Genomic DNA, 99,192 nt, shown 5'->3' with positions numbered 1-99,192 from the left:
CGGGGGGGGGCGCGCGGGGGCCGACCGCCCCCGCCGAGCGCGCGCGCCGGCCCGGCCCCCCCCCCCCCCCCCCCCCCCCCCCCCCCCCCCCCCCCCGGCGGGAGCACCGCATCGACGTCGTCGCCAGTGTCCGCCTGTTGGCTGCCGGATTCCGCGATCATGCGAAATCCTTGCCAGACAGAGATTATGGAAAATTGCGGCGGATCGTTCGAATTTTAGCGGATGAGCGCTTTTTGCCGAGGCGCGGCGGGTTTGCCGCAGATCTGGCGATTCCATCCTTCCGGCAGTTGGGCGGAGTCACATACCCACGACGACGCGGCCGCGGATCTTGCCGTCGACGATGTCGCGCGCGGCATCGACGATGCCGTCGAACCCGATGGTGCTGGACAGGCTGGCGAGCTTCTGAAGATCGAGGTCGGTGCCGATGCGGCGCCATGCCTCGAGGCGGACTGCTTTCGGCGCCATCACTGAATCGATGCCGAGCAATGAGACGCCGCGCAGGATGAAGGGCGCGACGCTGGTCGGCAGGTCCATGCCGCCGGCCAGGCCGCAGGCGGCGACCGCGCCGCCATAGGAGGTCATCGAGAGCACATTGGCCAGCGTGTGGCTGCCAACTGCGTCGATGCCGCCGGCCCAGCGCTCCTTGGCCAGCGGCTTGGCCGGCTGGGCAAGCTCGTCGCGCGATATCACTTCGGCGGCGCCAAGGTCGATCAGATAGGGGCTTTCGGCATTGCGGCCGGTGGAAGCAATGACATGGTAGCCGAGGCTGGACAGGATCGAGACCGCGACCGAGCCGACACCGCCGGCCGCCCCCGTCACCACCACCGGGCCGCGATCGGGCAGGATGCCGTGCCGCTCCAGGGCCATGACGCAGAGCATGGCGGTATAGCCTGCGGTGCCGACGGCCATCGCGTCATGCGGGCTGATGCCTTGCGGCAGCGGCACCAGCCAGTCGCCTTTGACACGGGCGCGGCCAGCATAGGCGCCGAAATGGGTTTCGCCGACGCCCCAGCCGTTCAGGATGGCTTTGTCACCGGCGCGCCAGTCGGGATGGGAAGACGAGATGACGGTGCCGGCGAAATCGATGCCCGGCACCAGCGGCCAGCGGCGGATCACCGGCGCCTTGCCTGTGATCGCCAGGCCATCCTTGTAGTTCACCGTCGTTGCCTCGACCGCGATGGTGACATCGCCTTCCATCAGGTCGGCGTCGGTGAGATCGGTCACGGTTACCGACTGCTTTTTCTCGGCGTCACGCGAAACGAGGATGGCTTTGAAGGTTTCGGACATGTCTTTCTCCGCGATCGTGTTTGGCGACATGAACTGTGCGGCGATGGCGGCACGGGGTCAATCCTTCGAAGACTTGGCCTTCGAAGACTTGGCCTTGGAAGGCATGGCTTTGGAAGGCTTGGCGTTGGACGGCCCGGGCTCGCGCCGCCAGCCGAACAGCTCGTCGAAGACGACCAGTGCCGCGCCCACCGAGATGAAGGCGTCGGCAAGGTTGAAGACGGCGAACGACCAGACCGTCGTGTGGAACAGGATGTAGTCGATGACGTGGCCGTAGACGGCGCGGTCGATCAGGTTGCCGAGCGCGCCGCCGACGATCAGCGCAAAGCCGGTGCGGGCAAGGATCTGGGACGGCGCGATCCGCGTCGCCAGGAACAGCACGAAGGCAACGACGGCGAGCGAAATGACGATCAGCCCGGTGTCGCCGAAGGATGAGAACATCGAGAAGGCGATGCCGGTATTGTAGGTGCGAAACAGCGCCAGGAAGGGCAACAGATCAACCTTTTCCTGAAAAGGCAGACCGGCCTCGACCAGGTACTTTATCCACTGGTCGAGCGCGATGGCCGCGACGACGAGCAGTGCGTAGGGAGACCATGATCTCACGGGCAGGCAACCTTCATTGCTGGTCCAGGATTGGCTCGAGCTTCAGCGCGCCGCGCCGGATCTCGAACAGCATGATGCCGGTGGCGACGGCCAGATTGAGCGAATCGGCACGGCCCGCTTGCGGAATCCTGAGCAGCCTGTCGCAGCTCGCAGCCAGGCTTTCGGGCAGCCCCTGCTGCTCGTTGCCCATCATCAGCAGCACGGGCCCGCGGGAAAAATCGACCGAGCGGTAGTCGACGGCGCCTTTCAGGTGGGTTCCGGCGACGAGGCCTGAGAAGCCGCCCCGCCAGGCAAGGAAAGCCTCGGTTGTCGCCTTGGCTACCGGCACGGCAAAGATCGAACCCATGGTGGCGCGCACCGTCTCCACGGAGAATGGATCAGTGGTATCGCCGACCAGAATGACGCCTTTGGCGCCGACGGCATCGACGGTGCGGATGACGGTGCCGAGATTGCCGGGATCGCGTACCCGATCGAGTGCCACCCAGACGTCGCCATTGTCGGCGCGCACATCCTTCAAGGCGAGGAATTTCTGCGAAAAGACGCCCACCACCATTTGCGGATTGTCGCGGCGGGTGATGGCGACCAGCACCTTTTCCGACACTTCTAGCACCATGCCGCCTGCGGCAACGGTGCGTGCGGCCACCTTCTCCACCGCCGCATTGCCGCGCCCGGCTTTGGCGAAAACCAATGTCCTGATCTGCCAGCCGAGATCGAGCGCATCGATGACCAGCTTCAGCCCCTCGGCCATGAAGGCGTTCTGCTGGTCGCGGAACTTCTTCTGAGCGAGCGCCTTGATGTCCTTGACCAGCGGATTGGCGAGGCTGGTGACCTCCTTCACCTGGCCAGGTGCGCCTGCATGCCGCTCGTTCATTCAGCCACCCAACGCGAAAACAATGAGGTCGAGAGCGCCCGGCCGGCGGACTTTTCACGGATGATCAGCTCACCCGATTCAATCTTGCCGCCCATGCCGGCAAACGTATCGCGCATCAAGGCGTGGATGGCGAAGAAGGAGGCGCGGATGGAATAGGCGGTCAGCACCACGGCAAGCGGCTTCGGCGTCAGGATCGCCCGGCAAAGTTCGGTCAAATCAGGCAGGTCCTCGAACAATTGCCAGACCTCGCCCTTGGGGCCACGGCCATAGGCCGGCGGGTCGAACAGGATGATGTCGTAGCGGCTGCCGCGACGCTCCTCGCGCTCGGCGAATTTGACCGCGTCGTCGACGATCCAGCGGATCGGCTTGCTGCCGAGGCCGGCCATCTCCTGGTTTTCACGGGCCCAGCCAATTGCCTTCTTCGAGGCATCGACATGGGTGACCTCGGCGCCGGCGCGAGCCGCCACCAATGAGGCGAGACCGGTATAGCCGAACAGGTTCAGCACCTTGACCGGCCGCTTCGCCGCCGCGATCAGCCCGGCCATGTGATCCCAATGGGAGGCCTGCTCGGGAAAGACGCCGACATGACGAAACGAGGTGAAACGGCCGAGATAGTCGATGCCGTCATGCTTCATCGGCCAGGTCTCGCCGAGTGGCAGCTTGGGAAAACGCCAGCGGCCGATACCCTCCTCGTCGGTGTCGCCGGTGAAGACGGCGTCGGCGCGCTCCCATTCCTTTGCCGGCAAGGCCTTTTGCCAGATCGCCTGGCCCTCGGGCCGTACGATACGGTAGGGGCCATATTGTTCGAGCTTTTGGCCGGTGCCGCTGTCGAGGAGCGCATAATCGGCATTGGGCGCCACTTCCAGGATCACGGGAAGATGTTCGGCGGGCAGAGCGCCTTCGCGGCGGGCCAGGATGCGCGGCGCCGAGTTCGGTTCGGAACGACTTTCCGTCTTCGCCTCATGGCGCTCGCGCGGTGGCGCTTCCGGTCTGGCGGGAGCCTGGCCGGGACGCGGACGTGACACGTCCGCCGCACCCTTCGCGGATGGATGTGGACGGTTGTCGCGGCGTTTGTCGCGAAAAGACTTCAAGCGGGGGCAACTCCGAACGGGGTGGCCGCTTTTGACATAGGGCAACCGGCTTCGCAACCAAGTCCGACAGGTCGGCCTCTCCGGTTCAGGTTGGCCGCGATGGACCAATGTCAAAGAAACAGGCAAATCTACCGGATGTCCCGCTCCGAACGCCTGCTCGACCTGATCCAGTGCCTGCGCCGGCATCGCCGGCCGGTGAGCGGGCAAGCGCTGGCCGATGAACTCGGGATTTCGATCCGCACGCTCTACCGCGATATCGCCACGCTGCAGGGCCAGGGCGCGCCGATCGAGGGCGAGGCGGGTGTCGGTTATGTGCTCAAGCCCGGCTTCATGCTGCCGCCGCTGATGTTCAGCGACGAGGAGATCGAAGCCATCGTGCTCGGCTCGCGCTGGGTCGCCAAGCAGCCGGACCAGCGTCTTTCGGCCGCCGCTGCCAACGCGTTGGCCAAGATCGCGGCTGTCCTGCCGGACGATCTGCGCGAGGATCTCGACGCGAGCACACTGCTGGTCGGCCCTCCCGCCATGGCCATCGAGACCATCGACCTTGGCCTCGTACGGCAGGCCATCCGCAACGAGCGCAAGCTCGGCTTTCTTTACCGCGACGCGGGCGGCGCTGCGTCCGAGCGTGTCGTCTGGCCATTTGCGCTGGGCTTCTTCGACAAGGTGCGGGTGGTGGTGGCGTGGTGCGAGATGCGGCACGATTTCCGGCATTTTCGCACCGATCGCATCACCGAACTCCATGCAACAGACACGCGCTATCCGCGTCGTCGCCAGGCGCTGCTCAAGGAATGGCGGGCAACGCTCGACACGCCGCGTGGTTCGAGATGACTGCTGCCATAATCTGACAGTAGACCATCTTATGGTCGCCAAGTCGAAGCACCGAACCTTGGAGAGCAGTTATGGCCACCCCGAATTTCGTCATCCTCTATGTCGACCAGCCGCAGCAGAGCGGCGCCTTCTACAGCGGGCTGCTCGGCCGTGAGCCGGTCGAAAGTTCGCCGACCTTCGTGCTGTTCGTGCTCGATGCCGGCTTCAAGTTCGGCCTGTGGTCGCGCCACACGGCGGAGCCGGCAGCCGCCACGTCAGGCGGTGGCGCCGAAATCGTGTTTGCGCTGGATACGCCCGATGCGGTCGATGCCGCCCATGCCGACTGGTCCGGGCGCGGGCTGACAATCCTGCAGACGCCGACCGACATGGATTTCGGCCGTACTTTTGTCGCGCTCGATCCCGACAATCATCGCCTGCGCGTCTACTGGCTGTCCGATGGCGAACAGGCCAATGGTAACCATAAATGAGCGCGTATTGGATCGCCGTGGCGTCGGCCGAACATGTCCGGCGGGGCCGCGCAGCCGGCTTCATGCAGGTCAACCACGGCAAGGCGGCACCGCTGCGTCGCGTCAAGCCAGGCGATGGCATCGTCTACTATTCGCCGAACACTGTTTTGGGCGAGAAAGATGGCCTGCAGGCCTTCACGGCGATCGGCACGGTGCGGGAAGGCGAGCCCTATCAGGGCGATATGGGCGCTGGCTTCACGCCGTTCCGTCGCGATGTGGCGTGGGCCAAGGCCGAGGAAGCGCGGATCAAGCCGCTGCTAAACAAGCTCGAATTCACCGTCGGCAAGTCGAACTGGGGTTATCAGCTTCGCTTTGGCCTTTTCGAAATCGGGGATCAAGATTTTCGTGTTATAGCCGAGGCGATGGGCGCCGAGATGGGCGCAACGGCAACTAGGCCGTGAGCGCCTTGTAGACGGCAATGCCGGCGGCAAGATCCTCGAGCGCCGCGCCGACCGACTTGAACAGCGTGATCTCACCGGCGCTCTCGCGACCCTTCTTCTGCCCGCGCGCCAATTCGTGCAGATCGGCGACAATGGTTTCCGGCTTCAGCACGCCGGAGGCCAGCGGCTGGACGATGTCGCCGGCTTCCTTGGTGGCGCCGGCGCGGGTGTCGACATAGACGCGGGCAAGCCTGATCGCGTCGTCATCGCTCTCGCGCATCGTCGGCGTAAAGCCTCCGACCAGGTCGACATGGGTTCCCGGCTGCAACAGCGCACCCTTGATCAACGGCGTGGTGGTGATCGTCGCCGAGGAGACGATGTCGGCCTGCCCAAGCTCGGCATCGAGATCGCTCGCCGCGCTGGCTGCAAAACCCTCGGCGCGCAGGTCGGCGGCGACTTTCTCGGCATTGGCCGGAGTGCGGTTCCAGATGCGGATGGTCTTGATCGGCCGTACGGCCGAGTGCGCCTTGGCGAGGAAGGGCGACAGCGCGCCGGCGCCGACCACCAGCAGCCGCGAGGCATCGTCGCGGGCGAGATAGGAGGCCGCGAGCGCCGAAGCGCAGGCGGTGCGCCACTGTGTCAGCCGCTGGCCGTCGATCAAGGCCTCGGGTTCGCCGGTGGCGCCATTGAGCAGGAGATAGAGCCCCATCACCGCCGGCTTGCCGATGGCATTGTTGTCGGGGGACACGGTGACGATCTTGACGCCGACGTGACTGCCGGCCGATGTGCCCGCCGCGTTGAGATCGGTCCAGGCCGGCATCAAAAGCAGTGTGGAGGCGGCACCATCTGGCCGCTCGATCGTATGATGGTGCCTGACCGGCTGCACCGCACCGTCGCGAAACGCCGTGCGCAGCGTCTCGACCAATCCGGGAAAGGTCAGCGCATGGTCGACCTCTGCGGCCGAAATGGTCAGCATGAAAAACTCCGTAGGGACAAAGCCGCCTGCGGGCGGTTCAAGCGGTCGGCTTCGGCAATGCCGATCCTTGGGCGGACCCTTGGGCCGATCCCTGGGCCGGGCTTTGCGGTACCGCCGGCGCACGGCTGACCGCCTGGCGCAGGTTCTCGGCCTCGACGCCGCGCTGGCGCGCCAGCTTGCGATAGCGGCCCTGCTTGACCCAGGTTGCCAGGCTGCCGACGATCATGCCGATGGCGAGTGCCAGGAACAGGAAGATGAACAGCGGCAAAGTCAGGGTCAGCTTCGGATTGCCGGGGTTGAACGGATCCAGCGTGAAGGCGACCAGTTCGCGGTTGGCAACGGCGAGTGCGATCAGGATGATCGCCAGGGGCACGAAGATCGCGATGAGCATGAAGCGATTGAACATGATGTTTTCCGTCGGAAGCTGGCCTGTCCGAAAGGCCGTCAGGCGCTGACGTCGCGCCTACTTGCCGCCGTTCAGCCTTTCACGCAGTTCCTTACCAGTCTTGAAGAACGGCACCCATTTCTCCTCGACCTCGACGGATTCGCCGGTGCGCGGATTGCGGCCGGTGCGGGCGGGACGATTTTTCACCGAAAAAGCGCCGAAGCCACGCAACTCGACCCGGTTGCCTTCGGCAAGGGCATCGGTGATTTCATCGAAGATGGCGCCGACGATGTTTTCGACGTCGCGCAGGAAAAGATGCGGATTGCGCGTGGCAATAATCTGCACAAGTTCGGACTTGATCATGAGACGGGTCCCCGTGAAAGCAGTGCGGTCAAAATTATGAGGATGATTTTATTTGCTTTTTTCACTTGCCCCAAACGGCGTATCAAGGGTGCCAGACGGAAACGAGACCGTCAAGAAACAAGCGGTCGGCTCCGAGTTCATGGATGACGTCGCCGCTGTAGGCGGGCAGGCCGAGCGCACTGCTGATGGTTTGCGCCATCGCTTTCGAGAACAGGAAGCCGCCGCGCCGTTCGGTATCCTTCCATTCGACGACCTTGAGCTTGGCATCGACGCCCTTGGTGGCCAGCCAGTCGACCGCTACGGCCTCGCCGCCGACAGCGTCGATCAGCCCGTTGGCAACGCCTTGGCGCCCGGTGAATATCGAGCCGTCGGCAAGCATCAGCGCTTGTTCGCGGGTCATCTTGCGGCGTTCGGCGACGATGTCGACGAACCAGTTGTAACTGTCGAGGATGAGTTTGCGAACCATGGCGCGCTCGTCGTCATTGGTAGGCTTGAAGGGAGAGGGCGCGGCTTTCAGCGGCGAGGATTTCACCTCCTCCAGCTTGACGCCGAGCTTGTCCATCAGGCCGCTGACGTCGGGATACTGGATCAGCACGCCGATCGAGCCGACGATCGAGGTCTTGCGGGCAACGATGTGATCGGCGGCACTGGCGATCATATAGCCCGCCGATGCGGCGAGCGTGCCGACTTCCGCCACCACCGGCTTGTCGGCGGCCAGCTTGCGCACTTCTTCATAGATCGATTCACCGCCAACGGTGGTGCCGCCAGGCGAATCGATCGACAGGATCACCCCTTTCACCTTCGATGAAAGACGGATGGTTTCCAGGCGCTTGATCAGTTCCTCGTCCTCGGTGATCGTGCCTTCGATCTTGACCTTGGCAATATGGTCGACCGTCGAGCCGCCGAAATCGTCGCCATAGAACCAGGTTGAAAGCGCAATCACGCCAAGGGCCACGATGCCTATGGCGACAACGCGCCAGAATGTCAGCTTGCGCCGCAAACGGCGGCGGTCGATCAGGTCGTCGGCTCTCAGTGCCATGGTCAGCCTTTCAGTCGGCGGAAGGGGACGCTTTTAGACCATGATCCTCTCATCGGGAAGCAGTTCTCTTTCCGGCATTGTCTCAGTCTGAAGTTTGCGCAAACGGCTAATCCTTTGGCCGAGTTGCGCAAACGCCCTATATACAGGCAAAAGGCATAGGAGATTTCATGATCGCCAAACACACAACCGCCGAAGATATGGCTCGAACTGTAGGCGTCGACCCGAACACATTCCGCCAAGCGTTGCGTAATGTGTAGCACCCTCGGAAACGCAACACTGATTGGGAAGTGAAAATTGGCAGCCCATCGTATTCGGGAATGCGCACCGTTCTTGTTGGTCTCATACAGCGGAAGGCGGCCTGACGCCGACCGGATCTAAAGCCAAAAGCGTCCCGCCGACGTGATCGGCAACGCCGCATACACGATCGACCAGGCTGGCTAGGCGGGGCATCCGACATCTCCCCTCACGTTTTTGGGCAATCACCGCGAGGTCGGGCGGCGAGACAGGCGCTGATAAATTTTACGCCGCGTGTCTGTTTCTGCTATGGAGAACACGCAGTTGTGCGGACTTCGTTTTCGTCTGTACAAAGGCGGTTGTCACACTTTTGCAGTTTTCGTGGGCTTGTGCTTGCTTGAAAGCGCCGGCGTCCCACCTATAGGCGGTGCTCAAGGGCGGGCAGGGTTAGAAGAAAGCAGTGAATGTTAGCGCGACCTATTGAACCAACCAACGCCGAGGCGGTGTTGGCTCCCCCGGCGGGCGGTCGGACGCGCGGCGATGCTTTCGACCGTGCACAGCGTCATTCGCGCCGCGTGCGCGTTCTCAAATTTGCCGTGCCAGTGGCCGCGGCACTGATAGCGGTCGCTTTCCCGGTCTATTCCTATCTCGCCGCACCCGTCGCCGTGAAGGTTCAGGCGGAAGGCACTGCCTTTTCCAACGGCAAGCTGGTGATGGCCAATCCCAAGCTCAACGGTTTCACCAAGCAGAAGCAGCCTTATTCGATGACGGCGCTGCGTGCCATTCAGGATGTCAGCACGCAAGGTATCATCGAGTTGGAAGGCATCGACGCCAAGGTGCCGATCGCGCCCGACAATGTGGCGGCGGTCAAGGCCTCGCACGGCACCTACGATCGCGACGGCAATACGATGAACCTGACCAGCGACGTGACGATCACCACGACCGACGGCATGCAGGCCAAGTTCAAATCGGTCTTCCTCGACATGGGCAAAGGCACTATGAAGACGGGAGATCCCGTCGATGTCAGCCGTGGCGGGTCGCGGATCACGGCGGATACGATGTCGGTCCAGGACAATGGCAAGGTTCTGGTTTTCGAGAACAAAGTGCGCGTCAACATCGATTCCGCCGCCTTGAAGGCGGCACAGGGAAACAGCGGAGAAACCAATGCGGCTCAGTAGTTCGACGCGGCTCGCGGCTGCAACTTCAGCGTTGCTGCTGCTCGGACTCGTGCCGTCATGGGCGCAGACGACCAGTCAATCAGGCCTCAAACTGTCCGGCGACAAGCCGATCCAGATCGAGAGCGACAAGCTGGAAGTCCGCCAGGCCGACAGTGTCGCCATCTTCACGGGCAATGTCAGCGTCGTCCAGGGGCCGACATTGATGAAGGCCGGCAAGATGACGGTCTACTACGTCAAGGACCCCAACGCCGCTGCCAAGGGCACGGAGGCCGCGGGTGCGGCGATGACGGGCTCGGCCAACATCGATCACCTGGAGATCTCCGACAAGGTTTATATCAAGTCGGATGCGCAGGTCGCGACCGGCGATCAAGGCAGCTTCGATATGAAGAGCCAGGTGCTGGTGCTTTCGGGCAAAAAGGTCGTTCTGTCGCAAAACGACAATGTTCTGGTGGGCTGCAAGCTTACCGTGCAGATGAAAAGCGGGCTGGCTCAGGTGGATCCATGCGCTGGGCAACGCGTCCAGATGTCGATCACGCCGCCGCCGAAATCGGGAGCGACGAACCCCTGATGGCCAGCCTGTCGTCGCTGACGGCGCGTCTTCCGGGACGGGCCGCCGGCAAGCTTTCGGCGCCCGCCACGGTGACCGTCGATGCGGGAAAGTTCAAGGGAACCCTGATCGCCAAGGGGCTGACCAAGAGCTACAAGGGCCGCAAGGTCGTCAGCGGCGTCACCATCGGCGTGCGCGCCGGCGAGGCCGTTGGACTGCTCGGCCCCAACGGCGCCGGCAAGACGACCTGTTTCTACATGGTTACCGGCCTCGTGCCGGTGGATGAAGGCACGATCGAGATCGACGGCTTCGACGTCACGTCGATGCCGATGTACCGTCGCGCACGCCTCGGCATCGGCTATCTGCCGCAGGAAGCGTCGATCTTCCGCGGCCTCAATGTCGAGCAGAATATCCGCGCGGTGCTGGAAGTGGTCGAAAAGGACCGCAAAGTGCGCGAGCGCAATCTCGACGAACTGCTCGAGGAATTCCACATCAGCCATCTGCGCAAGGCGCCATCCATGTCGCTTTCGGGCGGCGAGCGGCGACGCCTGGAAATCGCGCGGGCGCTGGCGACACGTCCGGCCTACATGCTGCTCGACGAGCCTTTCGCCGGCATCGATCCGATCGCCGTCGCCGATATCCAGCAACTGGTGCGCCACCTGACGGCGCGCGGGATCGGCGTCCTCATCACCGATCACAATGTGCGCGAAACGCTCGGCCTCATCGACCGCGCCTACATCATCCATGCCGGCCAGGTGCTGACCCATGGAAGGGCCGACGAAGTGGTGGCAAACCCGGATGTGCGGCGACTCTACCTCGGCGAGGGTTTTACGCTCTGAGCGTGAAATTTGTTTCCTGACACGATTTTTGCGGTTCGCGCGGCGCTTTTTTCTCGATTTTGCTCCGGGATAACGCTCCGGTAAGCGCGTTTTGCTACCAATTGCCTTGACAAGCAAAAGCCGGGCCAGTTTTTATGGCCGGCTGCAAAATTCTTGCCCGGAAGTCGGGATGCGTAGACGAGGCGTTTGAAACCGAACCATGGCGTTGGCGGCCAAACTACAGCTACGACAATCGCAGTCGCTGGTGATGACGCCGCAGCTGATGCAGTCGATTCGGCTGCTGCAGTTCACCCATGTCGAGCTTGAGCATTTCATCGACGAGGAAATCGAGCGCAACCCGCTGCTGGAACGCGCCGAGCCGCAGGACGATGCCGCCAGCGACCAGGCGCAGAAGATCGAGGCGGAGCCGCAAGCCGCCGCCGAAGGCGACTGGTTCGAAAACGAGACGCAGTGGAGCGCCGAGGCGATCTCGGACAAGCTCGACACGTCGCTGGAAAACCTGTTTCCCGACGACCCGGGCACCAGCGAGCGGCTCGGTCCCGACCTGACGGCACAATGGAAGTCGGCTTCGGGCAATGGCGCGGGTTCCTCATCCGAGTGGTTTGATGCGGGCGATATGGCGGCCGCGACGATCACGCTGCGCGACCATGTCGGTGAACAGGTGGCGCTAGCCTTCGCCGATCCGGCTGCACGGCTGATCGCCGCCGAACTCGCCGACGGCCTTGACGAGACCGGCTATCTGCGTGCCGACCTGGCCGAGATCGCCGCTCGTCTCGGTGCGGATGCCGCTGCCGTGGCGAAGGTGCTGGCGGTGTGTCAGACCTTCGAGCCGGCCGGCCTGTTTGCCCGCGACCTAGCCGAATGCCTGTCGCTGCAACTTGCGGTGCGCAACCGGCTCGATCCGGCGATGAAGGCGCTGGTCGCCAATCTCGAACTCCTGGCACGGCGTGATTTTCACGCATTGAAACGGATCTGCGGTGTCGACGAGGAGGATCTGCTCGACATGCTGGCGGAGATCCGGGCGCTCGATCCCCGGCCGGGCATGGCGTTTTCGGGCGGCGCCAGCGACGCGATCGTCGCCGATGTCGAGGTGCGCGCGGCCAATGACGGCAGCTGGACGGTCGAACTCAATGCCGAAACGCTGCCGCGGGTTTTGGTCGACCATATCTATTTCGCCCAGGTCTCACCGCAGGCCAAGAACCAGGCGGAAAAGGATTTTCTGGCCGAATGCCTGCAGAATGCAAACTGGCTGACGCGCAGCCTCGACCAGCGGGCAAAGACCATCCTCAAGGTCGCCTCGGAAATCGTTCGCCAGCAGGATGCCTTCCTCGTCCATGGCGTGCGGCAGCTGAAGCCGCTCAATCTGCGCACGGTGGCCGACGCCATCGGCATGCACGAATCGACGGTCAGCCGGGTCACAGCCAACAAATACATGCTGACGCCGCGCGGCGTGTTCGAGCTCCGGTATTTCTTCACCGCCTCGATCGCCGCGTCGGGCGGCGGCGATGCGCATTCCTCGGAAGCCGTGCGTGACCGCATCAAGCAGTTGATCGACGAGGAAAAACCCGTCGACGTGCTTTCCGACGACGCAATCGTCGACATGTTGCGTGAAAGTGGCGTCGACATTGCAAGGCGTACGGTCGCCAAGTACCGGGAAGGCATGAATATCCCCTCTTCGGTGCAGCGCCGACGCGAGAAACGGGCGATGGCCAGCGCCGGGCGCTGAGCGGGTCGATTTTCCACAGGCCGGCGCTTCATTGACAAGCCGCGGTGAAGTGGCTAGAAGCCCGCCCGCATGAGACGGGCTAGATGCCCGCATGCGGATGGTCCGTCACGACGTTGGCCTCGGGACGGTCAAAGGGCGGCTTGTGATCAACCGGAAAGTTTGGATTTAAAATCGGCGCAAGTGACGCCGCAAAGCTTGTGCGCACGGATCACGAGTATAAACTCGGGCCAGTTTGAAGCCTGAGCAAGGAAGGTCAGTTTTCAGATGAATCTGCGCATATCGGGAAAACACATGGACATCGGCGATGCGTTTCGGACACGCATCAATGATCGCGTCGGCGAAGCGATCGGCAAATATTTCGATCGCGGCTTTGCCGGACATGTCACGGTCATCAAATCGGGCTCGCGCTATTCGGCGGACTGCATGATCCGGCTGGATTCCGGCGCTTCGCTGCAGGCCACCGGCGATGCCCAGGATCCGACGCTTGCCTTCGAGGCGGCGGCGGACCGTCTGGAAACCCGCCTGAGGCGCTACAAGCGCAGGCTGAAATCGCACAATTCGGGCGCCGCCAACGGCCAGCCGACCGACATAGCCTACACGGTGATGGCGCCGCTTGCCGATGACGACGAGGACATTCCGGAGAATTTCGCGCCCGCCATCGTCGCCGAATCAACCATGACGCTGAAGACCATGTCGGTGGCGTCGGCGGTCATCGAGCTCGACACCAAGGACAGCCCGGTCTTTGTCTTCCGCAATGCGGGAACCGACCATCTCAACATCGTCTATCGCCGACCCGATGGAAATATCGGCTGGATCGACCCGTCGACGACCAAGGTCGCGCAAGCGTGACGACAATGGTCGCACGGACGTGACGACCACGGTCGCACTGGGATAAGAGCCGGCCGCACGAGGGGTGGGGACTGGTGACGGCAGGCGAACAAGGGATTTTCAAGCATGGATCTGAGCGATCTTATCAACGTTCCGGCGATACTGCCGGCGTTGAAGGCGAACTCCAAGAAGCAGCTGCTGCAATTGCTGTCCGAACGGGCAGCGGCGATTTCCGGCATTCCGGAGCGGGAGGTGTTCGACACCATCTTGCAGCGTGAGCGGCTGGGTTCGACCGGCGTCGGCAACGGCATCGCCATTCCGCACGGCAAGCTGGCCGGCGTGAAGCGCATCGCAGGTGTTTTCGCCCGGCTGGAGACGCCTGTCGATTTCGAATCGCTGGATGATCAGCCCGTCGATCTGGTGTTTCTGCTATTGGCGCCGGAAGGGGCGGGCGCCGACCACCTCAAGGCACTGTCGCGCATCGCGCGGGTCCTGCGCGATGCCGACACGGTGGCCAAGATCAGGGGTACGCGCGACGCCACGGCTATCCACGCGCTTTTATCGGACACCCAGGCTTCGCACGCGGCCTGAATTTCGAGAATGATATCGCCACAGGGCCGCCATGGGCGGCCCTTTTCCGTTTCAGCGGGAAATCGCTCTCAGTGAATGGCGACCGTGGTCAGATCGTTTTCCATGGCACCGGCCAGAGCGCGGTCACGCGCATCGGAAAGCAGGATCGGCTGGCCATTGGCGGCAAACAGCGCCCACAGTTCCATGCCGGGGGCGATTTCGCCGAGATTGGGGAAACGGCCGAGCAATTCGTCGCTCGAGACCTTTCTGAGATAAGCGACCGAGCCTTCGCCGAGATGAGCGAATTCGCCATTGGTCATGGTGATGTTTTCAGTTCTGGTCATTTCAAAGCCTCCTTGGCGCGAGGACGCCGCTCAAGGCCATCCCGCATGAGAGCCATTCAATTTGCTGCATCGTGCTTTCGAAAAATCGGTGCCGATTTTCCGGCCGATGCAGTGGTAAAGATCAGTCTTTCACCGATATGTTTATTTTCCGTACCAGCCGTTCGGACTCCGGCCGATCGAGGTCGATCGACAAAAGACCGTTCTTCAACTCCGCCGCGATCACCCGCATGCCGTCGGCCAGCACGAAACAGCGCTGGAACTGGCGCGCGGCGATGCCGCGATGAAGAAATTCGCGCTCGGTGTCGTCGGTCTGACGGCCGCGCACGACCAGCTGGTTTTCCTCCGTGGTGACATCGAGATCGCTTTCGGCGAAACCGGCGACCGCCAATGTGATGCGCAACCTTTCGGTCTTGCCGTCGGCGCCGCTGAGGCGTTCGATGTTGTAGGGAGGGTAGCTGTCGCCGGATTTCGCCAAGCGTTCCAGGGTCTTTTCCATGGCGTCGAAACCAAGGAGAAGCGGGCTGGAAAAGGGCGTCATTCGGCTCATGTTACATTGTCCTCTCAAGAGCGACATAAAGTGGAAAAACCCAGATGGCATTTTTCCCGATGGCCTTGATATGGTCCGCCCCGCGACCAAGTTCAAGCCGTCAACAGACCCGCCCAAAAAGACCAGGCCGTGGACTCACAGGAATGATCGGCATGGCGCTTGAAACGGCGAGCAGATGCAAGGAGAAGCGCGCAGGTCGGGGATCGTCTTCCCCGGTCGAGCGGTTCGGCATGGCAGCTCGCGGCCGCTTCGGCGTCATTTGGATGTTTCGATCGGATCGGTTCAAGCCCACGACCTCGCCAAACAAGGAATTGAAATGCCCCAGTCACGCAAGATCATCATCGACACGGATCCCGGTCAGGATGATGCCGTCGCCATATTGCTGGCGCTCGGCAGCTCCGAACTGGAGATCGTCGGCATATCAGCCGTTGCCGGAAACGTGCCGCTGAAGCTTACCGAAAAGAATGCCCGCAAGATCTGCGAGTTGGCTGGCCGTCCGGACATCAAGGTCTATGCCGGCGCCATCCGGCCCCTGATGCGCGAATTGGTCACCGCCGAGGAAGTGCATGGCAAGACCGGTCTCAACGGACCGCAACTGCCCGAACCGACGATGAAGCTGCAGGACCAGTACGCGGTCGATTTCATCGTCCAGACGCTGATGAGCGAAGAAAGCGGCACGATCACGCTTTGCGCGCTCGGCCCGCTCACCAACATTGCGCTGGCGCTGATCCGCGAGCCGCGCATCGCACCACGCATCAAGGAAATCGTGCTGATGGGCGGCGGCTTCTTCGAAGGCGGCAACGTCACCCCGACCGCCGAATTTAACATCTATGTCGATCCGCAGGCCGCCGATGTCGTGCTCAAATCCGGCATCCCGATCGTGATGATGCCGCTCGATGTCACCCATAAGGCGCTGACCACTGCCAAGCGCACGCAAACCTTCCGCGCGCTCGGCACCAAGGTCGGCACCGCCACCGCCGAGATGCTGGAGTTCTTCGAGCGCTTCGACGAGGAGAAATACGGCACCGACGGCGGCCCGCTGCACGACCCTTGCGTCATCGCCTATCTGTTGAAGCCGGACCTGTTCAAGGGCCGCAACTGCAACGTCAGCGTGGAAACCGCCTCGGAACTGACCATGGGGATGACCGTGATCGACTGGTGGGGCGTCACCAAGCGGCCGAAGAACGCCATGGTGATGCGCGACATCGACCATGATGGGTTTTTCGCGTTGCTGGTGGAGAGGCTGGGGCGGCTTTAAAAGCTTCCCTTCTCCCCCTTTAAGGGGAGAAGGTCCCGGCAGGGGGATGAGGGGCGGCACAAACGTTAATATTTTGTCTGCAGACCCGGCGTTGCCCCTCACCCGATCGCTTCGCGACCACGCTCTCCCCGTAAACGGGGCGAGGGAAGAGGCGCACCTTACTTCGCCTTTGAAAACGCCAACCACAGGCCGCCGCCGACCATGAAGCTGCCGCTGATCCTCGACAAAAGTTTTATGCGGCCGGCCGACAACAGGCGCCCGGCGCGGCCGGCGGCCAGCGCATAGGTCGAATCCGAGAAGGCGGCGAAGATCATGGCGGTCAGGCCCATGATGGCGATCTGCAGCGAGTAGTTGCCTTGCGGCGAAATGAACTGCGGAAAGAAGGCGCCAAAGAAGATCAACGTCTTGGGGTTGCTGAGCGCCACCAGCAGGCCCTGCAGGAAGAAGCCGCCGCGCGGTTTCCTGGCCGTTCCATCGGCGTTCAGCGTGCCTTTGGAACGGAACATCTGCACACCCATCCAGATCAGATAGGCCGCGCCGATCAGCCTAACCCACTCGAACCAGTGGCCCATGCCTGCGATCAGCGTGTTGAGGCCGATGCCGACGATGGCGATCATCACGGCAAGCCCGGCCTGCGTGCCGGCGACATTGGCGAGGCCGGCGCGCGAGCCATGGCGAATGCTGTTGGCGATGATCAGCGTGACCGTCGGACCGGGCACCAGGATGATGACGATGCAAGCGAGGACATAGGCAGCGTAGAGTTCCAGCGACATGGTTTTTCCCCAGGAATGCCGCCGATGCGGCGCAACCGATGATAATCATGCATAGCAGCGCAGCCGGTGCAAGCCGTTACGCGGCGCCCTGCGACACGCCAGTCCGCCCGATTCAGGCGCCGGCCGGCCAGGGCAGCGTTGCCTCATAGGCGGCCGCCGCCTTCAGCACGGCGAGGTCGCCGCGTGGCCGCCCGATCAGTTGCATGCCCATCGGCCTACCCTTGTCGTCGAAGCCGACCGGCACGTTGACTGCCGGGCAGCCGCCCAAGGTCGCGAAGGCGGAAACCTGCATCCAGCGGTGATAGCTGTCCATTGCGCGTCCGGCGACCTCACGGGGCCAATGTGTGCCCATGTCGAAGGGGAAGACCTGCGCCGTCGGCAGCGCAATCAGGTCATAGCGGTCGAAGATCGACAGCAGCATGCGATGCCACGATGTACGGGTCACGGAGGCGGCGCGGATCTGCGGCGCCGTCAGCCGCATTGCGTTCTCCACTTCCCAGATGGCTTCCGGCTTGAGCAGACCGCGCTTCGCGGGATCGTCATAGTGGGTTTTGAGCGCACAGCCGCTGCTGGCCTGGCGCAGCGTCACGAAGGCCTGCCACAGCGCTTCGAAATCGAAATCCGGCAGCAGGGGTTCGGTCGTGAAGGACGCTTCCGCAAAGCGGCCAAGTGCCGCCTCGCACAGGCCGAGAATGCCTGTTTCAACCGGCAGATGACCGCGGAGGTCACCGAGCCAGGCGATGCGGCCAGCAGTTGCCGGTATTCCAAGCCCTTCGAGGAACGAGCCGGGTTTCTCGTAGGACAATGGCGCGTGCGGGTGGTAACCGGCCTGCACATCGAGCAGCAGTGCCATGTCACGGACGTTGCGGCCCATCGGTCCGTCGACGCCCATCTGCGCATGGAAGACTTCAAAATCGGGTCCGCCGGGAACAAGTCCTTGCGACGGGCGGAAGCCAAAAACATTGTTCCAGGCGGCCGGGTTGCGCAGCGAGCCGCCGAAGTCGCTGCCATCGGCGACGGGCACCATGTCGAGCGCCAGGGCAACGGCCGCGCCACCGCTCGAGCCGCCGGCGGTCAGGGCCGGACCGAAGGCGTTCAGCGTCGGCCCGAACACGGCGTTGTAGGTGTTGGAACCAAGCCCGAATTCGGGGACGTTGGTCTTGCCGATGATGATGGCGCCGGCATTGCGGATGCGCTCGACGAAGAAGTCGTCTTCCTGCGGCACGAAATCGGCGAAGATCGGCGAGCCGAAGGAGGTCCTGAGGCCCGTGGTCGAGGCGAGATCCTTGATGGCGATGGGCAGGCCGAAGAGCGGCCCCGCCGCTTCGGCTCGCGACAGGCTGGCATCGGCCGCATCGGCTTCGCGCAGGATATCGGCGCGATCGCGCAAGGAGACGATGGCGTTGACCAGCGGATTGACCGCCTCGATGCGATCGAGGAATGCCACCACCACCTCGCGCACGGAAAGCTCTCTCTCCCGGATCGCGCCGGCGAGTTCGATCGCGGACAGGCGGCAGATGTCGCTTGCCGGCGGCACGGCATGTTTCGTTTGAGGACGCAGCATTTTAACGGGTTTCCTGCAGCGCCTGATCGACGTCTTTGGCGAGCGGGATCGCCGGTTGGGCGCCAGGCTTCAGGCAGGCCAGCGAGCCGGCCGCGCCGGCGCGCGCCAGCGCCTGTTCGAGCGTGAGGCCCGACGACAGGCTGGCGGCGAAATAGCCGCAGAACGTATCGCCGGCCCCGACCGTGTCGACAGGGGTGATCTTGCGTGCCGGAACGGTGAGGAAATCACTCGGTGTCGCCGCCATCACGCCGTCGCCGCCGAGCGTGACGACGACGGTGCGGCCGGTCTTTCCGGCAAAGTCGCGCATGCGGGCCGCCCGGTCGCGGCCTTGCAGCGACAGCGCTTCGCCATAGAGGTCGAACTCGGTTTCGTTGGCGACGACATAGTCGGCCTTGCCGAGAAAGCCGGCTGCTTGCCCCTGGAAAGGCGCCGTGTTGAGCACGGTGATGGCGCCGGCCGCCCTTGCCTGGTCGAGGGCGGCGTCGACGGTGGCCAGCGGAATCTCATTTTGCAGCAGCACGACGTCGCCTTTTTTCAGAAAGGCCTTGGAGAGATCGCCGGGCACTACGGAAGCGTTGGCGCCCGGCACCACGGCGATGATGTTCTCGCCGTCGTCGGCGACCATGATCAGTGCCGTGCCGGTCGAGGCGTGAGTCTCGGCAACGCCGGACAGGTCGACCTTGCCGTCGCGCAGCAATGCCAGTGCCTCGGCGGCGAAGCTGTCCCTGCCGACGGCGCCGACCATGCGCACCGAGGCGCCGGCGCGTGCGGCGGCCAGCGCCTGGTTGGCGCCCTTGCCCCCGGGCGCGGTGGTGAAGGCCGAGCCGCCTACCGTCTCGCCGGGGCTCGGCAAGCGGTCGACCTTGGCGATAAGGTCGAGATTGATCGAGCCGATGACGATAATCAAGCAAGGCCTCCTGGCAACGCAATTCAAATGTCGGAGCATCCTTGTGCGTCCAAGCGAACGCAGGTCGTTCCGATTGCGCGGAAGCTAACCTGTAAGGCCGCGGCTTGCCAGACCACGCGCATGGTCCAGCCCGATTTGGGGTGTCGTGGCTTTATTCGCAGCGCACGGTGACCGTGCCCTGATAGTTGCCGGCGGGAAAGATACCGCTCGACCTGGTGGCGGTGAGGTCGACCTGCATCGTGTGGGTGCCGTTGGCAACCCTCTGCGGCACACTTCCGTTGACATCGGCCCCCGAGCCATCGAGGCGGAAGACCGAAGCGAAGGTCACGTTGGTGCCGCCGCCGCTCGGCGCGGACGAGAATGCGGCAGGCGCCGGCGCCGAAACCGAATAGCAGTCAAGCAAGTTAAGTATCGAGCACAACAGGGAGCTTGCCACCACGGTGGCGCTGGCGCTCGATCCGCCTGCCTGTTTGGAGCCCAGTATGCTGATGGCGGGATTGGCCTTCATCGTTCCGGACGCCCCGACCATGATGGTGCAGGTGCCGATGATCGCCGCCTGCACCGGAAGGCAGGAACCGGCAAGTGCTGCCATCGCAAGCAGCGCGCGACTACTGCTTCTTCTTTTTCTTGCCATCACCACTTCCGGTCCTGATGCTCCAGCCTTCGTTGGCCCACCCCGGTGATGCGGCCGTGGGGGCGCTGGCGGCCACGCTCGCCGTCTGGCCGTCGGCGCCGAGGCCCATTTTGAGGAGCTTCAGCTCCAGCTGCAGGCGCTCGACCTCAAGTTCATAGAGACGGCTGCAATCGACGCGCTTCGGCGTACGCCCGATCGGGATCACCACGCGGCCGTAAGTGGCGACATCATTGTTGGACTGGCTGTTGCCTCTGATGACGCCGAGATCGACATAGGCGCCGGAGCCTGAGACGGCGGACCGGCAAGTGGTGCCGTCCGCGGCATGGACCTCGTCCTGGCCCTGAGGCAAGGTGACGCCGGGCAGGTTGAAGCCGCTCTCGTTCTGATTGAGGTTGTAGACATCCTCGGCCAGTACCGGCGAGATAGCCGCCGACGCAGCCGCGAGCGCGAATGTCAGGATTTGCGGCGCCCAAAAAACTTTCCGCATATCTGTGCCCTTATCTGCGTCTGTTGATTGGGAAAGGGGATGCTTTCGGTACAGATACGCACTTTACGCTCGGTGGCGCCGTCAAAAGGCACAACCACGAGGACAGACCGGGAGGCCTGGGAAGCCAGCTGGAAGACATTTGGAGAGATTCTGGCATCTACCGGCTGAAAATCCTGATCGTAGACGTGGATTTCGACCCGGATCTTCCGGTCGTAGGGATTGGCGGGGAACACGCGAACCGCGAAGACGTCGGTGAAGCTGTTGATCTCGCCACGCATCGGCGACATCGACTGGGCCTTGGCGGCAATGGGCGCCAATCCGACGGCCAGTGCCGTCGCCAGGATTCGAGCATGTTTCACGACCCCCTCCTTCGCTCGCGTCATTCACAGCGCAGCGTTACCGTTGCCTGATAATTGCCGTTGGCGAAGCGATTGCTGCCGCCCTTGGTGCCGGCGAGGTGGACCGAAACGAGGTCGGCGCCGGGGGTGGTGATGCTGCTTGCCGAGCCGGTCTCACCGATGGCATGCGCGCCGGCGGCTGAGTAGGTGGGCGTCCAGGTCGTCGACGTGCTGTCTGCCGATGGCACCGTCATGGTGGTGACCGGGTCGACACTCAGCGACACACCTCCGGTCGTCGTCAGCGTCACGGTTCCAGCCGAGCCGCCGCTGTTGTGGGAACCGAGGGACTGGAGATCGGGACTGGCCGTCATCGTACCGTTGGTGGCAACGACAAGCGTGCACGTGGGCGCGATCGTGCCATTGAAGATGACATTTTGCGTCGCGGCCAACGCGGCCTCGTCGATGCTGGCAACCAGCAGAGCTGCGCCGCAGGCGACGCGAAACAATGTCATCGGGACCTCCTATCAAGCCGGATCGTCCGGATTAATATGAGGGCATCATCACTTTATCGTGGTTAATTTAGAGTTACCTAAAATAAAGGTTCAAAATAACTATTACAGGAACCGGAGGTTGCCCTCGGTTGCAAAGGCGAAAACCACAGTGGAAATCGCGCTTATACTTAATAACGCCGACATACCCATGGTTTTCTTCGTAATGTCGAGAAAAATCGATATTACGATACCTGCCCGGCTTCCCAGCCCAGAATGGCGCGCTTGCGGGTCAGGCCCCAGTGATAGCCGGTGAGGTCGCCTGATTTACCGATGGCGCGGTGACAAGGCACCACGAAAGAGAGCGGATTGGCGCCGTTGGCCGCACCCACCGCACGGCTGGCGGATGGTGCGCCGATGCTGGCCGCAATCGAGGAATAGGTGCGGGCCTTACCCATCGGGATCTTGAGCAGCGCCTCCCAGACGCGAACCTGGAAGTCGGTGCCGATCATGACGACATGCAGCGGCTGGTCGGGGCGCCACAGCGTCGGGTCGAAGATACGGGCGGCATAGGGGCCGGTAGCAGTCATGTCCTCGACATAAATGGCGTTCGGCCAGCGGCTGGACATGTCAGCGAAGGCGGCGCGTTCCTCGCCGGGGTCGCTGAAGGCGAGGCCGGCGAGCCCGCGCTCGGTGGCCATGATCAGGGCGGTGCCGAACGGCGAGGAATGGAAGCCGTAGCGGATGGTGAGCCCGGCGCCGCGTGTCTTGTAGTCGCCCGGCGACATCGCCTCATGCGTGACGAACAGGTCATGCAGCCGGCCCGGGCCGGACATGCCCAGTTCGAACGAGGTCTCGAGCAGCGGCATGCCGGAATCGAGCAGCCTGCGCGCATGGTCCAGTGTCACCGCCTGCAGGAAGGCCTTGGGCGACAGGCCGGCCCAGCGGGTGAAGAGTTTTTGCAAGCCGGTCGGCGTCTCGCCGACCTCCTCGGCCAGTTCTTCAAGGGAAGGCTGATCACGATAGTCGAGACTGATCTTCTCGATGGCACGGCGCACGATTTCGTAGTCGCTGCCTTCAGGCGTGATGTCCTTTTTGAGGACCGCGGTGTGTGTGCTCATGGAACTGTCTCCTTGAGCCGGAATATCGCCCCTCGGGGCGTCGATCGCCACCCGAAACTTGCCTTCTTGCGGCGCATACCCAGATAGGCACGGGATTCGAGCCCTGGAGTCGCTCGTGGCTGGCTCAGCGTGCCTTGGCTGTCGCCAGCGCTCGCGAAAAGGCGGTGGCAAAACTCTCGCGGGAATCGGGGTCCAGGAACGATCCGATCGGCACGTTCTGCCCTTGGCCTTCCACCGTCATCCCTGTGATGCCGATCTCGGCGTGACGGGCCACCGAAAACCGCGCCCAGAACGGATTGAAGCGATGCGCTTCCGATTTCCCCGAGGGGGCTGTCTTGCGGATGTCGAGGCTGGTGCGCGAGACCGAGACTTCTTCGCGGGCACGAGCGGCACGATAGTTGATGCGAAAGGCGATGTAGACGGCGGCCACGTCGAGGCCGAAGAAGCCGAACACCGGCCAGGCGCCGCGCGACAGGAAAAACGCGCCTGTTACCAGCCAGCCGAACAGCAGCGCGCCCATCAGGACGAGGAATCCTGTCCGGCCCAGAGACCGGTGCGGGGTGAGTAGCGCCTGAAAGAATGGCTCGTCGGCCTGAAACGAGGCGTTTGTGTCGCTCATGAGGGGATATTATAGGAGGGAAATGGCGAGCCCCAAGTCCAAAGATTCTTCCCTTTCCAAAAAAGAGCTGTTGCCCGCACGACGCGATGGGTCGAACGCCAAGCCGCGTCCGCGGCCGGTGCGAAGCGCGTCACGCTACAGCCCGGCCGAAGTGAACGAGATATTCCGGCGCTTTTCCGTCCAGCGGCCCGAGCCGAAGGGGGAGCTCGAACATGTCAACGCCTTCACGCTGCTGGTCGCGGTGGTGCTGTCGGCGCAAGCGACGGATGCCGGCGTCAACAAGGCGACGCGGGCGCTGTTCAAGGCTGCCGATACGCCGCACAAGATGCTGGCGCTGGGGGAGGCAAGGGTCGGCGAATATATCCGCACCATCGGGCTGTGGCGCAACAAGGCGAAGAATGTGATTGCGCTGTCGCAGGCGCTGATCCGCGACCATGGCGGCGAGGTACCCGACAGTCGCGATGAATTGGTCAAGCTGCCCGGGGTCGGGCGCAAGACCGCCAATGTCGTGCTCAACATGGCCTTCGGCCAGCACACGATGGCGGTCGACACGCACATTCTGCGCATCGGCAACCGGCTCGGGCTGGCGCCCGGCAAGACACCGGAACAGGTCGAGCAGGGATTGTTGAAGATCATTCCGGACGAATATATGCGCCATGCACATCACTGGCTGATCCTGCATGGCCGCTATGTCTGCAAGGCGCGCAAGCCGGATTGCCCGGCCTGCGTCATCGCCGACATCTGCAAGGCCGAGGTCAAGACGACCGATGTGCCGGCACCGCTGGTGCCGATCGCACCGCTCGATCCTGTCGAGGAGATCCAGGACCGAAGCGGAACGACGACGTAGTTCAACTCTCCTCCACAAACACCTGTTCGCGCTTTTTCTTGACCGCCGGCAGGAAGACGATGACGAGCACGGCGAGCGCGATGAGCAGCAGGCTGGCGCTGATCGGTCTGGTCAAGAAGGTGCTTGGGTCGCCGCGCGAGAGGATCATGGCGCGGCGCAGGTTTTCCTCGAGCAGCGGGCCGAGCACGAAGCCGAGCAGCAGCGGCGCCGGTTCGCAGCGCAGCTTGGTCAGGAGGTAGCCGAGGAAGCCGAAGAAGGCGACGGCGTAGAGGTCGTAGACGTTGCTGTTGACGCTGTAGACGCCGATCGAGCAGAACGCCATGATGATCGGGAAGAGCACGTAATAGGGGATCGTCAGCAGCTTCACCCAAAGCCCGATCAGCGGCAGGTTGAGGATGATCAGCATCAGATTGCCGATCCACATCGAGGCGATGATGCCCCAGAACAGCGCCGGCTGTTCGGTCGCCACATTGGGGCCGGGTACGATGCCCTGGATGATCATGGCGCCGATCATCAGCGCCATGACCGGGTTGGCCGGAATGCCGAGCGTCAGCATCGGGATGAAGGAGGTCTGCGCACCGGCATTGTTGGCCGATTCCGGTCCGGCGACGCCTTCGATGGCGCCCTTGCCGAACTCCTGCGGGTTTTTCGAGACGCGTTTTTCGACCGTGTAGGACGCAAAAGCTGCCAGGATCGCGCCGCCTCCCGGCAGGATGCCGAGCGCCGAACCGATGATTGTTCCGCGCACGATGGGCGCTGCCATGCGCCGAAAGTCCTCGCGGGTCGGCATAAGGCCGGTGACCTTGCGGATCATCACGGAACGCTCATCCTCGTTTTCGAGGTTGCGCAGGATCTCGGCGACGCCAAAGACGCCGACCGCCACCGCAACGAAATTCAATCCGTCGGCATATTCCCGGATTCCAAGCGTGAAGCGCGGCGTGCCGGTGTAGATGTCGGTGCCGACAATGCCGAGCAGCAGGCCGAGCACGACCATGGCCAGCGCCTTGACGATAGAGCCGTGGGCGAGCGCGACGGACGAAACCAAGCCGACGATCATCAGCGAAAAATACTCGGCCGCGCCGAATTTCAGCGCGATCGCCGTCAGCGGCGGGGCAAAGATGGCGACGAGGAACGTCGACACCGTGCCGGCAAAGAACGAGCCGATGGCCGCGATCGCGAGGGCCGCTCCGGCGCGGCCGTTCCTGGCCATCTGGTAGCCGTCGATCGCGGTGACGGCGGACGAGGATTCGCCCGGCATGTTGATGAGAATGGCGGTGGTCGAGCCGCCATATTGGGCACCGTAATAGATGCCGGCGAGCATGATGAGGGAGGAAACCGGGTCGCCGATCTGGAAGGTGATCGGCAAAAGCATGGCGATGGTCGCGGTGGCGCCGATGCCGGGCAGGACGCCGATCAGCGTGCCGAGAAGGACGCCGATCAGGCAGAAACCGAGGTTGGTCAGCGACGTCGCCGTCGAAAAACCGAGCGCGAGGTTGTCGAGCAGATCCATGCTCATCGCCTCACGACACCAACCATGGGGCCAGCCACGGGCCGAAGCGGCGGAACGGCAGGCCGAGCGCGTAGCTGAAGACGAGGTACGCAAACAATGTCAGGCCGGCCGACAGCACGAGCGCGGTCAACGGCTTCATGCGGCGGCTGGCAAACGACGCGATCAACGCCGTCAGGAAGATCGACGGGATGAAGCCGAGGCCGCGCACCGTCAGGCCGAAGAAGATCGGAGCAGGCAGGATGAGCAGCATGCCGCGCCACGCGATATGCCCGATCGCTTCGCCCTCGACGCGTACGGCCTGGACGAGAATGACGGCGCCAAGCAGGATCAGCACGATCGCCAGGACCAGCGGAAAATAGCCTGGACCCATGCGCAACGCGGTGCCGATTTCGAGGCCGAGCGATTGCAGCGCGAACCATGCGCCGAAACCGATGAACAGGGCGGCGCACAGGCCGTTGGCCCTGTCGATCGCGAAAGGTTTCATGATGGTTCTCCCAAGCCCGCAGTGGCTAGCGGATGCCAAGCGAATAGGGGCGCTGGTGGCGCCCCTATTCAAACCTCAGTCGGCGTACTGGCCGGCGGCTTCGATGATCGGCTTCCAGCGCGCGATCTCGCTTTCCAGCTTGGCCTTCAGTGCGGCGGGCGTCGCATCGGCCTCGGGCGACGGCTTGGTGCCGAGTTCGGCGAAGCGGGCGACGACGTTCTGGTCCTTCAGCGCGACCTGCAGCGATTTCGACAGGCGTTCGGTGATCCCGGCCGGCGTGCCCTTGGGTGCATAGAGACCGTGCCAGATGCCGACCTGCACTTCGGGAAGGCCGCCTTCCACCGTCGTGGGCACGTCTTTCAGCACATCGAGGCGCTCCGGCGAGGTGACGGCATAGGCCTTGATGGTGCCGCCCTGAATCTGCTTGGTGGTGTTGGTCGTCTGGTCGCACATGATGTCGACCTGGCCGCCGAGGAGATCGGTCATGGCCGGGCCGGTGCCCTTGTAGGGTACGGTGACCAGCGGCGTCTTGATGGCGCTCATGAACAGCATGCCGCATAGATGCGAGGCCGCACCGATGCCTGCATTGGCGACGGTTATGGAATCCTTGTTGGCCTTGGCGTACTCCACCAACCCCTTGAGGTCGGTCGGCTCCAGGTCCTTGCGGCCGACGATGGTCATCGGCACCTCGGTGACGAGGCCGACATATTCGAAGGCGTTCAGCGTGTCGTAGGCGAGCTTTCTGTACAGTGTCGCACTTGTCGCCATGCCGATATGATGGAGCAGCAGCGTATAGCCGTCAGGCTCGGCGTTGGCGACGCGGCCGGCACCCAGCGTGCCGCCGGCACCGCCGACATTTTCGACGATGACCTGCTGGCCGAGATCCTTCGACATCGCTTCGGCGACGAGGCGCGTGACCGTGTCGGTCGGGCCGCCGGCCGCAAACGGCACCACAACGGTGATGGTGCGTTCGGGATAGGTCTGCGCGCCGGCAGTGAACCCATAAAGCGTGACGGCCGCGGCAGCAGCCAGAGTGGCGACAAATCTTCTCATCGTGATCTCCTCCCAGTGTATCAATCTCCAACCGCTGCGCGGGGTCCCTCTCAGCACCGCCTGCGGATGAAGCAACAACTAGCGCAAGCTAGCAGATTGCAACCGGAGGCAAACGGCAAACTGCTGATCAGCCCTATCCTAGTAGCCGTAGCCGCGCGCCATCGCCGCCGCGAAGACCGGGATGAGCAGGAAGATGAAAGCTTCGGCTCGGATGTAGGTCTTCACGGACGCAAGCTCGGCCGCCGGCACCTGGAACGAGGCATTGCCGCTCGCCTGCCTGTTCCAGGATATGAAGCGGACGGTTGGGATGATCGACAGCAGGCCGACAGCGCCGAACGCCGCTATCTTGGCCCAGAACACCCAGTTGTAGACATAGAATTCCCAGCCCTTGAGGCCATAGAAGACGCGGCCGATGCCGACGACGATGATCAGCGCGGCGATGACGCCGTAATGGCGGTCGATGCCGGCGAGCCTCTTGAGTGTCGCAACGCCCAGGTCGCCGCGGATCAGGGCGAATTCGGCGCCGATGATTCCCGCCAGCGAAAACACCAGCAGATGATGGAAGGTCGCAAGCACAAGATCGGTGGTATCCATGCTCTTTCCCTGGGTTTGACGGCGCCAATGCGCGCCTGAAAAAAGTCGCGCTGGCAGGGTGTTGAATCAGCCTGCCGTGAAAAATAACACCGTCTCACAAAATTCCCATAGCGGCGCCTGGATGATGGGCCGTGTTGCCCTGGCCCCTTGCGCCGCACCGGCGATTTGCTAAGCGCTGGCGATCCGTGCGAGGCAGATCCCATGAACAATCCACAAGCGACCAGCGCCCCTGTCATCGAAACGAAGCGCACCATCCTGCGGGCACACCGGCTGGACGATTTCGACGCGTATGCCGCGATGTGGACCGATCCCGTCGTCACCCGCTTCATCGGCGGCAAGCCGCGCACGCGCGAAGAGAGTTGGATGCGCTTCCTGCGTCACGCCGGCCTGTGGTCGTTGCTCGGCTATGGCTTCTGGGCGATCGAGGAGAAGGCGACCGGGCGCTTCATCGGCGAGGCCGGGTTTCACGATCTGAAGCGCGACATGGAACCATCGATCGAAGGCATTCCCGAGGCCGGGTGGGCGCTGGTTCCGGCCGTGCACGGGGCGGGCTTCGCCACCGAGGTGGTTGCCCGCGTCCTGGCGTGGGGCGAAGTGATTTTCGGGCGCGAGAAGACCGTCTGCATCATCGATCCGGAAAACGGCGCTTCGCTGAGGGTGGCTGCCAAGTGCGGTTACCGGGAAGTGGTGAAGACCACCTATCATGACACTCCGACAATCCTGCTGGCGCGGTGACCTGAGCGGCGAGGCTGCCTGCTGCCGGCGCCGGCATGATGGCGCCTGTCGCCAGCAATGATGACGAGGCGGGCCCCGCCAAGAACCGCCGTGTGGTTCTGGTCAAATTGATCGAAGCGAGCCTTCCAACCGGGACGCATTCTACGGCATGGCGTCCGCTGCCAGGCTTGCCCGCTCCAGCATGGAGGCGTCCTCGCCGAAGGCGCGGGTGGCGCGGGCCGCCGCCTCGAGCAGCGGACGCTTCATGCGCTGCAGAAATGCCGCGTCGACGCGCGTGCTGGGCCCAGCCAGGGTCAAGGCGCCGAGCAGGACGCCTCCCGGGCCGAACACCGGCGCCGACACGCCCGCCGTCTCGGGATCGCGGTCGCCGACGGCGAGGCAGTTGCAGGTCTTGCGGATGGTCTCGTAGGGGTCGCCCTGCTGGCCCGAAAACGCTGCGAGCACGCGGCCGCCCGAGCCGAGCAGCAAAGGCAATACGTCGCCTTCGCGTATCGTGTAGCGGATCGGGTGCTTGGATTCGACGCGGTAGAGACAGGTGCGGACATCGCCCGAGCGAACATAGAAGGCAACGCTCTCCCAGCTTCGCTCGGAAAGATCGCGCATGATCGGCAGCAGGATATCGACCGCCACGACCGAACGCTGGTAGAGCGCACCGAGCCGAAAGGTCGCGGGCCCGACGCGGTAGCGCCCATTGTCGAGGCGCTCGAGCAATCGTCCGCGCAAAAGGGAATTCGCAAGCCGCAGGATGGTGCTCTTGTAGAGGCCGGTGCGCGCCGCGATTTCGGCCAGGCTGAGCGACCGGTCATCCGTGGTGAAGGTATCGAGGATGGCAATGGCCCGATCAAGCGCGGCAACACCGTCCGCCGAGGTGCGATCTATTTCCCCATTTGCCGATTTGCTTGGCGAGTCCATGGCGGTTCCAGGCTGAAGAAAGCCGAGCGACGCGACTCTGTCGCGCCGCCAACTCGTTCTGTCCAGTAGAATATCGTTTCCGTTGACAGAACTCCGTAACATCTGCTTGAAATCGATGACGGGTCTGGATGCAGGCGCGTTTTGGCGGGCACCGGAGGAGGTGTCGTGATTTGGAGGAATCCCCATGCTGAACAGACGCAGATTTTTGATGAGCACCGCAGCCGTGGGTGCCGGGCTGATGACGTCGCATCTTTCTCCCGCTGTCGCCGAAGGCGCGCCCCAGATACAGCTCTTCGTGCCTGCCGCACCGGGTGGTGGCTGGGACCAGACTGCGCGCACGATCGACCAGGTGCTGCGCAGTGAAAAGCTCATCTCGGGTTCGCAGATCACCAATGTCGGCGGCGCCGGCGGCACTGTCGGGCTGCCGCAATTCATCAGCCAGTGGAACGGCAAAGGCAATTCCCTGATGGTTGCCGGCATGGTCATGGTTGGCGCCATCATTGCCAACAAGGCCGCGAACAATCTGACGCAAGTCACCCCGATCGCCCGCCTCACCGGCGAGTTCGAGGCCTTGGTCGTGCCGGCGGAGTCGCCGTTCAAGACGGCCGCTGATTTCGTCGCCGCGCTCAAGGCCGATCCGACAAAAGTTCCCGTCGCCGGCGGCTCCGCCGGCGGTTCGGATCACATCCTGTTCGGCTTGATTGCCAAGACGGTCGGCGTGCCGGCGACAAACCTGTCCTACGTGCCGTTCGCCGGCGGCGGTGAGGCATTGTCGGCGCTGCTCGGCAACCAGGTCGCGGCCGGCATCTCCGGCTTTGGCGAGTTCTCCGAGCAGGTCAAGGCGGGCGCGCTGCGGCTGCTCGCCATCTCGGCAGACAAGCGCCAGGACGGCATCGATGCGCCGACGCTGAAGGAGGCCGGCATCGATGTCGAGCTGTTCAACTGGCGCGGCGTCTTCGCACCGCCGGGCATTTCCGACGCCGACAAGGCGGCGATGGTCACAATGATCGAGACCATGGCCAAGAGCGATGCATGGGCAACCGAGTGCAAAAACCGCAACTGGACGCCCATCCTTTTGACTGGCGACGACTACGCAAAATTCCTCACCGAGGACACGGCCCGCATCACCGCGATCCTCAAGGATCTCGGCCTCGCCTGATGTCTTCAGGGGGCGGTTAGAGTGCCGCCCCCTTCCCATCTCGCCTGCCGCATGGACATATGATGCGGCGAAACTGCGGATGCGGTCGGCTGGAGGATGCCGGCCACCTTGGGAGGACACCGATGAGCACCAGCGACCCTCAGGCGGCGGCGCCGCGCCTTGCCATGCCCGAATTGTTGATCGGCGTCGGGCTTCTCGCCTGCGCCGGGGCCGTAGCCTGGCAGACCTTGGCGATCCCGGTGTCGCCGCTCTATTCCAAGGTCGGGCCGACCGTCTTTCCCTATATCACCATGACCGGCATGATCGTGCTTTCGCTGCTGCTCATCCTCGCAGCGCTGCGCGGCGGCTGGCAGCCGGAGGAAGAAAAGGAAACGCCGACCGACTGGAAGGCGATGGGCATCGTCGTTATCGGGCTGGTGGCAAACCTGGTGCTGATCCAGCCGCTCGGCTTTACCGCCGCCTCGGTCATTATGTTCGTTCTGGTCTGCTACGGCTTCGGCAGCAAGCGCACACTGCGTGACGCAGTGCTCGGCCTGATCCTGGCGCTGGCCGCCTATTTCGGCTTCGCCAGGGCGCTTGGCGTCAACATCGGTGCCGGTTTCATCGAGAACCAGCTGAACACGGTCATCGATGCGTTCATCACCGTGTTGAGGGGCTGACGCCATGGAAACGCTCGGACATCTCGCACATGGCTTCTCGGTCGCCTTCACCCCGGTCAACCTTCTGTGGTGCCTGCTTGGCACCACGCTTGGCACCGCCATCGGCGTGCTGCCCGGTCTTGGGCCGGCGCTGACCATCGCGCTGCTTTTGCCGATCACCTATCAGGTGGCGCCGGAGGCATCCTTCATCCTGTTCGCCGGCATCTACTACGGCGCCATGTACGGCGGTTCGACGACGTCGATCCTGCTCAACACGCCCGGCGAAAGCGCCACCATCGTCACTGCGTTGGAAGGCAACAGGATGGCGCGTTCCGGCCGTGGCGGTGCGGCGCTCGCCACGTCGGCGATCGGCTCGTTCGTCGCTGGCACGATCGGCACGATGGGCGTTGCCTTCCTGGCGCCGGTGGTGGTCAAATTCGCGCTGGCCTTCGGTCCGGCCGAATATTTCTCGCTGATGGTGCTGGCCTTCATCACCGTTTCGGCGGTGCTCGGCTCGTCGTCGGTGCGCGGCCTGACCAGCCTGTTCGCCGGCTTCGTCATCGGCATGATCGGCGTCGACCTGCAGACCGGCCAGCCGCGCTTCACCTTCGGCACGAACGAACTGCTCGATGGCGTCGATGTCATCATTGCCGCGGTCGGCCTGTTTGCCGTCGGCGAGACGCTCTACATGGCCTCGCGCCGCTATGCAGGCAAGGACGAGATCGTGCCGCTGAAGGGCTCGCTCTACATGACGGCGGCCGAATGGGGGCGTTCGTGGAAGCCGTGGCTGCGCGGCGCTGCTATCGGCTTCCCGATCGGCGCCATGCCGGCCGGCGGCGCCGAGATCCCGACGTTCCTGTCCTACGCCATCGAAAAGAAGCTGTCGAAGCACAAGGAGGAGTTCGGCACGGTCGGCGCCATCGAAGGCGTCGCCGGCCCGGAAGCCGCCAACAATGCGTCTGCAGCCGGCGTGCTGGTGCCGATGCTGACGCTCGGCCTGCCAACGTCGGCGACGGCGGCGATCATGCTGTCGGCCTTCCAGAGCTACGGCATCAATCCCGGACCGCTGCTACTCACGACCCAGGGCGATCTCGTCTGGGGGCTGATCGCCAGCCTGTTCATCGCCAACGTCATCCTGGTCATCCTCAACCTGCCGTTGATCGGGCTGTGGGTGCGGTTGCTGAAAATCCCGGCGCCGCAGCTTTATGCCGGCATCCTGGTGTTCGCGACGGTCGGCACCTATGGTATTTCGCAGTCGCCCATCGACCTCGTCATCCTCTATCTGCTGGGAGCGGCCGGTTTCCTGATGCGGCGGTTCGATTTCCCGACCGCGCCTGTCATTATCGGCATGATCCTTGGGCCGCTCGCCGAAACCCAGTTCCGCCGGGCGATGACCATCTCGAATGGCGACTGGTCGGTGTTCTACACCCACAAGCTGTCGCTGACGCTGCTGACGCTCGCCTTCATCGGCCTCGCCGGCCCGCATATCTGGGCCTTCATCGAGCATCGGCGTCGGCGCGGACCGGAGCATGTGCCCGGCGATGCCTGATCGATCCATGATGCCATGACAGAACTGCTTTCCGGTATCCGCGTCCTTGACCTGACCAATGTGCTGGCCGGTCCCTACTGCGCCTATCAGCTGGCGCTGCTTGGCGCCGATGTGATCAAGGTCGAGGCGCCGCAAGGCGGCGACCTGGCCCGCCAGCTCGGCGGCTCGCCAAAGCTGAACAGCGCCGGCATGGGCGCATCGTTCCTGGCGCAGAACGCCGGCAAACGGTCGGTGGTGCTCGACCTCAAGAAGCAAGCCGATCGCGAGCGCTTTTTCGATCTGGTGGCCAGCGCCGATGCCCTGGTGGAGAATTTCCGCCCGGGCGTGATGGATCGGCTGGGGCTTGGCTACGAGGCGCTGAAGACGGTGCGTCCAGGCCTCGTCTATTGCGCGATATCGGGTTTCGGCCAGACCGGGCCGATGCGCGACAATCCCGCCTATGACCAGATAATCCAGGGCCTGTCGGGGATCATGAGTATCACCGGCACACCGGAAACGGCGCCGCTGCGGGTCGGCTATCCCGTGGCCGACACGCTTGGCGGACTGGTCGGCGCGTTCGCCATCGCCTCGGCGCTGGTGCGGCAGAAGACGAGCGGCGAGGGTGCCTTTCTCGACGTCTCGATGCTCGAATGCACACTTTCCGCGCTTGGCTGGCCGGTTTCCAACTATCTGACCGCAGGCATCGACCCCAAGCCGATGGGCAATGAGAACATGACGGCGGCACCCTCCGGTGCGTTTCGCACCGGCGACGGGCTCATCAATATCGCCGCCAACAAGCAGGAACAGTTCGTGACGCTGTGCCGGCTGATCGGCCGGCCGGAACTGGCCCTGGATGCCCGCTTTGCCGAGCGCGAGACGCGCAAGCGCAACCGTGCGGCGCTTAAAGTCGAGATCGAGCACGCCCTGGCGGGCGCGCCGGCTGCGGCCTGGGAAGAGATGCTCAATCGCGCCGGCGTGCCTGCCGGCAGGGTGCTGACGATCCCGCAAGTGCTGGCCGAGCCGCAAGTCCTCGAACGCCAGGTGACCGCGAATTTCGACGATGTGGCTGGTATGGACAAACCGCTGACCGTTCTGCGCGGCGGCTTCATGGTCGATGGCGAGGCGCCCTTGCCGACAAAGCCGCCGCCGGCGCTCGGCGAACATATGGGCGAGGTGTTCGCCGACCTGCCACCGCGCGTCAACACAAAGGCAAGCGCATGAGCGGCACGGAGAAGAAGACAGGCCGTGAGCGCGGCGAGGAATGGTGGCAGACCGACATCATCGAGATGCGGCCTGGTGTCATCCGGCTGCGCGGCTACGAGATCCAGGATCTGATCGGCCGCGTCAGCTTCCCGGCGATGATCTGGCTGATGCTGCGCGGCGAACTGCCCAGCGAGGATCAGGCCGCGCTGCTCGGCATTGCGCTCGGTGCCGCCGTCGACCACGGACCGCAGGCGCCATCGATCGCCATCGCGCGCATGGCTGCAACCTGCGGCGTCGGTATCAACAGCGCCATGGCCTCGGCCATCAACGTTCTCGGCGACGTGCATGGAGGCGCCGGCGAGCAGGCGCTTTCCTTCTATGGTGACATTGCCGTGGCGATCGATGCCGGGATGACGCTGAATGAGGCGGTCTCGGCGCGGCTCGACCGGTTCTTCGCCGAGGAGAAGGGCTATGTGCCGGGACTCGGACATCGCTTCCATCCCGTCGACCCGCGCGCGCCGCGCTTGCTGGAACTGATCCGCGAATTCGCCGCACGCGGTGCCGTCAATGGACGTTTCGCCGACATCGCCGCTGCGATCGAGGCTGACGTCGAACGCCGCAAGGGGAAAAAAATACCGCTCAACATCGATGGCGCCACCGCCGTCATCTATGGCGAACTCGGTTTTCCGCCGCCGCTGACGCGAGGGCTTTTCGTGCTGTCGCGCTCGGTCGGCATCCTGGCGCATGCTTGGGAGCAGTCGCAGCAGGCCGAGCGAAACAAGGGGCCGCTGCCGCGCGAGTGGCTGTGGGCCTATACCGGCACGCCGGTGCGGCCGTTTCCCGAAAGCGATGACCCCGGCGAGTGAGGCTTTACGCCTTGTCCACCTGCATAGGCTGGGGAAGCTTCAGCGTCTTCACCAACGTTGAAAGATCCGGCTCGTCGATGAGCATGGCCGCATCGGCTGGTGCCAGCCAGGCCCGCTGGCGTCGTTTGGCTTCCTGCCAATCGGCCAGTTCCTCCGTTACCTCGAGCAGATAGACGATGACGTCGACGCGGACAAAGCGATTGGCCAGCCGCTTCCAGTAGGAATAGGTGCCTGCCGGCTGCTTCAGCGTCTTGCCGAGTACGCCGGCTTCCTCCTGCGCCTCGATGGTGGCCGCCTTGCGCCCGCTCTTGCCCTTCATCGGCCAGCCCTTGGGTACGATGAAGCGCCTGGTGGTGCGCGACGTAACCAGCATGACCTCGATGTCGCCGCGCGCGATCAGCCGAAAGGGAACAGCCGCCACCTGGCGGATTCTTTCGCCCTTTTTTGCCTTGCGTACGGCTTTCTTCTTGGTGGCTGCCATTCGTCAATCCAGTCGATGCAATGCCGCATAGCGCGACAAGGCGTCGTTGCAAAACCAAAACTTTCGCATGTGCCGCCAAAACTTTCGCATATGCCGAAAGACACTCGAAATACCTAAGTCGGCTAAATAAATGAAAAAGGCCTTGTTGTCAGCGGCAATTGCTCACGGCGGTGGTGCCGATTATCTGGGTCTGGCAGCTTGGCTTGAGCTGCTGCACGACCGGGGGCGGTTGCTGAACGATCTGGCGGTCCTGGGCGCGGTACTGCCGCTGTTGCTGCTGATATTGCTGCCGCTGTATCCTGTTTTGCAGGATTTGCAGGTCGTTCTGCCGGATCAGCGCATTGTTGCCGGTAGCGGAATTGAGCGCTTGTGCGGAAGCCGGCAGGCAAACGCCCGCCAGCACTGCCGTGGCCAGCATTGCCACTGTGAAGATCGTTGATGGCCGAAGTGCCGACATTCGCTCATTCCCGCGCAAAAAACTCTGCCCACTGATATAGGACGTTTGCGCGGCGATGCCATGGCCAGCGGGTCGAGCGACCAAATCTGCTTGTCACCCCCGAAGGTCGCTTCGCGGCGGCGGAGAATCTGCCTGGCAACCCCGCATTGCACTTGACGGAGGCCGTCGATTCGCCGCTGTATCGGGTCGGCGCCGGCCTTGAGCTGAATGGCGTCAATGGCGTCGGCATGTCCGTCAGGTATAATGGCGCCTTCGGCGAAACGGTTAAACAGAACGCGATCAGCGCGTCTCTCAAGGTCAGTTTCTAGCTGGCCCGAGGCGGAGCCGGGCGGGAGGGATCTTGATGAGGAAGTACGCGCATTTCGTGGCGATGCTGGGTGTTGCCTGCACCGTCGGCGTGGCGGCCGTGGCGGCACAAACCAAGAGCGACAGGGCGGTCGCGGCACCCGCTGCCGCGGATGCGCCGCAGTTGCCCGGCGGCGCGTCGGCACTGTCTGAAACCCACGGCGACTGGACGGTCAATTGCCAGATATCGGGCACGGCCAAGACCTGCAGCCTGTCGCATCAGCAATTCAACAAGCAAAGCAATCAGCGGCTGCTGGCGATAGAGCTGTCGAGCAAGACCGGCGAGGATGCCACGGGCACGCTTGCGTTGCCGTTCGGCCTGGCGCTGGCCAAGGGGGTCAGCCTGACCATCGACGATCAGAAGCTGGACGGCAGCCTGGCGTTCAACACCTGCCAGGTCGTCGGCTGTCTGGTGCCGGTGGTGTTCGATGCGACTGTCACGCCACTGCTGAAATCAGGCACCACACTGAAGATCGACGCTTTCGCGGCAGACACCGGACAAGCGGTGAGCTTTTCCATTCCGCTCAACGGCTTCGCCGGCGCGCTTGCCCGGACCGCCGAGCTTTTGACCAATTGATGTAGAGCCGCAGGACTTAAAGCGCGCCGCCTGAATGCCGTCTCGCGGCAGGGCGGTGCGTCACTGCAGCAGAACGTCTTTCAGCTCAAACGACGATCGTTTTAAGCCTTTCGGCGATCAGGGCGGCGAGCCGCGCCGCCACATCATCCTTGCTCATCTCCGGCCATTCCTCGACGCCAGCCTTTGACACGATCCGCACCCGGTTGCGATCGCCGCCCATCACGCCCGAAGAACCGACGCCGCTTCCCTGCGACACGTCGTTGGCGACGATGAGATCGGCGCCTTTTTTCTTGAGTTTGGCCTCGGCGTTGCGCAGGAGATCCTGCGTCTCGGCGGCGAAGCCGATAACCAGGCCGGGTCGCTGGCTGTGATGGCCGACGCCGGCGAGAATGTCGGGATTCTCGACCATGCGCAGCACCGGCGGCCCTTCGCCGGCGACCTTCTTGATCTTCTCACCGGCTGAATTCTCGGTTCGCCAGTCGGCCACGGCGGCGACGAACACCGCCGCGTCTGCGGGCAGGAGCTGTTCCACCGCGTCCCGCATCTCTTGCGCACGTTCGACATGGATGGTCTTCACGCCAGCCGGATCGGCAATGCCGACAGGGCCGGAGACGAGGTGCACATCGGCGCCGAGCCTGGCCAGCGCTGCCGCTATGGCATGGCCCTGCTTGCCGGACGAACGGTTGGCGATGTAGCGCACCGGGTCGATCGGCTCATGCGTCGGGCCGGAGGTGACGATGATCTTGCGCCCCGACAGCGACTTCGGGCCGACGTCGAGCAGTGCCTCGATGGCGGCGACGATCTCCAGCGGCTCGGCCATGCGGCCTTCGCCGGCTTCATTGCTTTCGGCCATCTCACCCCTGGCCGGACCGACGAAGGTGACGCGGTCCTTCTGCAGCGTCGCGCGATTGCGGCGGGTGGCCGGATGCGCCCACATTCTGGTGTTCATGGCCGGCGCCATCAACACCGGCTTGTCCGTGGCGATGAGCACCGTGGAGGCCAGATCGTTGGCGTGGCCGTTTGCGAGCTTGGCCATCAGGTCGGCGGTGGCGGGCGCCACCACCAGCAGATCGGCCTCGCGCGACAGCCTGATGTGGCCGACATCGTGCTCGTCCTGGCGGTCGAACAGTTCGGTAAAGACATGGTCGGCGGAGAGCGCGCCGGCCGACAGCGTGGTGATGAATTCCTGTGCCGCCGATGTCATGATCACCCGCACCGCCGCACCACGCTCGCGCAGCCGGCGGATCAGATCGAGCGCCTTGTAGGCGGCGATGCCGCCGCCAATGATGAGCAGGATGCGCTTGCCGGAGAGGCTCATGCCTGAGACCAGTTCCTGTCCAGTGTCATGCCGGCTTCAGCGCCGGTTCGATATCGGTATGGATGAAATCATTACCCTTGAAAAGCAGCGGCAGGTTTCGCGTCTTGGCCAAGGCGTAAGCGAAACAGTCGCCCATGTTGAGATCAGCACGATGATGAGATCCACGGCCATAGAGAGAGTAGGCAAGCCGTGCGACTTCAAGCTGCGCTAAATCAAAAGGAACTACCGTCAACTCGAGAAGATCGATTAGCAGTTTGAGTTCGTTGACGTTAACGCCATCACTCGACCGGCTCGCGACACAATGCGCCTCCAGCAGCGTCGCTGCGCTTACCAGTGCAACAGATGAGGTACCGAAAACGTCGACGAATGCAGCGGCATCCGGCTCCGCGCCAAGGATTGCGATCAACGCCGAGGTATCGACCGCGACTGTCACAGAAGTCCCTCGTCCCACATATGGTCAGTAATCGCTTTGAGATCAAAAGGGCGTTCCAGCTTCCGCCCGAGCGCCAAGATTTCGTCACGGGAAGCCTTCAGTCGCCACGCCCCATTCTCAAGCCTGGTTTTTGGGATTGCCGCCTCACGCAAGGCATCCCGCACTTCCTGCTCCATCGAAACGCCGCGCGCGGCTGCGCGCTCGCGGAGCACCTGCTTCACGTTGTCGTCAAGGTTGCGGACTGTTATCGTGCTCATGGTCTTGCTCCATGCCGCTTAATATAGGCAACAAGCAGCGTGCATGCAATGACAGCATTGCTGTCATTGCATGCACTCAGATGATCTTCCAGGCGATATAGACGAGCGTCAGCGCAATTACCCAGAGTGCCCAGCGGCCGGAGCGGCTGTAGCGCGCCTCGGCCTTGCCGATGGCGTGGGCGGTGGTTTCGTCGAAGCGCAGGCCGTGCTCCGCCATCAGGTCGATCTCGCGCGATAGTCGGTCGGTGCGCGCCGCAAGCTCGGGCACCTGGCGGGCCAGCGTCAGCAGCGCCTTGGCGCCATCGCGCGCGTCGATCATCATGCCACGTGGGCCAAGGTTGCCTGATATCCAGTCGCCGACCACCGGTTCGGCCGTCTTCCACATGTTGAAGGCCGGGTCGAGCGTACGCGCCACGCCCTCGACCACCACCATGGTCTTCTGCAACAGGATCAATTCGGGCCGCGTCGCCATGTCGAAGAGTTCGGTGACCTCGAACAGCAGCGTCAGAAGCTTGGCCATCGAGATGGTCTCGGCCGGCTGGCCATGGATCGGCTCGCCGATGGCCCGGATCGCCTGCGCGAAGGCTGCGACATTGTGCTGGCGCGGCACATAGCCGGCCTCGAAATGGACCTCGGCGACACGCAGATAGTCGCGCGTGATGAAGCCGTAGAGGATTTCAGCGAGGAAGCGGCGCTCCTTCTTGCCGAGCCTGCCGGCAATGCCGAGATCGACGGCGACGATGGTGCCGTTTGCCTCGACGAACAAATTGCCCGGATGCATGTCGGCATGGAAGAACCCGTCGCGCAGCGTGTGGCGCAGGAACGACTGGATGAGGTTTGCTGCGATCGCCTTCAGATCATGGCCGGCGGCCTCCAGGCCGGCAATGTCGTTCATCTTGACACCGTCGACCCATTCCATGGTCAAGACGTCGCGGCCGGTGCGCTCCCAGTCGACGGACGGCACGCGAAAGCCGGGGTCATCCCTGGTGCTTTCGCCGAGCTCCGAGAGAGCCGCCGCCTCGAGGCGAAGATCCATCTCGATCTTGGTGGTCTGGGCCAGCGTCTGGGTGACCTCGACCGGCCGCAGCCGGCGTGACGAGGGGATGTATTTCTCTTGCAGGCGAGCGGCGAGGAAATAGCTTTCGAGATCCTGGAAGAAACGGCGGCGCACGCCGGGCCGGATCACCTTGACCGCCACCTTGGTGGCAATGCCGTCATGGAGAGCGTCGGCGGCATGGACCTGGGCGATGGAGGCGGCGGCGACCGGGTCGCCGAATTGCGTATAGAGGTCGCCGATCTTGCGCCCAAGCGAAGCCTCGACCGCCGCGATGGCCTCGGCCCTGGGGAAGGTGTGCATCTTGTCCTGCAACGTGGCGAGATCGAGCGCCATGTCGTTGCCGACGACGTCAGGCCGTGTCGCCAGGAATTGGCCGAGCTTGACATAAGATGGACCGAGCCGGACGACCGCCTTGGCCAGCCGGTCGCTGCGCTCATAGGCCAGCGCGCGGCGGCGGGTGAACAGCCGCGCCATCCGCCATCCGAACTTCGGCAGGCCCGACAGCTCCTCACCCGGCAGAGCGGCGACGACACCCTCGCGGACCAGCACCCAGCCGGCCCTTACGAGCCGGAATCCTGCACTGACATTGCTCATGGCAGCGCCGATCCTGCCGGCTCTTTGAACCGGCATAGCACGCGTCGGTTGTGAGAAATGCGGCCCGGCCTCAAAGCTTCCAGCCCGAATGAAGTGCTGCAATACCGCCGGAATAGTTGCGGAAGGAAACGCGGTCGAAGCCGGCGCGGGAAATCATCGTCGCGAAATTCTGCTGATTGGGAAACCTGGCGATCGATTCGACCAGATAGGAATAGGGTTCGCCGTCGCCAGTGACCATCTTGCCGATCTTTGGAATGGCGTTGAACGACCAGGCTTCGTAGGCCTTGTCGAGAAGCGGCATCTCGACCTCGGAAAACTCCAGGCACAGGAAGCGCCCGCCGGGCTTCAGCACGCGAAACGCTTCGCCCAAGGCCACCTCGATGCGCGGTACGTTGCGGATACCGAAAGCGATGGTGTAGGCATCGAATGTGGCATCAGGGAAGGGCAGTTCCTCGGCGTTGGCCTCGACGAAATCGGTGTTGCCGGACAGGCCCTTCTTTTCGGCCCGGTCGCGGCCGACAGCCAGCATCGAGCCATTGATGTCGAGCACGGTGGCATGGGCATTGCCGTGGCTGGCATCGACGATGCGGAAGGCGATGTCGCCGGTGCCGCCGGCAACGTCCAGCACGCGCCAGCCGATCCTTTTGGGAGGATTGAGCCAGGTGACCATGGCGTCCTTCCACAGCCGGTGCAGGCCGGCCGACATCAGATCGTTCATCAGGTCGTAGCGGTTGGCGACCTTGTGGAAAACATCGTTGACCAGGGACTGCTTGTCGCCAGCCCCTACACGCTTGAAACCATAGGAGGTTTCCATGCCGCCCGCGGCCGTGGTTCTCTCAACTGACATTTTTTTGATCCGTCATAAAACCGGCGGGACCATAGCCGATCGATGGTGCGGGCGCTATTGTTTAAGGCGCGGTGTTCAGCCGCGCTTCCAGGTGGCGGGTTTTCGAGACCTGGACGGACCGACGGGATGGTTGAATGCCTTTGAAAGCGGAACTGCACTGCCACATCGAAGGGGCAGCGGCGCCCGAACTCGTCATCCGCCAGGCGCAGAAATACGGCAAGGACACCTCGCCCTATATCCAGAACGGTTCCTTCGTCTGGCACGATTTCACCTCCTTCCTGGCGGCTTATGATTTTTCCGCCGATCTGTTCCGGACCGAGGAGGACTATGCGCGGCTGGCCGACCACTATCTGACCAGTCTCGCTCGCGATGGCGCCATCTATTCCGAGGTGTTCACCTCGCCGGACCACGCGAAAAAGGCCGGCCTGTCGCCCAAGGCCTATACCGATGCGCTCGGCGAAGGCATGGCCCGCGCCAAGGCCAAGACCGGCATCGAGGGCCGCATGATCGTCACCGGCGTGCGCCATGTCGGCGTCGAGTCGATCGAGCAGGCGGCGCGCTTCGCGGCGCGCTGCGGGCATCCGCTGGTCACCGGTTTCGGCGTCGCCGGCGATGAGCGCATCGGCGATATGGAGGACTATGTCAGGGCTTTCGAGATCGCCCGCGAGGCCGGGCTCGGCATCACCATCCATGCCGGCGAATTGACGGGCTGGGAGACCGTCCAGGCGGCGCTCGATCATATCCGTCCGTCCCGCATCGGCCATGGCGTGCGCGCCATCGAGAACCCGGACCTGGTCCGGCGCATCGCCGACGAGGGCGTCGTGCTGGAATGCTGCCCCGGCTCCAACATCGCGCTCAAGGTGTTCGACAGTTTCGCCGATCATCCATTTCCCGCCCTGCAGGCGGCCGGCTGCAAGGTGACGCTCAATTCCGACGATCCGCCCTATTTCTGGACCTCGCTGAAGCGGGAATACGAGATTGCCGCCGAGCATTTCTCGATGAACGAAAAGGCGCTGGCCGCCGTCACCCGCACCGCCATCGAGGCCGCTTTCGTCGACAGAAAGACAAAGACGGCACTTCTTGCCCGGTTGAGCAGCGCGGCACGCTGATTTCCGCCGACAAAGCTGTGGTCGGTGCGGGCCAAGCGGTTCCTTGGCCGGCGCATTGCCGCTAGGGTTCGCCCATGCAGTTTGAAGCGCGGCGCGTCCGAAAGGGCCATGCGCGCATTTTCGGGCGCAGGCATCAGGAGAACACCATGAAGGGCGTCACCGTCGTCGACCACCCGCTTGTCCAGCACAAGCTGACCATCATGCGCAAGAAGGAAACCTCGACGGCCGGCTTTCGCCGGCTGCTGCGCGAAATCTCGCTGCTGCTAGGCTACGAGGTCACCCGCAACCTCGAACTGACGACGACGACCATCGAAACGCCGATGGAAACCATGGAAGCGCCGACGCTTGAGGGCAAGAAGCTGGTCTTCGCCTCGGTGCTGCGCGCCGGCAACGGCTTGCTGGAAGGCCTGCTCGACCTGGTTCCGGCGGCCCGCGTCGCTCATGTCGGTCTCTACCGCGATCACGAAACGCTGGAAGCGGTCGAATATTTCTTCAAGGCGCCGAGCGATCTCGCCGACCGGCTGGTGATCGTCGTCGATCCGATGCTGGCCACCGCCAATTCGGCGATCGCGGCGATCGACAAGCTGAAAGAGCGCGGCGCCACCAACATCCGCTTCCTCTGCCTGCTGGCAGCGCCCGAAGGCATCGAACGCTTCATCAAGGCGCATCCGGACGTTCCCGTCTTCACCGCTTCGATCGACCGCCAGCTCAACGAGAAGGGCTACATCATGCCGGGCCTCGGCGACGCCGGCGACCGCATGTACGGGACCAAGTAAACCAGGCAAATTCACCTGGTACGATTTACCAAATGTTTACGCAAAGGCGCGGTTTTGGCGCGCGTTAAAGCGGCAAACACCATCCGGGCCTAACGATCGGCTGTCACTACGGCGCCGCGCGTCCATTTCGGACGCGCAAAGGACGCTGTAGCATTTTGATTTGCGCGTGAGCCTTTCCGAAATCGATCCCGATTTCCGGGGTCATGCGGCGAGGCCGATCCATGCTGCGCAAACTTCTCATCCTCGCCGTTTTCGCCGGTTCATCGGCATCGATACCGATTGTGTATCAGTCGAATCCGCAACTCGTCGAAAACCTGCTGAGGTCGGCGGTGCCGGGCAAACAAGCGGTCGAAGCCCAACCGGACGTCAATCTGGCATCGGTGCCCAACAAGCCCGCGGCACCGCTGCCGATGGGCCGCAAGGTCGTCGTCGCGGCAGACGAGCGCGGACACTTTTCATCGGCCTTCAAGCTCAACGGACGTCAGGTCGACGGCATGATCGACACCGGCGCCACGCTGGTCGCCATCAACATTTCGACGGCGCGCAGAATCGGCCTGTCGTTGAACGCTTCCGACTTCAACCGCGAGGTCAACACCGCCAACGGCACCATCAAGGCGGCCGTGGCCATGATCGACCGCCTGCAGATCGGCAACATCACGGTCAATGACGTCCAGACCATCGTGCTCGACGACAGGGCGCTGCGCACCAATCTGATCGGCATGAGCTTCCTCAACCGGCTCGACAAATACCAGGTCGAGAACGGCACGCTGCTGCTCGTCCAGTAAGGCTGTTCGTTTCCGCAATTCCCAAGGGAAAGCGCTATGCGCTTTTCCCGGGAAAACCGTTTCACACTTTTCCTGGAATTGCTTTAGCCGCGCGGCAGAATCCGCCGGATGACCGACTTGTCGGCGGGCGGCTTCGAGGCGCCGACCGTATAGGCCGAAAGCACGGTTGCCGCGGCGGCCTCAGCATCGGCCGATGAGCGGGCATGGACCAGCGCCAGCGGCTCGCCGATCCCAACCTCCGCACCGACCGGCAACAGCCTGGTGATGCCGACCGCGGGGTCGATCTTGTCGTCCGGCCGCGTGCGTCCACCTCCCAGGCCGACCACGGCGAGCCCGATATCGCGGGTGGCGATGCCGGTGACGAAGCCGTTTGCGGTTGCCTTGACGGCCAATTCGATCGCCGCCGCCGGCAGATACTTTTCCGGTTTCTCGATGAAATCGGCGGGGCCGCCAAGCGCGGCCACCATGCGTGCGAAAGTGGCGGCGGCGCGGCCGCTGGCGAGCGTTTCGGTGGCGCGCCGCATGCCATCCTGGTTGGACGATACCAGCCCGGCCGACTGCAGCATTTCGGCAGCCAGCGCCAGCGTCACATCCTCGAGCCTCCGGTCGCGAAACCGACCGGTGAGGAAATCAACGGCGTTGCGCACCTCGACGGCGTTGCCGGCGGCCGACGCCAGCGGCTCGTTCATGCCGGTGATCAACGCCGAAGCCTTCAGTCCGGCGCCGTTGGCGATCTCAACCAGGCTGTTGGCGAGTGCGGTGGCGTCGCGCGATTTTTCCATGAAGGCGCCGTTGCCGACCTTGACGTCGAGCACCAGCGATTGCAGCCCGGCCGCCAGCTTCTTCGACAGGATCGAAGCGGTGATCAGCGGCACCGATTCGACCGTGCCGGAGACGTCGCGGATCGCATAGAGCCGTCGATCGGCGGGCGCGAGGTCGGCGGTCTGGCCGATGATGGCACAGCCTGTTTCGAGCACCGCCTTGCGAAACAGCGCGACGTCGGGCTGGCTGATGTAGCCGGGGATGGCATCCATCTTGTCCAGCGTGCCGCCGGTGTGGCCAAGGCCACGGCCCGAGATCATCGGCACATAGGCGCCGCAGGCGGCGACGATCGGCGCCAGCATCAGCGAGACATTGTCGCCGACGCCGCCGGTCGAATGCTTGTCGGTGACCGGGCCGGGCAGGTCCGACCAGTCGAGCACATCGCCGGAATCGCGCATCGCCAGCGTGAGCGCCACGGCCTCGTCGCGGTTCATGCCGTTGAAGAACACCGCCATGGCGAAGGCGCCGGCCTGGCCATCGGTGACGGCGCCCGACGTCACGCCCGCGACGAAGCCGGCGATCTCCTCTTCCGACAGCCTGAGGCCATCGCGCTTGCGGCGGATGATTTCCTGGGGAAGCATCAGATCTCCAGCAGTCCGTCGCGAAACACGCGCTGCAGGATCGTCGCCAGCCGCGCGCCGCCTACCGGTGCCATGTCCTTGGTCTCCTGGTGCGAAAGCTCGGCCCCGGTCATGCCGGCGGCCAAATTGGTGATGACCGAACAGGCGGCGACGCGCAGTCCGAGGAAGCGGGCGAGAATGACCTCCGGTACGGTCGACATGCCGACTGCATTGGCGCCCATGATGCGCGCCATGCGGATCTCGGCCGGCGTTTCGAAGCATGGGCCGGAGAACCACATATAGACGCCCTTGTGCAGGGTGGTGCCGGTCGCATTTGCCGCCCGTTCGATGGCCTGGCGGATGCCGGCATCATAGGCTTCGGTCAGGCCGACGAAACGCCGGTCGCTTGGTTCGCCGATCAGCGGGTTGGTGCCCGAGAAATTGATGTGGTCCGATATCAGCATCACCGAGCCCGGCGGCATGTCCGGATCGACCGAGCCGGCGGCATTGGTGAGGATCAGCTTCGTGATGCCGATGCCGGCAAGCACTTCCAGCACCGGCCGCATCGCCGCGGCAACGCCGTGCTCGTAGTAATGGGCGCGGCCCGAAAGCATCAGCACCGGCACGCCGGCAAACAGCCCTGCCACCACTTCGCCGGCGTGCCCGGTGACACCGCTTCTGGGAAAACCGGGCAGGTCGGCATAGGAGATGCGGATCGGGTCCTCGATCTGGTCGACCAGACCGCCGAGGCCCGAACCGAGCACCAGTGCCGTGGCCGGCGCCAGGCCGTCCAGCCTTTCGACGAGATGATCCAGGGCTTTTTCCGTCATCGCTGCCAGCTGTTCATTTGAGCCCGTTGTTCATTTCAAAATATCGCCGCGGAAGCCGTAAGGCAGCATGTCGCCCATGGTCACGGTCTCGGCCACACCTGCATTGTCGCAGAGATAGAGCTTTGTTTCCGGCCGGCAGAATTCGGCCAGCCGCTGCCGGCAGCCGCCGCAAGGCGAGCATTTCGCCATGCGTTCGGCGATGACGGCGATTTCGACGATCTTGCCGCCGCCGCCCATAATGTAGTGGCCGAGCGCCGTGGTCTCGGCGCACCAGCCTTCCGGATAAGAGGCGACTTCGATGTTGGCGCCGGTAAAGACGCGCCCGTCTTCGGTTCGCAAGGCAGCGCCGACCGGAAACTTCGAATAGGGCGCGTAGGCCCTGGCCATGGCGGCCTTGGCGGCCTCGAACAGATCATGCGACATTCCGGTGTTCTCTCCGATGATCGTGTTCAAAACCCGGCGCAAAGCCGACCTGCCGCTCAACGTTCCTTGACATAAGGCACGCCGCCGGCGCGTGGTGGGATTGCCTTGCCGATGAAGCCGGCGAGCAGGATGACGGTGAGGATGTAGGGCAGCGCCTGCATGAACTGCGCCGGCACCTTGCCGATGATGGGCAGCGGTGATCCCTGCAGGCGGATCGACGCCGCGTCCAGGAAGCCGAACAGAAGGCAGGCGAACATAGCGTTGACCGGCTTCCACTTGGCGAAGATCAGGGCTGCCAGCGCGATATAGCCCTTGCCGGCGGTCATGTCCTTCACGAATCCGCCATTTTGCACCATCGACAGGTAGGCGCCGGCAATGCCGGTGAGGATGCCGGTGCAGATCAGCGCCCTGTAGCGCAGCCAGGCGACCGATATGCCGGCGGTATCGACGGCGGCCGGGTTCTCGCCTACGGCGCGCAGCCTGAGGCCAAAACGGGTGCGAAACAGCACCCACCAGGTGAACGGCACCATCAGGAAGGCAAGATAGACCAGGATCGAGTGGCCTGACAGGAGCTCGGCATAGATCGGTCCGATGATCGGCACGTCGCGGATGGCCTCGGCACCCGGCAAGGTGATGGCCTCGAAGCGCTCGCCTGGTTGCAGCGCCGGCGTGCGCCCGCCCTGCTGGAACCAGGCCTGGCCCAGGATGATGGTCGAGCCGGCGGCGATGAAATTGATCGCCACGCCGGAGACGATCTGGTTGCCGCGATGGGTGATCGAGGCAAAGCCGTGGACCATGGCGAAGGCGACCGAGATCAGGATCGCCATGCCGAGGCCGAGAAAGGCCGAATGGAACACGGAAGCGGCCGCAGCACCGGCGAAGGCGCCGACCAGCATCTTGCCTTCGAGGCCGATGTCGAAGATGCCGGCGCGCTCCGAATAGAGCCCGGCGAGGCAGGCAAGCAGCAGGGGCACCGAGAGGCGGATGGTGGAGTCCAATGTCTGGATGATCGCGTTGAACACATCCATCTCAGGCACCTTTCCCCTTGACCGCTTCCATACCGACCGATCGCGGACTGAACGAGGCGAACAGCGCCTGGATGTAGGGCCGGAACATGTGCTCGAGGGCACCGGCAAACAGGATCACCAAGCCTTGAATGATGACGATCATATCGCGGCTGATTGCCGGCATCTCGAAGGCGAGCTCGGCGCCGCCCTGGTAGAGCATGCCGAACAGGATCGCCGCCAGCACGATGCCGACAGGGTGCAGGCGGCCCATCAGCGCCACGGCGATGCCGACGAAGCCGGCGCCGGAAACGAAGTCGATGGCGACATTGTGCTGATCGCCCATCACCGGATTGAGTGCCATCATGCCGGCCAGCCCGCCCGAGATCATCATGGCGGTGATGATGATGCGGGTTTCGGAAATGCCGGCATAGCGTGCCGCTTTCGGGCTGTGACCGTAGGTGCGCATTTCATAGCCGAGCTTGGTGCGCCAGATCAGCAGCCAGACCAAGAACGCCATGACCAGGGCCAGCAGGAAGGTGACGTTGAGCGGCGCCGAACGGATCTTGGCGCCGAACAGCTCGATGATCCAGTTGAGCTTGGGCAATTCCGCGCCGGCGAGGAAGTTGCGCGTCTGCGGCGCTTGCGAGGCGGCTGGCTTCAACGGGCCGACCAGCAGGTAAACCATGATCGAGGCGGCGATGAAGTTGAACATGATGGTGGTGATGACGATGTGCGAGCCACGCTTGGCCTGCAGATAGGCCGGGATGAGCGCCCACAATGCGCCCACCGCCGCCGCAGCAATGATCGCCAGCGGGAAGGTCAGCCACCATGGCAGTGTGCTGTCGAAGCTCAGGCAGACGATGGCGATGCCGAGGCCGGCGATGTAGGCCTGCCCTTCGGTGCCGATGTTGAACAGGCCGCAATGCGCGGCCACCGCCACCGAAAGCCCGGTGAAGATGAAGGTGGTGGCATAAAAGAGGGTGAAGGCGATGCCGGTGCCTTTGCCGAAGGCGCCTTCGACCAGGATGACGGCTGCGCGCAACGGATTCTCGCCGACCAGAAGCACGACGAAGCCGGCGACGACGAAGGCGACGAACAGATTGATCAGCGGGATCAGGCCATAGTCGGCCCAGGCCGGCAGTTTGGCGTAAGGCGCGCTCATTCGGCGGCCTCCTGGTGCTCGATGCCGGCCATCAGCAGGCCGAGCTCGCCCTCGGTCGCTTCGGGGCCGCGCTCGCCGACGATGCGGCCGGCAAACATCACCAGGATACGGTCGGACAGCGAACGGATCTCGTCAAGCTCGACCGACACCACCAGCACCGCCTTGCCCTGGTCGCGCATGGCGATCAGGCGCTTGTGGATGAATTCGATGGCGCCGACATCGACGCCGCGTGTCGGCTGGCCAACGATCAGAACACCAGGGTCCTGTTCCATCTCCCGCGCCAGCACGATCTTCTGCTGGTTGCCGCCGGAAAAATTGGCGGTCTTCAGCCGGCAGTCGGCCGGGCGGATGTCGTATTTGGCGATCTTGTCCCTGGCATCGTTGCGGATGGCATCGATGTTGAGGAACGGCCCCTTCAAATAACGGGGATCATCGTGATAGCCGAGGATCGAATTCTCGTTCTCCTCGAAGGCCAGCACCAGCCCGACGTGATGGCGGTCCTCCGGCACATGCGCGAGGCCACGGTCGCGCAGTTCGCCGGGGTCGGCGGCGCCGGTCAGGTCGATCGGCTTGCCGTCGAGCATGACCGAGCCGGACACGGCACGCCTGATGCCGGAAATCGCCTCGAGCAGTTCGGATTGTCCGTTGCCGGCAACACCGGCGATGCCGACGATCTCGCCGGCCCTGATATCGAAGGAGATGTCGTCGACCATGGTGACGCCGCGCGTATCCTTCACCGTCAGGTTCTTGACCGCGAGCTTGACGGCGCCGGCCTCGGCCTCGCCCTTCTCGACCCGCAAGAGCACGCGCCGCCCGACCATCAGCTCGGCCAGTTCCTCGACCGTGGTCTTCCTGGTCTCGCGCGTCGCCACCATCGTGCCCTGGCGCATCACCGACACGGTGTCGGTGATGGCCATGATCTCGCGCAATTTGTGGGTGATCAGCACCACCGTCTTGCCCTGGTCTTTCAACTGCCCGAGGATGCGGAACAGATGGTCGGCCTCGGCCGGTGTCAGCACGCCCGTAGGCTCGTCGAGGATCAGGATCTCGGCGCCGCGATAGAGTGCTTTCAGGATCTCCACCCGCTGCTGCAGGCCGACCGGCAGTTCCTCGATGATTGCATCGGGATCGACTTCCAGCCCGTATTCACGCTCCAGCCGCTCCAGTTCGGAGCGCGCCTTGGCGATGCTCTTCTTCAGCAGCGCATCGCTTTCGGCGCCGAGGATGACGTTCTCCAGCACCGTGAAATTGTCGACCAGCATAAAGTGCTGATGCACCATGCCGATGCCGAGCGCGATGGCGTCATTGGGGGTTTTGATCGAGGCCGGCTGGCCGCCAACGCGGATCTCGCCGCTGTCGGCCTGGTAGAAGCCGTAGAGGATCGACATCAGCGTCGACTTGCCAGCTCCGTTCTCGCCGACAATGCCGTGGATCGTGCCGCGACCGATCTCAAGATTGATGTCCCGGTTGGCGCGCACCGCACCAAAACTCTTGTTGATGCCGATCAACTCGATTGCGGCTTGCGCCATGCAGCCTGTCCCACTCTTATTTTTTTATCGCTTGGTCAAAACGCCTAGCATGACGCTCCGCCCGTGCCAATTGCCGGAGCCCGTTCACTCTCGACAAATCCCGGTGCGCTTGTCAATTTGCAACGTGGCCGGGGCCTTCACATTCGCTAGTATGACGGCGCCGGAATTCGCATTACGGCGCAAGACATCGCGGTCAACGACATCGCGATGAGACTGGGGAATTCACATGATCACGCCCGCTGACCGGCTGACGACGCTGGAAATACGCGCCGCCGAGCAGGAGAAGATCATCGAGGAACTGTCCGGCCAGATCGCCGAGCAGTGGAAAGTGATCGAGCGCATGCAGCGCAAGCTCGACGCGCTGACGGATCGCTTCCTGGCGCTGGAGGAGCAGACAGGAGATGAAGTGCCGGTAACCAAGCCGCCGCACTGGTGAGGAAAAAGGGAAGGTGCACGCCGTGGTCAGTGAAAACGATCGCATCGCGCGGGCCGGCGAATATGTGCTCGGTCTTATGAACGACAAAGACCGCGAACGGGCCGAACGTGACCTGGAGGTCGATCCCGCCTTCCGCGACGCGGTCGTGCGACTTGCCGAGCAGATGTATTTCTTCGACCGTTACGGAAAACGCGGCCTGCTGCCTGGCAGGCATTGGGAACTGGTTACCCAACGCCTAGCCGAGTTACCTCAGATGCGCAGCGTCGAGCTCGGCGGCAATGAGGTCAAACCGCGCACGGTGATCCGAAGCCTGTCCCGGCCACCATACGGCATTGGCGTGCACGCGCTTGGCGGCCGGCGCGGAGTTTTCGTTGCCGCCGGGCTGATGGTGGCGTTCGCGCTGGGCTGTGTCGTCGCGAAGCTGCTATAGGCGGGGCCGGCGCGACATCAGCGCCATCTTCTCGCCGTCCGAGCCGCTTATCTCAACGGTATTCCAGCCGAGAGCCGCGTAGAAATCACGCGCATCCCACGTGTAGAGATGGAGTATCTCGACGCCCCGTGACGCCGCATGGGCTTCCGTTGCCTTGACCAGCGCGGTGGCGATGCCTCGGCGTCGATACCTTGCATCGACAACCAACCCGGCCAGCCATGGCGTCAGATCATGTGCGGGCTCCAGTTCGTGGCGGACCAGCAGGCATGTCCCGACCGGGGTGTCGCCGATCCGGGCCACGAATGCCGCCTCGAAGCCGTCACCGGCGATCAAGTCGCGAAGCCCTGCCGCATCTTCACCGAGGGTCCTTCCGGTTCCCGCGAAAAAGGCAGCCAGGCGCAGTTGCGCGACAGCTGCTATGTCGTGCTCGCCCATGGGTTCGATCGTCGGCTGCATCCGTATCCCCAAACGGTGTCCGGCACGGAGCGAAGGTTTCGCTCGAACCCGTATAAGGCAAAACCGCCGGGCTGGCGCCCGGCGGTTTGCAGATCATGGCTGTGTGTTCGTGCCGCTCAATAGGGGCAAGCGTTGTCAGCCGTATAGTCGTGTACTTCGACCTTGCCGGCAATGATGTCGGCCTTGGCTTTTTCGACGGCCGCCTTCATCTCTTCCGTCACCAGCGCCTTGTTGTTGTCGTCCATGGCGTAGTCGACGCCGCCTTCCTTGAGGCCCAGATTCTCGACTCCGCCCTTGAAGGTGCCGTTCTTGCCGTCCATGAAGGCGGTGTAGACGGCGACGTCGACGCGCTTCAGCATCGAGGTCAGCACCTTGCCCGGCTGCAGGCCGTTCTGGTTGGAATCGACGCCGATGCCGAGCTTGCCGGCATCTGCCGCCGCCTGCAGCACGCCGACGCCGGTGCCGCCTGCCGCGGCATAGACCACGTCGGAGCCCTGGTCGATCTGCGTCTTGGCGATCTCGCCGCCCTTGGCCGGATCGTTCCAGGCAGCCGGCGTGTCACCCGTCATGTTCTGGATGACGTCGGTCGCGCCCGCTGACTTGGCGCCGCCGACATAGCCGCATTCGAACTTGCGGATCAGCGGGATATCCATGCCGCCGACGAAGGAGACCTTCTTCGACTTCGAAGCCATGGCCGCCAGGACGCCGACGAGGTAGGAGCCCTCCTGTTCCTTGAACTTCAGCGACCGCACGTTCGGCAGATCGACCTGGTCGTCGATGATGGCGAAGTTCAGGTCGGGATATTCGGCGGCGACCTTGGCCAGCGCGTCCGTCCAGGCAAAGCCGGCCATGACGATCGGGTTGCGGCCGTCCTCGGCGAAGCGGCGCAGCGCCTGCTCACGCTGCGAGGCATTGGAGACCTCGAATTCGACGTAGGCCGTACCGGTTTCCGTCTTGAATTTTTCGGCGCCGTTGTAGGCAGCCTCGTTGAAGGATTTGTCGAACTTGCCGCCGAGATCATAGAGGATGGCCGGCTGGACATCCGCGGCGAAAGCCGGAAGAACCATTGCGGTTGCGGCCAGGAGGCCGAGAACGATACGTTTCATGTGATCCACACCCTGTCGGTTATTTTTTCCGTTACGCGCCGCATGCCGGCCCGGTTCTCCGGCAGGCATACGACGTCAGCCAGGAGTGTACTCCCTCCCGCTCGGCGGCAATCTGGCATGGCCCGAAACAAAATTCACGCGGAATTTTGACCTTTTGGAAAAGCTTGGTGCGGGCAAGCCGCACCGCAGCTTGTCCTTGCGCCAAGTGTCAGGCGGAGGCGGCGGCAGGGATGGCGCAAGCGACGCCAGTGCCTTTGAGGTTGCACGTGCCGTAAGGATTCTTCGCCAGATATTGCTGGTGATCGGATTCTGCGAAGTAGAATTCGGCCGCCGGCGCGATCTCGGTGGTGATCCTGCCGTGGCCGGCACCGCGCAGCGAGGTCTCATACGCATCGCGCGAGGCGCTCGCCGCCGACAATTGCGCCTCGTCGCTCGTGTAGATCGCGGAGCGATAGGCGGTGCCGACATCATTGCCCTGGCGCATGCCCTGCGTGGGGTCGTGGCTTTCCCAGAACAGCTTCAGAAGCCCAGCATAGGAGACGATCTCGGGGTCATGGACCACCAGCACCACTTCGGCATGACCGGTAAGCCCGGTGCAGGTCTCCTGATAGGTCGGATTGGGGGTGAAGCCGCCGGCATAGCCAGCCGCGGTGACCCAGACGCCTTCGATCTGCCAGAACAGCCGCTCCGCACCCCAGAAGCAGCCCAGTCCGAACATCGCCGTCTCCAGCCTCTCGGGATAAGGACCCTTGAGCGATCTTTTCAAGACCTTGTGCCTGGATGCGGTCGGGATCGCCCTGGCGCGGCCCGGCAGGGCCTCGGAGGGCTTCGGCAGATTGAGCTTCTTATTCAGCATGTCGCTGAGAAAGAACATGCGCGGCTCCTCTCCGGGTGAAACATAAGATGCCGCATGACGGCGGCTTTGTTTGAGCATCGGATTTTCCAAAACCGGCAACCGCTTTTGGGTCCGATGCTCTAGGTGGCGGCGAACTGCCCAGCACGCGGTGGCCGCCTGTAGCCTATCGCATAGAGCAGGAAAGCCAGCACCGCGAACACGGCGAAGCCCGGCTGGTTCAGCACCCAGGCGATGGCGCCGTCCCACAGCAGCGGGCTGGCCTTGGTTCGGATGAAGGTTTCGAAGGCGGCCCGCGTGTCGGGGGAGACCGCCAGCCAACTGGTGTTGAGCGGGGTCAGCACCAGAACGGAGGCCGCCACGGTGCGTGTCGCGTCGAGCACCGCCATGATGACGGAAATCGACAGCGCGATCATTGCGGCAAGACGAAAGACGAAGCGAAACATCAGAACCCTCCTCCGGGCTGGTCCCTATCGAGGGGCCTTTCAGAGATAGAATGCGCATGGCTGGATCGCAATCGCCATACGCGAATTTGCAGGTTCCAAACTCAGGTCAACAGAAGGCCGGACGACAGCAGGCCGGGTGGCTTTTCATTGACATATGAGGGCAGCTATGCTAACAATTTCGGCATGGTGCTGACTTGCGCCGACGACCCGCCGCACAGGCGGGTTTTTGCGTTTGGTGCCTTGCAAACCGACGTGCCGGCGAAGTCTTTAAAGACCGGGTGAACCCGGATTCCTTGCTCTGCGCGAATTATACGGCCGGCTTCCTTTTGCCCCGATGGACAAGCCAGACGGCGAAAATGCCGCCGCCAATGGCGCCGATCACGAGGCCGGCCAGGCCGGTGAACACGGCAAAATAGCCGCAGGCGCCCTCGAAACAGCTCATCTCGGTGGCATCAGCGATCACCGAGCCGATGGCGAATCCGCCCACGGCGCCGATGACCGCGCCCAGGACGATGCCGAGCAGCGCGGCGATGACCGAGACGAAGGCCGATGGGCTTTCGGTTTCCGGATTGACATAAACGGCATCGGCTTCGGATCCACGGCGCAGCAGATAGATGCAGAGAACGCCGATGGCGATTTGAGCAGCCATGATGGCAAGCGCCTGGCCCGAAAAGACGAAATCCGAAATCGTCAGTGCACAGGCCTGCCAGGTCACCAGCCAGACGATTGTGGCGACCTGCCAGATGATGAACCGTCGCGGGAAGCGGGCCGAGCGGCCGAAGGCGAGGCCGAGCAGGTAAAGCCCCCACAGGATGGTGACGATATCGATGACGAGCCCGCCATAGATAAGGTAAAACACGCTGTCTGGCAGGCCGGTGGCGCCGACCGCGGGCCAGACGGAGATCAGGCCGTAGACCGACCACGCCATGACGAAGACAAGCCAGCCCACCGGCACGAAGGACAGCCCGCTGTCCGGCCGCCTGACTGGCGTCTGTCCATTGCTCGATGTCATGTCCGCACAATGCCCCCGCAAAGCCTCGGCACCCGACAGGCAACTCCGGGGGAAGTCAAGGGCGGCCGGCCCCGCGGTCCTGCCTGTGCACACCATTGCAGCGGCGGCGCCTGTAAAAACGGGCATGCCGGCCGCCTTGTGAAACACTGTGTGGCCGGCAAAGCGAATAGACTGCCGTTATGGCTTGGCATTCGGCGCCGGATCGACTAGATGAGCCCCGCGCCTGTTGCTTCGGCTCAGGTGCGGGGAAGGGCGTTCGCTGGTTGGCGGCGCCGGCGCGGATTTCCACGCCTCAGCCCCAAGGGAGGTGCATCTCCCCAACCCGCACGGCGAAACCGGCCGACGCGACATGCATGGACGGAGAGGTGGCCGAGTGGTTGAAGGCGCACGCCTGGAAAGTGTGTTTACGGGAGACCGTAACGCGGGTTCGAATCCCGCTCTCTCCGCCAATTTGCACCCCAGCCGGAGTTGCCTGGAGCCGGCGCCCAGGGCACACGGACCAAGGCAATCCTCGTCGAGCGCCACGGAGGACCCGAGGTTCTGCAGCTTGCGGAGATCGGCTTGGCGCCGCCATCGCGTGGCGAGGTCCAGATCCGTCACGCATTCATTGGGGTCAACTTCATCGACGTCTATTGCAGGGACCGGCTATTTCGACCTCCTGCAGCCGCCGGGCGTTCCGGGCATTGAAGCCGCCGGTCTCATCGTAGCGGTCGGCCCGGAGGTTTCAGGCTTTTCAGTCGGCGACCGCATTGCCTATGCATGCCCGCCGGTCGGCGCCTACTGGCGCAGGCTGCCGACGCTCATCGCGATCTCGAGGCCAGGAGGACAACCAGGGCGCTTGTGCTGAAGGTGTGATAGTGTTGCCCCGGTGCTGTCATATTCTGAACAGGGCCGAATACCGGAGAATGGCAGCAAAACGGTCGATCATCTCGCCCTAGGCCGTGAACTCATAAATTGGGGAGACCGGGATCGGTGGGAAACGGACGCCGACTTCCTGTACCGAGCTGCTTGGATAGGCGCCATGGTCGCCAAGGTCTGACGATCCTTATTTCAACCGTACTCAGTCGCGGTAGCGCAGCGTTTCCAGCACGAGTGCGAAAGCCGGCGAGGGTTGGCGCCGGCTTGGATAGTACAGGTGATATCCCGGCCGGAGTGGGCACCAGTCCTCAAGAACACGCACCAGGCGACCCTCTTCAAGGGGGGAGGTCACTAGGTCCTCGGGCAGGTAGGCGAGCCCGAATCCCTCAAGGCTGGCCTGACGGATCATCGCGAGGGTGTTGAACGCTGCGTGTCCTTGAACGCGCACCTTTAACTCCCGCCCCTCCTGGCGAAACTCCCACGGTGCGAGCCCGCCTGTGGGCAGTCGCAGGGGTATGCACGCGTGATCGGCAAGGTCTTCAGGCGTGACCGGACGGGAGCGGCTTACGAAGTATGAAGGCGCTGCCACAACCGCCATGCGGAAGTCTGGTCCGATGCGCGCCGAGATCATGTCCTTGTCCACCTGTTCGCCAAGCCGCACACCCGCGTCGAAGCGATCGGCCGCAATGTCTGCCAAGCCGTAGTCATGGATGATCTCGACCCTGATGTCGGGATAGTCGCGCATGAGCCCGACCATGGCAGGCCAGATGATAGTCTCGCCGGCATGCTCCACGGTGGTGATCCGGACTGTGCCGGCCGGCTTGTCGCGCAGGGCGCTGAGGGCGGCAATTTCGCTTGCGATCTCATCGAACTTGGGAGCGATGCTTCGGAACAGACGATCCCCCGCTTCGGTGAGCGAGACGCTGCGGGTCGTGCGGGTCAGCAGCCTAACGCCGAGGCGCTCTTCCAGCGTCCGGATCGAATAGCTCAGAGCCGACTGCGACACCCCGAGCTTGGCGGCCGCCTTGGTGAAGCTGCGCTCGCGGGCGACGGCGATGAAGGTCAGGAAGTCATCCAGACTGTCGCGACGCATTCATCAACCCCACTTCTAAGCCCATGCAGATTATACCATCTAATTGCATGCCGCTAAAGGAGCTAACTTCCTGACCTCAAGGCCAGACGGTCCGGAGCAACTCTCCGCGCAATGCCTACCGTCCAACTGGCCACCGAAGGAGAACAAAATGAAGAAGGTAATCGTGGGCGCGCTCGCCGCCCTCACCATGATCGTGAGCCCTGCCGCCTTTGCTCAGGAAGCGACGGGCGCCGTCCCCCGCGCCTACATGATCGGCAGCTATGACATCAAGGATAAGGCGGTGTTTCAGCAGTACATCGAAGCCGCCTCGCCGCTCGTCACCAAGTATGGCGGCCGGGTGATCGTCTACAACCCCAATGTCACTGCCATCGAAGGAAGCTCGAGATCGGTGATAGCCATCGCCGAGTTCCCGAGCCTTGCTGACGCCCAGCGCTACTACAACTCGCCGGAATACACGGCGGCCCGGCAGTTTTTCACCAAATCGACCGAAGGATTTCGCATCATCACCGAAGGCGCCGGCCTTCCGCAGTGACGCAGTCCGCTGGCGGATGGATACCGGCATGGGCGGCGTCAGCCCCTGCTGGCCATCGCGTCCGAATTCGAGGCCGAGCTGCGGCCTAGAGAACAGGAGCGCAATATGAGTGTTTGGTTCATTACCGGCGCAGGCCGGGGCCTCGGTCTGGATATCGCCAAGGCCGCATTGGCGGCGGGCCACAAGGTGGTGGCAACCGGCCGCAACACGGAAAAGGTCGCAAGGGCCGTCGGAAAGTCCGAGAACGTCCTTATCGTCAAGCTGGACGTGACGAGCGCGGCCGACGCCGAAGCCGCTGCCCAGGCAACGCTTGACCGGTTTGGCCGCATCGACGTGCTGGTCAACAATGCGGCGAGTTTCTTTGCCGGGTATTTCGAAGAGCTGACCGCCGAACAGATGCAACTGCAGCTCAGCACCAGCCTCGTCGGTCCCATGAACGTGACGCGGGCCTTTCTGCCAGCGATGCGCAAGCAGCGGTCCGGCAGGGTCATTTCGATCTCTTCGACGGCCGGGCTAATGGGCTTCGAGTTCTGCACGGCCTATTCAGCCTCGAAGTTCGGCCTCGACGGCTGGATGGAGGCGCTGCAGACCGAAGTCGTGCCGTTCGGCATCGAGACGATGATCGTGAACCCGGGCTTTTTCCGCACCGAGCTTCTCACGGAAGAGTCGACCAACTATGCCGCGCCTTCCGTCGAGGACTACAACGAACGGCGGACGGCGCAGATCGCTTTCTGGCGTTCTCAAAACGGCAAGCAAGGGGGTGACCCCGCAAAGCTTGCGCACGCACTGATCACGCTCGCGGCTGGGGACGTGCTGCCCCATCGTTTCCTTGCCGGTGCCGATGCCATTGCGACGGCAGAGCAGAAGATTGCCATTCTGCAGCAGCAGATCGATGCCTATCGCGAGCTCTCGAGTTCCCTCGCCATCGACGAGAATGGCCATAACTAAGCGACCCCTGCGGAACATCCGTACTTGCGGTGCTGGTGGCTGAACACCACTGGCACTGCAATTCCGAGGTGAAGACTTCGTGGCTGCGGCAGCCCCAAAACGGCCACCTGTGGATTGATCAAATACGTCCGCTAAGAGGTCGATTGTCGACTGGCGGCTCTCCTATTGCAGCGGAATCTGATTCCAGACTCTGCATGAGCCGATATGACCTGACCGACTCCGAATGGCACGTGATCGAGCCACTTTTGCCCAAAAGGCCACGAGGGGTGCCGCGTGTCGATGATCGGTGCGTGCTAAACGGCATCTTCTGGGTGCTGCGATCCGGTGCGCCTTGGCGGGATCTACCAGAGCGGTATGGTCCACGCACCACCTGTTACAATCGCTTCGTCCGATAGCGGAAAGCAGGCGTGTGGGACCGCCTCATGGACGCTATCACCAAAGTCCATGACGGCAAGGTGCAGATGATCGACACCTCTATTGTTCGCGTCCACCAGCAGGGCGCGACGGCAAAAAAGGGGGATCGAGATCATTGTCTCGGTCGTTCCCGAGGCGGGCTGACAACCAAAATCCATGCTCTTGTCGACGCCAAAGGCATGCCGATCAAATTGATGCTCACGGCAGGTCAGATGAGTGATATTGCCTCGGCAGCGGACCTGATCACGGATCTGCCGGAGGGTGCCATGCTACTCGCCGACAAGGGCTATGATGCCAACGCCTTGCGTAATGCGGTCAGCAAGCGAAAAGCATGGGCCAACATCCCGCCCAAGGCCAACCGCAAGGACCCAATCTGCTTCAGCCCCTTCTTGTATAAGGCCGCAACTTGGTTGAGCGCTTCTTCAACAAAGCCAAGCAGTTCCGCCGCATCGCAACCCGCTACGACAAGTTGGCTGAGAACTATCTTACCGCGCTCAAACTCGTCGCAATCCGCATCTGGCTACGCGGTAATGAGTCTACGTCCTAGATCACCGCTTCCTCGAGGAACGGCTCGTTGCGCTCTATGCGCTCGTAACAGAACGGCGACAGATCGAGCGTCTGGAAAGCCCCGTGAACGATGAGTTCTGAAACTCCCCGGCCCACGGCTGGCGACTGTTGCAGCCCGTGCCCCGAGAAGCCGTTGGCAAACATGAAATTGGTCACCTGCGGGTGGAAGCCGACGATGCCGTTGTGGTCGAGCATGTTGTACTCGTAGTGGCCGGTCCAACTGGTCTGGACCTTGAGGGCATCGAAGGCCGGGACGCGATGCCAGAGCGCCGGCCAGATATATTCGTCGAACTCTTCATACTGCATTTCGAAGTCGTCGTAGCCGGCCGGCCCGTCGCCCTGCGGGGTGTTGCCGGTGAGAAAAAGCTCGCCTTCCGGGCGCACGAATGTACCGGAAAGGTCGATGACGTTAGGCATCCGGCCAGGGATCGGATTGGCGCTGGCGAAGACGAAGCTGTAGCGCTTGTACGGCGCGACCGGGATCGACAGGCCGGCCATGGCTGCCACCTGTTGCGCGCGCGGACCCGCGGCGTTGACCAATGTTCCGCAGGCGATCGTCTGGCCGGTCGCGAGGCGCACTGAGATGACCCGCCCGTTGGCGATGCCAAGCTCCGTCACGGCATTATCGATATACTCGACACCGCTGGCGCGGGCGGCTCGGCGGAAACCGTTCATCAGCCCCATGGAATCGAACCAGCCCTCTTCCCGGGCCCCCCAGGAACCGCCGCCGAGATCATCCACGTTGAGCCAGGGAAAGCGATCCTTCAGCGGGCCCGGCTTGAGGAAGACAGTGTGAGCCCCGAGACTTCGCTGCAGGTCGACGCGCTCGCGGGCCGCTTCGACGCCGTCCGGGGAGCAGCAGTAGAGATAGCCGTGCTCACGAAAGCCGAGATCGGGCGCCGGCTCGTCCTTGTAGAAGGGTGCCATGCGCTCCTGGAAGGTGCGGATGATCTCGATGCCGAACTGGCTGATCTTCACATTGATCGGATTGGAATATTGCTGCCGGATCGCGCTGGTGGACAGCGCTGTCGATGAAAACTCGTAACTGCTATCGCGCTCGACCACGAGGATCGATGCACCGCTGCCCAGCGCCTGGCTCAGCCAGTAGGCCGTGGACGAGCCGACAACCGCTCCGCCGACGATGACGATGTCGTAGGCGTTGCGCGATGGCGCTTTGTAAGGCGGGATCGCCATGGCTCCGACTCCAAGCTACTGGTTGAACAAAGCGATCAGGGCATCCGAGCCCCGCGCAAGAAGGCCAAGGTCCGAACCGACGGCAACCATGGTGAAGCCTTCGGCAAGGTAGCGGTCGGCATCGGCCCTCGCCGGCGCCAGGATGCCGCTTGCCTTGCCTGCCGCCGTTGCGGCCTGACGCACGGACGAGATTGCCTCCTGGACATGTGCCGCGCCGGGATTGCCCATCGCGCCCATATTGGTGGAAAGATCGCCGGGACCGACGAAGAGAACGTCGACGCCGTCGACCGCCGCGATCTCGGCGGCATTCGCCACGCCCAATTCATCCTCAATCTGCACGGCGAGAAGCTGCTGCTCACGCGCCTTGGCGTGGTAGCCGGCGATGCGGCCGAAGGCGTTGGCGCGGTGACCGACCGAGAAGCCGCGAAATCCGCCGGGCGCATAGGTCATTGCCGCGACGATGGCGCGGGCCTGATCGGCGGTCCGTACATTGGGGATCATCAGGCTGCGTGCGCCGATATCCAGCGCCTGCTTGATCAGATTGGGATCGTCGGAGGGCAGCCTGACGACAGCCTCGCTGTCGAAGCCGCCCATCACCTGAAGCTGCGCCATGATGCTGCGCAGATGGTTGGGGCTGTGCTCGCCGTCGATCAGCACCCAATCGGCTCCGGAGCCGGCGACGATCTCCGTGGTGAGCGCCGAAGCCAGCGAGCACCAGATGCCGATGTGAGCCTGGCCAGCCGCTGTGGCAGCTTTCAGCGTGTTGAGGCGTTCTTGCATCTTGCGATCATCTCCAATCATCTGGACTGAAATTTGTATGATGTCCTATATCATATGGCTACAAAACGGTGCAAGATGGGATGTGCGGACTTTCGAATGGGAGCTGGAGAATGAGGATCGGGTTCATCGGGCTTGGCGTCATGGGAGCACCGATGGCGCGCCACCTGGCCGATGCCGGGCATGAGATCGTCACCGTTCTCAATCGCTCCCCTCTACCGCAGGGCCTGACCGCATCGGTCGTCGCGTCCGCCGCCGAAGTGGCACGGCGGTCCGAGATCATCATCACCATGCTGCCCGACACGCCTGACGTCGAACGCGTCCTGTTGGGCGAGGACGGCGTCCTGGAAGGACTGTCAGCCGGCAAGCTGGTCGTCGACATGAGCTCGATCAGCCCCATCGCCACGGCGGCCTTCGCGGCGAAACTGCGAGAGAAGGGAGCCGGCTACCTCGACGCCCCGGTCTCGGGCGGCGAGGTCGGCGCCAAGGCGGCAAGCCTCACCATCATGGTCGGCGGCCCGGCCGCCGAGTTCGAGCGGGCGCTGCCGATCTTTGAGACACTCGGCAAGAACGTCACTTCGATCGGCGAGCAGAATGGCGCCGGGCAGACCTGCAAGATCGCCAACCAGATCATCGTCGCGCTCAACATCGAGGCCGTGGCCGAAGCGCTTGTCTTCGCCAGCAAGGCCGGGTGCGACCCGACGAAGGTGCGCGGCGCCCTGATGGGTGGCTTCGCCGCTTCACGCGTCCTGGAAGTGCATGGCCAGCGCATGATCGACCGGACCTTCGCCCCAGGCTTCCGCATCAAGCTCCACCAGAAGGATCTCAACCTGGCGCTTGACAGTGCCCGCGTCCTTGGCGTGGCGCTGCCGAACACCGCCATGGCGCAGCAACTGATGAATGCCTGTTCAGGCCATCCAGGTGGCGCCGAGGCCGATCACTCGTCTCTCGTCCGGGCGCTGGAGATCCTGAGCGGCCACGAACTGTCAAAAGAAAAGGAGTAACCGATGCGCGGAACCGGCAAGGCCGAGATCTTCGTGATGCTGGCCCATCCCGTGGCCCATGCCAAGAGCCCCGGCATATTCAACGAGATCTTCGAGCAGAAGGGCCTCGACAGCCTCATGGTGCCCTTGAGCTGCCGCCCGGAGGATTTCGAGACCTTCTGGGCCGGCATCACGGCAGCCGAGAATATCAGGGGCGTGATCATTTCGGTGCCGTACAAGGTTGCCGTCTACCACAAATGCTCCGCCGCGCATGACCGCGCCGCGCGGGTGGAAAGCGCCAACTCGGTGCGACGGCTGCCGGATGGCAGCTGGTATGCCGACAATTTCGACGGCGTCGGCTTCATCGATGCGCTAAAGGCAAACGGACATCAGATCGCCGGCCGCCGCATTCTTCAAGTCGGTGCCGGCGGCGCCGGTGCCTCGCTCGCCTATTGTCTCGCGGAAGCCGGCGCCGACGAAATCCGCCTTACCGACATCGATACGGCGCGTGCCGAGAAACTGGCGGCGCTGGTTGGCCGCGCGTTCCCGAAATGCCGCATCCAGGTCGGAGGGGCCGAGCCTTCCGGCATGCATATGGCGATCAACGCCACACCTGTCGGCATGCATGCCGGCGATCCGCTGCCGCTTGACGTCAGCCGGCTGACCCCGGATATGACGGTCGTGGACATCATCATGGAGCCTGCGGAAACCGCTCTGCTGCGGGCGGCCAAGGGGGTCGGCTGCCGCGTTCAACCGGGACGCCCGATGATGGATTTCCAGGTCCGGGCGATGTCCGAATTCTTCGACATCGAAGGCAAGGACCGTGGCCATGGCTGAGACACCGACTGCCGTCGTCATCGGCGGCACGTCCGGCATCGGACGCGCTATCACGCAGCGCTTCGCCGAAGACGGTTATCATGTGGTCGTCTCCGGCCGGGATGCGACGAGGGGCAATGAGGCGGCCGGCTCCTGCCAGGCGGCAGGCGCGCCGCGTGCGCTGTTTGTCCAGACAGATGTCGCAGATAGCGGCTCAGTCGAGGCTCTGGCACGGATTGTCAGCGACGGGTTCGGCACGCCTCACGTCGTCGTCAACTGCGCCGGCATCTTGCAGAGCGGCAAGTACGTCCTTGATCAGGATCTGGACGAGGACGAGAAGATGTGGCGGGTGAATTATCGCGGCACGCTGTTGGGGTGCCAGGTGTTTGGCCGGCTGATGTCGGCCGCCCGGCGAGGCGCGATCCTGAATGTCGGCTCGCTCGCCTCTTTCGCGCCGCTGTCGCTGCCGGCCTACACGCCGGGAAAGCATGCGGTCCTGGCCCTGACCCAGATCCTCGCCGCCGAACTCGGCCCGCATGGCGTTCGCGTCAATGCGGTCGCGCCCGGCTATACACTTTCCGATGGTTTGAAGACCAAGATCGCCAAGGGTGAACGCAACCCCGAAGCCATACAGGCCACCACGGCACTGCGACGCTTCGTCGAGCCGCGCGATGTCGCCGAGGCGGCATTGTTCCTCTGCTCGGAGCGCGCCGCTTCGATTACCGGCGTCACCTTGCCGGTCGACGCCGGCTGGCTGGTTCAGGCGCCTTACGCACAATATCTGCAGGGAAATCCCATCCGGCAAACGCCGGCTATCTGACAAGGATAATCCAGTGAGCAATATCCGGCCAGTGAGCGACATCCAGCGCTTCGACTTCGATACCCGCATCCACCACGGCGTCATCCATAACGGCACGCTCTACCTCACCGGCCAGGTCGCGAGGCCCGGCCAGTCCGCGGCCGACCAGATGCGCGAGGTGCTCGGCAAGATCGATGCGCTGCTTGGCAAGGCGGGCACGGACAAGACCCGCATCCTTCATGTGCAGATGTGGCTGGACGACATCAGGGATTTCGACGAAGTCAACGCGGTGTGGGACGCCTGGATGCCCGGGGAGCACGCACCGGCGCGCTCATCGGGCGAAGGACGGATGGCGAAGCCCGGAATGCTGGTCGAACTGATCGTCACCGCGGCGGTTTGAATGGTCCTGCCGGTTCGGGCATCATCCCGAATCTGGCGAGAGGGAGACTGATGACGAAGCGCAAGCCGCTTTCCACCGTCGTGGCGGAGAGCCTGTCCGAGAAGATCCGTTCCGGACAGCTGCTGCCCGGCGCGCAATTGCCGACAGAGGCGGAGCTTTGCGCCGAGTACGATGTCAGCCGCACGGTGGTGCGGGAAGCTGTGGCGCGACTACGTTCCGAAGGCCTGGTGGTGCCGCAGCAGGGGCGCGGCATGTTCGTCAGCGAGACGCCGGCGCCGCGCAACTTCTCGATACCGGACGAAGCGCTCAGGACCTTGCCGGAAACCATTGCGCTGCTCGAGCTGAGGTTGAGCGTCGAGGTGGAGTCGGCGGGATTGTGCGCGGAACGGCGCACCGATGCGGAAGCCAGCGTGATCCGCACCTTGATGGAACAGGTCGACGCCCAGCAGGCCGATCCCGCCGTCGTCCAGATCCACTACGACTATGATTTCCACCTGGCGATCGCCAAGGCGGCACGAAATGAATTCATCCACGGTTTCCTAGGCTATCTCGGGCCGATGATCGTGCCGCGCTTCCAGCTCGGCTATCTGGTCACGCCCGAACTCAAGGACAGCTACTACGCGCGCATACACAGCGAACATAAGACGATCGTCGACGCCATCGAAAGGCAGGATGGCCGCGCCGCCCGCCAGGCCATGCGCAAGCACCTGCACAACAGCCTCGGGCGGGTGCGCGCCCTGGCCCGAGCCTCTGGCGTGGAGGCAATCGAAGCCGAGCAGAAGGCGGCGGCGGCCTCACTTTTCACCGACATGAAAAGGCCTGTCTCGACAGGCGGATGAGGCCTCGGCGAATTCGATCGCATCGGCGCGCCTGAGCCGAAAATTAGACATCCGTTGCGAAAGCCGTGTTTTTTGTTCCGTCACCGGCTGCGCGGGTTTCCCAAGGGTTGAAGGCGCCAGCTTGCCAGCGTTTCCCTGGGTTTTCGGCTGCTGCGGTTAAACCAACACCCCAAGGGATTTTGGAGGCGTTCGAAATTTTCGAAAGTTTATCTTTCCTTTTTGCTGGTTTTCTTGGTTTCGCGGCATCGGCCCGGGCCGCAAACTGAAAACAGACAATCAGGAAAGTCCACGTGACGACAGCCTTCATCACCGGTGCGACGAGCGGCATAGGGCGGGCCATAGCGATCGCGCTGAGCGACGCCGGCTACGACGTCTATGCGGTCGGGCGCAGCCAGGCCGCGCTCAAGGAGCTGCAGGCACAGCGGTCCGGCATCGTGCCGATTGCCGTCGACGTCACCGACCGCGAGGCCCTGGAAGCGGCCCTGGCGGATCTCACCATCGACGTGCTGATCAACAATGCCGGGGTCATGCCGCCGCTCGGCAACTTCGCCGATATGAAGATCGCTGACATCGACACCACGCTCGAGGTGAACCTCAGCGCGGCAATCCTGCTCACGCGCCTCGTCGTCCCGCAAATGCGCGAGCGGCAGTCCGGGCATGTATTGTTCACCGGCTCCACAGCGGGCCACGCGGCATACTCCAACGTTGCCGTCTATTCAGCGACCAAGGCGGCGATATCAGGCTTTGCAGCAGCGCTGCGCGCCGACCTCTCCCCATCAGGCGTACGCGTCACCGAGATCGTTGCCGGCCGTGTCGAGACGCAGCTCTACCAGGACATCCTCGACGCCAACGCGCGCGCAGCCATGTACGCCAGCAAAGTGGTGCAACCGGATGACGTGGCCAGGATGGTCGTCGCTGTGCTTGGGCTCCCCGCATGGGCCGACGTTACCCGTTTCGACATCATGCCGACTTGGCCAACCTCGCCAAGCGGTACCAAGTAAGGAAAACTGGGATGAAAGATCTTTCCGTTCTGATCGTTGGCGGTGGTGCCGGCCTCGGTGCCCTCTTAGCCGAGATGGCTGTCGAGGCCGGAGCGGCAAAGATCGGCATCATCGACATCAACCAGGAAGCCGCCGAGTCCGCGCTGGCGACCGCGAAGGCCAGCGGACTGCCTACCGCGACCGCCCTTTGCGACATCCAGGTAGGCCCAGAGTGCCACGCCGCATTCGAGGCGATCGTTTCGAAACTCGGGCGCGTCGACACGCTGATCAATTGCGCCGCGATCTACCCTCGCCGCCCGCTCCTCGAAATCACCGACGCCGACTGGGATGCCTCCAACGGCATCAACATCAAGGCACCTACCACATGATGGTGGCGGCGGTTCGCCACATGCAATCGCAGGAGCCGAAGAGCCACGTCCGCGGGCGGATCGTGAACCTGACCTCGGTCGACGCCTTCAAGGCGCATCCGCAGAACGCTCATTATGCGGCGACCAAGGCCGCCGTCGTCAGCCTTACCCGATCCTTTGCCCATCACGTGGCGAAGGACGGCATTCTGGTGAATTCGGTGGCGCCGGCCGGCATGGCGACGGAGAAGGCAAAAGCGCTCGGCTTCCTGGAGGAACTGGCCAAGGCGAGCCCGCTCGGCCGCGGTGCCGAGCCAAAGGAAATTGCCGAATGGGTGCTGATGACGGGCAGCCCCAAGAACACTTACATGACCGGTGAAAACGTAATTGTTTCAGGCGGTTACATATACGCCTGAGCCTCTTTCGCCGCAGGCGACTGAACTCTGGCAGTGCATGACCGAGGCAGTGCATGACCGACCGGCCACAAGCAGGGAAAGGAACGGGATTTTCGATGACCGGCAAGCTGCGCCTTCCCTCGCTGAATGCTCTGCGCGTGTTCCACGCGGTCGCGCAGCACAAGAGCTTTCGGCAGGCGGCGGATGAATTGCTGGTCACGCCGCAGGCCGTCGGACAGCAGATCAAGCTTCTGGAGGATACGCTCCAGGTAACGCTGTTCGAGCGTAAGGGCCGGTCGATCGAACTGACCGAGTCGGCCATTCTTCTGTCGCACTATGTCAAAGCCGGCTTCAACGAGTTTGCCGAAGGCGTTCGCCGCGTCACCAAGTCGAACTATCGGGACCGCATCAACCTGAATGCAAGCCCATACTTCGCCACGCACTATCTCCTGCCGCGGCTTTCGTTGTTCCGGGAAATCTTGCCGGGCGCGGATCTGCGCCTGACGACGATGGTCGACCTGCCCGATTTCGGGCGCGACGATATCGATATGACGGTCCAGTGGGGCTACGGCAACTGGTCCGACTATGAAACCACGTTGCTGGTGCCGGACCCGAAGATCATCTGCTGCACGCCGGCGATCGGCGAAAGGATCAAGTCGGCGCATGATCTGACACAGTTCACGTTGCTCGACACCGTCAAGTCGAAGCGTCTGTGGCCGGACATATTGCGCCACCTTGGCGTGGAACTGACGGATGGCGACCGCAGCATCAGCTTCGACGACGCCGCGACCATGCGCCGGGCGACCTTGCAAGGCATAGGTGTGGGCTTGGTTTCCGTCATCGACGCCGAGGAAGATTTCCGAGCGGGCACGCTGGTCGCGCCGATCGGCCGCGACGCCATTGCCGATATGAAGCCAGAGGAAGTCCCGGGCTTCTATCTTGTCGTCCCGCGCGGACATCTGCGTGTGAAGGCGGTCGCCGCACTTCACCGATGGCTGGCTCAGCAGGACTGGCGCGGCGACCTCACGATTTCCTCGTTACCGAAACCGGCCCCGCTTTCCGACTAGAAGCGGCTTCGAGACCGAGGCCTGAAAGACGCTTTTTAGGCCTCCAACAACAAGAAACCAAACAACCTCAACAGTGGAGACGGAACATGAAAATGATGAAATGGGGGGCTTCGGCCCTGGCCCTTGGCCTCGTGCATTTTGCGGCGCCGGCGGAAGCCGCCGGCGGCAAGACGCTCGAAACCGTCAAGGCACGCGGCATGCTGAACTGCACCGGCCATGACGGCTCCTATCTCGGCTTCGCCGAGGTGGACGACAAGGGCAACTGGAAGGGCATGGACATCGACCTCTGCAAGGCGGTAGCCGCGGCCGTGTTCGGCGACCCGGCGAAGCTGAAGGTCGTTCCGATCAGCTGGGCCCAGCGCTGGCCGGCCTTGCAGTCCGGCGATGTCGACATCATCATCAAGGCCTCGGGCGGCACGCTCAGCCGCGACACCGAACTTGGGCTGCAGTTCTCCATGTCCTACTATCTCGGGACCACCAAGGTGATGGCGCACAAGGAGCTGAACCTCAAGTCGCTCAAGGATGCCGCAGGCGGCACGATCTGCATTCCCGCCGGCACCTCGCAGGAACAGCAGGTCGCTGCCTATACGGCCAAGCTCGGCATCAAGCTCGAACCGGTGCTCATCGAGAAGACCGAGGAGCTCGAGCAGGCCTATTTCTCGGGACGCTGCGATCTTTATGCGCAGTGGGGTCCGACACTGGCCATTGCGCGCATCGCCAAGAGCAAGGTCGACGACCACGTCATTCTGCCCGACGTGCTCGCCGTCGAGCCTGAAGTCATGATCATGCGGCAAGGCGACGACAACTGGGTCGACATCGCCAACTGGACGCTGAGCACGCTGATCTTTGCCGAGCAGGAAGGTATTACCTCGAAGAACGTCGACGAGATAAAGGCCAAGCCGACCTCACCGCAGGTCGCCAAATTCCTCGGCGTCACGCCAGGCATGGGCAAAGGTCTCGGGCTCTCCGACGACTGGGCCTACAAGGTGATCAAGAACGTCGGCAACTACGGCGAAATCTTCGATCGCGATCTCGGCAAGGACTCGCCCTACAAGATGGATCGCGAACTGACCAATTTGTGGAACAATGGCGGTGTCCTGTTCCCGCTGGTTGTCGATTGATCCGTTCTGAACGCATCTCGCTCCAGGTCCCGCCCGGCTCCCACCGGGCGGGACCGCGCGGCAATTCGGGAAGGATTTCTGAATGGTCAGCCTGCTGAGAAATCAAAAAGTCCGCAACGCACTGTTGCAGGTCCTGTATGTCGGCTCGATCGCCGCGATGGTGCTTGCCGGCATTGCGATCGCCAGACAGAACCTGGCGGCGCAGGGGATCACCTCCGGATTCGACTTCCTGTTCAAGTCCACGGGCTGGGACCTGAACTTCTCGCTGCTGCCCGCCACGGCGAACGATCCTTATTGGTGGTACTTCCTCATCGGGATCATCAATACGCTGTTTCTGGGAACCGTCGGCCTGACGCTGGCGACGATCGTGGGAACGATCGTCGGCCTGGCGCGAACATCCTCGAACGAATTGGCCCGGCTGCTCGGCCGCACCTATGTGGACATCTTCCGAAACATCCCGCTGATCCTCCAGGTTTTTTTCTGGTATGCCGTCATCACCCATCTGCCGACGCCGCGCGCCGCGCATGAGGGATGGGGCTTTCTCCTCACCAGCCGGGGGCTTTACATTCCGTTCCCCAATGTCAGCAGCGCCGCGCTCGCTGCGGCGACATTGGCTGTGATTGCCGCCATCGCGCTGCCGATCTGGCTGGGCAGGACATCGCGCCTCAGCCTGCCGGTCGGCCAGCGTGGCGGCATCCAGCTTGCCTGCGCGGCGGCGGCACTTGCCTGCGCGGCCGTCGTTCTGGTGGCCGGCCGCCTGGCCGACTTGCCGCTGCTCGATTTCCCGGCGCTGCAAGGTCTCAATCTGAGAGGCGGCCTGCGCATTCCGCCGGAATTTGCGACACTGGCCATCGCGATCGCCATCTATGGCGGCTCCTACATCGCCGAGATCGTGCGCGGCGGGTTCAAGGCTGTCGGCAAGGGCCAGGTCGAGGCGGCTCTTTCCCTGGGCCTCGGCCCGTGGCGGGTCTTCATGCTGGTGCGGCTGCCGCTGGCACTACGCGCCATGCTGCCAATCCTCGCCAACCAGTATGTCTGGCTGATGAAGGCGACCACAATGGGCATCGCGGTGGGCTTCACGGATTTCTTCATGATCGTGGCGCTGACGATCAACCATTCCGGCCAGACAATCGAAGCGATCGGCATCCTGATGGCTGGCTTCCTCGCCATCAACCTCAGCCTCGCCGCCATCTTCAACCGCATCAACAAAGCAATCGCCCTCAAGGGCAACCAGTTGAGGGGGTGAGGGATGGAAATGGTCGTTGTCGCCCCTCCTGCCCTTGGAAAGATCGAGGATCTGAGGCGGCGCTTCTTTGCGACACCCCTGCAGGCATTGCTGTCGCTGGCTTCCCTGGCGATCATGGTCTTCCTGGTCTGGAAGCTCCTGAATTGGGCGGTTTTCTCGGCCGTCTTCACGACGAGCGGCGGACCCGAAGCCTGTCAGGCGGCGGCGGGAGCCTGCTGGTCGGTCATTGCCGCGCGATGGCGCATCATCCTGTTCGGCCTCTATCCCTATGACGAGCAGTGGCGGTCGGCCCTGGCTTGCCTGACCGTCGTGGTCATGACGGTGCTAAGTTGCATTCCGGCCTTCTGGACGGGTCGCCGCATCGCACTCGTATGGGGAGCCGGAACGGCGCTTTTCTACGTGCTGATGAAGGGCGGCGTGCTTGGTCTGCCCTATGTCGGCGAGGAGGCCTGGGGCGGACTGGCGCTGACCCTGTTCATCTTCGTGACCACCTGCCTGATCGGCTTCCCGCTGGCAATCTGCCTGGCGCTGCTGCGCCGCTCCGGCCTGCCATGGATTTCCCGCACCACCGGCCTCATCATCGACGGGGTGCGTTCATTGCCTCTGATCTCGATCCTGTTCACCTTCGCCATCGTGCTGCCGTTCGCACTGCCGCAATGGCTGGTGGGCGACAAGCTGTACCGGGTGATCCTGGGCTCGGCCCTGTTTTTTTCCGCCTACCAGGCGGAGATCGTCAGAGGTGGGATGCAGGGCGTTCCCAGTGGGCAAGAAGAGGCAGCCAAGGCGCTTGGCATGCGCTACTGGCAGCGCGTCGGCCGCATTCTTCTACCGCAGGCCATGCGCAATGCACTGCCGGCGACGATCAACCAGTTCGTGATCTCGTTCAAGGAAACCTCGCTGGTGATCATCGTCGGCTTCTTCGAGATCCTGGCCTCCGGCAATGCCGCCTACGGCACCGGCGAGTGGCGCTTCGCCTATGTCGAGGTCTATGCCTTCATCGCCTTCATCTACTTCATCTTCGTGTTCAGCCTGTCCCGCTATGGCGCTTTTCTCGAGCGCCGTATGTCGGTCGGCGAACGATAGGGGGCGTTTACGTGATTTCAGGAAACCGATCCAGCGGCCCCGCGGTGCTGATCGAAAATCTCGACAAATATTACGGGACATTCCAGGCGCTGCGAAAGGTGAGCTTGTCCGTGGATCGCGGCGAGAGGATCGTCGTCTGCGGCCCGTCCGGCTCCGGCAAGTCCACCATGATCCGCTGCATCAACCGTCTGGAGCAGCACAATGGCGGCCGGATCACCGTGCTCGGCACCGAGCTCAACGACGATGTCGGCAACATCGACGGGATCAGGCGGGAAGTCGGCATGGTGTTCCAGCACTTCAACCTGTTTCCACACATGACGGTGCTGGAGAACTGCATGCTCGCGCCCATGATCGTGCGCAAGGTGCCGCGCGCGGATGCCGAGGCGACCGCCCGGCGCTATCTGGAGAAGGTACGCATTCCTGAACAGGCGATGAAGTATCCCGGTCAGTTGTCCGGCGGCCAGCAACAGCGGGTCGCGATAGCGCGTGCCCTTTGCATGCAGCCCGAGATCATGCTGTTCGATGAGCCGACCTCTGCGCTCGACCCGGAAATGATCGCGGAAGTGCTCGACGTCATAGTCACGCTCGCCTCCGAAGGCATGACAATGATCTGCGTCACGCATGAGATGGGTTTTGCGCGCCGGATTGCCGACCGGGTAATTTTCATGGATGGAGGCGAGATCGTCGAACAGGCGCCTCCCGATGAATTCTTCACCTTTTCCCGCAACGAGCGCACGCGGCAGTTCCTGTCGCAAGTGCTTGGTCACTGATCGATGCAACGATCCCGCGTCAGGCCGCAGCCATGTCCGTGACTGATCCCGTCACCGTCTTGCGCGAGATGCTCGGACCGAAAGGCTGGCTTTCGGGCAGCGATGCCAGGCCCTATCAGCGCGATTCGCTCGATCGCTACGGCGTCGCGGCTCTGGGCGTAGCCAGGCCTGCGGACACCTCCGAAGTGGCCAGTGTCGTAAAGGCATGCCATGCGGCCGGACTGGCGGTCGTGCCGCAAGGCGGCAACACCGGGCTTTGCGGCGGCGCCGTCGCCGATCGGCCGGATGCGGTGATCGTTTCGCTTTCGCGCATGACGGCGATCGGCAAACCGGACTTGGACAGCGGCTCGATCCTCATCGAGGCGGGGGCCGTGCTTGCCGCGCTGCACGAGGCGCTGGAACCGCACGGCCTGATGTTTCCGATGCATCTCGGCGCGGAAGGCAGCGCCAGGATCGGCGGCCTGGTCGGCACCAATGCCGGCGGCAGCCAGGCATTCCGGTATGGCATGATGCAAGACCTCGTGCTTGGCCTGGAGGTCGTGACCCCTGACGGGGCGATATGGAACGGGCTGCGCGCGGTGCAGAAGGACAATGCCGGCTACCAGTTGCGCAAGCTCTATTGCGGCGCGGAAGGAACGCTTGGCATCGTGACGCGGGCGATCCTGCGGCTCTACCCGATGCCGCAGCGGCAGGCGAGCGCGCTTGTCGTCATGCCCGATTTCGCTGCCGCGGTTTCGTTCGGCACCTTTCTGCGGGGCGAGGCGGGGGAATTCCTGACCGGCCTCGAGTTCTTCTCCGACATCGGGCTGGGACTGGCCCTCAAACACCTGCCCGACCTAGCCTACCAGTTGGAGGCACGCGGCGAGGTCTATGTGCTGGTCGAACTGGCATCGGCCGTCCCCCGCGTTCCACTCGACGAGATACTGGCTTCGGCGCTGGAGTGGGGGATGGAGCAAGGCCTGGTGCTGGACGGAGCATTGGCGGCGACGGGCGCGCATCGCGCACAATTCTGGCGGCTGCGAGAGGAGCAGCCGGAAGGACAGAGGCTGGAAGGCGAGCAGCTGAAGCACGACATCTCGGTGCCTCCGGGCGCTATCGCCCGTTTCGTCGAGGCCGGCGCAGAGATCTGCGACGACATTCTTCCCGGCGTGCGGATAAACCCGTTCGGGCATCTCGGCGACGGCAACATCCACTACAATCTGTCGCCGCCGGAAGGCCGCGCCGATTTTGACGGCAAGGCCGGGCGGTTCGCCGAGGCGCTATCGTCGCTCGCCACGGAAATGGGCGGCAGTTTCGCGGCCGAGCATGGACTTGGCCGCGCCAAGGTCGCCATGGCCGACCGAAACCGCAGTCCGTTGGAGCGCGAACTCATGGCGCGGCTCAAGGATGCATTCGATCCACGGGGAACGATGAATCCGGGCGTGCTGGTGCACGCTGCTCGGCAAAGAAAAACTTTCGAATAGACGGCATTTCTTGATTTCGCCCCGAACCGCCTGCGTGCACCTATGAACCGAAGGCAGGCTCGATCGACCTGCCGCCAAAGTGAGGATGTCGAAGCATGATCCGCAATGGCGGCCGCCTTCTCGTCGAGTGCCTGATCGGGCTTGGCGCGACCAGGAGCTTCGGCGTGCCCGGAGAAAGTTATCTGGCCGTCCTGGACGCGCTGCACGACACGCAGGGAAAGCTGGACTACACGCTTTGCCGCAATGAAGGCGGCGCGGCGTTCATGGCCTCGGCCTACGGCAAGCTTACCGGCTCGCCAGGCATCTGTTTCGTGACGCGCGGCCCAGGCGCCACCAACGCCAGCATCGGCGTTCACACGGCCATGCAGGACAGTTCGCCGATGATCCTGTTCGTCGGCCAGGTCGGCACCGACATGAAGGGCCGCGAAGCCTTTCAGGAAATCGACTACCGGGCGGTGTTCGGCACGGTCGCCAAATGGGCGGTCGAGATCGACGATGTCGCGCGCCTGCCCGAGATTGTGGCGCGGGCATGGACGACCGCATTGACCGGACGACCTGGTCCCGTCGTGGTCGCGCTGCCCGAGGACATGCTGACCACCATGACCGAAGCGGCTCCGCTCAGCGCACCGGTGGCCATTTTCGAGCCGGCGCCGGCGCCGGAAGCGATCGCTTCGGCCTTCAGGCTGCTGGCCAAGGCCGAGAGGCCGGTCCTGCTCATGGGCGGCGCCAACTGGACCGTGGACGGACGCGCGGCGCTACAGGCTTTCGCAGAGGTTTCCGACATCCCTGTCGTGGCGGCCTTTCGCTATCAGGACCAGTTCGACAACCATTCGCCGGTCTTTGTCGGCGAGGCCGGCGTCGGCATGGTGGCGCATGTCAAAGCCCTGCTCCGCGACGCCGACGTGATCCTGGCCGTCAATGTGCGTTTCGGCGAGATGACCACGGACGGCTATACGCTGCTGTCCGTGCCGTTGCCGCGCCAGAAACTGATCCATGCCCATGGCTCCGATCGCGAGATCGGCAAGATCTATGTGCCGGCCATCGGTATCCATGCCGGGCCGAACGCTTTCGCCCGGGCGTTGACGCCCGTCAAAGGCGGCTGGGCGGACTGGCGCGCGACGGCCCGCAAAGCCTATGAAGGGACATTCGGCGCGCCCGTCCAGCCCGGCCCGGTGGACATGGTGGAGGTCAGCGCCTGGCTGCGCGAAAACCTGCCTCCCGACGTCATTCTCACCAACGGCGCCGGCAATTTCACCGTCTGGCCGAACAAGTTCTTCAAGTTCGGGCCGGACGCACGGCTGCTCGCCCCGCAGTCTGGCGCCATGGGCTACGGCCTGCCGGCGGCAATTGCCGCCAAGGTTGCGTTTCCAGAACGCACGGTCGTCTGCTTTGCCGGCGACGGCGACTTCCAGATGAATTGCCAGGAACTCGGAACCGCCATGCAGGCTGGCGCGCAGCCGATCGTGCTGATCCTCAACAACGGCATCTACGGCACGATCCGCGCCCATCAGGAGCGCCACTATCCGGCGCGCGTTTCGGGCACGTCGCTCGAAAACCCTGATTTCGTGACACTGGCAAAGGCCTATGGCTTCCATGCCGAGCGGATCGAGGCGACGCGCGATTTCGCGGCGGCGTTCGATCGGGCGCTCGGATCCGTGACGGGAGCGGTCCTCGACATCGCCATATCTCCCGAAGCGCTGACGCCCCGACAGACCCTTTCCCAGATGCGTGACGCCGCGCTCGCTTCCCAGAAGGCCAAGGCATGACCTCCAAAGACGACATCCGTCTCGGCGCGGACATCGGCGGCACGTTCACCGACGTCGCGCTCGACCTCAGGGGAACGATCTTCTCCACCAAGGTGTTGACCAATTATGCGGCGCCCGAGCAGGCGATCCTGGACGGCATTGCCGTCGTCACGCGCGATGCCGGTATCGCGCTTGCCGAGATCGGCATCATCATCCACGGCACGACGCTGGCGACGAATGCGCTCATCGAACGCCGTGGCGCCAGGACCGCGCTGGTCACCACCGAAGGGTTCCGCGATGTCATCGAGATGCGTACGGAAAACCGCTTCGAGCAGTATGACCTCGACCTGCAGCTGCCGGCGCCGCTAATCCCGCGCGAGCACCGTTTCACGGTAAAGGGCCGGATCGGCGCGGAAGGCCAGGAGCTTCAGCCGCTCGACGAAGCCGCCCTGGAAGGCATTGCCGACCGGATCGGGGCCGGCGGCTTCGGCTCCGTGGCGATCGGCTTCATCCACGCCTACACCAACCCTGATCATGAGCGCCGGGCACGCGCTATCCTGTCCCGCAAGCTTACCATCCCGATTTCGATCAGCGCCGAAGTCTCGCCGCAGATGCGCGAGTTCGAACGCTTCAACACGGTCTGCGCCAACGCCTATGTGCGGCCGCAGATGGCGGACTATCTCGCGCGTTTCCAGACCCGCTTGAAGGAGATGGGCGCCGAGTGCCCGGTCTTCATGATCCATTCGGGCGGCGGTCTGATCTCGGTGGAGACGGCCTCGGAATTTCCCGTGCGCCTCGTCGAGTCCGGCCCGGCCGGCGGCGCCATCTTCGCCGCCGACATCGCCAGGCGATTCGGCCTGGAAAAGGTCGTCTCCTATGACATGGGCGGCACCACTGCAAAGATCTGCCTGATCGAGGATTATGCGCCACGCACCGCCAGAACCTTCGAAGTGGCGCGTACCTATCGCTTCTGCAAAGGTTCCGGCATGCCGATCTCCATTCCCGTGATCGAGATGATCGAGATCGGCGCCGGCGGCGGCTCGATCGCCTGGGTCGACGCCATGGGCCGCATCCAGACCGGTCCCGAAAGTGCCGGATCGGAACCTGGCCCGGCCTGCTACGGCCGCGGCGGCAGGCGCCCGGCCATCACAGATGCCGACCTGGTGCTCGGCAAGCTCGATCCCGACAATTTCGCCGGCGGCGCCATCAGGCTGGACACGTCCGCATCCGAACAGGCGATCCTGCGCGATGTCGGCGAACGCCTGTCGCTCGATGCCATGGCGACGGCCTTCGGCATCTGCGAGGTGGTGGACGAGAACATGGCCAATGCCGCCCGCGTCCATGCCGTCGAAAACGGCAAAAACATTTCCGACAACGTGATGATCGCCTTCGGTGGCGCGGCCCCGCTTCACGCCGCGAGGCTTTGCGAGAAACTCGGTATCGACCAGTGCATCGTCCCCAAGGGCGCGGGCGTCGGATCGGCGATCGGCTTCCTCAAGGCTCCGTTCGGCTACGAAGCCCTGGCATCCCGGCTGACGCGGCTGTCGCAGTTCAAGCCGGCCGAGGCCAATGCTTTGCTCGACGACCTCAAAGTGTCAGCCGAAAGCTTCGTGCGGGCAGGGGCCAACGGTACGATCACATGCGAAATCACCGCCTTCATGCGCTACGCCGGCCAGGGCTGGGAAATCCCCGTGCCGCTGCCGGACAAGCCGTTCGGCAACGATGCCGCAACCACGCTCGAGGATTTGTTCCAGGCGAATTACCAACGCTTCTTCGGCCGCGCCATCGAAGGACTTGGCGGCCTGGAAATCGAGATCGTCACCTGGTCCGTGAAGGCGACGGATGTCCGGCCTGCTGTCGCCAGGCACGAGCTGATCACCGGCAAGCGGACCACTCAGCCGGCAACAAGCCGCGCGGTGTTCGATCCGGCCAGCGGTGCGCCACGGACCTATGGCATCGTCGAACGGGAGGGGCTGTGCACCGGCTATCGGGTGGCGGGCCCGGTCATCATCGTCGAACGCGAGACGTCCACCGTCGTCACCACGAGCTTCGACGCCGTCATCCAGAGCGACGGCGCAATCCTTCTGATCCGCAAAGGCAGCCAGGCATGAGCGACATCAGTGAAATCCGCATGCAGGTTATGTGGAACCGGTTGATCTCGGTGGTCGAGGAGCAGGCCCTCACCTTGCTGCGCACGGCTTTCTCGACATCGGTGCGCGAATCCGGCGACCTGTCGGCGGGCGTGTTCGATCCCCGCGGCCAGATGCTGGCACAGGCGGTGACGGGAACGCCCGGCCATGTCAACACCATGGCCGAGGCGGTGCTGCATTTCATGAATGAAATCCCGCGCGAAACCATGTTCGAGGGCGACACCTACGTCACCAATGACCCCTGGTTGGGCACGGGCCACCTGCACGACATCACCATGGTGTCGCCGTCGTTCCTGAACGGCGAATTGGTTGCGTTCTTCGCCTGCACTGCGCATGTGGTCGATGTCGGTGGGCGCGGCTTCGGCGCTGACGGCAAGTCGGTCTACGAGGAAGGTATCCAGATCCCGATCATGAAGTTCGCGGAGAAGGGCAAGGTCAATTTCGATCTCGTCAGGATCCTGCGCGCCAACGTCCGCGAGCCGAACCAGGTCGTCGGCGATTTCTATTCGCTCGCCGCCTGCAACGAAGTCGGCCACCGACGCCTCGTCGACATGATGAAGGAGATCGGCCTGGCATCGCTGGACGGGCTTGGCGAGTTCATCTTCTCGCGCACCCGCGACGCCATGGTCGAACGCATCAAGGCGATGCCCAAAGGCAGCTGGTCGAACGCGCTGGTGACCGACGGCTACGACAAGCCGGTGAAGCTCGCGGCGACCGTCACGGTTCGGGACGCCGGCGTCGAGGTCGATTTCACCGGTACCGACCCGATGAGCCGATGGGGCATCAACTGCCCGATCATCTACAGCAAGGCCTATGCCTGCTACGCGTTGAAATGCGTGGTGGCGCCCGATATTCCTAACAATGCCGCGTCGCTCGCCTTCTTCACCGTGTCGTCTCCGGTCAACATCCTGAACGCCGTGCGGCCGGCGCCGGTGGCGCTCAGGCACATCTTCGGCCACATGGTTCCCGATCTGGTGCTCGGCGCGATCGCCAAGGCGATGCCCGGCAAGATTCTTGCCGAGGGCGCCGGCGCACTGTGGAACATCCATATCTCGGTTCGGCCGGTCTCCGGCGGTTCGGGCCGCCGCGCCGAGGTGCTGATGTTCAATTCCGGCGGCATGGGCGCGCGCCCCGGCCTCGACGGATTGTCGGCGACGGCCTTCCCCTCCGGCGTCCATACGATGCCGATCGAGGCAACGGAGCACACCGGCCCGATCGTCATCTGGCGCAAGGAGCTGCGGCCCGATTCCGGCGGCGACGGCGAGTTCCGCGGCGGGCTCGGGCAGGTTATCGAAATCGAGGCGATCGAGGGCCATGAATTCGACTTTTCGGCCATGTTCGACCGCGTCAATCATCCCGCCCACGGGCGCAACGGCGGCGGGCCTGGAGTGGCCGGCGTGGTCAGGCTGGACGATGGCACGCAGATGCGACCCAAAGGTTGGCAGCATGTTCCGGCCGGCCGTCGGCTGATCCTCCAATTGCCGGGCGGCGGCGGCTATGGCGATCCGTCCAAGCGCAGCACCGAGGCGCGGGCGAACGACCGCTCCAAGGAATACATTTCGGAGAACGGCAAATGAGCTACATTGCCTCGCGCCTGTCTGCGGTGAAGCCTTCGGCGTCCATGGCTGCTTCGCAAGCAGCCAAGGCCCTGCGCGCCAAGGGCGTCGACGTGATCGATCTTGGCTTGGGCGAGCCGGATTTCCCGACACCGAGCCACATCATCGAAGCGGCGCATTTCGCCGCGAAGGCCGGCCAGACGCTATACACGGGTGCCGCCGGCACGGCCGAGGTGCGCGAAGCCGTGGCCGGCAAGTTCCGCCGCGAAAACGGACTGGACTACACGGCGGACGACGTCGTCGTGGCCAATGGCGCCAAGCAGATCATCTTCAACGCGCTGATGGCGACGCTGGAGTCTGGTGACGAAGCGATCCTGCCGGCGCCCTACTTCGTCTCCTATCCCGAGATGGTGAAGCTGCTCGGCGGCACGCCTGTCGTTATCGAGTGCCCGGAAACTTCGGGCTTCCGGCTGACGCCGGAGCTGCTCGAAAAAGCCATCACGCCAAGGACGAAATGGCTGTTCCTCAACATGCCCGGCAACCCCTCCGGCGCCATATATTCGCAATCGGACCTGCGGGCACTCGGAGCGGTTTTGGCAAGGCATCCGCAGGTGCTGGTGCTTTCCGACGAGATTTACGAGCACATCCTGTTCGACGGACGCGACTTCGTCTCCTTCGGCAAGGCTTGCCCGGAACTCAGGGACCGCACCCTGATCGTCAACGGCGTCTCCAAATCCTATGCGATGACCGGGTGGCGTGTCGGCTATGCCGCCGGGCCGGCGCCGCTCACCAGGGCGATGGCGATCATCCAGAGCCAGTCCTGCACGTCCGTCTGCTCGATCGCGCAAGCGGCGACGGTGGCCGCGCTCAACGGCCCCCAGGACGAGGTGGCACGCTTTCGGCAGGCGTTCGAGGCGCGCCGCGATCTCGTCGTCGACGGCATCAGGCGAATCAACGGTCTTACGCTTTCGCCACCGGAAGGCGCCTTCTATGCCTATATCGGCTGCGCCAGCCTGATCGGCCGCAGGACCCCAAAAGGCGTCGTGCTCGATGACGACACGGCAGTGGCGAATTATCTCCTGAACGAAGGGCGCGTGGCCTCGGTGCCGGGCGCCGCCTATGGACTTTCACCCTATTTCCGCATCTCGACCGCGACCGGCGAAGAGGTGCTGACCGAAGCGATCGCGCGCATCAACGCCGCCGTCGCGCAAGTGGAGTAGATCATGCCGCATTACGAACGCATCCTGATCACCGGCGCAGCCGGCCGCCTCGGTTCGGAACTGCGAAAGGGGCTGGTGCCGCTGGCAAAAACGATCCGCCTGGCAGGCCGCGAACCGTTCGGCGATCTTGCTCTACACGAGGAAGAAGCGGTCTTCGACCTCGCTGATATGGAGGCGACGATTGCCGCCACCAAGGATTGCGACGCGATCGTGCATTTCGGCGGCGCACCACTCGAATGCGAATGGCAAACCATCCTGGACTCCAGCATCCGCGGCTCCTATCACATCTACGAGGGCGCCCGGAAACACGGCGTGAAACGAGTCATCTATGCCTCCTCCGTACATGCCGTCGGCTATCACGAGGTCGAGGCGCATATCGGCGTCGACGTGCCGGTCCGTCCCGACAGCCTCTATGGCGTGTCGAAGAACTTCGTCGAGAGCCTGAGCCGGCTTTACTGGGACAAGTTCGGCATCGAGACGGCGTGCCTGCGCATCTTTTCATCCTTCCCCGAACCGGCGGACCGTCGCATGCTGTGGTCATACCTCTCCTTCGCCGACTGTGTGCGTCTGGTCGAGGCAGCTCTCACCGCGCCGCGCGTCGGCCATACGATCTCCTTCGGCCTTTCCGACAACAAGGTGAAAACGGTCGACAACAGCGGCGCCAACCATCTGGGGTTTTCTCCGCAGGATAGTGCCGAGCCGTTCCGCGCAGCGGTCGAGGCGAAGACGCAGATTCCGGATCCCAAGGCGCCATCGGTGAAGTATCTGGGCGGGTGGTTCTGCGAGCTTGGCCATCCGGACGACAAGCGGGCGTAGCTATCGAAATACCATCCGCTAGATGGCGCAGACCGGAAGCCGAGATGCGGCAGGCGATGGATTCACGCATGGTGGCGGAGATCGAGCAGGTTGTCGGCGGTCGTCATCGGTTTTGGGATTCTCACCTGATCTGGTAGTGGGATCCAAATCACAGGAGATGGCATGCCGAACGATGTAATCGTGCGCGACAGCAATGGCTCTCAATTGAATGACGGCGATTCCGTCACGCTGATCAAAGACCTCAAAGTCAAAGGCACTTCGGAGACGATCAAGCGCGGCACGTTGGTGAAGGCCATCCGGCTGAACGGCAATCCCGGCGAGATCGAATGCAACACCAAGCAAGTGAAAGGCCTGGTGCTCAAGACCGAGTTCGTGAAGAAGGCGTAAGCCTCAAGGCGGCAAGCGATCTCGATGGTTCCTTCGGGATTTTGGAAAGCCTGCCGTCGCCAAGCGGGCTGCGGAGCCGTTGAGCGTCCGGCACCCGACAGTTGCGCTGTAAAATTGATGATTTCGCCGACCAGGCACAAAAAACCGCCAAGACCTAAGTCTGGAACCTCCTGCCGCTCCGCGCGTTTCACGGCGTCCCGTTCGCGGACCCGCCCGGATATCTCTCCAAGCGCGCGAAAAAACCAGGAGCCCGCTTCATGCACGACAAGCTGTTTCATTCACCGGTCGCACTGTCGGTCGGCCTCGGCTTCAAGCGCGAGATTGCCTCGCTGGCCGAAATGCACGATTTCCTCACCAATTGGACCACCTCCCGCCGCGGCCCGCTCTACCGAAATGCGGTGAAGGCATGTGATCTGGCCGTTCCAGGTTATGTGAGCGTCGAGCAGGCGCGCCGGGCGTTGCTCGAATTCGCGCAAGCCGCGGGCATCCTGTGGCCGGACCTCGAGCCGGTGGCGGGCGTGCACGCCGTTGCGCGTGGTTATGGCGGCTACGCCGCCTGAAGATTGATGTTCCCCGTGGCGGCTGAAGCCACACCACCATAGAAAGCCCGGCTGGCCCCCAGCCGGGCTTTCCCGTTTCCGGCAGCTCGCAAGGAAATCGCAATCCTGTGGTTGGCCGTGTGCCTTGGGCGAAAATCCCTGGGTGGAGTGTTGGGAAGAGCCCGCGCAAAAATCTTTATGACATTCCTATTTCTTTCCACTGCGCCCTGTCTCGAACCTTTATGGCGATCGGGTCCATATTCCTTTCAGAAACACAACCGGTTCCGTCGCCAAAGATGCGACGGGCCACTTCCGATATATTGCGAACTCTCCTGTCAAATTCGCAAAGTGCAAAAGAACAAAAGGAATAAACACAATGGATATAGCTGTTATCGGGATCGGAATTTTGTTCTTCGCCTTTTGTTTCGCCTACATCAAAGCTTGTGACGCGCTCTAGAGCGAGGCTGAAAAAATGATCATCGACTATATTCTCGGTGGCGGCGTTACGCTGTTCCTGCTCGCCTATCTGACATACGCCCTCGTTCGTCCAGAACGCTTCTGAAGGCACGGAAAGCCCACAGCCATGACACTGAACGGTTGGATACAGATCCTGGTCTATTGCGGGATCGTCATATTGCTGGTGAAGCCGCTCGGCGGCTACATGTACCGCGTCTTCAACGGCGACCGCACGCTGCTTTCGCCGGTCCTTCGCCCGCTTGAGCGCGGGCTTTATCGTATCTGCGGAACCAGCGAACGCGAGGAACAGCACTGGACCACCTACGCGGTCGCCCTGCTGCTCTTCAACCTCGCCGGCTTCCTGGTGCTTTATGCCCTGCAGCGTCTGCAGGGCAGCCTGCCTTACAATCCTGCCGGCATGACAGCGGTTGAACCAGGGCTGGCCTTCAACACCGCCGCCAGCTTCATGACCAACACCAACTGGCAGAACTATGGTGGCGAGAGCACGATGTCCTATCTCGTGCAGATGGCCGGGCTGACGGTGCAGAACTTCGTTTCGGCGGCCACCGGCATTGCCATCGCCATCGCGCTGATCCGCGGCTTTGCGCGGGCCTCCGGCAAGTCGATCGGCAATTTCTGGGTCGATATGACCCGCTCCACACTCTATCTGCTTCTGCCGTTCTGCATCGTGCTGACGCTGGTCTATGTCTGGCTCGGCATGCCGCAGACGCTCGGCGCCTACGTCAACGCCACGACGCTGGAAGGCGCGCAGCAGACCATCGCCGTCGGCCCGGTCGCTTCGCAGGTGGCCATCAAGATGCTCGGCACTAATGGCGGCGGTTTCTTCAACGCCAATGCCGCGCACCCGTTCGAGAACCCCGACGCGATCTCCAACCTGATCCAGATGGTGTCGATCTTCGCCATCGGCGCCGCCTTGACCAACGTCTTCGGCCGCATGATCGGCAACCAGCGTCAGGGCTGGGCGATCCTCTCGGCCATGGGCGTCATGTTCATCGCCGGTGTCGCCATCTGCTATTGGGCGGAAGCCGCCGGCAATCCGCTGGTGCATGCGCTGGGCATCGACGGCGGCAACATGGAGGGCAAGGAGACGCGTTTCGGCACCGCCCTGTCGGCGCTGTTTGCCGTCATCACCACGGCCGCTTCCTGCGGCGCGGTGAACGCCATGCACGGCTCGTTCACCGCGCTCGGCGGCATGATCCCGATCATCAACATGCAGCTTGGCGAAGTCATCGTCGGCGGTGTCGGCGCGGGTCTCTACGGCATCCTGATGTACATCGTCGTTGCCGTCTTCGTTGCCGGCCTGATGGTCGGCCGCACGCCCGAATATCTCGGCAAGAAGATCGAGGCCAAGGAGGTCAAGATGGCTATGCTGGCCATACTATGCCTGCCGCTGGCGATGCTGATCTTCACGGCCATCGCCGTCGTGCTGCCGACCGGCGTGGCGTCGATGGGCAATGCGGGCCCGCACGGCTTCTCCGAGGTTCTGTATGCCTACACTTCGGCGGCGGCCAACAACGGTTCGGCCTTTGGCGGCCTCAGCGGCAACACGCCCTGGTACAACATCACGATCGGCATCGGCATGCTGATGGGCCGCTTCCTGGTCATCATCCCGGCGCTGGCCATTGCCGGCTCGCTGGTGGCGAAGAAAACGGTTCCGGCTTCCGCCGGCACCTTCCCGACCGATGGCCCGCTGTTCGTCGGGCTGCTGGTCGGCGTCATCCTGATCGTCGGTGGCCTCACCTTCTTCCCGGCGCTCGCCGTCGGGCCGATCATCGAGCACCTGGCGATGGCTCACGGGCAGACCTTCTGAGACCGTCATGTCCTGGTTCAATGCCATGCGCCGCAAGGTCGGCCACAGGGACGATCCCGGAAAGGAGGAGAGACCTCCTCCTTTCCCGACCCTGTCGACGTTTCTCGGCCTTGCGGCAGTCATGCTCGTCCTCTGGCTGCTGGCCTACGGGCCGCCCTATCTCTTTTCGGCATCCGATCATCCGGTGCCGTCCAACAACACCGAAGCCGGAGCTTCAAAATGAGCAACTCGAAATCAGCCAGCATCATGGATGCCAGCATCCTGCTTCCCGCCATTGGCGGCGCCTTCCGCAAGCTCGACCCGCGCACGCTGGCCAGGAACCCGGTGATGTTCGTCGTTGCCGTCGTCTCGGCGCTCACCACGGTGCTGTTCGTCAAGGACCTGGTCACCGGAGGCGGCAATCTCGGCTTCACGCTGCAGATCATCATCTGGCTTTGGTTTACCGTGCTGTTCGCCAACTTCGCCGAAGCGGTCGCAGAAGGCCGCGGCAAAGCGCAGGCGGATTCGCTGCGCAAGGCACGCACAGAGACCCAGGCCAAGCTTTTGAGCGGTGAAGACCGCACCAAATACAAACTCGTGCCCGGCACCAGCCTCAAGGTCGGCGATGCCGTGCTGGTCGAGGCCGGCGACATCATCCCGTCCGACGGCGAAGTGATCGAAGGCGTTGCTTCGGTCAACGAGGCTGCGATCACGGGCGAATCCGCGCCGGTCATTCGCGAATCCGGTGGCGACCGTTCGGCGGTCACCGGTGGCACCCAGGTGCTGTCCGACTGGGTCCGCGTCCGCATCACCGCCGCCTCCGGCCATACCTTCCTCGACCGCATGATCTCACTGGTCGAAGGTGCCGAGCGCCAGAAGACGCCGAACGAGATCGCGCTCAACATCCTGCTCGTCGGCATGACGCTGATCTTCGTGCTGGCCACCGCGACGATCCCGAGTTTTGCCTCCTACTCGGGCGGCTATATCTCGGTGACCGTTCTGGTGGCGCTGTTCGTCACCTTGATCCCGACCACGATCGGCGCGCTGCTTTCGGCCATCGGCATCGCCGGTATGGACCGTCTGGTGCGATTCAACGTGCTGGCCATGTCGGGTCGCGCCGTGGAAGCCGCAGGCGACGTCGACACGCTGCTGCTCGACAAGACCGGCACGATCACACTAGGCAACCGCCAGGCGACGCAGTTTCGCCCGGTCAAGGGCGTCACCGAACAGGAACTGGCCGACGCGGCCCAGCTTGCCTCGCTCGCTGACGAGACGCCGGAAGGCCGCTCCATCGTCGTGCTGGCCAAGGAGAAATACGCCATCCGCGCCCGCGACATGGCAACGCTGCACGCCACTTTCGTGCCCTTCACAGCGCAGACCCGTATGAGCGGCGTCGACATCGATGGTTCATCGGTGCGCAAGGGCGCCGTCGATTCCGTGCTTGCCCATGTCAACCAGTCGGCAGCCGCCGCCCATGGCACGCGCCCAAGCAGCGAATCCATCCGCGATCTCCAGTCCATCGCCGACGAGATCGCCAAGTCCGGCGGCACGCCGCTGGCGGTCGAACGCGACGGGCGCCTGCTCGGCGTCGTCCACCTCAAGGACATCGTCAAGGGCGGCATCAGCGAGCGTTTCACCGAACTGCGCCGCATGGGCATCCGCACGGTGATGATCACCGGTGACAATCCGATGACGGCGGCGGCGATCGCCGCGGAAGCCGGCGTCGACGACTTCCTCGCGCAGGCCACACCGGAGGACAAGCTGAAGCTGATCCGCGACGAACAGGCCAAGGGCAAGCTGGTGGCCATGTGCGGCGACGGCACCAACGATGCGCCAGCCCTCGCACAAGCCGATGTCGGTGTCGCCATGAACACCGGCACGGTCGCAGCGCGCGAAGCCGGCAACATGATCGATCTCGATAGCGATCCGACCAAGCTCATCGAGATCGTCGAGATCGGCAAGGCGCTCTTGATGACGCGGGGCTCGCTGACGACCTTCTCGATCGCCAACGACGTGGCCAAGTATTTCGCCATCATTCCGGCGATGTTCGCCGTCTTCTACGTCGCGCCGGGACAGACGACCGGCCCGCTGCAGGCACTCAACGTCATGCATCTGGCAACGCCGCAGAGTGCCATCCTGTCGGCCATCATCTTCAACGCGCTGATCATCATCGCGCTGATCCCGCTGTCGCTGAAGGGCGTCAAATACCGCGCCATTGGCGCCGGCGCGCTGCTCAGCCGCAATCTTCTCGTCTACGGCCTCGGCGGCCTCATCGTGCCGTTCGTCGGCATCAAGGCGATCGACATGATCGTCACCGCGCTTGGCCTCGCTTAACTCTTTGTTTTAACGCAATTCCGGACGGAAAACCGCTTCACACTTTTCCTGGAATTGCTTTGAGGAACATCTCCATGCTCACCCAGATAAGACCCGCGATCATCATGATCGTCTTCTTCACGGTCCTGACCGGCCTGATCTATCCGATCGGCATGACCGGCATCGCCCAGGCGATCTTCCCGCGCCAGGCCAATGGCAGTCTGATCGAGAAGGATGGCAAGGTTATCGGCTCCGAGCTGATCGGCCAGGGCTTTGCCAGCGACAAGTATTTCCATGGCCGCCCCTCGGCCGCCGGCGACGGCTACAATGCGGCCGCCTCGAGCGGCAGCAATCTCGGCCCGACCAATCCCAAGCTGATCGACCGCATCAAGGGCGACGCGGAAAGACTGAAGGCGGAGAATCCGAACCAGCCCGTCCCGATGGACCTGGTGACGACGTCCGGCAGTGGCCTCGATCCCGATATCAGTCCCGAAGCAGCCTACTTCCAGGTCGCCAGGGTGGCCAAGGCCAGGGGGATCGATGAAGCCAAGGTCGAGGCGCTTGTCGACAGTCAGGTCGAGGGCAGGGAACTCGGCTTCATGGGCGAACCGGTGGTCAATGTGCTCGGTCTCAACCTTGCGCTGGACGCCGCGAAACAGTGAATGGTGCGGGCTGGGGATCGACAGTATCTCCGGCGCCATCCATGATCGGTCCCGATGCCGGACGACAGAAACAACGACGCCAGACCTTCTCCCGACGCACTGCTTGACCATGCCGAGCGGGAAGGTCGCGGCCGGCTGCGGATATTCCTGGGTGCCGCTCCCGGCGTAGGCAAGACCTATGAGATGCTGATGTCGGGCCGCGCCAGGATGACCGACGGCGTGGATGTGGTGATCGGTGTCGTCGAGACGCATGGGCGCAAGGAGACACTGGCCCTGGTCGAGGGTTATGAGGTCATTCCCCGCCGCAAGGTCGACTACAAGGGGCGCATCCTCGACGAGATGGACATCGACGCCATCCTCGCCCGGCGCCCGGCGCTGGTTCTTGTCGACGAACTCGCCCACACCAATGCGCCCGGCAGCCGCCATCCCAAGCGCTATCTCGACGTCCAGGAAATCCTGACGCACGGCATCGACGTCTACACGACGCTCAACATCCAGCATGTCGAAAGCCTGAACGACGTTGTCGCCCAGATCACCAAGGTCAGGGTTCGCGAGACGGTTCCCGATTCCATCATCGACCAGGCCGACGATGTCGAGATCATCGATCTCACTCCCGACGACCTGATCAAGCGGCTCGAGGAAGGCAAGGTCTATTTCCCCAACACCGCGCAGCGCGCGATCGAGAACTATTTCTCGCCGGGCAATCTGACGGCGCTCAGGGAGCTGGCGCTGCGCCGCACCGCGCAGCGCGTCGACGACCAGTTGCTGATCCATATGCAGGCCCACGCCATTCCTGGACCGTGGGCCGCGGGGGAAAGGGTACTCGTCTGCGTCGACGCGCGTCCGGGCGGGGCGGCGCGTATTCGCTACGCGCGCAGGTTGGCCGACCGGCTCCGTGCCCCGTGGACGGCGCTGCATGTCGACAGCCCTCGCTCGGCCAGCATGCCCGAAGCGGACAAGGATCGGCTCGCTACGAACCTGCGGCTTGCCGAACAGCTCGGCGCCGAGGTGACCACCATTCCCGGTCAGAACATCGCGCAGGACATTGTTCGCCATGCGACGGCGAACAATTTCACCCATATCGTGGTCGGCAGGCCGACCCGGTCGCGCTGGCGGGAATTGATCGAAGGCTCGCTCACCTACGATCTCATCCGCAACGCCGGTGACATCAGCGTCCATGTCATTTCAGGAACCGAACGCAACGCCGAGGTGACGTCGAGGAGTGTCAAGGCGGCGGACGAGCAGTGGCAGTTCGAGATCTGGCCCTATCTCAAGGCCACGGCCTTTGTCATCGGTTCGCTCGCCTTCGCCGTCGTTCTCGACCAGTTTCTCGACGTTCGCAACCTGGCGATCATTCTTCTCATCGGCGTACTGGCATCGGCGGTAACCGGCGGTCTGTGGCCGGCTCTGTACGCTTGTTTCGTCAGCGCCCTTGCTTTCAATTATTTCTTCCTGGAGCCTCGTTATACGCTGACGATCCGGGATCCGGAGAGCATCGTCGCGCTTGGCGTCTTTCTCGTCGTTGCGGTCATCGCCAGCAATCTGACGGCGCGCGTGCAGCGCCAGGCGGTCGCCGCCCGCTCGCGGGCGCGGGCCACGGAAGACATCTACCTCTTTTCAAAGAAGCTCGCCGGCGCCGGCACGCTCGACGACGTCCTTTGGGCCACGGCCTTCCAGATCGCCTCGATGCTGAAGCTGCGGGTGGTGCTGCTTTTGCCGGAAGACGGGACCATCACCGTCAAGGCCGGCTATCCGCCCGACGACACGCTGGCCGAGGCCGACATCGCCGCCGCCCGCTGGGCCTGGGAGCACAATCGTGCCGCGGGTCGCGGCGCCGACACGCTTCCGGGCGCCAAGCGCCTCTATTTGCCCTTGCGGACGGGGCGCACGGCCATAGGGGTCGTCGGCCTCGACAACGACAAGCAGGGTCCGCTGCTGACGCCCGAGCAGCAGCGGCTGCTTGACGCACTGGCCGACCAGGCGGCGGTCGCCATCGAGCGTATTCAATTGGTTGCCGACGTCGACCGTGCCAAGCTCGCGGCCGAGGCGGACAGGCTGCGCTCGGCGCTGCTCACCTCCATTTCCCATGATCTGAAAACGCCGCTCGCTGCCATCATGGGCGCGGCTGGCACGCTGCGGGATTTTTCAGTCGCGCTTCCCGAACCGGACCGGGCCGAACTGCTGTCGACGGTGCTGGACGAATCCGAGCGGTTGAACCGCTTCATCGCCAATCTGCTCGACATGACCAAGATCGAGTCCGGCGCGATGGAGCCGAACTACGCCTTTCACTATGTCGGCGACATCGTCGGCTCCGCCTTGCAAAGGGCCAGGAAAATCATTGGCGAGCACAAGATCGAGACCGACATCCCCAGGGATTTGCCGATGTTGAAGGTCGACCCGGTGCTGTTCGAGCAAGCGTTGTTCAATCTTCTCGACAATGCGGCGAAATATGCCCCGGCAAGCTCGACGATTCGCATGCAAGGTTGGACCGACAATGGCTCCGTCCTGCTGCAAATCATGGATGAAGGGCCAGGCATTCCTCCCGGCGATCTGGAACGGATTTTCGACACGTTCTATCGAGTGCGCAAGGGCGACCAGATTCGCGCCGGTACGGGGCTCGGCCTGTCGATCTGCCGCGGCTTCGTCGAAGCGATGGGTGGCACGATCATGGCGGCAAACCGGACCGACGGTTCGGGCGCGGTGTTCACCATTAAAATGCCCAGGCCCGAAAATCCGCCCAATTTCGACGCTTCGAATACCGACGACCACGACGCGGGTGACCTGGCATGACAAATTCCAACGTCAGGATATTGGTCGTCGATGACGAGCCGCCGATCCGCAAGCTGCTGCGCGTCGGGCTCGGCAGCCAGGGCTACGCGATCAGCGAGGCGCCGAACGCGAAGGTGGCGATCGAACTGATGGAGGCGGAGGAGCCGGACCTCGTCCTGCTCGACCTTGGGTTGCCCGGCATGAGCGGCCATGAGCTGCTGCGCAAATGGCGCGACGATGGTCTCGACATTCCAGTGGTCATCCTGTCCAGCCGGACCGACGAGGCCGGCATCGTCCAGGCCCTGGAACTCGGCGCCGACGACTATGTCACCAAACCTTTCGGCATGAACGAGCTGGTGGCGCGCATTCGCGTGGCGCTCCGCCACAAGTTCCAGCAACAGGGCGAGAAGCCGATTTTCCAGACCGGCGATCTCAGCGTCGACCTGGTCAAGCGCATCGTCAAGGTCGAGGGCAAGGAGGTAAAGCTGTCGCCGAAGGAATACGACATCCTGCGCATGCTGGTGCAGCACGCCGGCAAGGTGCTGACACACCATTTCCTGTTGAAGCAGGTCTGGGGCGATTCGACCGATGTGCAGTACCTCAGGGTCTATGTCCGGCAGCTCAGGCAAAAGATCGAGAAGAGCCCCGACCAGCCGCGCTACATCACCACCGAGACCGGCGTTGGCTACCGCCTGCGCGAGGTCGAGTGAGCAGGCCAGGTTTTAGCCGATAGCTTCCCGTGGCTGGCCAAGCGGTCTGCAAACCCGCAAGGCCGCCAGGCAGCCGACAATGCCGAGCGGCACGAAGGCAAGAAACAGCCAGGAGGCGACATTCGCCGCCGCGTCGTGGTTCAGACCTTGCGAAAAGCCGCTGGCGTTGGCGACGATGCCGGCGAGTGCGGCGCCGACGGCATAGCCGATGCGCTGCATGGTCGGCACCGCCGCCGAGGCGATGGTCTGCTCACCCTCCGGGGCGGAGGCGACGATGACGCGCGTCAGGAACGGCCAGGCGATGCCGAAGCCGCCGCCCTGCAACAGGGCACACATCAGGATCAGCGGGATGGAGCCCAGGGGTATCGCATACGCAAAGCCTGCGATGCCGGCCGCAATCATCACCGCGCCGCCGACGATGATCAGCCGCTCGCGCTGCGGCGGCGCGTTGGCGACCAGGATCGAGAGGATCGACCAGGCGATCGATTCGGCGGCGATGATGTAGCCGGTGGTCAGCAGCGGAATGTCGTGAAGGCTGGTCAGCAACAGCGGTCCGTAGACGCCGAAGGAACAGGTCGCCACCGAAAAGGCGGCAACCATGGTCATGCCGGCGCCGACCGGCGTGCGCCATGAGAACAGCCGCGCCGGGAAGAGCCGCGAACGCGGCTTCAGCGCGTCGATGGTGAAGAACAGCACCAGGCCTATCAGGCCGAAGGCCATCAGCAGCGAAGAGCGCAGCAAGGCGATGTCGACGCCGGCCAAGGCAATCAGGACCACGGCGACGGTAAGGCAGCCAAGAGCCGCGAACGGGAAGGGCGGCGCCTTGCCCGTGCTCGTCCTGGGCTTCGTCGCCTGCGGCGTGTCGAGCACGAGGAAGCTTGCCAGCGCCATGGCGGCGCCGCCGAGTGTGAAGATGCCGAAGGCCCAGCGCCATGACAACAGCTCGGTCATGATCGCGCCGAGCAATGGTCCGCTGAAGGCGGCGACGCCCCAGATCGCCGACATGATGCCGAAAAGCTGCGGCCAGATGGCGCGCGAGAACAGTCGTTCGACCGAGACGAAGGCCAGCGACACCAGCGCACCGCCGCCAAGTCCTTCGATCAGGCGGCCGGCGAGGAACAGTTGCATGGAAGGCGAGGTGGCGCAGATCAGGGCGCCTGCTGCGTAAAGCAGCGCGGCAACCACCATGTTGGTGCGCAAGGGGACATAACTCACCAGTCGTCCGGCGGCCGCGCCGGCAACGATGGCGCCGAGTTCGTAGATCGCCAGCGACCAGCCGACGAGCTGTACGCCCGCCAGTTCGCCGACCATGGCCGGCATCACCGTTGCCACCATCGTCTCGTTGGTGGCGTGCAGCAGGATGCCGAGGCTGATGAAGCAGAAGCGCGCCAGGTCGCCGCTTGCCCACAATAAGCGCCAGTCGACCCTGTTTGTGCTGATCTCGGTCATTTCCACCCCTGTCTTGCATATCTCGACGCCAGCGCAGCACGCCAGAAGCCAGTACGGGTTTCCGGCAGGACCATGCGAATCGACAGCGCCGGATCGAGGCGTTGTGGCGTTCGGGGCAGGCTTGTAAAACCTCAACCGGGGTTGAGCTCAAGCGGTTTTTTTGAAGATCCTTCGCGCGGCAGCCTTTCCGGTTGCGGGTTCGTTGCGCGATCAGTTCTCGGTGCTGCGCAGCTGGAATTGGCTGACGCCGATCGCGAGGTTCATGCCGGTCTGCGTCTGCAAGCTGAGCGGCTGCAAGGTGAAGGCCTGAGAGGAGCCGCCGACCAGCAGATTGGCGCCGGCGCCGACGGCGGCCGTCACCTCCGCGCTGGCGCCGATGTAGTCGCCGGCCAGCGCACCCGGCGCATAGATGTTCTTCAGCGGCGTCAGCACGATCCACTGCATGACCGTCTGCTTCGTCGTGCCGATGTCGAGGCCGTATTTGTTGACGGCGCCGAAATAGGCTTCCGGCGCGAAGCTTTTGTCGGCGGGGTTAAAGGTGCAGCTCAGATCCTTGCTCGAGCCGAAGATGAAGCCGGTGCCGCCGCCTATGGCGCAGTCAAGCGTACCGACTTCCATGCCTCGGTCCTGCGCCTGCACCGCTCCGGATAGCGTGGTGAACATGGCGGCAGCTATGGCTGTCTTCAGCATGATGGTTCCCCTCCAAAATCAAACGGCGCGAAACCATCCTATCTGGTTCCGCGCCGCGGGGTGAGGGGGCATGGAGCGCACGGCTCCATGTAATCACTTGAATGAGTGGATCAGCTGGAGCGAGGTCACGGCCACGGCAAGGTTGACGCCGGTCTGCGCCTGGACGCTGAGCGGCTCCAGCATGAAGGCGCTGTCCAGGCCGCCAACCAGCAGATTGGCGCCGCCGCCGGTCACCACGCTCGCTTCGGCGTTGACACCGTAGTAGCTGCCGGCGAGATCGCCTCCGTCACGGTCCCGGGTCGCAGCCAGCACGGCCCAGACGAGCTGGCCCTGATGCGTCTGGCCGACATCGAGGCCGATCTTGGAGATGACGCCTGTGTAAATCTCGGACGGCCCGTGATGATGAGGCCGGAAGACACAGGACACGCCCTTGTTGGAAGCGACGATATAAGCGGTGCCGCCGTCGATGGTGCAATCGAGCGTGCCGAGTTGCAGCTTGCCGGCGCTGGCCGGAGCCACCGCGAACATCGTCGTGGCGAGGGCAGCGGCGCAGGCGAGTTTCTTGATCATGGGAGGGTCCTTTCGCAAAATACTTTCAACAACGGCTTGGGTGGTAGACCGTTCCGCTGAAAACTTGGCGCGATCAAGGCAGGGGCCGAAAGCCTCCTGCCGGGGTTAATGCGCGGTTGCGAAGTGCGTCCTTTCGGACACGCAAAGGATCCGCGGCACTTGGATGTCACGCGGATTTGCATGGGAAGCCGAAACCGAGATCAGCTGACGCGGGCGAGGCCATCCTTGGCCGGCTGGTAGGTAGGGTCGAGGCGAACGGCTTCCTTATAGGATTTCGCGGCCTTCGCCTTGTCGCCGCGCCGCTCATAGATCAGCGCCTGGTTGGACCAGGCCTCGGCATTCCTGCCGTCGAGCTTGATCGCCATGTTGAAATCGGAGAAGGCGTTGTCCTCGTCGTTGGTCGCCAGATAGGAGAGGCCGCGACCGTTGTAGGGCTCGGCGGCGTCCGGCGCCAGCGAGATGGCTGTCGAGAAGTCCTCGATGGCGAATTTGTGCTGGCCCTGGCTCTGATAGATCAGGCCTCGATTGTGGTAGGCGCGCGCGTCGGTCGTATCGAGCTGGATCGCCTTCTGAAAGTCGTTGAAGGCGTCCTGGGTGCGACCCGCCTTGCGGTAGAGATTGCCGCGGCCGATATAGGCGGCGTCATAGTTCGAGTTGATCTGGATCGAACGGTTGTAGTCCGCCAGCGCGGCTTCCTGGTTGCCGAGGAAGCGCTGGATGAGCGCGCGGTTCGAATAGGCCTGGAAGAAATTCGGGTTGAGCTGGATGGCTTGATTGAAATCCTTGAGCGCCGCCTGGTACTGACCGCCACGGCCATAGGCCGAGCCGCGCACATTGTAGCCTTCGGGATCCTGGGGATTGCGCTGGATGACCGCCGACAGCGAGGAAATGTTCTCGCTCGACCCTTGCGCCTTGTCGATGTTGTTGAATTCACCGGTCGGGCCCGCCGTTTGGCAGCCGGCAAGCGCCAGTCCGGAGAGCAGGGCTGCTGTCAGGGCGAAACCACGCAATGCGGTCCCGCGCTCCACGCTCGTTGCGTTCATGTCTGCCCTGTCCTCACTTCAAGCCGCGTCGTTCAGGTCCGGCTCCCCCTCCGGACCGGTCACATCAAAACAAAAAGGTGGCGGCGATTCCACATCGCGCCACCTCTGATATCCTTCGAAAAGGACGAAAAATTGGCGTTAGAACCGCGGCGGACGCGGAGCGCCACCTGCACCGCCGGCGGCGCCAGCAGCGACCGGGCGCGGCGTCATCGGCAGCAGGCCTTCGCGCTGGGCGCGCTTGCGGGCCAGCTTGCGGGCGCGGCGAACGGCTTCAGCCTTTTCGCGGGCGCGCTTCTCGGACGGCTTCTCGTAGTGACCGCGCATCTTCATTTCACGGAAAATGCCTTCGCGCTGCATCTTCTTCTTGAGAGCGCGAAGCGCCTGATCAACGTTATTGTCGCGGACGAGTACCTGCACGGGCAATCCTGTCTTTCGGGTTTGATATCAACAGGCAAGCGGCCATAGCCACTAGCCTCCGCGGCGGTTTACACCACGAATTGTGGCGGCTGATAGCAGAATCATGCCGCGCTGTCCACAGCGGAAATGAATTTGCGGGGCCAGCCGCCGTCTGTTTGCCTTGATATAAGGAGCCGACTAGGCCGTCGCGAGGTGCAGCAGCTCGAAATCCTCGAAGAACTCGCCGTAGTCGCAGGTGATCTCCTCGCCGACGCCGATGTCGCGGGTCGCGGTGGCCCCGCCATATTGCGAAAAATCCGTATTCGGATTGCTGGAATGGTTCATGAAGCGGCCATTGTCGACTTCATAGACCAGGAAACCTGGCCGGTCCGGGCTCGGATAGGCATAGCGGTCGAGCAGCTCCCTGAGATGCGGGGGTGCCGTCTCGTATTTGTCCATGGGGATCAGCCGGTCGAAATCCGGATCGAGCCGCCAGATCGAAGCGCCTTTCCTGATCGGCTCCGCGGCGAACACGCCGACACCTTCGATCGCACTCGCAGTCACATAGGTTCTGATCAGCATCATGGTTCCAGACCCCGCTTTTGGACATAAACGGAATCGCCAAATCGCGGCGAAAAATCAAGAGCGGCCGTTTGCCTGGCGGCTATGAACATGCGTCCCGCCGCTGGAATCTTCACGTCCGGTTGATCGACACGCCGCCATCGGCAAACAGAGCCGCTCCGGTGGTGAAGCTCGAGGCGTCGGAGGCGAGATAGAGTGCCGAGCGGGCGATCTCCTCCGGCATCGCGATACGCTTCAAAGCATGCAGGCCTTCGACGAAAACCCGTGATTCCGGGGTCTTGAAGGTTGCCGCCGGTGTGTCGGTGCCGCCGGGCAGCAGCGCGTTGACCCGCACGCCTTTCGGGCCGTATTCGGCGGCCAGCACCTGTGTCAGTCCGATCAGGCCGGCCTTGCTCGCGGCATAACTAGTCATGCCGGGCATGCCGACTGTGTGACCAACGAAGGTGGAGGTGAAGATCAGCGAACCGCCGCCGCGCTCGATCATTGCCGGCACCTGGTATTTGGCGCCGAGAAACGCGCTGGTGAGGTTGGTGTCGAGCGTCTCGCGCCATCCCTCCAGCGGCAGGTCCGAAATCGGCCCCATCCGGCCAACGGCGCCGGCATTGTTGAAGGCGATGTCGAGCCCGCCGAACTTTTCGACCGCCAGATCGACAAGGGCCTTTGCATAGGCTTCGTCCCTGACATCGCCGGCAAGCGCGATGGCCGCGCCATCATTGTCTTCTATCTCGGCGACGAGCGTATCGAGCTCGGCCTGACGGCGGGCGGCGACGATGACCTTGGCGCCTTCCTCGGCAAAGAGTTTTGCCGAGGCCCGGCCGATGCCGGAACTGGCGCCGGTGACGATGGCGATCTTGTTTGCGAGTGCGAACATTTTTGCATCCTTTTCTTCGCGCCGGCCTGACCGGCAGTTGGGGTGCTTGGTCGCAGATCGAGGCAAGGCGAGCCACCCGATACGTGCCAAGATGCTGGAAAGCGCCGACGCACCAGATGCGTCTTTTTCACCACGGCGCAAAACGGCAAGCGCCGTCGCAAACAGCGCAAGGGTGGAAGCGCTGTTTCGCTAGTGATACACCTCGCGCGCCGGGACCGAACGAACGCCGGCCGCCATTCGCGAAGCCTTTTTGGGGCGAGGTTGGGACGTTGAAGAAATATTCGGTATTCGCCATCGCCCGGGAAGCCATGCGCGGCCACAAGGGCTGGGAGGAACAGTGGTCCTCGCCTGAGCCCAGGAAAGAATACGACGTCATCATCGTCGGCGCCGGCGGCCATGGCCTGGCCACCGCCTATTACCTCGCCACGGTGCACGGCATCACCAATGTCGCGGTGCTGGAAAAGGGCTGGCTCGGCGGCGGCAACACCGGCCGCAACACCACCATCATCCGCTCCAACTATCTCTATGACGAGAGCGCCGGCATCTACGACCACGCGCTGAAGCTGTGGGACGGGCTCAGCCAGGAGCTCAATTACAACGTCATGTATTCGGCGCGGGGCGTCATGATGCTCGCGCACAATGTGCACGACGTGCAGGTGCTGAAGCGTCACGTTCACGCCAACCGGCTGAACGGCATCGACAATGAGTGGCTGACGCCGGAGCAGGCGAAGGAATTCTGCCCACCGCTCAACACCTCCAAGGAGGCGCGCTATCCGGTGGTCGGTGCGTCGCTGCAGCGGCGCGGCGGCACGGCCCGTCATGACGCCGTTGCCTGGGGCTATGCGCGCGGCGCCTCGGCGCGCGGCGTCCACATTATCCAGAATTGCGAGGTTACCGGGGTCAAGCGGGCGGCCAATGGCGCGGTAATGGGCGTCGACACGACGCGCGGCTTCATCGGCGCCAAGAAGGTGGGCGTCGTTGCCGCCGGCCATTCCTCCGTCATCATGAACATGGCCGGCGTGCGCATGCCGCTGGAAAGCTATCCGCTGCAAGCGCTGGTGTCGGAACCGGTCAAGCCGGTGGTTCCCTGCGTGGTGATGTCGAACACGGTGCACGCCTATATCTCGCAGTCCGACAAGGGCGAGCTGGTGATCGGCGCCGGCACCGACCAGTATGTCTCCTACTCGCAGACCGGCGGCTTGCACATATTGCAGCATACGCTCGACGCCATCTGCGAGATGTTCCCGATCTTCACGCGCATGAAGATGCTGCGCTCGTGGGGCGGCATCGTCGACGTCACGCCCGACCGCTCGCCGATCCTGGCCAAGACGCCGGTGCCCGGCCTCTATGTCAATTGCGGCTGGGGCACGGGCGGCTTCAAGGCGACGCCGGGATCGGGCCATGTCTTTGCCCATACGATCGCCAGGGACGATCCGCATCCGATCAACGCGCCCTTCACCATCGAGCGCTTCCGCACCGGACGGCTCATCGACGAGGCGGCGGCGGCGGCGGTGGCGCACTGATGATGGCGCAGATGGCTGTCGCGATGCCGCTGATGCTGGCGGGGGAACAAGTGCTGGCGGGGGAACGGGGCATGTTCCATTTTCCCTCGCCGGACGAAGTGCGCACGCAGCCGATCAGCCGCACCGGCAACGAAACCGTCTGGCCGTTTTCGGTCGATGACGGCACGCTGGCCTGCGTCTGGAGTGGCGGCCAGAGAGTGGTGATGTTCTTCGAGGGACGACCCGAAGGACTCGACGAGGCCGAGACATTCCAGCCGCGTCAAGTCATCGTCACCACCGATCCGATGCAGCTCACCCTCGGCAACATGGCGTCCCGCGATCTGTTTCGTCCCGCTGCAAGCGTGGAAGAGCGCATCCGGCTCGTCGCACCGTTCGCGACCTTGGGACAGAAGCTTTGCGATCAACCGGCGGGCGCCCACGTCGGCCACGGCGAATTGTAGGAACCAGGACAATGCTTCTCATCCGCTGCCCCTATTGCGAGGAAGAGCGTCCGGAACTCGAGTTCCGCAACGCTGGCGAGGCGCACATCGCGCGCTCGGCCAATATGGCCGGCGAGAGCGACGACGATTTTGAAAAGTTCTTCTTCATCCGCTCCAACCCCAAGGGCATCATTTATGAGCGCTGGCGGCACATGCATGGCTGTGCGCGCTTCTTCAATGCCGTACGCGACACCGTCACCGACAAATTCGTCATGACCTACAAGGCCGGCGAGCCCAAACCCACCAAGCTGCCGAAAAACTCCAACGAAGTGGTTGCCAAATGAGCGGCGCGTTCCGCATTCCCGGCGCTGGCCGCTTCAGCCAAGCCAAGACCGCGCGGTTCAGCTTCGATGGCCAGTCCTATGCCGGCATCGAGGGCGACACGCTGGCCTCGGCGCTGCTCGCCAATGGCGTCCATCTCGTCGGCCGTTCGTTCAAGTACCACCGTCCGCGCGGCATCCTGTCGGCGGGCGCCGAGGAGCCGAACGCCCTGGTCGAAATCAGGCGCGACGCGGCACGCAAGACGCCGAACGTGCGGGCGACCGTGCAGGAGCTCTATGATGGGCTTGATGCGCAGTCGCAGAACCGCTGGCCGTCACTGTCCTTCGACCTCGGTGCGGTCAGCGATATCGCCTCGCCGCTGCTTTCGGCCGGCTTCTACTACAAGACCTTCATGTGGCCGAAAGCGGCGTGGAAGACGCTCTATGAGCCAAAGATCCGCGCCGCGGCCGGTCTTGGCGTTTCCCCGGACCAGCCGGATCCCGACCATTATTCATCGCGC

110 protein-coding genes, 1 tRNA gene and 2 pseudogenes (1 of these 113 cut by a window edge) are annotated in these 99,192 nt (G+C 63.4%); 61 read left to right on the top strand and 52 right to left on the bottom strand.

Annotated features, from left to right (window positions below):
- Nucleotides 1-297: 297 nt before the first annotated feature.
- The 4 genes from acuI to NKH06_RS19975 are packed head-to-tail and all read right to left on the bottom strand — an operon-like array spanning nucleotide 298 to nucleotide 3,849.
- Nucleotides 298-1,287 carry an acrylyl-CoA reductase (NADPH) gene (acuI, locus tag NKH06_RS19990; protein WP_352674949.1) on the bottom strand — a complete coding sequence of 330 codons (990 nt, stop codon included), beginning with the start codon at nucleotides 1,285-1,287 and terminating at the stop codon, nucleotides 298-300.
- A 57-nt stretch (nucleotides 1,288-1,344) separates the two neighbouring features.
- Nucleotides 1,345-1,887 (bottom strand): signal peptidase II, encoded by a 543-nt coding sequence (gene lspA / locus NKH06_RS19985; RefSeq protein WP_023812529.1) that lies wholly within the window; start codon nucleotides 1,885-1,887, stop codon nucleotides 1,345-1,347.
- A 13-nt stretch (nucleotides 1,888-1,900) separates the two neighbouring features.
- Nucleotides 1,901-2,758: a TrmH family RNA methyltransferase gene (locus tag NKH06_RS19980; RefSeq protein ID WP_013529576.1), complete on the bottom strand. Its 858-nt coding sequence runs from the start codon at nucleotides 2,756-2,758 to the stop codon at nucleotides 1,901-1,903.
- Complete coding sequence (locus NKH06_RS19975) at nucleotides 2,755-3,849, bottom strand: RsmD family RNA methyltransferase (protein WP_352774386.1); 1,095 nt, start codon at nucleotides 3,847-3,849, stop codon at nucleotides 2,755-2,757. Before NKH06_RS19975 ends, NKH06_RS19980 begins: the two co-directional genes overlap by 4 nt.
- Nucleotides 3,850-3,984: 135 nt before the next feature.
- Between NKH06_RS19975 and NKH06_RS19970 the strand changes: the two genes are divergently transcribed.
- From NKH06_RS19970 to NKH06_RS19960, 3 genes are all read left to right on the top strand, one after another.
- Entirely contained in the window at nucleotides 3,985-4,677 is a 693-nt protein-coding gene (locus NKH06_RS19970) for a helix-turn-helix transcriptional regulator (protein WP_352440856.1), read from the top strand.
- A 71-nt stretch (nucleotides 4,678-4,748) separates the two neighbouring features.
- Nucleotides 4,749-5,144, top strand: coding sequence for a VOC family protein (locus tag NKH06_RS19965; RefSeq protein WP_352674940.1), 396 nt, complete (start codon nucleotides 4,749-4,751; stop codon nucleotides 5,142-5,144).
- Nucleotides 5,141-5,584 (top strand): EVE domain-containing protein, encoded by a 444-nt coding sequence (locus NKH06_RS19960; RefSeq protein ID WP_352440858.1) that lies wholly within the window; start codon nucleotides 5,141-5,143, stop codon nucleotides 5,582-5,584. The genes NKH06_RS19965 and NKH06_RS19960 overlap by 4 nt, the downstream gene beginning before the upstream one ends.
- Here NKH06_RS19960 and lhpI read toward each other — a convergent pair.
- The 4 genes from lhpI to sppA form a co-directional block, all read right to left on the bottom strand.
- Complete coding sequence (gene lhpI / locus NKH06_RS19955) at nucleotides 5,574-6,539, bottom strand: bifunctional Delta(1)-pyrroline-2-carboxylate/Delta(1)-piperideine-2-carboxylate reductase (RefSeq protein ID WP_352440859.1); 966 nt, start codon at nucleotides 6,537-6,539, stop codon at nucleotides 5,574-5,576. The two genes, NKH06_RS19960 and lhpI, sit on opposite strands and share 11 nt — an antisense overlap.
- 37 nt (nucleotides 6,540-6,576) lie before the next feature.
- Nucleotides 6,577-6,945, bottom strand: coding sequence for a DUF1049 domain-containing protein (locus NKH06_RS19950; RefSeq protein WP_352440860.1), 369 nt, complete (start codon nucleotides 6,943-6,945; stop codon nucleotides 6,577-6,579).
- A 57-nt stretch (nucleotides 6,946-7,002) separates the two neighbouring features.
- Nucleotides 7,003-7,287, bottom strand: a complete 285-nt coding sequence (locus NKH06_RS19945) for an integration host factor subunit beta (protein WP_006200394.1) — start codon at nucleotides 7,285-7,287, stop codon at nucleotides 7,003-7,005.
- 82 nt (nucleotides 7,288-7,369) lie between these two features.
- The gene (sppA, locus tag NKH06_RS19940) at nucleotides 7,370-8,326 is read right to left on the bottom strand and encodes a signal peptide peptidase SppA (RefSeq protein WP_352440861.1); all 957 of its coding nucleotides are present in this window, start codon (nucleotides 8,324-8,326) and stop codon (nucleotides 7,370-7,372) included.
- A 698-nt stretch (nucleotides 8,327-9,024) separates the two neighbouring features.
- Between sppA and lptC the strand changes: the two genes are divergently transcribed.
- The 6 genes from lptC (at nucleotide 9,025) to ptsN (ending at nucleotide 14,269) form a co-directional block, all read left to right on the top strand.
- Nucleotides 9,025-9,738, top strand: coding sequence for an LPS export ABC transporter periplasmic protein LptC (gene lptC, locus NKH06_RS19935; protein ID WP_352440862.1), 714 nt, complete (start codon nucleotides 9,025-9,027; stop codon nucleotides 9,736-9,738).
- The gene (locus NKH06_RS19930) at nucleotides 9,725-10,306 is read left to right on the top strand and encodes an LptA/OstA family protein (protein ID WP_023812537.1); all 582 of its coding nucleotides are present in this window, start codon (nucleotides 9,725-9,727) and stop codon (nucleotides 10,304-10,306) included. Before lptC ends, NKH06_RS19930 begins: the two co-directional genes overlap by 14 nt.
- On the top strand, nucleotides 10,306-11,124 hold the full coding sequence (gene lptB, locus NKH06_RS19925; protein ID WP_013529586.1) for an LPS export ABC transporter ATP-binding protein: 819 nt from the start codon (nucleotides 10,306-10,308) through the stop codon (nucleotides 11,122-11,124). The genes NKH06_RS19930 and lptB overlap by 1 nt, the downstream gene beginning before the upstream one ends.
- 199 nt (nucleotides 11,125-11,323) lie before the next feature.
- Complete coding sequence (gene rpoN, locus NKH06_RS19920; protein ID WP_352893734.1) at nucleotides 11,324-12,850, top strand: RNA polymerase factor sigma-54; 1,527 nt, start codon at nucleotides 11,324-11,326, stop codon at nucleotides 12,848-12,850.
- A gap of 264 nt (nucleotides 12,851-13,114) precedes the next feature.
- Entirely contained in the window at nucleotides 13,115-13,699 is a 585-nt protein-coding gene (hpf, locus tag NKH06_RS19915; protein ID WP_013529588.1) for a ribosome hibernation-promoting factor, HPF/YfiA family, read from the top strand.
- A 105-nt stretch (nucleotides 13,700-13,804) separates the two neighbouring features.
- A complete protein-coding gene (ptsN, locus tag NKH06_RS19910) occupies nucleotides 13,805-14,269 on the top strand; it encodes a PTS IIA-like nitrogen regulatory protein PtsN (RefSeq protein WP_111548784.1) in 465 nt (154 codons plus the stop codon).
- A 68-nt stretch (nucleotides 14,270-14,337) separates the two neighbouring features.
- On the opposite strand, the gene NKH06_RS19905 is transcribed toward ptsN, so the two are convergent.
- Nucleotides 14,338-14,592: a BQ00720 family protein gene (locus NKH06_RS19905; protein ID WP_023760740.1), complete on the bottom strand. Its 255-nt coding sequence runs from the start codon at nucleotides 14,590-14,592 to the stop codon at nucleotides 14,338-14,340.
- Between the two features lie 121 nt (nucleotides 14,593-14,713).
- Entirely contained in the window at nucleotides 14,714-15,139 is a 426-nt protein-coding gene (locus tag NKH06_RS19900) for an Hsp20 family protein (RefSeq protein ID WP_023760739.1), read from the bottom strand.
- 316 nt (nucleotides 15,140-15,455) lie between these two features.
- On the opposite strand from NKH06_RS19900, the gene NKH06_RS19895 reads away from it, so the two are divergent.
- Nucleotides 15,456-16,397 (top strand): nucleoside hydrolase, encoded by a 942-nt coding sequence (locus NKH06_RS19895; RefSeq protein WP_352554957.1) that lies wholly within the window; start codon nucleotides 15,456-15,458, stop codon nucleotides 16,395-16,397.
- Between the two features lie 158 nt (nucleotides 16,398-16,555).
- Here NKH06_RS19895 and NKH06_RS19890 read toward each other — a convergent pair whose 3' ends face one another.
- The 9 genes from NKH06_RS19890 to NKH06_RS19850 form a co-directional block, all read right to left on the bottom strand.
- Nucleotides 16,556-17,170 carry a LysE family translocator gene (locus tag NKH06_RS19890; RefSeq protein ID WP_292633974.1) on the bottom strand — a complete coding sequence of 205 codons (615 nt, stop codon included), beginning with the start codon at nucleotides 17,168-17,170 and terminating at the stop codon, nucleotides 16,556-16,558.
- Nucleotides 17,171-17,282: 112 nt separating this feature from the next.
- A complete protein-coding gene (locus tag NKH06_RS19885; protein ID WP_352893733.1) occupies nucleotides 17,283-18,734 on the bottom strand; it encodes an amidase in 1,452 nt (483 codons plus the stop codon).
- 1 nt (nucleotide 18,735) lies between these two features.
- Entirely contained in the window at nucleotides 18,736-19,641 is a 906-nt protein-coding gene (locus tag NKH06_RS19880; protein ID WP_352893731.1) for a ribokinase, read from the bottom strand.
- Nucleotides 19,642-19,792: 151 nt separating this feature from the next.
- Entirely contained in the window at nucleotides 19,793-20,275 is a 483-nt protein-coding gene (locus NKH06_RS19875) for a hypothetical protein (RefSeq protein WP_164892880.1), read from the bottom strand.
- The gene (locus NKH06_RS19870; RefSeq protein WP_352440869.1) at nucleotides 20,250-20,762 is read right to left on the bottom strand and encodes a hypothetical protein; all 513 of its coding nucleotides are present in this window, start codon (nucleotides 20,760-20,762) and stop codon (nucleotides 20,250-20,252) included. The genes NKH06_RS19875 and NKH06_RS19870 overlap by 26 nt, the downstream gene beginning before the upstream one ends.
- The gene (locus NKH06_RS19865; protein ID WP_352440934.1) at nucleotides 20,729-21,121 is read right to left on the bottom strand and encodes a hypothetical protein; all 393 of its coding nucleotides are present in this window, start codon (nucleotides 21,119-21,121) and stop codon (nucleotides 20,729-20,731) included. Before NKH06_RS19865 ends, NKH06_RS19870 begins: the two co-directional genes overlap by 34 nt.
- A gap of 20 nt (nucleotides 21,122-21,141) precedes the next feature.
- Nucleotides 21,142-21,612: a hypothetical protein gene (locus NKH06_RS19860; protein ID WP_128303203.1), complete on the bottom strand. Its 471-nt coding sequence runs from the start codon at nucleotides 21,610-21,612 to the stop codon at nucleotides 21,142-21,144.
- A gap of 221 nt (nucleotides 21,613-21,833) precedes the next feature.
- The gene (locus NKH06_RS19855) at nucleotides 21,834-22,709 is read right to left on the bottom strand and encodes a methylated-DNA--[protein]-cysteine S-methyltransferase (protein ID WP_024502817.1); all 876 of its coding nucleotides are present in this window, start codon (nucleotides 22,707-22,709) and stop codon (nucleotides 21,834-21,836) included.
- A gap of 124 nt (nucleotides 22,710-22,833) precedes the next feature.
- The gene (locus tag NKH06_RS19850) at nucleotides 22,834-23,328 is read right to left on the bottom strand and encodes a DUF2244 domain-containing protein (RefSeq protein ID WP_128303202.1); all 495 of its coding nucleotides are present in this window, start codon (nucleotides 23,326-23,328) and stop codon (nucleotides 22,834-22,836) included.
- 22 nt (nucleotides 23,329-23,350) lie between these two features.
- On the opposite strand from NKH06_RS19850, the gene nth reads away from it, so the two are divergent.
- Nucleotides 23,351-24,175 (top strand): endonuclease III, encoded by an 825-nt coding sequence (gene nth, locus NKH06_RS19845; RefSeq protein ID WP_128303201.1) that lies wholly within the window; start codon nucleotides 23,351-23,353, stop codon nucleotides 24,173-24,175.
- Between the two features lies 1 nt (nucleotide 24,176).
- Here nth and NKH06_RS19840 read toward each other — a convergent pair whose 3' ends face one another.
- The 4 genes from NKH06_RS19840 to NKH06_RS19825 form a co-directional block, all read right to left on the bottom strand.
- Nucleotides 24,177-25,685 carry a tripartite tricarboxylate transporter permease gene (locus NKH06_RS19840; RefSeq protein WP_128303200.1) on the bottom strand — a complete coding sequence of 503 codons (1,509 nt, stop codon included), beginning with the start codon at nucleotides 25,683-25,685 and terminating at the stop codon, nucleotides 24,177-24,179.
- Between the two features lie 10 nt (nucleotides 25,686-25,695).
- On the bottom strand, nucleotides 25,696-26,169 hold the full coding sequence (locus NKH06_RS19835; protein WP_023812551.1) for a tripartite tricarboxylate transporter TctB family protein: 474 nt from the start codon (nucleotides 26,167-26,169) through the stop codon (nucleotides 25,696-25,698).
- Nucleotides 26,170-26,244: 75 nt separating this feature from the next.
- Nucleotides 26,245-27,222, bottom strand: coding sequence for a tripartite tricarboxylate transporter substrate-binding protein (locus NKH06_RS19830; protein WP_023812552.1), 978 nt, complete (start codon nucleotides 27,220-27,222; stop codon nucleotides 26,245-26,247).
- A gap of 138 nt (nucleotides 27,223-27,360) precedes the next feature.
- The gene (locus tag NKH06_RS19825) at nucleotides 27,361-27,816 is read right to left on the bottom strand and encodes a DUF2214 family protein (protein ID WP_352440874.1); all 456 of its coding nucleotides are present in this window, start codon (nucleotides 27,814-27,816) and stop codon (nucleotides 27,361-27,363) included.
- A 201-nt stretch (nucleotides 27,817-28,017) separates the two neighbouring features.
- Here NKH06_RS19825 and NKH06_RS19820 point away from each other — a divergent pair, with 201 nt between their 5' ends.
- Nucleotides 28,018-28,551 carry a GNAT family N-acetyltransferase gene (locus NKH06_RS19820; RefSeq protein WP_352440876.1) on the top strand — a complete coding sequence of 178 codons (534 nt, stop codon included), beginning with the start codon at nucleotides 28,018-28,020 and terminating at the stop codon, nucleotides 28,549-28,551.
- 141 nt (nucleotides 28,552-28,692) lie between these two features.
- On the opposite strand, the gene NKH06_RS19815 is transcribed toward NKH06_RS19820, so the two are convergent.
- Nucleotides 28,693-29,463, bottom strand: coding sequence for an IclR family transcriptional regulator (locus NKH06_RS19815; RefSeq protein ID WP_352893729.1), 771 nt, complete (start codon nucleotides 29,461-29,463; stop codon nucleotides 28,693-28,695).
- A 184-nt stretch (nucleotides 29,464-29,647) separates the two neighbouring features.
- Here NKH06_RS19815 and NKH06_RS19810 point away from each other — a divergent pair, with 184 nt between their 5' ends.
- From NKH06_RS19810 to NKH06_RS19790, 5 genes are all read left to right on the top strand, one after another.
- The gene (locus NKH06_RS19810) at nucleotides 29,648-30,622 is read left to right on the top strand and encodes a Bug family tripartite tricarboxylate transporter substrate binding protein (RefSeq protein ID WP_352796329.1); all 975 of its coding nucleotides are present in this window, start codon (nucleotides 29,648-29,650) and stop codon (nucleotides 30,620-30,622) included.
- Nucleotides 30,623-30,744: 122 nt separating this feature from the next.
- Complete coding sequence (locus NKH06_RS19805; protein WP_023812557.1) at nucleotides 30,745-31,281, top strand: tripartite tricarboxylate transporter TctB family protein; 537 nt, start codon at nucleotides 30,745-30,747, stop codon at nucleotides 31,279-31,281.
- Between the two features lie 4 nt (nucleotides 31,282-31,285).
- Nucleotides 31,286-32,809, top strand: coding sequence for a tripartite tricarboxylate transporter permease (locus tag NKH06_RS19800; RefSeq protein ID WP_023812558.1), 1,524 nt, complete (start codon nucleotides 31,286-31,288; stop codon nucleotides 32,807-32,809).
- A 15-nt stretch (nucleotides 32,810-32,824) separates the two neighbouring features.
- The gene (locus tag NKH06_RS19795) at nucleotides 32,825-34,009 is read left to right on the top strand and encodes a CaiB/BaiF CoA transferase family protein (RefSeq protein ID WP_023812559.1); all 1,185 of its coding nucleotides are present in this window, start codon (nucleotides 32,825-32,827) and stop codon (nucleotides 34,007-34,009) included.
- Nucleotides 34,006-34,857 (top strand): citryl-CoA lyase, encoded by an 852-nt coding sequence (locus NKH06_RS19790; protein WP_023812560.1) that lies wholly within the window; start codon nucleotides 34,006-34,008, stop codon nucleotides 34,855-34,857. Before NKH06_RS19795 ends, NKH06_RS19790 begins: the two co-directional genes overlap by 4 nt.
- Before the next feature lie 4 nt (nucleotides 34,858-34,861).
- Here the strand turns inward: NKH06_RS19790 and NKH06_RS19785 are convergent, their stop codons facing one another.
- A complete protein-coding gene (locus NKH06_RS19785; RefSeq protein ID WP_023812561.1) occupies nucleotides 34,862-35,338 on the bottom strand; it encodes an NUDIX hydrolase in 477 nt (158 codons plus the stop codon).
- Nucleotides 35,339-35,468: 130 nt separating this feature from the next.
- Between NKH06_RS19785 and NKH06_RS19780 the strand changes: the two genes are divergently transcribed.
- From NKH06_RS19780 to NKH06_RS19770, 3 genes are all read left to right on the top strand, one after another.
- Nucleotides 35,469-35,777: a hypothetical protein gene (locus tag NKH06_RS19780; RefSeq protein ID WP_164892879.1), complete on the top strand. Its 309-nt coding sequence runs from the start codon at nucleotides 35,469-35,471 to the stop codon at nucleotides 35,775-35,777.
- Nucleotides 35,778-35,947: 170 nt separating this feature from the next.
- Nucleotides 35,948-36,103, top strand: a complete 156-nt coding sequence (locus NKH06_RS19775) for a hypothetical protein (protein WP_164892878.1) — start codon at nucleotides 35,948-35,950, stop codon at nucleotides 36,101-36,103.
- Between the two features lie 35 nt (nucleotides 36,104-36,138).
- Nucleotides 36,139-36,717 carry an invasion associated locus B family protein gene (locus NKH06_RS19770; protein ID WP_128303196.1) on the top strand — a complete coding sequence of 193 codons (579 nt, stop codon included), beginning with the start codon at nucleotides 36,139-36,141 and terminating at the stop codon, nucleotides 36,715-36,717.
- Between the two features lie 85 nt (nucleotides 36,718-36,802).
- Here NKH06_RS19770 and coaBC read toward each other — a convergent pair whose 3' ends face one another.
- From coaBC to ubiE, 5 genes are all read right to left on the bottom strand, one after another.
- A complete protein-coding gene (coaBC, locus tag NKH06_RS19765; protein WP_128303195.1) occupies nucleotides 36,803-38,035 on the bottom strand; it encodes a bifunctional phosphopantothenoylcysteine decarboxylase/phosphopantothenate--cysteine ligase CoaBC in 1,233 nt (410 codons plus the stop codon).
- A gap of 25 nt (nucleotides 38,036-38,060) precedes the next feature.
- Nucleotides 38,061-38,468 carry a type II toxin-antitoxin system VapC family toxin gene (locus NKH06_RS19760; protein ID WP_127290735.1) on the bottom strand — a complete coding sequence of 136 codons (408 nt, stop codon included), beginning with the start codon at nucleotides 38,466-38,468 and terminating at the stop codon, nucleotides 38,061-38,063.
- Nucleotides 38,465-38,725: a FitA-like ribbon-helix-helix domain-containing protein gene (locus NKH06_RS19755; RefSeq protein WP_023812567.1), complete on the bottom strand. Its 261-nt coding sequence runs from the start codon at nucleotides 38,723-38,725 to the stop codon at nucleotides 38,465-38,467. The genes NKH06_RS19760 and NKH06_RS19755 overlap by 4 nt, the downstream gene beginning before the upstream one ends.
- A gap of 76 nt (nucleotides 38,726-38,801) precedes the next feature.
- Nucleotides 38,802-40,376, bottom strand: coding sequence for a 2-polyprenylphenol 6-hydroxylase (gene ubiB, locus NKH06_RS19750; RefSeq protein ID WP_352893725.1), 1,575 nt, complete (start codon nucleotides 40,374-40,376; stop codon nucleotides 38,802-38,804).
- 70 nt (nucleotides 40,377-40,446) lie between these two features.
- Nucleotides 40,447-41,223: a bifunctional demethylmenaquinone methyltransferase/2-methoxy-6-polyprenyl-1,4-benzoquinol methylase UbiE gene (ubiE, locus tag NKH06_RS19745; protein ID WP_127328341.1), complete on the bottom strand. Its 777-nt coding sequence runs from the start codon at nucleotides 41,221-41,223 to the stop codon at nucleotides 40,447-40,449.
- A 134-nt stretch (nucleotides 41,224-41,357) separates the two neighbouring features.
- On the opposite strand from ubiE, the gene NKH06_RS19740 reads away from it, so the two are divergent.
- The 3 genes from NKH06_RS19740 (at nucleotide 41,358) to NKH06_RS19730 (ending at nucleotide 43,893) form a co-directional block, all read left to right on the top strand.
- Nucleotides 41,358-42,332, top strand: coding sequence for an adenosine deaminase (locus NKH06_RS19740; protein WP_352751600.1), 975 nt, complete (start codon nucleotides 41,358-41,360; stop codon nucleotides 42,330-42,332).
- A 146-nt stretch (nucleotides 42,333-42,478) separates the two neighbouring features.
- Nucleotides 42,479-43,108, top strand: coding sequence for a uracil phosphoribosyltransferase (gene upp, locus NKH06_RS19735; RefSeq protein ID WP_023812571.1), 630 nt, complete (start codon nucleotides 42,479-42,481; stop codon nucleotides 43,106-43,108).
- 221 nt (nucleotides 43,109-43,329) lie between these two features.
- A complete protein-coding gene (locus tag NKH06_RS19730) occupies nucleotides 43,330-43,893 on the top strand; it encodes a TIGR02281 family clan AA aspartic protease (protein WP_352751602.1) in 564 nt (187 codons plus the stop codon).
- Nucleotides 43,894-43,976: 83 nt separating this feature from the next.
- Here the strand turns inward: NKH06_RS19730 and deoA are convergent, their stop codons facing one another.
- The 6 genes from deoA to NKH06_RS19700 are packed head-to-tail and all read right to left on the bottom strand — an operon-like array spanning nucleotide 43,977 to nucleotide 50,226.
- A complete protein-coding gene (deoA, locus tag NKH06_RS19725; protein ID WP_352751604.1) occupies nucleotides 43,977-45,296 on the bottom strand; it encodes a thymidine phosphorylase in 1,320 nt (439 codons plus the stop codon).
- On the bottom strand, nucleotides 45,296-46,105 hold the full coding sequence (locus tag NKH06_RS19720) for a purine-nucleoside phosphorylase (RefSeq protein WP_127259901.1): 810 nt from the start codon (nucleotides 46,103-46,105) through the stop codon (nucleotides 45,296-45,298). Before NKH06_RS19720 ends, deoA begins: the two co-directional genes overlap by 1 nt.
- A gap of 30 nt (nucleotides 46,106-46,135) precedes the next feature.
- Nucleotides 46,136-46,528, bottom strand: a complete 393-nt coding sequence (gene cdd / locus NKH06_RS19715) for a cytidine deaminase (protein WP_023812575.1) — start codon at nucleotides 46,526-46,528, stop codon at nucleotides 46,136-46,138.
- Between the two features lie 56 nt (nucleotides 46,529-46,584).
- Nucleotides 46,585-47,556 (bottom strand): ABC transporter permease, encoded by a 972-nt coding sequence (locus NKH06_RS19710; RefSeq protein WP_224700631.1) that lies wholly within the window; start codon nucleotides 47,554-47,556, stop codon nucleotides 46,585-46,587.
- A 1-nt stretch (nucleotide 47,557) separates the two neighbouring features.
- A complete protein-coding gene (locus NKH06_RS19705; protein WP_023812577.1) occupies nucleotides 47,558-48,697 on the bottom strand; it encodes an ABC transporter permease in 1,140 nt (379 codons plus the stop codon).
- Complete coding sequence (locus NKH06_RS19700) at nucleotides 48,694-50,226, bottom strand: ABC transporter ATP-binding protein (RefSeq protein ID WP_128303187.1); 1,533 nt, start codon at nucleotides 50,224-50,226, stop codon at nucleotides 48,694-48,696. Before NKH06_RS19700 ends, NKH06_RS19705 begins: the two co-directional genes overlap by 4 nt.
- 229 nt (nucleotides 50,227-50,455) lie before the next feature.
- Between NKH06_RS19700 and NKH06_RS19695 the strand changes: the two genes are divergently transcribed.
- Both NKH06_RS19695 and NKH06_RS19690 read left to right on the top strand, forming a co-directional pair.
- A complete protein-coding gene (locus tag NKH06_RS19695; RefSeq protein ID WP_206517192.1) occupies nucleotides 50,456-50,662 on the top strand; it encodes a SlyX family protein in 207 nt (68 codons plus the stop codon).
- 22 nt (nucleotides 50,663-50,684) lie between these two features.
- Entirely contained in the window at nucleotides 50,685-51,092 is a 408-nt protein-coding gene (locus NKH06_RS19690) for a hypothetical protein (RefSeq protein WP_128303256.1), read from the top strand.
- Here the strand turns inward: NKH06_RS19690 and NKH06_RS19685 are convergent.
- From NKH06_RS19685 to NKH06_RS19665, 5 genes are all read right to left on the bottom strand, one after another.
- Nucleotides 51,087-51,548, bottom strand: coding sequence for a GNAT family N-acetyltransferase (locus NKH06_RS19685; RefSeq protein ID WP_352893722.1), 462 nt, complete (start codon nucleotides 51,546-51,548; stop codon nucleotides 51,087-51,089). The genes NKH06_RS19690 and NKH06_RS19685 overlap by 6 nt on opposite strands.
- Before the next feature lie 116 nt (nucleotides 51,549-51,664).
- Nucleotides 51,665-52,654, bottom strand: coding sequence for a BMP family lipoprotein (locus NKH06_RS19680; RefSeq protein ID WP_128303185.1), 990 nt, complete (start codon nucleotides 52,652-52,654; stop codon nucleotides 51,665-51,667).
- A 208-nt stretch (nucleotides 52,655-52,862) separates the two neighbouring features.
- Entirely contained in the window at nucleotides 52,863-53,528 is a 666-nt protein-coding gene (msrA, locus tag NKH06_RS19675) for a peptide-methionine (S)-S-oxide reductase MsrA (RefSeq protein ID WP_128303184.1), read from the bottom strand.
- Between the two features lie 101 nt (nucleotides 53,529-53,629).
- Nucleotides 53,630-53,953, bottom strand: a complete 324-nt coding sequence (locus NKH06_RS19670) for a hypothetical protein (protein WP_127290698.1) — start codon at nucleotides 53,951-53,953, stop codon at nucleotides 53,630-53,632.
- 307 nt (nucleotides 53,954-54,260) lie between these two features.
- Nucleotides 54,261-54,965 carry a hypothetical protein gene (locus NKH06_RS19665; protein WP_352440884.1) on the bottom strand — a complete coding sequence of 235 codons (705 nt, stop codon included), beginning with the start codon at nucleotides 54,963-54,965 and terminating at the stop codon, nucleotides 54,261-54,263.
- Nucleotides 54,966-55,324: 359 nt separating this feature from the next.
- Between NKH06_RS19665 and NKH06_RS19660 the strand changes: the two genes are divergently transcribed.
- Both NKH06_RS19660 and NKH06_RS19655 read left to right on the top strand, forming a co-directional pair.
- Nucleotides 55,325-55,414, top strand: a tRNA-Ser gene (locus NKH06_RS19660).
- A complete protein-coding gene (locus NKH06_RS19655; RefSeq protein ID WP_128303255.1) occupies nucleotides 55,366-55,812 on the top strand; it encodes an alcohol dehydrogenase catalytic domain-containing protein in 447 nt (148 codons plus the stop codon). Before NKH06_RS19660 ends, NKH06_RS19655 begins: the two co-directional genes overlap by 49 nt.
- A gap of 213 nt (nucleotides 55,813-56,025) precedes the next feature.
- On the opposite strand, the gene NKH06_RS19650 is transcribed toward NKH06_RS19655, so the two are convergent.
- Nucleotides 56,026-56,916, bottom strand: a complete 891-nt coding sequence (locus NKH06_RS19650) for a LysR family transcriptional regulator (RefSeq protein ID WP_128303181.1) — start codon at nucleotides 56,914-56,916, stop codon at nucleotides 56,026-56,028.
- A gap of 148 nt (nucleotides 56,917-57,064) precedes the next feature.
- Between NKH06_RS19650 and NKH06_RS19645 the strand changes: the two genes are divergently transcribed.
- From NKH06_RS19645 to NKH06_RS19635, 3 genes and pseudogenes are all read left to right on the top strand, one after another.
- Nucleotides 57,065-57,448, top strand: coding sequence for a DUF1330 domain-containing protein (locus tag NKH06_RS19645; protein WP_127290690.1), 384 nt, complete (start codon nucleotides 57,065-57,067; stop codon nucleotides 57,446-57,448).
- Nucleotides 57,449-57,553: 105 nt separating this feature from the next.
- Complete coding sequence (locus NKH06_RS19640; RefSeq protein WP_128303180.1) at nucleotides 57,554-58,396, top strand: SDR family oxidoreductase; 843 nt, start codon at nucleotides 57,554-57,556, stop codon at nucleotides 58,394-58,396.
- A gap of 194 nt (nucleotides 58,397-58,590) precedes the next feature.
- Nucleotides 58,591-59,357, top strand: a pseudogene (locus tag NKH06_RS19635) (IS5 family transposase).
- On the opposite strand, the gene NKH06_RS19630 reads toward NKH06_RS19635, so the two are convergent.
- Nucleotides 59,354-60,571 (bottom strand): NAD(P)/FAD-dependent oxidoreductase, encoded by a 1,218-nt coding sequence (locus NKH06_RS19630; protein WP_352440886.1) that lies wholly within the window; start codon nucleotides 60,569-60,571, stop codon nucleotides 59,354-59,356. The pseudogene NKH06_RS19635 and the gene NKH06_RS19630 sit on opposite strands and share 4 nt — an antisense overlap.
- A 15-nt stretch (nucleotides 60,572-60,586) precedes the next feature.
- Nucleotides 60,587-61,351, bottom strand: coding sequence for an HpcH/HpaI aldolase family protein (locus tag NKH06_RS19625; RefSeq protein WP_128303178.1), 765 nt, complete (start codon nucleotides 61,349-61,351; stop codon nucleotides 60,587-60,589).
- 110 nt (nucleotides 61,352-61,461) lie between these two features.
- Here NKH06_RS19625 and NKH06_RS19620 point away from each other — a divergent pair, with 110 nt between their 5' ends.
- Genes NKH06_RS19620 through NKH06_RS19600 form a run of 5 tightly spaced genes read left to right on the top strand, consistent with a single transcriptional unit; the run spans nucleotide 61,462 to nucleotide 65,185 of the window.
- Complete coding sequence (locus NKH06_RS19620; protein WP_023810161.1) at nucleotides 61,462-62,352, top strand: 2-hydroxy-3-oxopropionate reductase; 891 nt, start codon at nucleotides 61,462-61,464, stop codon at nucleotides 62,350-62,352.
- 3 nt (nucleotides 62,353-62,355) lie between these two features.
- Entirely contained in the window at nucleotides 62,356-63,168 is an 813-nt protein-coding gene (locus tag NKH06_RS19615; RefSeq protein WP_023810160.1) for a shikimate dehydrogenase family protein, read from the top strand.
- Nucleotides 63,161-63,967 carry an SDR family NAD(P)-dependent oxidoreductase gene (locus NKH06_RS19610; protein ID WP_023810159.1) on the top strand — a complete coding sequence of 269 codons (807 nt, stop codon included), beginning with the start codon at nucleotides 63,161-63,163 and terminating at the stop codon, nucleotides 63,965-63,967. The genes NKH06_RS19615 and NKH06_RS19610 overlap by 8 nt, the downstream gene beginning before the upstream one ends.
- Nucleotides 63,968-63,998: 31 nt before the next feature.
- Nucleotides 63,999-64,346 (top strand): RidA family protein, encoded by a 348-nt coding sequence (locus NKH06_RS19605; RefSeq protein WP_023810158.1) that lies wholly within the window; start codon nucleotides 63,999-64,001, stop codon nucleotides 64,344-64,346.
- A gap of 50 nt (nucleotides 64,347-64,396) precedes the next feature.
- Nucleotides 64,397-65,185 (top strand): FadR/GntR family transcriptional regulator, encoded by a 789-nt coding sequence (locus NKH06_RS19600; protein WP_032908872.1) that lies wholly within the window; start codon nucleotides 64,397-64,399, stop codon nucleotides 65,183-65,185.
- A 43-nt stretch (nucleotides 65,186-65,228) separates the two neighbouring features.
- Here the strand turns inward: NKH06_RS19600 and NKH06_RS19595 are convergent, their stop codons facing one another.
- Nucleotides 65,229-65,492, bottom strand: a complete 264-nt coding sequence (locus NKH06_RS19595) for a hypothetical protein (protein ID WP_128303176.1) — start codon at nucleotides 65,490-65,492, stop codon at nucleotides 65,229-65,231.
- Between NKH06_RS19595 and NKH06_RS19590 the strand changes: the two genes are divergently transcribed.
- The 22 genes and pseudogenes from NKH06_RS19590 to NKH06_RS19485 all read left to right on the top strand — a co-directional run bounded on the left by NKH06_RS19590 (nucleotide 65,476) and on the right by NKH06_RS19485 (nucleotide 90,808).
- Nucleotides 65,476-66,186, top strand: a complete 711-nt coding sequence (locus tag NKH06_RS19590; RefSeq protein ID WP_023810156.1) for an SDR family oxidoreductase — start codon at nucleotides 65,476-65,478, stop codon at nucleotides 66,184-66,186. The genes NKH06_RS19595 and NKH06_RS19590 overlap by 17 nt on opposite strands.
- A gap of 11 nt (nucleotides 66,187-66,197) precedes the next feature.
- Nucleotides 66,198-66,946: pseudogene (locus tag NKH06_RS19585) on the top strand (SDR family NAD(P)-dependent oxidoreductase).
- A 95-nt stretch (nucleotides 66,947-67,041) separates the two neighbouring features.
- Complete coding sequence (locus NKH06_RS19580; protein ID WP_023810154.1) at nucleotides 67,042-67,992, top strand: LysR substrate-binding domain-containing protein; 951 nt, start codon at nucleotides 67,042-67,044, stop codon at nucleotides 67,990-67,992.
- Between the two features lie 86 nt (nucleotides 67,993-68,078).
- Nucleotides 68,079-69,113, top strand: coding sequence for an amino acid ABC transporter substrate-binding protein (locus NKH06_RS19575; RefSeq protein ID WP_023810153.1), 1,035 nt, complete (start codon nucleotides 68,079-68,081; stop codon nucleotides 69,111-69,113).
- Nucleotides 69,114-69,195: 82 nt separating this feature from the next.
- Complete coding sequence (locus NKH06_RS19570) at nucleotides 69,196-70,359, top strand: ABC transporter permease subunit (protein ID WP_023810152.1); 1,164 nt, start codon at nucleotides 69,196-69,198, stop codon at nucleotides 70,357-70,359.
- A 3-nt stretch (nucleotides 70,360-70,362) separates the two neighbouring features.
- The gene (locus NKH06_RS19565; RefSeq protein WP_023810151.1) at nucleotides 70,363-71,442 is read left to right on the top strand and encodes an amino acid ABC transporter permease; all 1,080 of its coding nucleotides are present in this window, start codon (nucleotides 70,363-70,365) and stop codon (nucleotides 71,440-71,442) included.
- Between the two features lie 11 nt (nucleotides 71,443-71,453).
- Nucleotides 71,454-72,212: an amino acid ABC transporter ATP-binding protein gene (locus tag NKH06_RS19560; RefSeq protein WP_352893716.1), complete on the top strand. Its 759-nt coding sequence runs from the start codon at nucleotides 71,454-71,456 to the stop codon at nucleotides 72,210-72,212.
- 32 nt (nucleotides 72,213-72,244) lie between these two features.
- A complete protein-coding gene (locus NKH06_RS19555; RefSeq protein WP_245273150.1) occupies nucleotides 72,245-73,675 on the top strand; it encodes an FAD-binding oxidoreductase in 1,431 nt (476 codons plus the stop codon).
- Nucleotides 73,676-73,770: 95 nt separating this feature from the next.
- Nucleotides 73,771-75,441: a thiamine pyrophosphate-binding protein gene (locus tag NKH06_RS19550; protein ID WP_023810148.1), complete on the top strand. Its 1,671-nt coding sequence runs from the start codon at nucleotides 73,771-73,773 to the stop codon at nucleotides 75,439-75,441.
- Nucleotides 75,438-77,531 carry a hydantoinase/oxoprolinase family protein gene (locus NKH06_RS19545; protein ID WP_352893714.1) on the top strand — a complete coding sequence of 698 codons (2,094 nt, stop codon included), beginning with the start codon at nucleotides 75,438-75,440 and terminating at the stop codon, nucleotides 77,529-77,531. Before NKH06_RS19550 ends, NKH06_RS19545 begins: the two co-directional genes overlap by 4 nt.
- On the top strand, nucleotides 77,528-79,147 hold the full coding sequence (locus NKH06_RS19540; protein WP_352440890.1) for a hydantoinase B/oxoprolinase family protein: 1,620 nt from the start codon (nucleotides 77,528-77,530) through the stop codon (nucleotides 79,145-79,147). Before NKH06_RS19545 ends, NKH06_RS19540 begins: the two co-directional genes overlap by 4 nt.
- The gene (locus NKH06_RS19535; protein ID WP_352893712.1) at nucleotides 79,144-80,346 is read left to right on the top strand and encodes a pyridoxal phosphate-dependent aminotransferase; all 1,203 of its coding nucleotides are present in this window, start codon (nucleotides 79,144-79,146) and stop codon (nucleotides 80,344-80,346) included. Before NKH06_RS19540 ends, NKH06_RS19535 begins: the two co-directional genes overlap by 4 nt.
- Nucleotides 80,347-80,349: 3 nt before the next feature.
- Entirely contained in the window at nucleotides 80,350-81,162 is an 813-nt protein-coding gene (locus tag NKH06_RS19530; RefSeq protein ID WP_352440892.1) for an NAD-dependent epimerase/dehydratase family protein, read from the top strand.
- Nucleotides 81,163-81,324: 162 nt separating this feature from the next.
- Nucleotides 81,325-81,549: an alkylphosphonate utilization protein gene (locus NKH06_RS19525; protein ID WP_352440893.1), complete on the top strand. Its 225-nt coding sequence runs from the start codon at nucleotides 81,325-81,327 to the stop codon at nucleotides 81,547-81,549.
- Nucleotides 81,550-81,806: 257 nt separating this feature from the next.
- On the top strand, nucleotides 81,807-82,109 hold the full coding sequence (locus tag NKH06_RS19520; protein WP_023810142.1) for a DUF982 domain-containing protein: 303 nt from the start codon (nucleotides 81,807-81,809) through the stop codon (nucleotides 82,107-82,109).
- 451 nt (nucleotides 82,110-82,560) lie between these two features.
- Nucleotides 82,561-82,650: a K(+)-transporting ATPase subunit F gene (locus NKH06_RS19515; protein WP_023810140.1), complete on the top strand. Its 90-nt coding sequence runs from the start codon at nucleotides 82,561-82,563 to the stop codon at nucleotides 82,648-82,650.
- A 21-nt stretch (nucleotides 82,651-82,671) separates the two neighbouring features.
- Nucleotides 82,672-84,375 carry a potassium-transporting ATPase subunit KdpA gene (gene kdpA / locus NKH06_RS19510; RefSeq protein ID WP_352629535.1) on the top strand — a complete coding sequence of 568 codons (1,704 nt, stop codon included), beginning with the start codon at nucleotides 82,672-82,674 and terminating at the stop codon, nucleotides 84,373-84,375.
- A gap of 7 nt (nucleotides 84,376-84,382) precedes the next feature.
- On the top strand, nucleotides 84,383-84,598 hold the full coding sequence (locus tag NKH06_RS19505) for a hypothetical protein (RefSeq protein WP_352629533.1): 216 nt from the start codon (nucleotides 84,383-84,385) through the stop codon (nucleotides 84,596-84,598).
- Nucleotides 84,595-86,688: a potassium-transporting ATPase subunit KdpB gene (kdpB, locus tag NKH06_RS19500; RefSeq protein WP_352629531.1), complete on the top strand. Its 2,094-nt coding sequence runs from the start codon at nucleotides 84,595-84,597 to the stop codon at nucleotides 86,686-86,688. Before NKH06_RS19505 ends, kdpB begins: the two co-directional genes overlap by 4 nt.
- Before the next feature lie 74 nt (nucleotides 86,689-86,762).
- On the top strand, nucleotides 86,763-87,329 hold the full coding sequence (gene kdpC, locus NKH06_RS19495; RefSeq protein WP_352893708.1) for a potassium-transporting ATPase subunit KdpC: 567 nt from the start codon (nucleotides 86,763-86,765) through the stop codon (nucleotides 87,327-87,329).
- A gap of 54 nt (nucleotides 87,330-87,383) precedes the next feature.
- Nucleotides 87,384-90,119 (top strand): DUF4118 domain-containing protein, encoded by a 2,736-nt coding sequence (locus tag NKH06_RS19490; protein ID WP_352893706.1) that lies wholly within the window; start codon nucleotides 87,384-87,386, stop codon nucleotides 90,117-90,119.
- Nucleotides 90,116-90,808 (top strand): response regulator transcription factor, encoded by a 693-nt coding sequence (locus NKH06_RS19485; protein ID WP_352440898.1) that lies wholly within the window; start codon nucleotides 90,116-90,118, stop codon nucleotides 90,806-90,808. The genes NKH06_RS19490 and NKH06_RS19485 overlap by 4 nt, the downstream gene beginning before the upstream one ends.
- A 12-nt stretch (nucleotides 90,809-90,820) precedes the next feature.
- Here the strand turns inward: NKH06_RS19485 and NKH06_RS19480 are convergent, their stop codons facing one another.
- The 7 genes from NKH06_RS19480 to NKH06_RS19450 form a co-directional block, all read right to left on the bottom strand.
- On the bottom strand, nucleotides 90,821-92,257 hold the full coding sequence (locus NKH06_RS19480; RefSeq protein ID WP_352440899.1) for an MFS transporter: 1,437 nt from the start codon (nucleotides 92,255-92,257) through the stop codon (nucleotides 90,821-90,823).
- Nucleotides 92,258-92,467: 210 nt separating this feature from the next.
- On the bottom strand, nucleotides 92,468-92,947 hold the full coding sequence (locus tag NKH06_RS19475) for a DUF992 domain-containing protein (RefSeq protein ID WP_023810132.1): 480 nt from the start codon (nucleotides 92,945-92,947) through the stop codon (nucleotides 92,468-92,470).
- 93 nt (nucleotides 92,948-93,040) lie between these two features.
- Nucleotides 93,041-93,517, bottom strand: coding sequence for a DUF992 domain-containing protein (locus NKH06_RS19470; protein WP_023810131.1), 477 nt, complete (start codon nucleotides 93,515-93,517; stop codon nucleotides 93,041-93,043).
- A 200-nt stretch (nucleotides 93,518-93,717) separates the two neighbouring features.
- Entirely contained in the window at nucleotides 93,718-94,560 is an 843-nt protein-coding gene (locus NKH06_RS19465) for a tetratricopeptide repeat protein (protein ID WP_023810130.1), read from the bottom strand.
- A 138-nt stretch (nucleotides 94,561-94,698) separates the two neighbouring features.
- Nucleotides 94,699-94,977 (bottom strand): 30S ribosomal protein S21, encoded by a 279-nt coding sequence (gene rpsU, locus NKH06_RS19460; protein ID WP_023810129.1) that lies wholly within the window; start codon nucleotides 94,975-94,977, stop codon nucleotides 94,699-94,701.
- 177 nt (nucleotides 94,978-95,154) lie between these two features.
- Nucleotides 95,155-95,541 (bottom strand): SET domain-containing protein, encoded by a 387-nt coding sequence (locus NKH06_RS19455; RefSeq protein WP_352893705.1) that lies wholly within the window; start codon nucleotides 95,539-95,541, stop codon nucleotides 95,155-95,157.
- 109 nt (nucleotides 95,542-95,650) lie between these two features.
- Nucleotides 95,651-96,409 (bottom strand): SDR family oxidoreductase, encoded by a 759-nt coding sequence (locus tag NKH06_RS19450; RefSeq protein ID WP_352440902.1) that lies wholly within the window; start codon nucleotides 96,407-96,409, stop codon nucleotides 95,651-95,653.
- A 269-nt stretch (nucleotides 96,410-96,678) separates the two neighbouring features.
- Here NKH06_RS19450 and NKH06_RS19445 point away from each other — a divergent pair, with 269 nt between their 5' ends.
- The 4 genes in view from NKH06_RS19445 to NKH06_RS19430 are tightly spaced (at most 11 nt apart) and all read left to right on the top strand, a layout consistent with a single transcriptional unit that may run on beyond the window.
- Entirely contained in the window at nucleotides 96,679-97,932 is a 1,254-nt protein-coding gene (locus NKH06_RS19445; protein WP_023810126.1) for a sarcosine oxidase subunit beta, read from the top strand.
- Nucleotides 97,932-98,372 (top strand): hypothetical protein, encoded by a 441-nt coding sequence (locus tag NKH06_RS19440; RefSeq protein WP_023810125.1) that lies wholly within the window; start codon nucleotides 97,932-97,934, stop codon nucleotides 98,370-98,372. Before NKH06_RS19445 ends, NKH06_RS19440 begins: the two co-directional genes overlap by 1 nt.
- Nucleotides 98,373-98,383: 11 nt before the next feature.
- Complete coding sequence (locus NKH06_RS19435; RefSeq protein WP_023810124.1) at nucleotides 98,384-98,695, top strand: sarcosine oxidase subunit delta; 312 nt, start codon at nucleotides 98,384-98,386, stop codon at nucleotides 98,693-98,695.
- A protein-coding gene (locus tag NKH06_RS19430; RefSeq protein ID WP_352893703.1) for a sarcosine oxidase subunit alpha crosses the window boundary here: on the top strand, nucleotides 98,692-99,192 show its 5' portion. The gene runs 2,493 nt beyond the window's last position; the window shows 501 of its 2,994 coding nt (coding positions 1-501); the start codon lies at nucleotides 98,692-98,694; its stop codon lies beyond the right edge, outside the window. The genes NKH06_RS19435 and NKH06_RS19430 overlap by 4 nt, the downstream gene beginning before the upstream one ends.

Origin of the sequence: Mesorhizobium sp. M1342, assembly GCF_040317955.1 — a bacterium.
GTDB lineage: Bacteria > Pseudomonadota > Alphaproteobacteria > Rhizobiales > Rhizobiaceae > Mesorhizobium.
The sequence above is the reverse complement of the archived record's forward strand: the minus strand, read 5'-3'. Positions and strand labels throughout refer to the sequence as shown.

What these genes read in the sequence shown, in the direction of transcription:
- acuI (WP_352674949.1), bottom strand. Translation starts at nt 1,287, where the DNA reads ATGTCCGAAACCTTCAAAGCCATCCTCGTTTCGCGTGACGCCGAGAAA.
- NKH06_RS19980 (WP_013529576.1), bottom strand. Translation starts at nt 2,758, where the DNA reads ATGAACGAGCGGCATGCAGGCGCACCTGGCCAGGTGAAGGAGGTCACC.
- NKH06_RS19970 (WP_352440856.1), top strand. Translation starts at nt 3,985, where the DNA reads ATGTCCCGCTCCGAACGCCTGCTCGACCTGATCCAGTGCCTGCGCCGG.
- NKH06_RS19965 (WP_352674940.1), top strand. Translation starts at nt 4,749, where the DNA reads ATGGCCACCCCGAATTTCGTCATCCTCTATGTCGACCAGCCGCAGCAG.
- NKH06_RS19960 (WP_352440858.1), top strand. Translation starts at nt 5,141, where the DNA reads ATGAGCGCGTATTGGATCGCCGTGGCGTCGGCCGAACATGTCCGGCGG.
- lhpI (WP_352440859.1), bottom strand. Translation starts at nt 6,539, where the DNA reads ATGCTGACCATTTCGGCCGCAGAGGTCGACCATGCGCTGACCTTTCCC.
- NKH06_RS19950 (WP_352440860.1), bottom strand. Translation starts at nt 6,945, where the DNA reads ATGTTCAATCGCTTCATGCTCATCGCGATCTTCGTGCCCCTGGCGATC.
- NKH06_RS19945 (WP_006200394.1), bottom strand. Translation starts at nt 7,287, where the DNA reads ATGATCAAGTCCGAACTTGTGCAGATTATTGCCACGCGCAATCCGCAT.
- sppA (WP_352440861.1), bottom strand. Translation starts at nt 8,326, where the DNA reads ATGGCACTGAGAGCCGACGACCTGATCGACCGCCGCCGTTTGCGGCGC.
- lptC (WP_352440862.1), top strand. Translation starts at nt 9,025, where the DNA reads ATGTTAGCGCGACCTATTGAACCAACCAACGCCGAGGCGGTGTTGGCT.
- NKH06_RS19930 (WP_023812537.1), top strand. Translation starts at nt 9,725, where the DNA reads ATGCGGCTCAGTAGTTCGACGCGGCTCGCGGCTGCAACTTCAGCGTTG.
- lptB (WP_013529586.1), top strand. Translation starts at nt 10,306, where the DNA reads ATGGCCAGCCTGTCGTCGCTGACGGCGCGTCTTCCGGGACGGGCCGCC.
- rpoN (WP_352893734.1), top strand. Translation starts at nt 11,324, where the DNA reads ATGGCGTTGGCGGCCAAACTACAGCTACGACAATCGCAGTCGCTGGTG.
- hpf (WP_013529588.1), top strand. Translation starts at nt 13,115, where the DNA reads ATGAATCTGCGCATATCGGGAAAACACATGGACATCGGCGATGCGTTT.
- ptsN (WP_111548784.1), top strand. Translation starts at nt 13,805, where the DNA reads ATGGATCTGAGCGATCTTATCAACGTTCCGGCGATACTGCCGGCGTTG.
- NKH06_RS19905 (WP_023760740.1), bottom strand. Translation starts at nt 14,592, where the DNA reads ATGACCAGAACTGAAAACATCACCATGACCAATGGCGAATTCGCTCAT.
- NKH06_RS19900 (WP_023760739.1), bottom strand. Translation starts at nt 15,139, where the DNA reads ATGAGCCGAATGACGCCCTTTTCCAGCCCGCTTCTCCTTGGTTTCGAC.
- NKH06_RS19895 (WP_352554957.1), top strand. Translation starts at nt 15,456, where the DNA reads ATGCCCCAGTCACGCAAGATCATCATCGACACGGATCCCGGTCAGGAT.
- NKH06_RS19890 (WP_292633974.1), bottom strand. Translation starts at nt 17,170, where the DNA reads ATGTCGCTGGAACTCTACGCTGCCTATGTCCTCGCTTGCATCGTCATC.
- NKH06_RS19885 (WP_352893733.1), bottom strand. Translation starts at nt 18,734, where the DNA reads ATGCTGCGTCCTCAAACGAAACATGCCGTGCCGCCGGCAAGCGACATC.
- NKH06_RS19875 (WP_164892880.1), bottom strand. Translation starts at nt 20,275, where the DNA reads ATGGCAAGAAAAAGAAGAAGCAGTAGTCGCGCGCTGCTTGCGATGGCA.
- NKH06_RS19870 (WP_352440869.1), bottom strand. Translation starts at nt 20,762, where the DNA reads ATGCGGAAAGTTTTTTGGGCGCCGCAAATCCTGACATTCGCGCTCGCG.
- NKH06_RS19860 (WP_128303203.1), bottom strand. Translation starts at nt 21,612, where the DNA reads ATGACATTGTTTCGCGTCGCCTGCGGCGCAGCTCTGCTGGTTGCCAGC.
- NKH06_RS19855 (WP_024502817.1), bottom strand. Translation starts at nt 22,709, where the DNA reads ATGAGCACACACACCGCGGTCCTCAAAAAGGACATCACGCCTGAAGGC.
- NKH06_RS19850 (WP_128303202.1), bottom strand. Translation starts at nt 23,328, where the DNA reads ATGAGCGACACAAACGCCTCGTTTCAGGCCGACGAGCCATTCTTTCAG.
- nth (WP_128303201.1), top strand. Translation starts at nt 23,351, where the DNA reads ATGGCGAGCCCCAAGTCCAAAGATTCTTCCCTTTCCAAAAAAGAGCTG.
- NKH06_RS19840 (WP_128303200.1), bottom strand. Translation starts at nt 25,685, where the DNA reads ATGGATCTGCTCGACAACCTCGCGCTCGGTTTTTCGACGGCGACGTCG.
- NKH06_RS19835 (WP_023812551.1), bottom strand. Translation starts at nt 26,169, where the DNA reads ATGAAACCTTTCGCGATCGACAGGGCCAACGGCCTGTGCGCCGCCCTG.
- NKH06_RS19830 (WP_023812552.1), bottom strand. Translation starts at nt 27,222, where the DNA reads ATGAGAAGATTTGTCGCCACTCTGGCTGCTGCCGCGGCCGTCACGCTT.
- NKH06_RS19825 (WP_352440874.1), bottom strand. Translation starts at nt 27,816, where the DNA reads ATGGATACCACCGATCTTGTGCTTGCGACCTTCCATCATCTGCTGGTG.
- NKH06_RS19820 (WP_352440876.1), top strand. Translation starts at nt 28,018, where the DNA reads ATGAACAATCCACAAGCGACCAGCGCCCCTGTCATCGAAACGAAGCGC.
- NKH06_RS19815 (WP_352893729.1), bottom strand. Translation starts at nt 29,463, where the DNA reads ATGGACTCGCCAAGCAAATCGGCAAATGGGGAAATAGATCGCACCTCG.
- NKH06_RS19810 (WP_352796329.1), top strand. Translation starts at nt 29,648, where the DNA reads ATGCTGAACAGACGCAGATTTTTGATGAGCACCGCAGCCGTGGGTGCC.
- NKH06_RS19805 (WP_023812557.1), top strand. Translation starts at nt 30,745, where the DNA reads ATGAGCACCAGCGACCCTCAGGCGGCGGCGCCGCGCCTTGCCATGCCC.
- NKH06_RS19800 (WP_023812558.1), top strand. Translation starts at nt 31,286, where the DNA reads ATGGAAACGCTCGGACATCTCGCACATGGCTTCTCGGTCGCCTTCACC.
- NKH06_RS19795 (WP_023812559.1), top strand. Translation starts at nt 32,825, where the DNA reads ATGACAGAACTGCTTTCCGGTATCCGCGTCCTTGACCTGACCAATGTG.
- NKH06_RS19790 (WP_023812560.1), top strand. Translation starts at nt 34,006, where the DNA reads ATGAGCGGCACGGAGAAGAAGACAGGCCGTGAGCGCGGCGAGGAATGG.
- NKH06_RS19785 (WP_023812561.1), bottom strand. Translation starts at nt 35,338, where the DNA reads ATGGCAGCCACCAAGAAGAAAGCCGTACGCAAGGCAAAAAAGGGCGAA.
- NKH06_RS19780 (WP_164892879.1), top strand. Translation starts at nt 35,469, where the DNA reads ATGAAAAAGGCCTTGTTGTCAGCGGCAATTGCTCACGGCGGTGGTGCC.
- NKH06_RS19770 (WP_128303196.1), top strand. Translation starts at nt 36,139, where the DNA reads ATGAGGAAGTACGCGCATTTCGTGGCGATGCTGGGTGTTGCCTGCACC.
- coaBC (WP_128303195.1), bottom strand. Translation starts at nt 38,035, where the DNA reads ATGAGCCTCTCCGGCAAGCGCATCCTGCTCATCATTGGCGGCGGCATC.
- NKH06_RS19755 (WP_023812567.1), bottom strand. Translation starts at nt 38,725, where the DNA reads ATGAGCACGATAACAGTCCGCAACCTTGACGACAACGTGAAGCAGGTG.
- ubiB (WP_352893725.1), bottom strand. Translation starts at nt 40,376, where the DNA reads ATGAGCAATGTCAGTGCAGGATTCCGGCTCGTAAGGGCCGGCTGGGTG.
- ubiE (WP_127328341.1), bottom strand. Translation starts at nt 41,223, where the DNA reads ATGTCAGTTGAGAGAACCACGGCCGCGGGCGGCATGGAAACCTCCTAT.
- NKH06_RS19740 (WP_352751600.1), top strand. Translation starts at nt 41,358, where the DNA reads ATGCCTTTGAAAGCGGAACTGCACTGCCACATCGAAGGGGCAGCGGCG.
- upp (WP_023812571.1), top strand. Translation starts at nt 42,479, where the DNA reads ATGAAGGGCGTCACCGTCGTCGACCACCCGCTTGTCCAGCACAAGCTG.
- NKH06_RS19730 (WP_352751602.1), top strand. Translation starts at nt 43,330, where the DNA reads ATGCTGCGCAAACTTCTCATCCTCGCCGTTTTCGCCGGTTCATCGGCA.
- deoA (WP_352751604.1), bottom strand. Translation starts at nt 45,296, where the DNA reads ATGCTTCCCCAGGAAATCATCCGCCGCAAGCGCGATGGCCTCAGGCTG.
- NKH06_RS19720 (WP_127259901.1), bottom strand. Translation starts at nt 46,105, where the DNA reads ATGACGGAAAAAGCCCTGGATCATCTCGTCGAAAGGCTGGACGGCCTG.
- cdd (WP_023812575.1), bottom strand. Translation starts at nt 46,528, where the DNA reads ATGTCGCATGATCTGTTCGAGGCCGCCAAGGCCGCCATGGCCAGGGCC.
- NKH06_RS19710 (WP_224700631.1), bottom strand. Translation starts at nt 47,556, where the DNA reads ATGGATGTGTTCAACGCGATCATCCAGACATTGGACTCCACCATCCGC.
- NKH06_RS19705 (WP_023812577.1), bottom strand. Translation starts at nt 48,697, where the DNA reads ATGAGCGCGCCTTACGCCAAACTGCCGGCCTGGGCCGACTATGGCCTG.
- NKH06_RS19700 (WP_128303187.1), bottom strand. Translation starts at nt 50,226, where the DNA reads ATGGCGCAAGCCGCAATCGAGTTGATCGGCATCAACAAGAGTTTTGGT.
- NKH06_RS19685 (WP_352893722.1), bottom strand. Translation starts at nt 51,548, where the DNA reads ATGCAGCCGACGATCGAACCCATGGGCGAGCACGACATAGCAGCTGTC.
- NKH06_RS19680 (WP_128303185.1), bottom strand. Translation starts at nt 52,654, where the DNA reads ATGAAACGTATCGTTCTCGGCCTCCTGGCCGCAACCGCAATGGTTCTT.
- msrA (WP_128303184.1), bottom strand. Translation starts at nt 53,528, where the DNA reads ATGTTCTTTCTCAGCGACATGCTGAATAAGAAGCTCAATCTGCCGAAG.
- NKH06_RS19670 (WP_127290698.1), bottom strand. Translation starts at nt 53,953, where the DNA reads ATGTTTCGCTTCGTCTTTCGTCTTGCCGCAATGATCGCGCTGTCGATT.
- NKH06_RS19665 (WP_352440884.1), bottom strand. Translation starts at nt 54,965, where the DNA reads ATGACATCGAGCAATGGACAGACGCCAGTCAGGCGGCCGGACAGCGGG.
- NKH06_RS19650 (WP_128303181.1), bottom strand. Translation starts at nt 56,916, where the DNA reads ATGCGTCGCGACAGTCTGGATGACTTCCTGACCTTCATCGCCGTCGCC.
- NKH06_RS19645 (WP_127290690.1), top strand. Translation starts at nt 57,065, where the DNA reads ATGAAGAAGGTAATCGTGGGCGCGCTCGCCGCCCTCACCATGATCGTG.
- NKH06_RS19640 (WP_128303180.1), top strand. Translation starts at nt 57,554, where the DNA reads ATGAGTGTTTGGTTCATTACCGGCGCAGGCCGGGGCCTCGGTCTGGAT.
- NKH06_RS19630 (WP_352440886.1), bottom strand. Translation starts at nt 60,571, where the DNA reads ATGGCGATCCCGCCTTACAAAGCGCCATCGCGCAACGCCTACGACATC.
- NKH06_RS19625 (WP_128303178.1), bottom strand. Translation starts at nt 61,351, where the DNA reads ATGCAAGAACGCCTCAACACGCTGAAAGCTGCCACAGCGGCTGGCCAG.
- NKH06_RS19620 (WP_023810161.1), top strand. Translation starts at nt 61,462, where the DNA reads ATGAGGATCGGGTTCATCGGGCTTGGCGTCATGGGAGCACCGATGGCG.
- NKH06_RS19615 (WP_023810160.1), top strand. Translation starts at nt 62,356, where the DNA reads ATGCGCGGAACCGGCAAGGCCGAGATCTTCGTGATGCTGGCCCATCCC.
- NKH06_RS19610 (WP_023810159.1), top strand. Translation starts at nt 63,161, where the DNA reads ATGGCTGAGACACCGACTGCCGTCGTCATCGGCGGCACGTCCGGCATC.
- NKH06_RS19600 (WP_032908872.1), top strand. Translation starts at nt 64,397, where the DNA reads ATGACGAAGCGCAAGCCGCTTTCCACCGTCGTGGCGGAGAGCCTGTCC.
- NKH06_RS19595 (WP_128303176.1), bottom strand. Translation starts at nt 65,492, where the DNA reads ATGAAGGCTGTCGTCACGTGGACTTTCCTGATTGTCTGTTTTCAGTTT.
- NKH06_RS19580 (WP_023810154.1), top strand. Translation starts at nt 67,042, where the DNA reads ATGACCGGCAAGCTGCGCCTTCCCTCGCTGAATGCTCTGCGCGTGTTC.
- NKH06_RS19575 (WP_023810153.1), top strand. Translation starts at nt 68,079, where the DNA reads ATGAAAATGATGAAATGGGGGGCTTCGGCCCTGGCCCTTGGCCTCGTG.
- NKH06_RS19570 (WP_023810152.1), top strand. Translation starts at nt 69,196, where the DNA reads ATGGTCAGCCTGCTGAGAAATCAAAAAGTCCGCAACGCACTGTTGCAG.
- NKH06_RS19565 (WP_023810151.1), top strand. Translation starts at nt 70,363, where the DNA reads ATGGAAATGGTCGTTGTCGCCCCTCCTGCCCTTGGAAAGATCGAGGAT.
- NKH06_RS19555 (WP_245273150.1), top strand. Translation starts at nt 72,245, where the DNA reads ATGTCCGTGACTGATCCCGTCACCGTCTTGCGCGAGATGCTCGGACCG.
- NKH06_RS19550 (WP_023810148.1), top strand. Translation starts at nt 73,771, where the DNA reads ATGATCCGCAATGGCGGCCGCCTTCTCGTCGAGTGCCTGATCGGGCTT.
- NKH06_RS19545 (WP_352893714.1), top strand. Translation starts at nt 75,438, where the DNA reads ATGACCTCCAAAGACGACATCCGTCTCGGCGCGGACATCGGCGGCACG.
- NKH06_RS19540 (WP_352440890.1), top strand. Translation starts at nt 77,528, where the DNA reads ATGAGCGACATCAGTGAAATCCGCATGCAGGTTATGTGGAACCGGTTG.
- NKH06_RS19535 (WP_352893712.1), top strand. Translation starts at nt 79,144, where the DNA reads ATGAGCTACATTGCCTCGCGCCTGTCTGCGGTGAAGCCTTCGGCGTCC.
- NKH06_RS19530 (WP_352440892.1), top strand. Translation starts at nt 80,350, where the DNA reads ATGCCGCATTACGAACGCATCCTGATCACCGGCGCAGCCGGCCGCCTC.
- NKH06_RS19525 (WP_352440893.1), top strand. Translation starts at nt 81,325, where the DNA reads ATGCCGAACGATGTAATCGTGCGCGACAGCAATGGCTCTCAATTGAAT.
- NKH06_RS19520 (WP_023810142.1), top strand. Translation starts at nt 81,807, where the DNA reads ATGCACGACAAGCTGTTTCATTCACCGGTCGCACTGTCGGTCGGCCTC.
- NKH06_RS19515 (WP_023810140.1), top strand. Translation starts at nt 82,561, where the DNA reads ATGATCATCGACTATATTCTCGGTGGCGGCGTTACGCTGTTCCTGCTC.
- kdpA (WP_352629535.1), top strand. Translation starts at nt 82,672, where the DNA reads ATGACACTGAACGGTTGGATACAGATCCTGGTCTATTGCGGGATCGTC.
- NKH06_RS19505 (WP_352629533.1), top strand. Translation starts at nt 84,383, where the DNA reads ATGTCCTGGTTCAATGCCATGCGCCGCAAGGTCGGCCACAGGGACGAT.
- kdpB (WP_352629531.1), top strand. Translation starts at nt 84,595, where the DNA reads ATGAGCAACTCGAAATCAGCCAGCATCATGGATGCCAGCATCCTGCTT.
- kdpC (WP_352893708.1), top strand. Translation starts at nt 86,763, where the DNA reads ATGCTCACCCAGATAAGACCCGCGATCATCATGATCGTCTTCTTCACG.
- NKH06_RS19490 (WP_352893706.1), top strand. Translation starts at nt 87,384, where the DNA reads ATGCCGGACGACAGAAACAACGACGCCAGACCTTCTCCCGACGCACTG.
- NKH06_RS19485 (WP_352440898.1), top strand. Translation starts at nt 90,116, where the DNA reads ATGACAAATTCCAACGTCAGGATATTGGTCGTCGATGACGAGCCGCCG.
- NKH06_RS19480 (WP_352440899.1), bottom strand. Translation starts at nt 92,257, where the DNA reads ATGACCGAGATCAGCACAAACAGGGTCGACTGGCGCTTATTGTGGGCA.
- NKH06_RS19475 (WP_023810132.1), bottom strand. Translation starts at nt 92,947, where the DNA reads ATGCTGAAGACAGCCATAGCTGCCGCCATGTTCACCACGCTATCCGGA.
- NKH06_RS19470 (WP_023810131.1), bottom strand. Translation starts at nt 93,517, where the DNA reads ATGATCAAGAAACTCGCCTGCGCCGCTGCCCTCGCCACGACGATGTTC.
- NKH06_RS19465 (WP_023810130.1), bottom strand. Translation starts at nt 94,560, where the DNA reads ATGAACGCAACGAGCGTGGAGCGCGGGACCGCATTGCGTGGTTTCGCC.
- NKH06_RS19455 (WP_352893705.1), bottom strand. Translation starts at nt 95,541, where the DNA reads ATGATGCTGATCAGAACCTATGTGACTGCGAGTGCGATCGAAGGTGTC.
- NKH06_RS19450 (WP_352440902.1), bottom strand. Translation starts at nt 96,409, where the DNA reads ATGTTCGCACTCGCAAACAAGATCGCCATCGTCACCGGCGCCAGTTCC.
- NKH06_RS19440 (WP_023810125.1), top strand. Translation starts at nt 97,932, where the DNA reads ATGATGGCGCAGATGGCTGTCGCGATGCCGCTGATGCTGGCGGGGGAA.
- NKH06_RS19435 (WP_023810124.1), top strand. Translation starts at nt 98,384, where the DNA reads ATGCTTCTCATCCGCTGCCCCTATTGCGAGGAAGAGCGTCCGGAACTC.